The organism is Paraglaciecola sp. IT1134 (assembly GCF_058068185.1).
On sequence record NZ_CM176486.1, the window covers coordinates 460,882 to 576,224 of the forward strand.

Consider the following 115,343-nt stretch of genomic DNA (forward strand, 5'->3'; position numbering starts at 1 on the left):
GACAGCACCGCTTGATGGTATGTGGCATTTTGGTTTTGTACCCAATTCGGATCATTTTGGATTTCACGAAAATAACAAATTAGTCGGATACTGTTGCATAAATAGCGAAGGCTATATGTTGCAGTTTTATCTCTGTCCAAGCGCTCAAACCCAGCCGAAGGAGCTATTTACGTTAATCGCACAGCAGAATAGTTCTGTAATCGGTGTCGTTAAAGGCGCATTTGTTAGCACGGCAGAAAACATTTATCTGTCATTATGCTTAGACAACTCGTCGTCTTTTAAAGTGAACGCCTTAATGTATCAGCAAAGTACTTTGGTAAATTTCGGTACTGACGACCCATTAGAAATGAAGCTCGCGCAGCATGCGCAACTTGTTAAATACGTGGAGTTCGCAGCCACGACTCTCGGCGCACCCGCTCAGTGGTTATCAGGATACTTTGCTAATCTGATTCAACGCAAAGAGCTTTGGGGCTATTGGCAAAATGGCAGACTATTAGCGACGGGGGAATGCCGTTTATTTGACGAATACCAAACAGAGTTTGCTGATGTAGGCATGATTGTTGCTGAATCGGAGCGAGGCAAAGGGATTGCGACGCGAGTGCTTCACCACTTGATAAAAATTGCCCATGAGCAAGGATTGAAGACGATTTGCTCAACTGAAAGCGACAATCTTGGAGCACACAAAGCCATCACTAGAGCGGGACTGGTATGTGAAAACCGTATTATTCAGCTTGATTTCAAGCGTTAATTAACAATTGTAATACACCCATACCGTTATTCGGTTTGGGTTTATGGTTACAGGTAAAACTGCACTAACAAACCATTTGTCATATAGTAAACATATGTGCCACAAAGTAGTTTTGAGTACGAGATGATCCGTTGGTTACAGCCTTCAACCTTACCTGAGGTTGCGAAATTCATTGAATGTTATTGGTTTATTGAAAAACGCCCAGAAGCAAAGAGTTATCAGTACCCAAAGCTAAACCCAGATCCATCGGCCCATTTGATCTTATCCCCTAAAGAACAAATCTATCAGTATGACATGAACCCAGGTGTCGCCAGCGGCATAGGAAGTCATTGGTTGTTCCCCCATTATCAAACGTTGACGTTAGATCACTTTAAACCTTTTGTTCATTTGGGTGTAAAGCTAAATGTTGGTGCGCTCTACGGCTTAGCGATCCCTTTTTATTCTCACCCTATGCTAGACAGGGTAAAGGACGTCAACGTGACGACGCTACTAAATAACAGTGACTACGATGTATGCCAACTCATCGAAATGGCGCGAAGTGATCCTACACAATGTCGTAATCAATTAGATGCCTTATTGCTGCCGTGGTTGTCAAACTGCATCGAAGATAAACACAGTAAGATCACGCGAAAAATATTACCCATGCTGGACGCTACCCCCGTTTCCAAGCTCAGCAATTTGCTGCATTGTTCACAAAGAACATTAGAACGCAGCTTTCTGCGCGTGACGGGCTTAACGTTAAAGCAAACTCAATCTATGAATAAATTGGAAGCAATGTTGGAATATCTTTATCAGCGTAATACTGGTGATTTTGATTGGGCTGACATCGCTTTTCAGTTTGGCTTTAGTGATCAACCTCACCTCATCCGTCATGTCAAAAAACAACTTGGTTTAACACCGAAAACCTACGCAAAAGAGAGAGGGTTAACCATTGACGTTTATGGGGGGGGGAGTTCTTCTTAATATTGTCAGAAATGCGCTATCTCCATCGCCGTAATATCACTATGATTAGTTCACAAAATTCGATGCCACATAGAAATGCTGGTGTCACGGAGCAGCAGATTTAGCGCTTACACGAGAGCACAATATGTATCGTAAAATCAACACTTCATCAACTAGGATAGAAACTATTTTATCAAAAGCAGTATTATTTCTTGACACTTCCAGGTAAAAAAACTTCGCTCGAACAGCTGCCCAGACTGAGATAAGTGCAGGCACTAAGCGGGAAACCGTTTAGTTCGAATTGAAATAAATCTAAATCGATATGCTAAGTTTGACTAGCACAGACTAGGGTTGCAGAGACATTAACAATCGTTTCTCATTTTTGGGCGGTGTTGCACGCACAAACTACACATGATATTGCTGTGAAATAGTTACCGTTAACCAAAAGAATTATTTTATGAAACGTTGCGCTTTTTTATCGATGGACAGCCTTGATGGCTTTTTTGCCTATGATTATATGTTGTTTGCCCCTCTAAAGGCTTACGGCTGGGAAGTCGAAGAAGTGTCCTGGCGCAAAGCCGATGTGGATTGGAACCAGTTTGATGTTGTGGTGGTGCGCAGTACCTGGGATTACCAACAAGATGCCAAGGCTTTTGTCAGTTGTTTGCAGCGCATAGATGCCTCAAGTGCCATACTGGCCAACAGTATGCAGTTGCTAATGTGGAATATTGATAAAGGTTATCTGAAAGATATTGCAGGCCAGGGCATTAACATTGTGCCTACTCGCTGGTTCGACACGTTTGACTTAGCCGATGTAGCCAAATCCTTTGCCCATTTTGCAGTCGAGGAGATTGTGCTTAAACCCACCGTTAGTGCCAACGCGGATCATACCTATCGTTTAAGCCAGGAACAGTTACTTGCCCAAAGTAAAGCGCTGAAAAAGGTGTTTAGCCAGCGGCCCTATATGGTGCAGCCATTTTTAACGGCTGTGGTGGAAGAGGGGGAATATTCATTATTTTATTTTAATGGCCACTATAGCCACTGCATTGTCAAACAACCCCAAACCGATGATTTTCGTGTGCAAGAAGAACATGGCGGACAGTTGACCTCGGTGCAAGCCACAGACGAAATGCTGACTCAGGCCAGGCATACCATGGCGGCAATGCCAGATGATGCCCTTTATGCCCGTATCGATTTACTCCGCTGTGGTGCTGAATTTGCAGTGATGGAAATTGAACTTATTGAACCCTCGTTATATTTTAATATGGATGAAAATGCCGCCCAACGGTTTGCCGATGCTTTTATCGAGTGTTTTGGTCAAGGTTAACAACGGTTTGGAAAAGGTAAAAAGGGGTCGGAGTGAATAAAACTGAAATTCACTCCGACCCCTTTTTCAGACCCCTTTTTCCTTTTTCAGGAGTTACTCGAGCATCAAGCAATAAGGTCCGGCATTTTTGACCATACGGGTAGAAATGGCGGTATTAAAACGTTGCACCCCGGGCAGCCGACTCAGGTTGGCCCTTAACAACTGGTCGAACGCATCGATGTCGCTGGCTAAGATTTCCAGCACATAGTCGAAATCTCCCGTTACCGCATGGCAGGAACGCACTGCAGGATGGGCCAGGATGGCCCGTTCGAAGGCTTGATAATGTTCGAAATTGACCACCACATGCACCAGCGCCCGGATCGACAGACCCAGGGCTTTGGGGTCAAGGTTGGCGCTATAACCCTGGATCACGCCGGATTGTTGTAATTCTTGCACCCGGTTCCAGCAGGGGGTTTTACTCAGGCCGATGGACTCACCAAGAGCGGCAAAGGATAACCTGCCATCTTGTTCGAGGTGCGAGACCAGTTTGAATGCGATAGGTTCTAAACTTTGTTTTATCATATTGCTATAATCCGGAACGTTGTTCTGAAAAAACGTGAATTTTCAGTATAAATGGAACAATGTTCAAAGGCGAGTGCACTAGCATAATAGCCATTATAATTTTATTGGATACTTGCACATGCCCCAAATTAGCGCTTATCAGCAGAAATACTTCGCCATGTTAGACCACCCCGAAATCCTCGATTACGGTACCTATTTAAATTGTGACCGTTTGCTGGCCTGTCAAAAACCCCTGAATGAATTATGTAACGGTGACGAATTACAATTTCAGATCGTGCATCAGATTGAAGAGCTGTGGATGAAATTAATCGTTTATACCCTGGTGGACGTGCTGGAATTCATGCAGCAACAAAATACCCACAGAGTGGTTACCTTGCTCAAACGAGTGCATATGATCCAGCGCATGATGACCCAACAACTGGATCTGTTAGAAAACATGTCACCCAAAGAATATCAGCAAATTCGTTTGCAACTGGGTAATGGTAGTGGTCAGGAATCGCCGGGTTTTCGTAGCCTGCTCAAACTGCCACCGGATCTGTGGGCCGAATTTAGCAGCCATTATCTGACCGGACGGGGCAAAACAGTGGAGAGTATCTATGACTCCCAATACGCCCATGATGACAGCTATGTGGTAGCCGAATCGCTGCTGGAATTTGATGAGCAGTTGCAGAAATTCCGCAGCAATCACTTGTTTTTAATTCAGCGCTCCATCGGCATGGGGTCAAAATCTCTCAAAGGTCGGGCGGTGGAACTGTTGCAAACCGGTGCTAAACATCGCTCGTTTCCAGAACTATGGGATATTCGCAGTGCCATGACAGATTCATGGGGCCAGGAATACGGTAAAGTTCGCGACTCTATTACTCCAAGCAAACCCCAATGCCCTTTTCATAAGGCCGCAGACGAGACGCTGGATTAACCATGCAGCAGTTATTCAATCTGCCCAAGGGCAACTATCTATTAAGCCATTCTGTGGGCTGCCTGCCAAAGTTAGCAGAGGCGCACTTGCAAACTAGTTATCTGGATACCTGGCGGGAGTTGGGCGGTGATGCCTGGCCTAAGTGGTTGGACATACTTCAGGCTTTTAATCAGCAATTGGCCGAATTGTTAGGGGGCAAAGCCACGCATTTTTGCCCTCAGGCCAATGTTTCAAGTGGTCTGTGCAAGTATTTGCAATCCTTGCCTGAGCTGCCACACAGCCAACAAAACACCGTGTTGATGCACGCCACAGCATTTCCCTCTATGGGATTTGTGGTGCAAGCGTTAAACAAGCTCGGTTATAGACTTAAATTAATTGATTTTCAGCTGGATGCAACAGATTTGCATGTATGGGATCAGCACTTTACCCCAGACGTAGCTGCTGTGCTGATCACCCATGTGCACTCTAATACGGGGGTGTTGTCCCCCGTGGCCCAAATCAGCCAGATGTGTGCTAATCAATCCGCCACACAACAGGGCAATGGCCAGAGGATCAAGGTGATGGTAGATGTGGCACAGTCCATTGGTGTCGTGCCTATTTCGCTAAGAGAGTGGCAGGCAGATGTGGTGCTCGGCTCCTGTGTTAAATGGTTATGTGGTGGACCGGGAGCAGGTTTTATGTGGCTCAACCCTAAATACCTGGGCGAACTTAAACCCGTAGATGTGGGCTGGTTTTCCCATCAAAATCCCTTCGAATTTGATATAGATCATTTTGCCTATGCAGGCGATGCCATGCGTTTTATGGGCGGTACCCCATCAATAGCGTCGTTTGCCTTGGCCCAGGGCAGTATCAAACAGATCCAGCAGTTGGGGGTGAAAAACATTCAAGTACACAATCGTGAGCTACAAAAAATTGTGTTTGAAGCGGCGCAACCTTATCTAATCCAAGATATAGCATTGGCCACTACAGGTGGCACCTTGTGCCTGTCTCTGGGTGAAAAACAAGCCGCCAAGTTAGAACAACAGTTGCGCCTGGCAGGCTACCTGTTCGATCGCCGGGAAAATACTCTGAGATTGTCGTTTCATATCTACAATACCCAGGAACAAGCCGCTCAGGTAGCTGAATTATTGCAAACCCTATAAACGCTCTGCGGGCGCCAGATTAGGGTTTGTTGGTACTAAGTTGACCATCGGGGTTAGACCCTAGCTTAAGTAACCTGCTTGCAAATTCTCCTTGAGTAAATCATTAGCTAGGAGCTCCGACCTTGCCATGGTTTTAATAAACTACCATTTAAACTTTCAGCTATTGATAGGCGACTAACTTCTGACCCAGGTTATATCATCATCAAAAAGGAATACTTGTTATGTACAAATTCACTGTGATTATCCTCACTGGTTTGGTGGCTTGGTTCATAAGTCAGTCCTTGTTTGCAGACTCAATACACCAAAACACCCATGAGACAAAAAAAGTAGTGCAGATGCAAGCCGGCGCACTAAACTCCATCTTGATTGACGCCGGAGCAGGAGAGTTATCCGTAGTCGGTAGCGACAGTACTCAAATCAAGGTAGAGGCCAAGATAGTTGGCGACGATTTGGCCCCTGACGACTACCAGCTAACTCTGGAAGAAAAGGACGGCAAAGTCGTGCTTTATGCTCACATTAAGCGAATCATACATGACGACCAACGTATTGATTTAGTCGTCAGTCTACCTGTCTCGATGGCGCTGGAAGTCAGGGATCGCTCAGGAGATATAGAAATTTCAGCCATGTCAGGGGGCCTGACAATTTTTGACCGCTCAGGGGACATCACATTAACTAACATCAGCGGAGCCACAAATGTTGATGATAGATCCGGTGATATATTGGTTGATGGCTTAACGGGCCCCTTACAAATTAATGATCGTTCCGGGGAGATAGTGTTAAAACACATAGAGGGTAATAGCAGCATAGTGGACCGCTCCGGCGATATTTTTGTCAAACATATGGCCGGCGATTTAAGCATCGAAGATACGTCCGGCGATATAAGGGTTAAAAAAGTTGCCGGTCTGGTGTCGGTAGATGACGGCTCCGGCAGTATAGACATTAAAGGCGCGGGCGACTTTAAATTACTGGGTGACGGCTCAGGGGACGTGACAGTGAAAAACCTTGTCAAACAGCCAAGTACCAACGCCAAAACCCGGATGTAGAATGGGGATTATCGGTATAAACGGATAAATTTTCAGCGTGAGATGGGCACTCAGGACATGCGCAGAGTGATCAAAGGGCCGCAATATAGGCTGTCTCTGGTACCGGAATTAAAAAAGCGCTTTATGCTCGGGGCACAAAGCGCTTTTTAGTTTGCTTCATCGCAGGTTAGATTAGCTCGATAGCGTAAATATTAAAACGCGTAACTGACACTAAAAGTGGCGGTTCTGGGCAATATATAGCGGCCATTAGGGGCACTAGGATTACGCGGATCACCTTCTGTTAACGCATCTTCATCGGTGATATTTTGCACGGCTAGTTCAAAGGTTAATCCTGAGTCGCCTTGTAAAATCAGTCCGATATCGAATTTCTCATATCCCTTTAATACCACTGTATTTTCATTATTAGAAAATCTGTCATCCACCATAGAAACTGTACCATACAAGGTGGCAAAGAAGTCTTTGAACTCAAAATCATAGCTTGGAGTCAAGCGAACTTGCCAACCTGGCTGACGCTGGGCTTCGTTGCCTTGGTTCGTGGGGCTTTCGGTGATTTCAGTTTCTTGGATAGTTGAATTGAGTGAAAGCGAGAAACCGTTGTCAGCAAAGTAGTTGGCGTCTATTTCAACCCCGTACGCTTCGTTAGTCAGGGTTTGAACCGGTGCGCCGGGTAAAGTTTGAAAGCGATCACCTTCTACTTCATTGTAAAAACCGGTGGCATATAGGGTGTAGTTAGATTCGGCTAACTTATAACCCAGCTCTAACTGCGTTACGTCTATGATCAAGTCGTCCCCTGACGAGAAGCTATCGAAGTTGTCACGCAAGTCATCAAAATACGGCATTTTACTGCCTTCGCTGTAACGTAAGAATACCCCTTGCTCACGCTGGAATTGCCAGTTTACGCCAGCGGTAAAAGCGACATCTGACTCATCATATTGAACGGCTTTAGTTATCACGCCGTCCAAGCCTTCATCAACTGTGTAGTCAATAGTGTGGTTTTCATCTCTAACACCCACATCTGCGGTGACTGTGTCACTCACCTTATATTCAAACGCAGCGTAAATCGCTTTGGTCGTGCCATCGCCTGTGGCATTGATATCGTAATTCCAACCACAGCTATCTTGGTTATCATTACAATCGATGCCAGTGAGGTTTTCGCCACCCGGGCGAATAACATGATAAGAGTGATTGCCTAAGCTCCACCAATCGTTAGATGAAAAATTTGCTACATACAAGCCTAACGATGTTTTAAATTTGTCTGTTTGTTTGGTGATCGCCACATCATTAGTAAATGATTCAATGTCTTTGCGCACCACCCAGCGACCAATTTGCTGAACTAGGGTATCGCCGCTATAGACTTCACCTGTCACAGCGCCCGTGGCCGATACGCCATTGTCGGCCACACTTGATAGCAAAGCGGGATCGCCATTTGGCACTAAGCCCAGGGTGTCCGCATCACCGGCAAGATGGGCAAAGCGGTCAACAAATGTCCAGCCGTCGCCAAATTCTAGATTCACGCTACCGCCGCTGACGGTACCTTTCCAACCACGCCCTTCGCCAAAGTCCATAGATTCAGATGTGCCATCAGGCCCATATTGTATAGTGGCTTGGCGGTTCAAGGTGCCGATTTGGGTATAACTATTATCAACTCCATCAACTAGTGGTGTAGGTAGGTACCAGGCGCCATGATCGTCTGTACTACGGGTAAAGAAGTTGATCTTGCCATTGTCTAATATCTTGGTGATATTCAGGGTGAACTGATTACCTTTTTCAGAATTAAAACCGGCGTCACGGATCCCCGGGCTTTGCTGGACGTAGCCGCCAAACATAAAGTATAAATCTTCGGCGAGTTTGCCTGAAACCACCGCATCTATGCGCTGTAAGTCGTAATCTGAGGTTGAATACTTGATTGAGCCTTCGGTTTCATCCGAACCTTCTTTGAGCAAGAAGTTGGTGGTTAAACCGGGTTGACCGCTCGATACCACAGAGGCGGGACCGCCACGCAAAGCATCAACAATATCAATGGTTTCATCGATACGGAACAACGACGAGTTTTCTAAAAACGACAGGGTCGAGGGCGGGAAAATGGGCACGCCCTGGACTTGCAAGGTTAGAAACGGAGCATCGCCGCCGCCAGGGAATCCACGCACAAATACGTTGGCCCCGGCCACACCACCTGAGCTTTCTGACCAAACGCCTGGTATCGCCTTAAATAGATCAGCGGTGCTCTTTGGTGCGAGTTTTTTGATATCCGCAGCGCTGATGAGGGTTGTTGCATAACTGGCTTCGACTTTGCGTACAGCGGTACCACTTGCGCTACCTGTGACAACTATCTGTTCTATAAAATTGTTTTCATCTTTTTTGTCTTGCTCCGTTTCTTGTTGTGCAAAAGCCACACCTGGCAACATAAGCGCCAACGAAACACTTAATGCGAGAGAATTCTGTTTGTGTGTTGTTAAATTCATGAGCGTACCCATTGAGTTATTAGTGTGTTGTAAACGGTATGTAAAAATGTTTGATTTAATTAGAAATTTGTTGGTCTTTAGATCAGTCGTGAGGATGTAGTCTTAAGGGAAAACGATTACACTAGGGTTAAAAGATTTCATTGATAATGCGCAGAACACCCCTTCGTGTTGTAAATTTTAAAGCCCAATACCGCATATTTTAATTTAGGTAATAGTTTGAAAAATAACAAAAAATTGACCTTAAACGATCTGGGCAACCTTGCCGGTGTATCGACTTCTACAGTTTCACGTGCACTGAGTGACAACCCGCTGATTAAAAAAGAAACCCGGGTGCGCATTCAGGCATTAGCTAAGCAGCACAATTTCAGCCTTAACAAGGCGGCGAGTCGTTTACGCACCCAAAAGACCAAAGTCGTTGCGGTTATTCTTAACCTGATAGACCATACAGAGCAGAGCATCAGTGATCCTTTTTTGTTAAAAACCGTCGCTGATTTGAACCAGGCCCTGAACAGCAAAGGCTATGATTTATTGCTGTCTAATTCTTTTATGGCGACGGACAACTGGGCCAATTACTTTATCAACAGTCAACGAGCGGACGGGTTGATCGTGGTGGGGCAGGGAAAAAGTGATCTAAAAGTGCAGGAAGTGGCCGCGTCTGGCGTGCCTATGGTGGTGTGGGGCGATCCTAGAATAGATTCGAATTATCCTATTGTGGGCAGTAACAATCGACTTGGCGGAGAGCTTGCCACAGAGCACTTGCTCGAAGGCGGCTGTAAAAATATTATATTTTTGGGCGACCCTGAGCATATGGAGATGACCGGACGATATCGAGGTTATCAAGACGCGCTGGAAAAACATGGTGTCACGTTTGACCCTGCATTTACCGTGGCCATCGACCTCACCAGTCGCGCAGCATATGACAAAGTCAGTGAGTTGATTTTAACTAAAGGGCTATTCTTTGACGGCATAGTGGCGTGCAGTGATATGGTAGCATTAGGGGCAATGCGCGCCTTGAAAGAGCGATATATTGGTATTCCAGGTGATGTGGGGATCATTGGCTTTGATGATATCTTAATGGCCGAACTGTCGTATCCATCATTAACAACAATTAAACAAAATACCCAACTCGCGTCTCAAATTATGGTGGATAAGCTTATCGCCCAATTTGACGGCCAAAAAGTCGACTCATCCGTGGTGAATATTGTATTAATTGCTCGTCAGTCGACCAAACACAACCTATGAAATACACGATTTAAGAGGTTTTCTTCGCTGTTGCAAACGTTTGCATTTTCTTAACGTACGTTTTACACTTCGCTGTAATCACCCAAACGTAGACCTAAACTATGAATCGAATGCTGACCATTGTTGCTATATCACTGTGTTATTTTGTGTTTGCCGTTTTGCTGAACAGTGTGGGAACGGTGATCCTGCAATCGATCACCAGTTTCGATATCTCAAAAACCAATGCGAGTACTTTAGAGGGCTTTAAAGATCTCTCCATCGCTTTTGTTTCATTCTTCGTCGCCTCATTCATTCCCAGGATTGGTTATCAGATAGCCTTATGTTTGGGCCTTGTTTTGGTCGCAGTGGTGTGTTTGTTAACACCATTATTTGCCGAATTTTTCTTTATTAAAATCCTTTTCGCGACTATTGGTACCGCGTTTGCGTTGGTCAAAATATCCGTCTACTCCCTTATAGGTCAGTTAAGCGCTGATACAAAAAGTCATTCGTCACTGATGAACACAGTAGAAGGCATCTTTATGGTTGGTGTGCTCACCGGCTATTGGGTATTCAGCGGCTTTATTAACCCACAAAATCCGGCCTCTCTTGAGTGGCTCAATGTGTATTATTTGCTGGGTGGGTTAATCTCGTTAGCAGCGGTTTTTGTTTATTTTACTCCCATTGAACGTGTGGCTTATGTACGAAGTGAGACAGGGGCATTCAGTGAATTTCTGGATATGCTCAAACTTACTTATCAGCCTTTGGTACTCATTTTTGTTATTTCTATTTTCCTGTATGTGCTGGTGGAGCAAGGCATAGGTTCTTGGTTACCTACCTTCAACCGCGAAGTGTTAGGCCTACCGGTTAATATCAGTATTCAACTCACCAGTATTTTTGCCGCAATGATCGCGATTGGTCGCTTGTTGGCTGGACTCTTATTACGATTTATACCTTGGTACGTATTCATCAACGGTTGTCTAGTCATGATGTTTTTAACCATACTGTTGACCCTACCTATGGCAGACCAACCTCATCACACTGTCGTTAATGGTATATTTGATGCACCACTTGCCGCTTATTTATTGCCAGCAATAGGTTTATTCATGGCGCCAATTTATCCTTTAATTAACTCCGTCATGTTAAGTGCGTTACCTAATCAGCAACATGCAAAGATGACCGGTCTTATCGTTATCTTTTCAGCCCTAGGGGGCACGTTAGGCTCTATTTTAACCGGCATCATATTTGATAAATTCGGCGGTCAACATGCCTTTTATATGTCACTTATCCCCATAGTGATGATTATTATCAGTCTGTATTTGTTTAGAAGACTCTCGGCCCAGCCGCGTAAAAACACCCTTCAAGGAGCGTAAAAATAATGCATCAGTCCTCCTCTTTTGATCACCCAAGTATTGCCTTTTTCGATAGTGCGTTATTCAAACGTATACAACTTGAGGGGTTATTTAATGACAGTAAAACCATTTGCGATGCCTTGCCAATAAGTAGTTGGCAAAAAGTTCTCGCGCAATACGACCTAAGCAAAAATGATGCAGATTTTTCCCTTTGTGAGTTTGTTAATAGTCATTTTCGGCTACCAGAAGAAATTCTATTAAATGATAGAGGTCTAAAGCCAACGCTTAATTCTTACATTAACGATTTATGGCCGAAGTTGACTCGCTCGCCAGATAGTCACCAAAAGAACAGTACCTTATTGGCGCTGCATCATCCGTACATTATACCTGGCGGACGTTTTAGGGAGATATATTACTGGGACAGCTATTTTACTGCACTGGGATTAAAGCAGTCAGGTCATACTGATTTGATTCACTCCATGGTGCTGAATTTTATCGATTTACAAGATACGTTTGGCTGCATACCTAACGGTAATCGTAGTTATTACTACTCGCGCTCGCAGCCACCTGTGCTGGCCATGATGGTTGACCTGTGTGTCGATAATACTGAGTCAGTCGATAGTGAATTTATCAGGCGTTGTCTGGATGGAATGGAAAAAGAACATCGCTTTTGGATGCGCGGCGAAAATCAACTACAAGACGTTGGCGAGGCTTATCATCGTGTGGTGAAAATGCCCTGCGGCGCATCGTTGAATCGTTATTGGGATAATTTGGCGACGCCGCGCAGTGAGTCTTATTTGGAAGATGTTGAATTAGCTGCCGAGTTTTCACCCCAGCAGCGCCCTGAATTTTATCGCAATATTCGGGCAGCTTGTGAGTCGGGCTGGGATTTCAGTTCCCGTTGGTTGGCAGATGAAAGCGAACTGTCATCTATTCAAACGACCCACATTGTACCGGTCGATTTAAATTGCCTGTTGTATCAATTAGAAGCAACCCTTGGTAAGTATCACAAAATGTTAAACCAGGATACACAGGCGGCAGCATTTCAAACGCGCGCCGACAACCGCCGAGAAGCCATAAATCGTTACTTTTGGTTGTCGGAAAAACACTTTTATTTTGATTATCACTTTGGGCAACAAACGGCGCTGGCTGTGCGCTCGCTGGCGGCAGCCTTGCCGTTATTTGTGAACATTGCAAGCGAGGAGCAAGCCACAAACGTGAAAAATGCGCTTACATCTGAGTTCTTAACTGACGGCGGTTTAGTGACCACGTTGAATACTACCGCTCAGCAGTGGGATTCGCCAAATGGTTGGGCGCCGTTGCAGTGGTTTTCTGTGATGGGGTTGCGCAACTATGGCTATTTCGCCGACGCCGCTGACATTATGCAACGCTGGCTAGAAACCGTTGATTTACAGTTCGTGAAAAGCGGCAACATCATGGAAAAATACGACGTTCGATCCCTCGATAGTTTAGCCGATGGTGGTGAGTATGATGTGCAACATGGGTTCGGTTGGACCAATGGCGTGACCCTGGCATTTTATGATCTGTTAGCCAGGTAAATGCTTTAACGATATGAGCGTTGTCATCGCGGTTCTAAATAACAAAAAAACCATGAGCTTAAGGGCTAACACCGAGTTGAGGGATAGAAGATAAAGCTAGAATGGTAAATCACAGGTTGCATGGACCTTGGGGTTTATCGGGCACGAAGGGTAAAAACAAGATTGGTTGATAGTTAGATGTTGTGGTAGGTATGATGTTTCTGTAGTGTGAAAAAATAAGCCGATAATGAGAGTTACAATGCTTGTTTACTTCAAAGATATGATTGTGAGGCCTGCTTTATGTCTAGGTGTTTTGTTGGTGCTAGTGAGCTCTTGCAGTCAAATAAGGCATTCAGAAAATACGTTAACCAAACCTAATGTGGTCGTCATCTTAGTTGACGATTTGGGCTACGCCGACATCAAAGCCTTCAATCCTGATACCTTTTACGATACGCCCAATGTTGATAAACTTGCTGAGAAAGGTATTAAATTTGTCAACGGATATGCAGCCAATCCGGTATGTAGTCCTTCCAGATATGCCGTGCAGACCGGTAGGTATCCGACCCGAGCGAATACTACGGATTGGTTTCACCCTCACAACAAACCGTCTAGAACAGCAAGTTTTGCACCAGCCGAATTCGAACAGGTTCTGCCGCATGAAGAATACACCATTGCTGAAGCGTTTAAGCAAAACGGTTATAAAACGGCATTTTTAGGCAAGTGGCATTTAGGCGAGCCCGCAAACTATTGGCCTGAGCACCACGGCTTTGATGTGAATATTGGCGGAACTAAAAATGGTCATCCTGCGGGCGGTTATTTCTCGCCCTATAAAAATGCCAGGCTAACGGACGGCCCAAATGGCGAATACCTGACAGAGCGTTTAACTAACGAAGCTATTTCTCTCGTTGATGGCTATGCAAAAGAACAGTCTCCATTTTTTATGTTACTAGCGTTCTACACCGTGCATACACCTTTGCAAGCACCATCAGGGGCAGTTGATAAATATCAGCAAAAAGCGGCCACCTTAGCTAACGCTCCTTTATTTGAATTGGAAGAGCAAGTTTGGCCTACCGACGAAGAACGTCAGGTTAGAGTCGTTCAAAATAATCCGACCTATGCGGCTATGGTTAACCAAATGGATACACAGGTAGGCCGACTTTTGAATAAGTTGGATCAAGTAGGCGTAGCTGACAATACCATTATTGTTTTTACTTCTGACAACGGCGGATTGTCTACGGCAGAAGGTTCACCTACCGCAAATTTACCATTAAGAGGCGGGAAAGGTTGGTTGTACGAAGGTGGAATAAAAGTGCCCTTTATTATCAAATTGCCACACTCTAAAGCGAATTCCAGAACTTTGTCAGAACCCGTAATATCAACCGATCTATATCCGACATTACTCAGTGCTGCAAATCTCCATTTACAACCGCAACAACACGTAGATGGCATAGATTTGACATTATTTACTGACTCTACCGACAGAGCCAGTTTTTCTCAGCGACCGCTTTATTTTCATTATCCACATTATTCCAATCAAGGCGGTTTTCCCGGTGCGGCCATTAGACAAGGAGACTGGAAATTGATCGAACGGTTCGAAGATGGAAAATTTCAGTTATACAATCTGCTCGATGACATCGGTGAGCGGACAGATTTGTCTGAGGTCATGTCAGATAAAGCTAAGGAGCTGCGCACTAAACTGCACCAATGGTACTTGGAGACCGATGCCCGATTTTTAAATCCGCTGAATGGTCAGATCCCTTGGTCACCTCAATTAGCGTTTAAAGATCAAGATTAATTGCCTGAGCAAAACTATACACATAACAGAGATAAACTAGACGTTTATCTTTCGCAGCGACCACTAAATGCGCCAATTCTTGTCCACTTTCACGGTGGAGGCCTAACTTCTGGCAGTAAAGAGCGGGGCTCGAGAGAATATTCTATAGCCTTTGCTAAACAAGGGCTCTGTGTTGTCGTGCCTAATTATCGACTGGCCCCAGAGCACCCGTTTCCCGCGCAAATAAATGATGCTTCTGCGGCTGTTGCTTGGGCGATGCAATTTCGCTCCCACGATTGACCCCGGCGGGATAATGGGTGACCCCATTGATTTCACTGTTTTTGATATAGCTAAAAAAAATAGTCTATAATACACAGAACTATTTACCTCCGCCTTGTTTGTTTTACTTGTGACCCCATCTCTGCAACTGCTTTTTTGCAAATCAAAAACCGATTCAACCTTTGGTTAAACCTTAGGTTATGTGAGATTTTTAGCTATTTAATCGGTTTTTGGTTAAAGGCCGTAAAAAGCGGACGCAGAAGTTAAGCACTGGCCGAACTTCGCTACCCAAATAGTGCGCGACTCCCTGCTGTAAACATAACTATGCATTCAATATCAGCCATACTAAACATAAACTGACACCATATTAATTAAGCGTGTGTTGCTCACGCCAAACGAGGATCTAATTTAATGCGCTTCCTTAAGCCTTATTTATTAACAACAATACTCTTAATCCTAGTTACTGCCTGCTCTAAGCAACCCGAGCAAAAAGCATCGACACCGCAAGCTTTGTCTGTTGAAGTGGCCGTTCCGATTAATGCTGTGATCACCCAATGGGATGAATACACAGGGCGTTTCGATGCCACACAACAAGTGGATATTCGCGCACGTGTTAGCGGCTACTTAGACAAAGTCAATTTTAAAGATGGCCAAATAGTTAAAAAAGGCGATGTGCTTTTTGTGATTGATCAACGTTCTTTTAAAATCGCCTTACAAAGCGCCGAATCTCAATTTTCCTTGGCGAAAAAAGAGTTGGATAGAGGTAACGACTTACGCAAAAAAAATTCTCTTTCACAAGAAGAAGTCGATCGCCGCCAAAACGAATATGACATGGCCCAAGCCAATGTCGAAAATGCCAAACTCGATTTAGAGTTTACCGAAGTTAAATCACCTATTAATGGTGTGGTTTCTCGGGATTTAATCAACGAAGGTAACCTGATTAATGGCACAGCAACCAACGCGACCCTGTTGACTAATGTGGTTTCAATCGATCCCATTCATTTTTATTTCGACGCAGGTGAGCGTGATTTACTGCGCTATATTCGCTTGAGCCAATCAAATAAACGCGAAAGCTCGCGCAGTGCATCGAACCCTGTGAAAATTCGCCTACAAGACGAAAAAGATTTCACTCATACCGGTGTGATGGACTTTGTTGACAACCAAATCGATCAAAACACAGGCACCATAGTCGGCCGAGCGATCCTGGACAACCCAGGCGGATTTATTCTGCCAGGTTTATTTGGCCGCATTCGGTTATTGTCAGAGCAGGACGTTGAAAAGATCCTTATCCCCGATGCTATTATCGGCACGGACCAATCACGCAAATTTGTGTTTGTCGTCAATGACGAGGGTAAAGTGGATCGTAAGTTTGTCACCTTGGGTAAATTGCACACTAATGAACTGCGCGTAATTGAATCAGGCTTAACAACAAATGACCGCATGATACTGAATAACTTAATGCGTGCTCGTCCTGGTACGCCAGCGGACGCCAAAGAAGTTGACCTTTCCAGCCAATATTCGCTGTAAGGGGAGACAAAAATGAATATATCGCATTTCTTTATCGACCGCCCGAAGTTCGCTTCGGTACTGGCTATTATCGTGCTTATCATAGGCAGTTTGGCCTATTTTAGTTTACCCATTGAGCAGTATCCGCAAATCGCTCCACCGACGATACAAGTTGCCGCTTCATATCCCGGTGCAAGTGCAGAGGTCGCGGCCAAAACGGTAGCCACGCCGTTAGAGCAACAAATTAACGGCGTGGAGAACATGTTGTACATCTCATCCCAATCAACCGCTGATGGGCGAGTGACTCTTACGGTCACCTTTAAACTGGGTACTGATTTGGACAACGCCCAAGTACAGGTACAAAACCGCGTCGCCATTGCAGAGCCTAGACTACCGGAAACAGTGCGTCGCTTAGGCATAACCACTAAGAAAAACTCACCGGATTTGATGTTGGTAGTCAATATGTACTCGCCAAATGGCACGTACGACCAAACGTATATTGCCAACTATGCGTCCTTGCAAATTCGTGATCAGCTTTCTCGTATCGACGGTGTGGGCGATATTTTACTGTTCGGCGCCAGTCAATATTCCATGCGGGTTTGGCTTGACCCAGACATCATTGCCTCTTTAGATATGACCGCTTCAGAGGTAATAACCGCACTGCGGGGGCAAAATATCCAGGTCGCCAGTGGTACCCTGAACCAGGCTCCAGTCGAGGCTGGGCAAACTGCATTCGAGCTCAATGTTCAAACCCAGGGCCAATTGATAGAGCCACAAGAGTTTGAAAGTGTCATCATTAAAAATCAAGGCGGCAAGATTGTTCGTTTACGTGATGTGGGCCGGGTTGAACTTGGCGCAGAGAGCTACAGCACGCGTGGCTATTTAGGCGATAAAAAAGCCGTGGCTATGCCTGTGTTCCAGCGCCCCGGATCAAACGCCATTGAAACGGCCGATGCCATTAAAGCGGCCATGGTTGAGGTGGGGAAACACTTTCCACCGGATTTAACTTACAAAATAGCTTACAACCCAACTAATTTTATCAGCGAGTCGATCACCGCAGTTGAGCACACCATATATGAAGCCATCGCCTTAGTAGTCTTGGTTATCATGGTTTTTTTACAAAACTGGCGAGCGGCCCTTATTCCGATTATCGCTATTCCTATTTCCCTGGTCGGTACTTTCGCTTTCCTCAGTGTCCTAGGGTTCTCACTGAATAACCTGACCTTGTTCGGCTTAGTGTTGGCCATCGGCATTGTGGTGGATGACGCAATCGTTGTGGTAGAGAACATGGAACGTTTAATGGCCCAAGGCATGCGGCCGTTAAAAGCGGCCCGCCAAACGATGACAGAAGTAGGTGGTGCAGTCTTAGCTATAGGGTTGGTATTGGTAGCGGTTTTCTTACCCACAGCTTTTGTGGAGGGTATCTCAGGCCAATTTTATAGCCAGTTTGGTATCACCATTGCCGTAGCAACGCTCATCTCGGTATCGGTATCGTTGATCCTAAGCCCAGCGATTGCAGCTGTTTTATTTAAGCCCCATAAAGACGAGTCAGAAAAAAGCGGCACGTTCCATTATCTGTCGGGGAAATTCAACCGAGCAATGGACAGAACGTCAGACAAGTATGCGACATTAGTTGCAAAGCTTGTTCGTCGTGGAGGCTTGATGTCATTGGTATACGTGCTGCTGATGGGCTTTACCCTGTACATGTTTAGCATAGTGCCCAGAGGTTTTATTCCCGCACAAGATCAGGGTTACCTTATCGTTGGTGTTCAATTGCCCGCAGGGGCGTCCTTGTCACGCACCGATGCTGTAGTGCAAGAGGCGGTGGACAAGCTGCTTGGCATAGATGGGGTTGAAAACGCCGTTGCCTTCGCGGGTTTCTCAGGAGCTACCTTTACAAACGCGACTAATGCAGCCGCAATATTCACCATAATGAAGTCATTTGATGAACGCGCCGAATTGGGGATCACCTTTGATGATGTATTGGGCCAAGCCCGGGCTCAGATGGGCGCTATCGACGATGCAAATGTGGTGGTCATTCCACCGCCACCTGTTCGTGGTATCGGCAGTGGTGGCGGCTTTAAGATGATGCTCGAAGACCGAGGCGGTCGAGGTTTACCAGCCTTAGAACAAGCGATGTGGCAACTAGCAGGGGCGGCCAACCAAGAGCCTGCCACCACTTCAGTCTTTAGCTTCTTCGAAACCAGCACGCCCCAGCTATATGCAGACATAGACAGGGAACGGGTAGAGCGTTTAGGTGTATCGGTTTCTGATGTGTTTAGTGCACTGGAAATCTATTTAGGCAGTGCTTTTGTCAATGATTTTAGTTACCTGGGGAGAACATTCCGGGTTACCGCTCAAGCCGATGCGCCTTATAGAATGGAACCAGACGACATAGGTCGCATTCGTGTACGTAATTCAGGCGGTGAAATGGTTCCCCTAAGTTCAGTGGCCACGTTCGAATATCGTTCAGGGCCGTCCCGTGTGCCAAGATACAACTTGTATCCTGCGGCAGATTTAATTGGCAGCACTGCGCCGGGCTTTAGCTCAGGTGAAGCCATCGCCACAATGGAGCGATTGGCAGCGCAAATTCTACCTGAGGGTATTACCTATGAATGGACCGAACTTGCCTATCAAGAACAGCAATCAGGTAACACAGGTATTTTGGCATTCGGCTTTGCCGTTATATTTGTATTCCTGTTGTTAGTGGCCTTGTACGAAAGTTGGACCTTGCCCTTATCGGTTATCTTAATTGTTCCCATGTGTTTACTCAGCGCTATCACTGGTGTGCACTTAATGGGCTTGGATAACAACATTTTGACCCAGGTCGGTTTAATTGTGTTGGTTGGTTTGGCTAGTAAAAACGCCATTCTGATAGTGGAATTCGCTCGTCATCGTGAACATGAAGGCGCAGGTTTATATGAAGCGGCAAGTGACGCTGCCAAATTACGGTTACGGCCTATTCTGATGACATCATTCGCCTTTATCCTGGGTGTGTTACCGCTTGCGGTAGCCACCGGTGCCGGAGCTGAGATGCGCCAAGCTCTGGGGGTGGCAGTATTCAGTGGTATGTTAGGTGTAACCTTCTTTGGTTTGATATTCACCCCTGTGTTTTACGTACTGATGCGTAAATTATCTATGCTGGTAAAAGGCCAGAAGCTCGATGAAATGGGCCGGGTACCGGTAACCGAGAGGGGGTAACGGGAAGAGGCTACTCAAGTAACAATAAAAAGGCCTAACTAGGGCCTTTCTATTTTTTGCTTCATCCTTGCATGCGGGTGTTGTAGTGCAAGGCCTCCAGCGGGATAAGCTCGAACGATTGTGTCGTTACATCTCCAAGTCGGCCGTGTAGACGTCAGCCTGTCACTCGCCCCCTCTGCCGAGATAGAGTGCTAGCTACTAGCCACTAGCACACTAGCCCGTAGGCTGACGGATGTTAGTAAAGAAGATAGATCAGGCTGCTAATCAACACCCCTGACCAAATAAAAATCACCGTACAATATCCCATAATTTGACGCAGATTCAACCCAGCGATTGCCAGTAAAGGTAACGCCCAAAAAGGCTGGATCATGTTGGTCCACGCATCTCCCCATGCCACAGCCATGGCCGCTTGATTGATAGGTACGCCAAGTTGAGTTGCAGCAGGGATCACAATGGGTGCTTGCACTGCCCATTGACCACCACCTGAGGGCACAAAAAAGTTGACGAGCCCGGCGCTTAAAAACGTATACACCCCAAAACTATCCGCGCTGGATATATGCACAAACCATTCTGACATTGCCGTTGCAAGTCCAGAATCGACCATCATACCCATGATGCCCGCGTAAATTGGAAACTGAAGAATAATACCGCTACTGGAACCGATGGCTTCTTTCATCGCCCCTAAGTAGTTACGCGGATTAATATGCAGTGCTAAACCTAATAAGAGTAAACATAAATTGATGGTGTTAAGGCTAAGGCCGTTGCCTTGAGCAAAGTACTGCACTAAAAACAGCCCACCAATGAATACGAGTAAATAATTAATGATCGGACTGTGTTCTAATTTTTCAGCCGGTGTGAGAGTACTTTTATCCACTGGTGCTATTTGTGGTAGATTGGCCTCAAAGCCAATCCGTTTATCTTTGTCTGGCAACATCATAATATTAAGAATAGGTACAGTGACAACTATGGCTGCGATAATCGCTACGTTTTGCCAAGCAAAAATAGTTTGCGACAGTTGAATGGTTTGACCGGACAGCAACTGGCCCAAAGCATCGTTAGCAGGCGAGGCAACTTTAAGCGGAATCGATCCCGACAAACCACTGTGCCAAATCAACATGCCACTGTATCCGGATGCGATTAAAAGTGGAAAATGAACGTTTTTGACTAACGTAGCCACTTCACGAGCGACTAACGCGCCGACCACCAAACCAAATCCCCAATTGATCCAAGAGGCCAACATAGCCACCAGTGTGACTAATAATATTGCTTGAGCGGGTGTGCGAGCTAATTTGGCTATTCTAATCAGACCACTCTTAACCGGAACGCTCATCGCTAAAATACTGCCAAACACTAGAATTAGAACCATTTGCATCGAAAACGAGAGTAAATTCCAAAAACCATTTCCCCAATGATTAGCCATTTGAACTGTCGACTGACCTTCTACAAACAAACCACATGCAAAGACAATAACCGTTAAAATAATGGCAATAATAAATGCATCGGGTAGCCACCGTTGCATAAGGCCACTAAAAAAATCCGCGCTGCGTTTAATCATTGTTTTGACTCTTTTTTTTATGCTTAGGTTGTTTGCTAAGTTTGAGATTACCGTAAAGTAGGGCAAAGCGCTTAACTGAATCATGGGCCATACTTAAATTTAGAATTAACTAAAATTGTCTATGAAAAGGAGGTGGGATTGATTATCTATACCGTAGAATATTTGATCTCTAACCCGCTAATTCATCGGCAAGTTACTCGCTGGCTGGGCCAGAAGGCTGGCGTTTTGTGCTGCTTGGACCTTAACTTTACTTATGACTGATCTCGATCTTGCCTATAATTTACATTCTGAAATAGTTACATTTTGGCAGTTCTATGTGGCTGGCATGACCGGAGTTGTCGGTTGGGTCTTTGCGAGAAATTCGGCATGGCCTTTTGCCAAACGAATTGGCGTCATGTGTTGTGTGATTGTTTTTATGATATTCAATATCTCCGGTCTATATCGAACGTCATCTGCGCTTCACGATATTGTTGGGGTCATGCTCACTGATGGGTACTCAGTCCCAACGGGTATTGCAGCAAGCATATTTCAAACCGTGCTCACCCGTTTAAACACCGGCGATTGGTATATGCACCTTGGACCGCATCTTGGGGTCGATGTAATCATTATCTTTTTTGTGCTTGTTGTAGCTGGACAAGACCCTACCGCTAAAAAATAATATACGGGTTTTTGATACCCACCTGATTTACCTCTCAGCTTTCAGGGTGCATTGAATGTGATCCAAGCAGAGTAAGCTAAACAAAGATAGCCTAGACATTCAGCTTAAATGTTTGAACAAGACAACTTAATTTATACCCGTCATTCGTAAAACCGCATGTTTGGTGGATAAAATAATTCGTCGCCGCCATACAGTTTCATGATCTTGGCTATATGGTTAAAGTGTGCAAGTCAGTTGAGGACTATAAAATTGGGTCAACTTTTCATATTGTTTGGGGTTATGCCACTGTTTACGAACGTGGCAAATGTAAGGGTAGTAGGTGTTTACAAAGCCTTCAGCGTCGATATCAAAAAATTGTTTAGCAACATCTTCTTCGCATAAATCCAATTCGCGGCACAAAAGTATTTGTTCGTAAAAAGTGAAAAGTTGTTCCAGTTGACCACTGAGTTTATCTTCGCTAATGAGTTTCAACACTTCACTATCGTAGGTGGCTTGCAGTTCTTCGGGTTTTAACGCGGGGTCTTGTAAAATCTGGTTAAGTTGGGCTGTACGTTTGGTCATGGCTTCGGTGATATTTAACCTGACTTGTACCAGCATGCTGTTGCCGTGGTATCGCTCTACAAAAGCCATTGAACGGTCAACACGCACAGCTGACTTATGTTCTAAGTACTGATAGATACCAAATAAGCCGCCTATCACCACGGCCAATGCTGCCACCCAAGTACCTGCCACTTCGGCTATCTGTAGCTTTACTTCTTGCTCAGTCATTTTTTACAAACGGGCAATTTTTCATTAACTAGGCAAGGGTTATAACCACGATCATCACCATTATCATCTTCAACTGCACAGTTTTCGTCAGTTTCGATTCGACAATCGGCTTCAACTTCTTCATTTGCTGTACTTTCACAGCCATATAAAAACAGCATGCTGAAAGTCAACAAAACAAACATTCGAAGTGCTCTATTTAGGGATAAATTTTCCATAAGCTATTCTTAGTGTTGCATTTTATAGTTAGCACTATAGCAGTATTTATGCTTAATTAAAGTACTACAAAAAAACATGAAAATTTCCTAAAATCATGCATAAAAGAACAATCAGAGTTATTTCATGCCTGCCGCTTCTAGTAGCGTCAAGTATTGTTTTTGCCCAAGGCGGCTTTGAAAACATACGAGTTGTGACAGGCTTGTCTCTTGGCTACAGCGATTTTTCATTTCCAGAAAAGCTCGACCACAATATTTCGTTTCCTAGTGCCAATATCCCTATTGCCCTGACCCTGGGTAGCTGGCAGCTCTCACTGAACGCCAGCACCACACTTGCCGATGCTGATATTGCCGAGGAAGAGGATATAGGTGAAGCATCACGAAAAGACCTGGATTTAACGGTGGGTTACCGAATGACAAATAGCTGGTCACTTTTTGCAGGTTATAAGTACGGCAAAACCGAGATGACTTTTATTCCTCGAGATTCTGAGGAAGAAGAGCCTGACAAGCCTGAATTTACAGATGAAAGTTACTCGCAAAAAGGCCCTTTTGTGGGGGCGAGTTACAGTTGGCAATTTGATAAAGCAGGACGATTAAGTTTCTCTCTGGCCTATGCATCTTTGCAGGCAACTAATAATTTTGCGGCCAATACAGATGAGGAAGAAGAAGTTGAAATAGCTGAATTTGATGATTTGACCGGCAAGGTTAGGGGTGATACCAAAGGATTTAGTTATGGTTTGAGTTGGACCATGCCCTTGTCGAGCAATCTGCTATTTCAAACTCGATTTAAGGTCAATGATTATCAACAAGATCTTGTGGTGGATAGTGAGCGATATGAGGATATAGATGAAACGTTTACTACATTACACGTTGGATTAGCTTACGTTTTCTAGAAAACCACCAAAACAGGAATATCCCGATTTTTAGGTGGACTGAAAAACACTTCATTCAGTAAGGAGGAATGCTCCCAAGGTATTTGCTTGTTTCGTGTTTCTTTGGCCACCCCTGTCCTGACTTTTTTAAATACCTCTTCGACGCTTATTTGCTTAGTAATATGGCGCAGTAAGTGTTTGGTATAAACGCCGTTTTTGCGGTTACCATCGGCGGCCACACCACCGGGCTCAGTAGCAAAGGCAATCAAGGTATTAGACGGTGCTTTAATCGGAGCCAAGCCGCTCGATATTTGGGCATTTTCGGAAATCGAGTGGTTTTCAAAGGGGTTATTGCGACAGGCATCCAGAATAATAATATTTTGTAAGTCTTTAGATTTGTTGATTTCAGTAAACAAATTACTGACTTTATATAGGCCAGAAATAAACTGCTGATGACTTTCGAACTGCATACCCAAAGGTACAATATAGTTGTAATGATTAACCTGAATGGCATGCCCAGCGTAATAAATCAGCGCGAGTTTTTTTGCCTGGCTGTGTTTGTTTACTTCAGCGTAAAATTGTTGCACCTTTTTCGCTAAATCTGACAAATTACTATCTTTGAGCAAGCTGACTCGAAAACCCAAACTGGTCAAACTATCTGCTATGGCGTCTGCATCATTAGCGGCATTTCTTAACGGTGCAGTAACATAGTTTTTATTGCCTATCACTAAGGCAAAGCGTTGCATATCTTGCTCAAAAGCAACGCCCTTTGAGGTGACTGTCGCGAGAAAAACGCATATTAAAAACCGCAACATGTGATTTTACCCTGGTAGAAGAGAAGATTAATAATACAACTAATGGCTTGAATAAACAGCGAATACCACCCCAGCTTCAAGATAGGTGTGAGAATGTTACATTTCCACTCTCGTGGCAGAGTGGATTTAGGTTGTTCGGGCGTTTTCTGCCCGCCCTTTATCGAGCTGTTATAGGTATCTGTCTAACCCATGCTGTTCTTCTGGGCGTAGACAATGTGTCATATCTGTCTAGATATTTGCCTTTAATAGCGAAAATATTAGTTGATATGAATTACATGTTTTCCTGCGTTGGCTCATCAGTCAAAATATCAAAATAGCCTGGCAAAATGGACGTTAGCAAAGCTTTGCTTTTATTTGTCAATGTTAACAATGTCGCTCTGGTGTCTTGCTCATCTTGGGCCGAGTGTAATAATCTATCCGCTGATAGCTTTTTCACTGCTCTGCTTAAAACAGGTTTGGACACATCTAGCCTTACCGCTATTTCATATGCATATAGCCAATCGCGGCCTGGCTCTCTATCAATAACAATCAAAATTAAGAAGCGCAACTGAGACAAACCTTGAGCAGTAAAATAGTCTTCAAGCGTTCTTAATAGTAAGCTGTATTCGCGCAAACCATTCAGGCGTTGGGAAATTAGCACACTTTCGTTAAGTGAAAATTCAGTCCCATAGCGAGCTATCATGGCTTGTGTGGGGAGTTCCTTTAAAAAGAACATGTTAAGGTTTTAACGAACCCATAGTCACTATTTCAACGGGTATACTAAGCCACTCATCATATGCTGCAAACACCTTCTTAGTGTAAGGTTGCTGATAGTGTAACTGCAAAGCGGCTTCATCATGCCAACGTTCGTAGAGAAATAACTGAGTTTGCTGGGTATTTGTATGAACGTCGAATTGAATACAACCAGACTCTTTACGCGTATTTTCTAGTATGCTGATAATTGCGTCGCGCGCAGACCCGTAATAATGACTTTTGGGCGTGATGGTTGCGAAAACACAATACATGTTTATTTCTCCTCGTTAACTAACACCTAGAATATAGTTACCATGATAACTATATTCTAGTTAATGTCAATATCGGAAATATTTGTTGGTGATTAGAAGGTCAAGTTCCGTTTCTAACTGTGAGTTCAACTGGTCAACGCAACGCTGTCATTTGGGAAACTAGGGACGGTATCGGTGGCTTCAGTCAGCATAAAACTTTGAGTAACTTTTCATGGTTGATAACATTCGGCATCGCACCTCTAGCCAAACGACGTGGCCTAGGAGTAACCAGCTGTAATTAGCCCAGTCAGTTATGCCTTAAAAAAACCAGGCGAAAAACGCTGCAACATGTTAGCGTTTTGGCTATGGCGGATCGTGGTGAGGTGGTTATGGCGCAGTGGCTTGACGCAAAGGTAGTAAAACGCATAGATTGGAACGATCATTTGTTTAGTTTGGCATGTAGCTGTGCTGATTTCCCTGGTTTTACGCCCGGGCAATTTACTAAATTTGGCGTATTGCGTGACGGGAAAATCATCTCGCGCCCCTATTCACTGGTCAATAGTAGTGATGATCCGCATTTGGAGATCATAGCCGTACCGGTAGCAGAAGGGGTGTTGTCGCCAAAGTTACATACCTTGCAGTGTGGGGATGACATCAAGGTGATGGCTCCGGCGACCGGCTTTTTGGTTTTGGACGAAGTACCAGACAGCCAGAATTTATGGCTGTTAGCCACAGGGACAGGCGTAGGGCCGTTTTTGTCGATATTATCCGGGGCTGAAGCCTGGCAACGTTTTGAACAAATTACGCTGGTATATGCGGTGCGTCATGCCAATGATTTGGCCTATGTGCACGTTATTCAGCACTGGCTGCAACAGTATCCCCAACGTTTTTCGTTTATCCCGGTGGTTAGTCGAGAACCCATGCCAGGAACATTACGGGGGCGTATTCCAGCCTTATTGCAGTCCGGGGAAATACAGCAACAATCTCAACAGAGTTTACAGGCCGCAGATAGTCAGGTGATGCTTTGTGGTAACCCGCAGATGGTCACAGACGGGCTGAAAGTGCTCACAGAGTTGGGCCTCAAAAAGCATTTACGTCGCTCACCGGGACAAATTTCCATGGAACGTTACTGGTAAATGAAGGTGAGTTAACCCCCGGGAGTCTCTGCCACGCGGGGAATAAACCAGTTAAGTTTGTTATGTAAACTTACCACTGAGCCAACAATGATCAGCGCCGGAGGTTGGATAGTGGCTGCTTCGGCCTTGCCTTGAATGTTACTCAAGTCACCCGTGACTACTTTTTGCTGAGCAGTGGTCGCCGATTGTACCAAAGCGATTTGGGTGCTGGCTGGCATGCCGTGTTCTATTAACTTTTGGCAAATGATCGGTAACCCGGTTAGACCCATATAGAAGACCGTAGTTTGGTTCTGTTGGGCTAGCATTGGCCAATTAAGGTCAATGCTATTGTCACGCAGATGTCCGGTAGCAAAGACCACAGATTTGGCGTGATCCCTGTGGGTCAGAGGAATACCCGCATAGCTGGCGGCGCCACTGGCAGCGGTGATCCCGGGTACTACCTGAAAACTGATACCTTGTTCAACCAGGGTTTCGATTTCTTCGCCGCCACGGCCAAATATAAAGGGGTCGCCACCTTTAAGGCGGACCACACGTTTGCCCGCCAGGGCTAAATCGGCGAGTAACTGGTTGATTTCATCCTGGGGTACAGTGTGCAAGCTGCGCGCTTTACCCACATAGATTTTTTGTGCATCGCGGCGTACCAGTTCCAGTACCTGTGGTGAAACCAAGCGGTCATAGACCACCACGTCGGCTTTTTGCATCAGACGCAAGGCTCGAAAGGTTAACAAGTCCGGGTCGCCAGGGCCGGCTCCCACTAGATAGACTTCTCCTTGACCTGAATCATGTTCATCCAGGGCGAGCTTGTCCTGCATCATCTTCTGGGCTTTAGTGTCATTGCCGTGTAATACCTGTTCAGCAATGTCACCGTCTAATACATCTTCCCAAAAATAGCGTCGTTTGGTCACTGAATTAAAACGCTGCTTCACCTGATCCCGGAATTTTTCAGAAAATTTGCCTAACAGGCTGATTTTTTGCGGGAGCATAGATTCCAGTTTTTGGCGCAAATAACGTAGCAGAACTGGGGCCACACCACCGCTGCTGATCGCAATGATAATGGGTGAGCGGTCAACAATAGAGGGGGTAATAAATTGACAGAGTGGGGTGTTGTCCACCACATTGACCAAGATATTGCGCTCTTTTGCCTGGCTGTGGATCTGTTTGTTTAATTCGCTATTATCCGTGGCCACAAATACCAGCTGTTTGGCAGCGAGATCGTCACTGTTATAAGGGCATAGGCGAAGGGTTATGGCCTGCTCTTGCGCCAAACGTTCAATGGTAGCGCATGCCCAAGGTGCAACAACCGTGATAATGGCTGAGGTCTTAAGCAATAATTCGACTTTCCTGGCTGCGACTTCGCCAGCCCCTACCACCAGACAATTAAGTTCTGTGGTATCAATAAAGATAGGAAAATATTGCATAACGGATAACCCAAAACTAAGTTGCAGTAGATAGCCACTATTTTGCGGGCTTTGCTTATTTAAATAAAGCACCTATATACGAATACTTATGCACTTTAGTTATTTACAGTAAAGCCCAGGCAGCAAAAAGGGGCAAATAGCCCCTTTAAAATATTCTGTCTTACAGCGTTAACCTAATATTAACGCTGGACTAAGCGACCGATTACTCAGGTTTGTTTTTGCGTTTAGGTGGCTGATCAGACCACTCACGCATGTTCAAACGCTGTCCGGCAACCCGGGTTTTTTGCAGGGTATCCTGGGTTTCCCTCGGCATATCTTTTGGCAGATCAACGGTACTGAAATTATCAAATATTTCAATCGCTCCGATGTTTTTACTGCTGATATTGGCTTCGTTAGCAATGGCGCCGACGATGTTGCCAGGTTTGGCTCCATGGGTGTGGCCAACTTCGATGCGGTAACGTTGCATACCTTCTTCAGGTGCGCTGCTTTTGCGTGCTCTGGGGGCGCGTTCGCCACCTCGGTCGCCGCCACGTGGTGCGCCACGTTCACCACCGCGACCGGGACGTTCACGACCGCCGCGCTCGGGGCGTTCACCACGAGGAGGAGCGGCATTCAGATCTGGACGGTCGCCTTCTTTAAGGATAAGCGGCTCATCACCCTGGGCGATTTTAGCCAAGGCAGCCATGATCACTTCAGGCGAGGCTTCAGTTTCGGCCTGGATAGATTCAACAATAGGAATAAGGGTTTCGATGCTGGCATCGCCCATGGCTTCGATAACACTTTGTTTGAAACGCGACAAACGGGTTTCATTCAACTGAGAAATCGACGGAATAGGCATGGGATCAATTGACTGCCTGGTGGCTTTTTCAATGGAAAACAACATGCGTTTTTCTCTATGGGAGATAAACAGAATTGCATCACCTTGACGACCAGCACGACCGGTACGACCAATGCGGTGAACATAGGATTCGGTGTCGTAAGGCACATCGAAGTTGATAACATGGCTAACACGTTCAACATCCAGACCCCGAGCCACTACATCCGTAGCCACTAGAATATCGATTTTGCCTTTTTTCAGGCGATCAACGGTGCGCTCACGAGAGTTTTGCGGAATATCACCGTTTAACGGCTCCACTGCATAACCTCTGGCGGATAGCTTTTCTGCCAATTCCATAGTCGCGGTTTTGGTGCGTACAAATATAATCACGCCATCAAACTGTTCCACTTCCAATATGCGGGTTAGAGCTTCAAGTTTATGGTGACCGGCGACTTGGCAATAACGCTGGGTGATGGTACTGGCCGTGGTGACCTTGGATTCAATTTTGACCTGCTTAGGGTCATTCAAGTAACGTTTGGTGATCTTGCGGATCGGATCGGGCATGGTGGCCGAGAATAACGCGGTTTGACGCTCTGCAGGGGCATGGCTCAAAATCCACTCTACGTCATCGATAAAACCCATACGTAACATTTCGTCGGCTTCGTCGAGTACCAGAAACTTAAGTTTATCTAACTTAAGGGTGCCTTTTTTGATGTGGTCTATCACCCGGCCCGGGGTACCTACTACCACTTGCACACCACGTCTTAGTTGGCGTATTTGGTTATCATAAGACGAACCACCATATATTGGTAATACATTGATTTTTTTCGAGAAGCTTGCATACACTTGAAATGCTTCTGCTACCTGAATGGCGAGCTCACGAGTCGGAGCCAGCACTAACAATTGGGTGTTTTTATCATCTGCGTCAATATTTGACAGCATGGGCAGAGCAAACGCGGCTGTTTTACCGGTACCTGTTTGAGCCGTACCTAAAAGGTCATGTCCAGCCATGATAAGCGGAATGCATTGGGCTTGAATAGGAGTGGGTTTTTCATAGCCGACTTTCTCTAAAGCTTGGAGAAGTTCAGCAGGTAAATTGAGGTCTTTGAAAGTCAGTTCGACGGTGTCGGTCATTAATTATCCCTAGTTACAAACACGCAGGATTTAATTAGATTTCACAGTCAAATTCTAAAACTAAGCCAGCGTGGATACACAAAAAACGTATTATATGAGATAACGGGCATTTACTCCATGAAAGCCCGCGTTTAATTCCAACTTAAATGCATCTATCGAATTTTTATAAGAAACTTGTAAATGCAAGGTTAATGAAATGAAAAGCAGTGTGCTATAAATGCTTGATTAGCAGAAATTTTTATCGTCTGGGACGGTTTTGGGCAGCGATTATTGCAGACAATAATCAGGCCGTGGCAAAGTATATTGAAGATCCCTGCTAATTTTAACGCGGGGTTAGGTCTTATTCGGCCCATGGATTTCACCCGTTTATGAATGTACCTCTAGCAATCTTAAGGACGTTTGCTCAAATGTAGCAGGTGGGTTCTAATAGACTAATAAAAAGGAAGCTAAATCATGAATATTAAGATGCGAAAATCCCTACTTGTTATGACCCTAGGTTTGTTAATCAGTTGCTCTGAGCAAACCAGTGAACAACACCTTACGCAAGCCCAGGAATATATCTCCCAACAAAATAACCCTGCGGCCATAGTTTCCTTAAAAAATGCCGTGCAACTGGCACCTAAATCAGGCGAAGCGCGTTTTGAGCTTGGCAAAGTCTATTTGGCGGAAAAGCAGTTCGAGAGTGCAGAAAAAGAACTGAATCGTGCCCTGGAATATGGTTATGATCCGGCAAAAGTACTGCCGCTATTGACCCGAGCTTATCAGCGCACAGGTGCCTACGCGGCCTTAAGTCAGATGGAATATCATCAAGCCGGTCTCACCACAGTAGAACAGGCTGAAATAGGTTATTTCAAAGTAATTTCCCTGGTCCGTTTAGGGAAAATTGACCAGGCACGTGCATTAATAGAGCAACTGGCGGCATTGAACACAAGTTCGGTTTATAAGGGCTTGACAGCCGTCTACCCGGCGATTTTGGACAAAGACAACGCAATAGCACTGGATCAAGTGGAAGTATTGCGTAAACAGGCTCCACGCAATCCGGAGCTGTTAAAATTAGCCGCCCAGTTGCATTTGAGTTTAGGTAACCCGCAAGCCGCAGCTGACGAGTTCGATTATTACGTCAAGTTATACCCCGATGATCTGCAGACTACTTTTGTATTGGCCAAGTTATTGGTCGATCTGGGCAAAACGACTCAAGCTGAACCTTTTATTGATCAATTGCTGGCAGTAAATAACAGTAACCCGCTGCTCAATCAGTTAAAAGCGGCGGCCAGAGGGGCAGCCAAAGACTATCCCAGTGCTCAGAAATTTGCAGAAATCGCTATCCAAAATGGTATGAGTGATCCGTCCTTACGTTTAATTGCAGGTTACGCTGCCTATCAGCAACAAGATTATGCGGCGGCGTCTCAACACTTGTCGATGATTGCCAGTGTACTGCCAGATGAACATCCGGGGTTACGTCTGTTGGCTGCCAGTCAGTTGCAGTTAGGCTTGAGCAGTGAGGCGGGGGATGTATTGGGCCGCATAGAGCATATAAGTGAGCAGGATGCGCCACTTTTTTCTAAAGCCAGTTATGAACTGTTGCGTTCCGGCAATGTTAAAGGTGCTCAGGAACTGGTGGAAAAATCGTCTAAAATCAGTACCTCTGCAGAAGATTTAACCCGCTTAGGTTTATTGCAGCTTTCACTCAACAATCTTGACGGCATAGTGAATCTTGAGGAGGCTCTGGAAAAGTCGCCCCAATTGGCCAGTGCCCAAACGACCTTGGCAACTGCCTATCTAGCGACTGATCAATATGATAAGGCCCTTGAACTGGCCAGTAGCTGGAAACAACAAGATCCCCAGGACGTGCGTGCCTACTTATTGGCTGGTGAAGTATACAACAAGCAAAAAAACTATCCGCAGGCGCAGCAGGAGTTCGAACAGGTGCTGAAAATTGCTCCGGAGCATCAGGGGGCTGCCCTGGGGTTAGTCAATGTCAATCTTGCCCAGGGTAAAGACCAACAAGCGCAAACGCTATTGCAGCGTTTGATAGTTTCTCACCCCACTTACGTCCCAGCACTGGCTATTAATTATTTATTAGCCAAAAACAGTGGTGATCCTGCACGTGGTATTAAGGCTGTTGAAAAGGCCCATAACGCCTACCATGATAACGCCGAGCTAACGATGTTGTTGGCGCGTATATATCTACTTGACGGCCAATATGAGCAAGCTTTGGAGCAGTTGAGCACGTTTGACGATAACGAGACTCAGCCAGCCGGTTACTGGCAAAGCAAAGGCCTGGTACTTATCCGTAGCAATCAGCGCAAAGCCGCCCATGGCCATTATGATAAATGGTTGGCATTGACGCCTAACAGCAAACAAGCGGTCATAGGCAAATTATTGTTGCTGGATAATGAAAATAAATTTGAGCAGGCACTGACCCTGACACAGGGCTTTTTGCAAAAACGTGATGATGTGCAAATGCAATTGCTCAATACCCACTTTTTGCTCATGAGTAAAGACTATGAAAAAGGGCGCGAAGCTTACCATTCTCTGCCTGAAACTATCCAAAACCTGCCATTGGCCAAAGGCTTTTTAGCGCGCTTGCAATTATTGGACAAAAAACTGCCAGAAGCTCTGGAAAATGCCAACGTGGCCTATGAGTCCGTGCAAAATTCGCGTAATTTGGTGTTGCTGGTATATATATATGAACAGCTGGATAAAGCCGCTGAAGCCGAGGCACTCATTGAACAACATGTAGCTAGGCGGCCAGACGATTTAGCTGCATTGATGTTACTAGCCGAGCGTCAAATCAGCCACAGTAGCAATGATGCCATGGGCACCTATGAAAAAATAATTAAGCTCAGTGCAAATAACTTTGTTGCCCATAACAATCTGGCTTATTTATATCTGCAGAACAACAACAGCAAAAAAGCCAAATTACATGCCACTGAAGCGGTTAAGTTGCAGCCTGATAATGCAGCCGCAGTGGATACCCTGGCGCAAGTGCTGGTTGCGGATAAAGGCTACGACGAGGCCGTTAAATATTATGAAACCGTTGTAAATGATAAAATGCAAAACGAAGAAATTTATCTTAATTATGTTGAAGCGCTATTTTTAGCTGACGACAACGTGTTAGCTAAACGCAAACTGGCTCAACGTAATATGCATGCCCAAGAGTCAAAAACACGTTTGGCAGAGCTCAAAGCCAAGTATATCCCGTGATCCGCGGTCACCCTGGCAGGTGACTGCACTTAACGAGAGCATGGTTTGACACACGATTGAAGTGTGGATGTCTTTGACAAAATCAGCGCAGCGATTGCTGGTTGCGAGGCCCATAATGGTTATAATTATTGATATTAAAAAGAGTTGCTAGTTCTGTATTTCACTCCCTAATTGCGAGGGGTGATGGGTAGGCACGAATTAAACGGTTACCATCATCGATTCTCTCATGCCGGACATGACCTCAGCGCTTTACCTGAAAAAAATCCACGTCACGCCAGGGTTTTGCAAAGACAATCAGTACCAGGAGTAGATTTACTTGGCATCAGCACTTTTGTATGGCTTGCATAATCCATTGTTTTAACTGGGGTTCAGCCAGCGCTCCGGAAGTTCTGTCAACCTCAGTACCTGCATTGAACAAGATCAAGGTGGGAATACTGCGGATCCCGGCGTCTGCACTTATCTGTTGCGCTTGTTCGGTTTCGAGTTTGGCAAACAGTATGCTTTCGCTTTGTGCAGCTAACTTGGCAAAAACCGGCGCCATCACTTGGCAAGGCCCACACCAGCTCGCCCAAAAGTCGACCAATACAGGCGGGGCATTTTTCTCGATGTATTTATAAAAATTGTGCTGATTAAGCATGGCCGGTTGGTGGGTATGCACAGGCTTGTGGCATTTTCCACAGGTGGCATTGAGCTGGGACTTGCCTGGTGGGATGTTGTTGGTGACAAAACAATGTGGACAGACGATATGCATATATGAGTACCTTTGTGAATTAGCCAGTAACTAAACGAAATTTAATGCGGCGGGAACATAAATATTACAGCAATTTCTTCCATCAGTTATTTTTTGGTTTGTTTCGTTATTTCTGATAAAACCTCTGTTAGCTCCGATTGAGTGAGCCCCTTTTTTGCCAAGCAGGATGTTTTAGTCAATACATTAGTTTGTCTAGAATACCTCATGGCGTAAGTTGCGCGCTGTTTGTCCATATTCTATTGTTAGATATAAATCCCCGCAATACTCAAATTAGCACAATTGAGGAGAGTGACATGCATTTCAAATTATGGTTGTTGGCTATCCTGCTAGGCCCTGCTTGTTTTGTTAATTCAGCCCCTGTCCAAGATTTGTCAGAGCACATCGAAATAACCGAGTGGCAAGTGCCGTGGGGTGGGCGCCCCAGAGATCCCTTTGTGGCAGCTTCAGGTATAGTGTGGTTTTGTGGGCAGGAAGGCAACTATCTGGCCAGCTTGCAGCCCGCCACAGGGGCCTTTAAAAAATACCCTGTGCCTGAGGGCTCCCATCCTCATAACCTGATAGTCGATCAACAAGGGGGGGTCTGGTATGCCGGTAATCGCAATGGGCAGATAGGCAAGCTGGATCCGGCTACATCAATCATTAGCCAATTTGGCATGCCGAAAGAGATAACCGACCCCCATACCCTGGTGTTTGCCAACAATGGTGACATCTGGTTTACCGCCCAGCACAGCAATGTAATTGGTAAATTGGCCCGGGATAGTGCTGAGGTACGTTTTGTGCCGGTACCCACTGCCCGCGCTCGTCCTTACGGGATCAAAATGGATAGCCAGGACCGACCCTGGGTAGTGTTATTAGGTAGTAATAAACTGGCGTCTGTGGATCCCAACTCTTGGCAGATCAGCGAAATTACATTGCCCCGTGAAGACGCCCGACCCAGGCGGCTGGAGATCACATCCGATGATGCCATCTGGTATGTTGATTATGCCCAGGGGTATTTGGGACAATACCAGCCCGCCAGCAAAGAATTTAATGAATGGCCGATGCCAGGTGGCAAAAAAAGTCTGCCTTATGGCACGGCACTGGATGCAAACGAGCGTATTTGGATAGCCCAAACCGGCCAGTACCCCAATACTTTGGTGGGTTTTGATACGCGCAGTAAACAATTTATTGGCACCACGGAAGTGCAAAGTGGTGGCAGTATCCGCCACATGTATTTCGACGAACCAGGTAACGCCTTTTGGTTTGGGGTAGACACCGGGTATATTGGCCGGGCCCAGATAAAACAAACTAACTAAGTCGGTGTGTGAAACGCCAACTCGCTGCCATCATGGGCGTTTAATTACTTTGTTTGGCCTCACCCAGGGCGCTGATCTGCTGTTCCAACGCCCGGATCTGTTTAGATATATCTTTCAAACTGGGCTCGTTTTGCTCTTCTTGGGCTTCGGCTCGGGCATTGGCGTTTTCCTGCTCCATGACATTGACCACTATGCCGATCACCATGTTTAGAAATGCGAAGGCAGTGAAAAAGATAAAGGTCAGATAAAATATCCAGCTCAGTGGATAGACTTCCATGGTTTCGTACATCACATCTGTCCAGTCTTCGAACGTCATCACCCGAAATAATGTTAATAACGAAATGGTGATGTCACCCCATAATACCGGGTTAATCTCTTCAAATAAGGTGCTGCCTACTGCCGCATATATATAGAAAATAATAAACATCAACAGCATCACATAGCCCAGTTGTGGCAAGGCTTTGAGCAAGGAAACGAGCAATATGCGCAGTTCAGGAATGATGGAGATCATCCGCAGTACCCTGAACACCCGTACCAGACGGGCGATAATTGCCAGGTCCGCATCGTCGGCGGGGATCAAGCTGACAATCACTATCAGGGTGTCAAACAGATTCCAGAAATTCTTGAAAAAATTGCGTTTGTGCTGTTCGGCAATAAAACGAATGGTGATTTCGGTAAGAAAAAAGGCACTGATAAACCAATCAAAAAATACGGTTAAAGTATGCATAGTAGGTGACATTTCATAAGTCTTTGCCCCCACTAACAAGGCAGAAAGCACGATTACTGAAATGACAAAAATCTCAAACAATTTGTTTGAGCGTATGCGGATAAACTGGTTTTGTAAGGAAAAGGCGTTCATTGCTTCACTTTTGCTGTAAAAAAACGAGGCTAGAATATGACAATCCTCAGCACTGTCAATCATCCAGTGGTGATACTTTGTTACTAAGTTGCACAATCTGTCTGCATCTGGGCAAGGTGGATTTAATATAAAGCGCCCTGAGAGTAAACTATCACCAGGCTAAAGCTTACCAAGCGGATTAGTTTGATATGCTAATTCATCGATGATCACGATGTTAAAGGAGCCGTTGATGTCACATATAGCCGATTTTGTTTTTCAAACCGTACCAGATATTCGTTTTGGTGCCGCTTGCACCCGATCTCTGGCCAGCTTAGTGCAACAAAAATTCGGGGCCAGCAGTGTCTTGTTGATCACTGATAAAGGCTTGCGCCAGGCAGGGGTATTGGATGAACTGATCGTGCTGCTTCAAACATCGAAATTAAAGGTTACTGTTTTTGACGAGGTACAAGCGGATCCGCCAGAGTCGGTGATTATGGCAGCGGCAGACCTTGCCACTGACGCCGATGTGGTGATCGGCGCAGGTGGGGGGAGTTCAATGGATACCGCTAAGTTGGCTGCGACTGTGTGCATGGGGCAGCAGGCGTTACACACGATGTATGGGGTTGATCAGGTAACCAGTACTCGTAAGCCGCTAGTGTTGATCCCCACCACTGCTGGTACGGGCTCAGAAGTAACCCCCATTTCAGTTGTGACCACTGGAGAGTCCACCAAAGCGGGCGTTGTATCCTCGGTGTTGTATGCCGACATCGCCCTGCTTGATCCCTCTTTGTTGGTGGGGCTGCCCAACCATATTACTGCCGAAACTGGCGTGGATGCGATGGTCCATGCTATCGAAGCCTACACCAGTAAAATCAAGAAAAACCCGTTATCGGATCAACTGGCTATTCGAGCGCTGGGCTTACTCAGTATACATTTACCCCTGAGTTATCAAAATGGTCAGGATATCAAACATAGAGGCGCGACTTTGCTCGGTGCCATGCTCGCCGGTCAGGCGTTTGCCAATGCGCCAGTGGCTGCCGTGCATGCCTTAGCTTATCCCCTGGGTGGGATTTATCATTTAGCTCACGGCTTAACTAACGCGTTGATGTTACCCCATGTTTTGCGTTTTAACCTCGACAGTGCCACTGACCTGTACGCTGAGCTAGCAGATGTACTGATACCCGATCAGTGCGGCCTGAGTGTTGACAAAAAGGCGGCAAGACTGATTGGTTATATTGAAAAATTTTGCCAGACCCTGGGGATCCATAAACGCTTGCGTGATGTAGCCATTCCCCAGGCAGATTTACCCTTATTGGCAAAGGCGGCTATGGAGCAAACCCGCTTACTACAAAATAATCCCAAGGCGCTGACATTTGATGATGCCTTGTTTATTTATCAGCAGGCCTGGTAGGCCTGAACGCAATTATTTACCTGAGGCACCCACAATGACTACAGACCAACCTCAACGCGGCGATTACCGCTATTTTGAACAGTTGGATACCCGCTGGGGTGACAACGATATCTATGGTCATGTAAATAATGTGGTGTATTACGCGTATTTTGATACCGTGGTCAATCGTTTATTACTCAAATATGGCTGGCTGGACCTGCATGGCAAAGGAGCGATTGGCCTGGTAGTGGAAACCAGCTGTCAATATTTTTCATCTGTGGCTTACCCTGAGCGTTTAACGGTGGGTTTGTGTGTCGAGCGCCTGGGTAACAGCTCTGTAGTGTATGAATTGGCTATTTTTGCTGAACATAGTGATTCGGCCAGTGCCAAAGGGCGATTTGTGCACGTATATGTTGACCGGGCCAATCGCCTGCCCACCCCCTTACCCGAAGTGTTGCGTGCGGGCTTAAGTCAGTTTTTACGCACGGCTTAGGGATTACGCCCCAAGGTCTCATGATCGGCTAGCCCATCCCCAGCTATAATCGCCGCACTCAATGATAATTCACCGGCCAGCACAGTACCGGCGATGATCTTGGTTAACTTATTTACCTTGCCATCGCCATAACAGCCCATCAGTTGCAAACACGCCTTCTGTTATGGGAGAAGGCAAAACGAGAGAGTCTGGGCTCAGGTTTCAAGATAAATCAGTTTATCTGCTACGCCGTCCCATTCTTGGGCATTGATTGGTGGCGCCTTGACCTGGTTTATATTTGGCCAAATCTCTGCCAGTTCAGCATTGAGCTCAGTAAACCCTTCCTGGCCTTGGGGTAGATTGTCGTCCTGAAAAATTGCCTCGGCGGGGCATTCCGGCTCACACAGCGCACAATCAATGCATATTGTCGGGCTGATAGCCAGAAAATTGGGTCCCTCAAAAAACGCATCAACCGGGCAAACTGCCACACAGTCCGTGTATTTACACTTGATACAATTATCGGTGACAACAAAGGTCATGGCGGATAGAACTTTCAGAAAAATAATAAGGCGAGATCATACGTACCGTGCAAAAAATTACAAGACAGACAAATCAGCCACTATATTGTGCGCAATAATCCAGACACAGGCTGCCCATTGACATAAAATAGCCGTCTTGGGACTCAGGTCTTGGGCTAAGCCCTTGAGCTTAAACAAGGCTGACTTATATTTTATTTACCCGGATGACTCTATGCTGCGCTTAACTGACATTAAACTTCCCCTGGATCACCAAGACCAGGATCTTACCCAGGCAGTACTCGATAAAATCGGCTGCCAACCGCCACAGCTTAAGACAGTCACGGTTTTTAAACGGGGCTTTGATGCACGTAATAAACAGGCTATTCAGCTGATTTATACCCTGGATATAGAGGTAAATGACCAAGAAACCTTGTTAGCCCGTTTTAGTGGTGATCCACAGGTTAAAATTTCCCCTGATACTAGCTATCAGTTTGTGGCCCGAGCTCCGGCAGATATGACTGCACGTCCGGTAGTGGTGGGGTTGGGGCCCTGTGGACTGTTTGCCGGCTTATTACTGGCCCAAATGGGCTTTAAACCTATCATTTTAGAGCGGGGTAAAGAAGTTCGAGAACGCACCAAAGATACCTTCGGTTTTTGGCGCAATAAACCGCTTAATCCTGAATCCAACGTGCAATTTGGTGAGGGGGGGGCAGGGACTTTTTCCGATGGTAAGTTATACAGCCAGGTAAAGGACCGTAAACACTATGGACGCAAGGTCCTGAGCGAATTTGTGGCGGCCGGTGCGCCCGAAGAAATCCTATTTGTGAGCAAACCTCATATAGGTACTTTTAAGCTGGTGGCCATGGTTGAGCGTATGCGCGCCGATATTATCGCCTTGGGGGGAGAAATTCGTTTTAGCACCCGGGTTGACGATGTACATATAAAAGCTGGCCAACTAACAGGTTTAACTCTGTCCACTGGCGAGCACCTAGCTTGTGAACATGTGGTATTGGCGGTGGGACACAGTGCCCGTGACACCTTTGAAATGTTGTTTAAACGTGAGGTGTATATTGAAGCGAAACCATTCTCCATAGGCTTTAGAATTGAACACGAACAGTCGATGATCGATGAGTGCCGTTTTGGCCCCAGTGCCGGTCATCCCATACTGGGCTCGGCTGATTATAAACTGGTGCACCATTGCCAGAATGGTCGGGCGGTGTACAGTTTTTGTATGTGTCCAGGGGGCACAGTGGTGGCGGCGGCCTCAGAAGAAGGGCGGGTGGTGACAAATGGCATGAGCCAGTATTCCCGCCATGAACGCAACGCCAACAGTGCTATAGTCGTAGGGATCACCCCTGAGCAGGATTTCCCGGGCCATCCATTGGCCGGCATCGCCTTGCAACGCAGGCTGGAGGAGCAAGCCTTTAAATTGGGCGGAGAAAACTATGTCGCCCCGGCCCAGCTAGTTGGCGATTTTATGCAAGGTATGGCCTCGGCGGAGTTTGGTGAAGTCCAACCTTCTTACACCCCAGGGGTTAAATTAACAGATTTATCTAAAGTGCTGCCTGACTACGCCATTGATGCTATCCGCGAGGCGATACCGGCTTTCGATCGCCAGATTAAAGGTTTTGCCAAAGCTGATGGTTTGCTCACCGGCGTAGAAACCCGCACATCGTCACCTGTATGCATTAAACGCGGGGCTGATTACCAAAGTGTCAATATCAAAGGTCTGTATCCCGCCGGAGAAGGGGCTGGTTATGCCGGGGGTATCTTGTCTGCGGGCATAGATGGCATTAAGGTGGCTGAAGCGCTGGCCTTGGCGATGTTAGCTAAAGAGTCGTAACAAGGGGCATGGGAATAACAAAAGTAGCAACAAAAAAGACAGCCTAGGCTGCCTTTTCCAACGGGTGTTAGGTTTAGTTAACTTGCGCCGATAAACCTTTGTTGATGTCTGTGACATCTTCTACGCTCAAGCTACCCGCCGCTAATTTCAGGTTGAGAACACTGATCACATAGCCATAACGTACCCGGGATAAGTTACGTCTGGCGTCAAACAGATTACGAGTACTGTTAAGCACGTCGACTATGGTGCGGGTACCAACATCAAAGCCTGCTTCTGTTGCCTTTAAGGCACTTTGTGCAGAAACCACCGCCTGTTCAAATGCCTTGATGCGCGAAATCGCGGCGGCGACGTCATTATAGTTGGAACGTACGCTGCGGATCACCGACCTATGGATACGTTCACGATCTTCACTGGTCGCGACAAAGCGGTACTTGGCTGATTCGACACTGGCGTTGACCAGTCCGCCGGAATAAATAGGCACATCAACTGACAGTTGGATACTGTAGGTGTTGAATCGATCCGTAGCTGCCTGGTTAGCCGGATCAGAAGAAAGTCCGTCAGTATCGTTGGAGTTAGCGCGGCCGCCTAGGCTGATAGTGGGGTAATGGCCGGCTCTGGCGCTTTTGATATCGAATTTGGCAATATCGACATTGGCATTGGAGATCAGCAATTCCAAGTTGCGTTCTTCCGCCATTTTCAACCAGTCATTAATATTGTTGGGGGTAGGCATACTGGCGGAAAACTGCTCGGTATTCAGTTCATCCAGATTAGGGTAATAATTTCCGGTGATCTCACGCAAGGCTTCCAGGGTGGTTTCCACCGCGTTTTTCGCGCTTATTTCTTCAGCTACTGAGGTATCATACTGGGCCTGAGCTTCGTGTACGTCGGTAATAGCTGTCAGGCCGACCTCAAAACGTTGTTTGGTTTGTTCAAGTTGACGTTCAATGGCGCGTTTTTCTGCTTGGGCAAATTCCAGGTCGTCCTTAGCCTGCAGGGTGTCGAAATAAACCGCTACAGTACGCAAAATCAACTGTTGCATGTCATATGCCAGTATGGCGTCTGCTTGGCTGGCAATCAGTTCGGCACGATCCAAGCCGACCCATAAAGAGCGGTCATATATAGATTGGGAAACATTTAGGGTAGCATCATTGGTAGAGCGTTCAATGTCGCCATAGGTTTCGACAGCGGCCAGAGTCAATGAAATTTGCGGCAACAAGCCTGCTCGACTTCTTTCTATGTCAGAAAATGCAGCTTCTTTGCTGGCTTGTGATTGCAAAGTTGCTGGATCGTTCTGCAAAGCTTGCTGATAAACTTGATATAAATCATCGGCGGAGGCGTGATATGACATACCCAAGCCAATCAGTAGCGACAGAAGTGTTTTTTTCATGTGAGTTCCTTGATGGTTCCGATTTCGGAATAATTCAATTATTTTTATAATTCGGTTCTAAGCCTTAGGCAAAGTGTAAGCAAATCAAACGCTAAGCGATAACCTTCAGTGGTAACACTAGGAGCTCAAGTGTAACAGAATATTTTATCTAGGTTACCAGGACTTACGATGTCTATATGGTACTTCAGCACAGAAATTAATGGGGAAGTTTATGGCCAAAATTCAACAATTTTCGGATAAAGATGTGGAAATGCAGGGCAAAGAGCCCTTGTACAGCGGATTTTTCAAAATGGTTAAGTACCGATTCAGACACCGTTTATACCTCGGTGGTTGGAGTGAAACCGTAGAACGGGAGATTTTTGAGCGGGGTCATGCGGTGGCCGTGTTATTATACGACCCTGAATTACATGAGTTTGTATTGATAGAGCAGTTCCGTATAGGCGCACTGCCAACCTCTAATTCCCCATGGTTGTTAGAAGTGGTGGCTGGTATCATTGACCCTGGCGAAGTGGCTGAAGATGTTTGTTACCGGGAAGCCCAGGAAGAAGCGGGTATCACCCCGACCCACTTGCACAAGGCGCTGACTTACCTCGCCAGCCCAGGTGGGACCACAGAACGCTTGCATATATATATAGGTAAGGTGGATGCCACAAAAGCCCAGGGTGTGCACGGGCTTGATCATGAAAGTGAGGACATTCTGGTGCACAGAGTGCCTGAGCAGCAGGCGATAGCATGGATCAATCAGGGCAAATTCGACAATTCGGCCACATTAATCGCCTTACAGTGGTTTGCAATGAATAAACAACGAGTACTTGAAGACTGGAATGACAACTGATTTTGTAAAACGAAAATATGTTCCGCACCTGCCCAGCATGCAGCGAGTATGCGCACTGAATTATGCGCGCCTGATAAAACTGCTGCCGGATTGTGATACTGAAGCCCTGGTTTACCATTTCCGGGTTAATCAGGTGTTGAATTATCAAATTAAAATTCTGGAGTGCAGCCGATACACCAGCACCCTGGATATGTCTCAGGAATCCGTTATCGGCCCGGACTTTATGCGTCCAGTGGTGCGTATCCGTCTTTACCATGACGCCCAACTGGCCGAAGTCATCCAATCTCAGCATATTGGTTTACTCAAGCCCAGTTACGAGTATCCCAATAACCGCATGTACCAAAAAAATGAAAAAGAAATGGTTAATCTGTTTCTGGCAGAATGGTTGCAGTTTTGTTTGAAATATAAAGATCAATTACATGCGACCAACGTCTTGTAGGGAATGTGATCCTTGTCGTTAACTATTGCGCATATATCTGACTGTCATTTGTTTGCCGATACACAACAGTGTGGCCATGGTGTTATCAACCCCTATTTAAGCCTGCAATCTGTGCTGGCTAACATCGCGGATTTGGGAACGGATTTGGTGATTGCCAGCGGCGATATCAGCGGCGATGAAAGTGTGCAGAGTTACCAGTATTTTCAACAACTCTGGCAGCAAAGTACAATCGAGGCACCCTTAGTGGTGCTGCCGGGCAATCATGATAATGAGAGCCTGTTGGCAGAATTGCTCGGTAGTCCAGGTAGTTGGCCAGCGTCGATTCGTCTCGGGCATAATTGGCAGATCCATAGCCTCAATAGCAAAGCCTCAGGTACCCAAGGTTCTGTAAGTGAGCAGCAGTTATCCCGTCTGGGCGCGAACCTCGAAGCGCAGCCGGATGTTTTTCATTTAATAGCAGTGCATCATCATCCGATCGCTTGTGGGGGATGGATGGATGCACATTGTTGGGATAACAAACAACAGTTTTTGGATCTGGTGGCTCGTCATTCACAAATCAAAGGCGTAGTTTATGGGCACATCCATCACGCCAGTGAGCAGCAACGACAACACTGTCGTTTTTTGTCTGTGCCATCTACCTGTTGGCAATGGGCTAATCAAGCCGAGTTTGCCTGCAGTGATGAACGACCAGGATTTCGGGTATTAACGTTGCGTTCAGATGGTCAGCTAAGCAGCCAGGTCAGGCGTATTTAAGGGAAGTGAACATGCAACAGATTATTATTTATCTTCACGGTTTTCTCAGTTCTCCTCAATCTCATAAGGCGCAGCTGACCCAAGCCTATGTCGCAGAAAATTATCCCCAGGTACGTCTTGAGGTACCGCAACTGCCTAATCATCCCGAAGCGGCGTTGTCCATGGTCTGCGCATTGGTAGAACAATACCAAGATGCCGCTATTGGTTTTATCGGTAGTTCTATGGGAGGATATTTTTCGAGTTTTTTGCGGGAAAAGTACGGTGGTAAAGCGGTGCTGATCAACCCCGCAGTGCAACCTTACCATTTGTTAGCAGATTATCTTGGCGAACATGTTAATCCTTATACTGGGCAGCAATTTAGCCTGGATGCTAGTCACGTAGAGGAACTCAGCAGTTTTGATACCAAGATCCTGACCAGGCCAAAAAACTACTGGGTATTATTGCAAACCGGGGATGAAACCCTGGATTATCGTCAGGCACAACATAAATACCAGCAGGCAAAATTGACGGTTGAACTTGGCGGCGATCACAGTTTTCAAGGATATGAGCGTTTCTTGCCAGATATTTTCCAGTTTCTACTGCAAGACGAAATGAACATTGGTATAACATAGACTTGCCAGAACAGACATGCCCTGAGGGTTCCTTTTTCAGTTAACGACGCACTACAAAAATAAGAATTATGTCTAATCAATATAACGCTGATGCAATTGAAGTTTTAAATGGTCTGGATCCGGTTAAACGCCGCCCGGGCATGTATACCGATACTACTCGTCCTAACCACCTGAGTCAGGAAGTGATAGATAACAGTGTGGATGAAGCACTGGGCGGCCATGCGACTACTATTAAAGTGGTGTTACATCCAGATCAGTCTCTGGAGGTCACAGATGACGGCCGGGGTATGCCGGTGGATATCCATGCGGAAGAAGGCATATCCGGGGTCGAACTGATCATGACCAAGTTGCACGCCGGTGGTAAATTTTCCAATAATAACTACCAGTTTTCCGGGGGATTGCACGGCGTGGGTATTTCTGTGGTCAATGCCTTGTCCAAGCGGGTAGAAGTCAGTATCAGGCGAAACGGTAATGTGTATCAGATCGCCTTTGAAAACGGTGATAAAGTTGAAGAGCTAACCGTAGTTGATACTTGTGGCAAACGCAATACTGGCACCCGGGTACACTTTTGGCCAGATCCGCAATATTTTGATTCTTCCAAGTTTTCTGTCACCAAACTGCTGCATGTTTTGCGCGCTAAAGCGGTGTTATGTCCGGGCCTGCGGATCCGATTCGACAATAAGATCAACAAAGAAACCCAGGAATGGTATTTCGAAGATGGTTTGCGCGACTATCTTTACCAGTCGGTGAAAGACTATGTGACCTTGCCGCAAGATTCCCCCTTCGATGGAGCTATTGCAGGCAACACCGAGGCGGCGGATTGGGCAGTAATGTGGTTGCCCGAAGGCGGTGAGATGGTGACTGAAAGTTACGTTAACCTTATCCCTACACCCCAAGGAGGTACTCATGTCAATGGTTTGCGCCAAGGGCTGCTGGAGTCTATGCGTGAGTTTTGTGAGTTTCGTAACTTATTGCCCAGGGGGGTCAAGTTGACCCCGGAAGATATTTGGGACAGATGCAGTTATATCTTGTCCACCAAGATGCAGGACCCTCAATTTGCCGGGCAAATTAAAGAACGTTTGTCGTCGCGCCAGGCCGCCGCTTTTGTTTCTGGTGTGGTAAAAGATGCGTTCAGTTTGTGGTTAAATCAGCATACAGATGTGGCCGAAGCCTTGGCCGAAATGTGTATCAATAATGCCCAAACCAGGCTGCGGCAAAGTAAGAAGGTGGCTCGCAAAAAAGTCACCCAGGGGCCGGCACTACCCGGTAAATTGACGGATTGTTCCACTCAGGATACCAGTCGTTCAGAGTTGTTTTTAGTGGAGGGAGACTCGGCTGGCGGGTCGGCGAAACAAGCCAGAGACAGGGAGTTTCAGGCCATCATGCCGTTGCGCGGAAAAATTCTTAACAGTTGGGAAGTAGACTCGTCTCAGGTGCTGGCCTCCCAGGAGATCCACGACATATCTGTGGCTCTGGGTATCGACCCGGACTCGGATGATCTTAGCGGTTTGCGTTACGACAAGATCTGTATCTTGGCTGATGCTGACTCGGATGGACTGCATATCGCCACCTTGCTGTGCGCTTTGTTTGTTAAACATTTTCGCACCTTGGTAGATCAGGGGCACGCCTATGTAGCTATGCCACCTTTGTTCAGGATCGATATAGGAAAAGAAGTCTATTATGCTTTGGACGAAGGTGAGAAACAGGGTATCTTGGACCGCATAGTTGCCGAGAAAAAACGCGGCAAGGTTAATGTACAGCGCTTTAAAGGCCTGGGTGAAATGAATCCGCTGCAGTTACGTGAAACCACTATGGATCCCAATACTCGACGTTTAGTGCAACTCACTATCGATGATTCCGAAGATATGCTGGAAATGATGGATATGTTGTTGGCTAAAAAACGGGCAGGTGATCGTAAAGTCTGGCTAGAAAGTAAAGGCAATATGGCCATCGTTTAGTGTGCATGAGCCTTACTTATTATTGATACCCTAGGAATCTTGTTTGTTGCGTTTAATCAAATTTATCTTTGTGATATTTCTCATGGTGCTGGTGGCTGTGGCCTCAATATTTATCGCCAGTGTTGAACAACAACCATTGGTCGTAACCACTGGTTCCGAACAAGTTAACGCTGCCGAGTCGGTGCATGTCTTGCTCGAGCAGTTGCGCCTGAGCATCAAAAATCGCACCAGCGATCAAAATATCCCTTTAAGTGAAAATCAACTGAATAGCCTGGTGGGTTTTGCCCAGCGCGCGAACCCCAAATTTCGCGGCCAGGTGAATATTACTCCAGGAGCCAGTAATTTTTCCGCCAGTTATAAATTACCAGACAATCCGCTTGGCTCTTATGTCAACTTTAGTGCATTAGTGATGCCAGGCCCAGGGGTGCATGTTTCTGAAGTCAGACTGGGGCGCATAGTGCTGCCGGGCAAACCGACCCTTTCGACTGTTACCTGGTTGGCAGATTGGTGGACCGACAGCGATATTGCCAGTCAATTTGTGCGCCAGGTCGAACGCATCGTGATGTACGACAGTAAAATGATCATCTCCCTACACCCTCTGGATCAGTTTTTACGTGATTTAAATGACTTGAAAAGGGGGATTAGTGTGGATACGGATTTGAGTGTGCGTACGGCCCATTATTTGAAGCATATTGCCGAGCTGGACGTTGGACACAGGCATTCACCTCAATCCCTGGCCACCTTTATGGGACCACTTTTTGCAGAGGCCCAGTCCCGTTCGGATAAGGACACTGCCGCTCTGGAAAATGAGGCGGCTATTATGGCACTGGCCATTTACGCCGGGCACCACAGGTTTGCTAATTTTGTCGGAGATGTGCAGCCAGACGCTAAACGGGTTGCTGTGCCCAGGCTAAAACCCCTGCTTGCTCAGCGTAGTGATTTGAATCAACATTTTATTTTTTCCGCTGCCATCAAGGTATTGTCAGAACAGGGTTTTAGCGCCGCTATAGGCGAATTTAAAGAGTTGATGGACAGGGCCGATGGCGGAACTGGCTACAGTTTTGTGGATTTGGCCGCAGACCATGCTGGCCTCCAGTTTGCGCTAGTTGCTACTTCCCCTAAAACCGCACAAAAGGTGCAGAGGATATTGGCCGGTAAGGACGACGAAAGCTTGTTTTTCCCTGATATAACACAATTGCCGGAGAATTTAGACAAGGCGAACTTTGTGCGTCGATTTCAAAAAGTCGATAGTCCGCAATATCAACTACTGGTTGATGAGATTGACCAACGTATAAGCCAACTGCCTATTCATCAAGACTAAAGCATATTCTTCATCTTTGGTACGGCATATTTGTTGGCTGCCCTTATGCGAACCAGGAACTTGGCGGACTAAGCTCGTGGTTGCCCCTCATCTGCTGTCGCCATGCAATTCCAATAATTTTGGGTAATTACAGGCTAGTCTTGCACGCTGTGTTGAAACTGGGCCAAAGTGGTATGTAACAATTCAATTTTTTTGACGATCCCAGGCAGCGCCTGCTTTTTCTGCTCAGGACTAAGTTTTGACAGGTGTGCGATGTCTTGCCCTAGTTCATCGACATAAGGTTTGAAATAACGTCCGCTGGACTTGAAACCTGAGTTGGCAGGGAAAATAGCCTGAAATTTGCCCTTACCTGAACTTTGCAATTTACTGATAATAGCGTCGGCATCTATGGCCTTGCGATAAATAAGTTGCGCATTTTCGGTCAATTTTTCAATGATTGTTTGCATGTAATCCGTTTAGTTGTTTTTTAACGTTAAAGTTTTTTATGGCGGGGGCGATAACACCGATGAGCGGGCGATTTTGCCTGTTTTTTAACTTAGCTACAAGTAATAGGGGAACTGGTATGGAAATTCAAGGTGGCAACGCCTCTGGAACGTCCGGTGCGACACTTGAAATAAAATCTCTGCAAATGGCTAAATCCCAACAGAAGATAGAAGGTCAAGCGACGCTTCAGCTACTGGAATCAGCAGCTGACGTACCAAAAACTTCTGCAAATCCAGGCTTGGGATCGGTTGTCGATACATTTGCCTGATTACGGATGAAGATGTAAATCAATTGGCGTTTTGCCGGGTTGGCCACCTATTTCTCTGACGAGTTTGGGTACCAAAAATCCCGGCAGACGTTTTATCATCTGGGCCATTATGGCTTTCGCTGCGCTCTGATCCTGATCAAAATGTTGTGCCCCTTGCACCTTATCTAACAGATGCAAGTAATAAGGTAATACCCCAACCTCGAATAATCGTTCGCTCAGCGCCACTTGAGCGTCCCCACTATCATTAATGCCTTTGAGTAACACCGCCTGATTAAGCATGGTTACCCCGGCTTGGCTCAACTTGTGTATCGCATCAGTCAGGCTGGCATCGATTTCCTGGGCATGGTTAATATGCAGTACCATGATGGGTTTAAGACGAGAGCGGCTAAACCACTGGATTAACTCCGTGGTAATACGCCCCGGAATGACGACCGGTAGGCGAGTATGAATACGGATGCGTTTAATATGAGCAATGTTTTCTATTTCACCGGTCAGCCAGGCGAGAAAGTCATCTTTGGCCATCAGCGGATCGCCGCCGGAATAAATCACTTCGTTAATGTTTTGATCGCCGCGGATGTAATCCAAGGTTTTTAGCCAATCTTGTTTGTTGAGGTGATGCTCGGCATAGGGGAAATGGCGGCGAAAACAGTAGCGACAATTCACTGCGCAACCACCGCGTACCAGCAATAACACGCGGCTCTGGTATTTGTGCAAGATCCCGGGGTGTGTATTGTGTTGTTCTTGCAGGGGGTCAACTGAATATCCGGGAAACTGCTCAAATTCTTCTTTTGTCGGAAACACCTGACGAAAAAGCGGATCGTTAAGATCTTGCTTAGCCATGCGCGAAGCAAACGGACGAGGCACACGCATTGCAAATAAACGCCGGGCGGCTATGTCCTGGGCGAAATCTTGTGGGTCAAAACCCAGAAAAGCAAGCAGCTTAGCGGGATCGGAAAAGGCACTGGCCAGTTCTTTTTGCCAGTAACTCTCTACAGCAATGGCTTTTTTAGGTATTATTTGCAGCAACTAGATACTCTTTACGTTAATTCAATACGGGGACACATGGCTAATTACAGCACAAATGAGTTTAAAGCGGGCCTTAAAATAATGCTCGACGGCGAACCTTGCAACATTCTTGAAAATGAATACGTCAAACCAGGCAAAGGCCAAGCCTTTAATCGCGTTAAACTTAAAAAGTTAATTTCCGGAAAAACCCTGGAGAAAACGTTTAAATCCGGGGAGTCCTTTGAAGGTGCTGACGTCATGGATATGGAGTTGTCCTATTTGTACACAGATGGGGAATTCTGGCATTTTATGAATAATGAGACCTTTGAGCAAATCGCCGCGGATGAAAAAGCCCTGGGTGATAACAAAAAATGGTTGGTCGAAAACGACAGCTGCACGATCACCTTATGGAACGGTTCACCTATAGTGGTCTCTCCGGCTAACTTTGTGGAATTAGAAATCACCGAAACCGATCCTGGTCTCAAAGGTGATACGGCCGGTACAGGCGGTAAACCCGCGACTCTGATAACGGGGGCTGTGGTACGCGTTCCTTTGTTTGTGCAAACCGGTGAAGTGGTAAAGGTTGATACCCGCAGTGGTGAATATGTATCACGGGTGCAAAAATAGCCAATCCCTACCCCTAGTGTAAAACGCTCACAGTCATGTGGGCTTTTTTTTAAGCTTTAATTATTGATACTGAGCCAGGTAGATCATGTCAGATGTGTCATCAAAGAATTGGCGTCCCAGCGCCCCCATGGCCAATCTTCAAAAACGCGCAAAAATTATCAGCCAAATTAGACAGTTTTTTGCCGATCGCAAGGTATTGGAAGTAGACACCCCGACCCTGGGGAGCAGCACGGTAACTGATTTGCATATGCAGGTTTTTGCTACTCAATTCGACCGACCGCCGTCAGGTGGAACACAAACCCTGTACCTGCAAACGTCACCTGAATATGCCATGAAACGGTTATTATGTGCTGGCAGCGGAGCAATCTTCCAAATATGTAAAGCGTTTCGCAATGAGGATGCCGGGCGCAATCACAATCCGGAGTTTACGATGCTGGAGTGGTATCGACCGGAATTTGATCATCTGCAGCTTATGGATGAGCTGGATGAACTGATCCAAGCATTGTTAGGTTGCCGAGCCGCAAAGAAAATAAGCTACCAACAGGTTTTTCGCCAGTACCTGCAGCTTGACCCATTAAACGCCAGCCTGGACGACGTCAAAGTGCGTGGTTGCGAACTAGGCTATGGACGTATTTGTGCTGAGGAAAACAACATAGATACACTTTTACAGCTGTTGTTTTGTCAACATGTGGAGCCCTACATAGGCCAGGACGAGCCCTGTTTTGTGTATGATTTTCCCGCAAGCCAAGCGGCGCTGGCTAGAATTAGTCCCGCGGACTCAAGGGTGGCCCAGCGTTTTGAGTTGTATTATCAGGGTAAGGAATTAGCCAATGGCTTTCATGAACTGGCGGATGTGACAGAGCAGAGCCAACGGTTCGAACTTGAAAATAAGCAGCGTGTCGCCGCCGGGTTAAAAGCAGTCACCCAAGATGCGCATTTGTTAGGGGCATTGCAAGCCGGTTTACCGGATTGTGCCGGGGTGGCTGTGGGCATCGACCGCTTGGTGATGTTGGCATTGGGCGAAAACGACATTTCCCGGGTACTGGCATTTGCGTATCATAATGCATAACATGGTATTAATTGCTTGATTATAAAGTAAAAATGTAGTCTATAGTTAGGATACTTAAGCCGTATAGAATAAAAGCAATAATAAATAATGCACATTGTTCCCCGTCCTGCAGAATTACTTCGGACGAAGTATCAGAAGTTGTCGATTGAAAATAACCTGTCACTGGTGTGGTACTTTTCCGCCATCGCCCTGGTCGTTTTTGGTGTGCATTTGCTTCATCATCTTCGTCTGGGCGCTGATGCATTTGATTACGATATGTTGGCGTATACCGCGGTCTACCTAATCAACGTCTTGTATGCACTGTTTAACTTGCTTGTCCTGCCCAAAACCAAAAATACTCCCGCTCTGGGCAGTGTGCTGGTCTTGTTGGAGTTGGCCTACCCTTTCTTTTTAGGCTCAGTGGCAACCTTGCTGGCTATCTTAACCACTATACAGGGGCATGGGCCCGTGCCTTTTGTGATGGGAATGCTGGTTATTTCCATTGTGTTGCAGGGCCAATATGTGGCCCTGCTGATTTTATTGATCACTAGCTGGCTGTGTTTTACCTTGGGCCTGTATCTAACCATGCCGGCGGTTCAAGCGGCTTCACCGGTGTTAACCGGCTTTACGACTATCTTGATCGCCGCCGCAGTCGGTCGGTTAACCGAACAGTTAAGGGTCAAGCAGTTTGAAAGTATGGAAGAACTCGCTAACAAAAATAGGTTATTGGAACAGTTGTCCATTGAAGACCCGTTAACCAAGCTGTACAACAGGCGACATTTTAACGCCAAATTGCAGGAAGAAACGACGCGCAGCCAGCGTTATTCTCATCCTCTTGCTCTACTTATGATAGATATAGACGACTTTAAGGCGATTAATGACAATGTTGGTCATGTAGAGGGGGATCAGGTGTTGACCCAGACCGCAAAGCTGATCACCGCCGAGCTAAGAGCCGCAGATGTGGTTTGTCGTTATGGTGGCGACGAGTTTGTTGTGCTGTTAGTAGAGGCGTCGCTCGGTGCCTCCTTGGATATCGCAAACCGGATTTGTTCTCAAGTCAGCCAGCATGCTTTTATCGGTATAGACAGACAGGTATCCGTAAGTATTGGCCATTCCCAGCTTGATGGGCAATCAATGGAGGAATTTTTACAACAGGCCGATAAAATGTTGTATGTTTCCAAAACGTTGGGCAAGAACAAGGTGTCGAGTGAAAGCCGTTTATAAATACATGGTTTAGCTTGGGTCGTATTCTTAACCTCTTGCCATGGTGGCGTACTATTGTGGGTAGATATTTGCCGTTATCCTGCCGCCTTAGGGCAATTTTTTACAATACAGTTAAGGAGCCGTATGCCAACTTCAGCATTGAATAGTTTACAACATGAGTGGCTAGCCTTGCAGGAACAGTATGATAGTTATGAAAAATTTTCACTGGTGATCAAACTGGTCACTGTGATTTTAGCATGCGTGATATTATTTGCCTGGCATCAGCCACTATGGGCGGCGTGTATAGTGGCGATTTTATGGGGCCAAGACAGTATTTGGAAAACGTTTCAAAACCGTATTGCCCAGCGATTGCTTAGTGTTGAAAGTGCCTTGAGCGAGGATCAGATCCAAAGAAGTATGCAATTCAATTCAGTGTGGCAGGCATCTCGAAGTGGCGCTTCAGGCTTGATCCTCGAATACCTGCAGCAGGCCTGTAAACCCACAGTGGCCTTCCCTCATATAGTGATGTTTGGCCTGTGTATAGCTTATTACGCCATATATTAGCGAACAAGTCCGATGTTGCAACCACCAATCATTACTCAACGTCTAACCCTTTTGCGGTTGAACTTGCATGACGCTGAGTTTATTTTTACTTTACTCAACGATCCCGCTTGGCTCAAATACATAGGTGACAAGGGCATAACGGATTTACACCAGGCTCGGCAATATATTCAAAGTGGGCCAACAGCCATGTTTGCAAAACACGGTTTTGGCTTGATGCGGGTGGAATTGAGAGCACAAAATATTGCTATCGGTTTATGTGGTTTGCTCAAACGACCGGACCTTGCCTGGCCCGACCTGGGTTTTGCCTTTTTACCCGGGTTTCGTCAACAGGGCTATGCCTATGAAGCGGCTGGGGCGGTATTAGCGCATGCTCGCCACATATTGCACCTTGAGGACATTGGGGCCATGACTTCACCTGACAATAAGCGTTCTATCGCCCTGTTAGGCAGACTAGGATTTGAGTTTGTCGATACCCGGCAACTTCCCGGGCAGACCGAGTTAAGCAACCTATATCTGAATAGGCTTAAGCCTTAACGACTTAAAACTGGGGTAATACACTGGCTCTTTTCAAAATAACCGGCTCCACGGGCACATCCGCCCAGCCATAAGTTGGGTCAACGTCGGTTTTAACCTGGGAGATGGCATCCACAGTATCGCTACCTTCAACCACATAACCGAAAACCGCATAGCCCCATTCCTTACCCGGATCCAAAGAAACGTTATCGTTTACATTAATAAAAAATTGCCGGTTGGCAGAATGGGGTTGATTCTGGCGAGCCATGGAAACGGTATGCATTTCGTTTTTTAAGCCGTTACCTGATTCGTTGATAATTTCCGGGAAGGCTGGTTTTTCGACAAAACTGCGGTCATAACCTCCACCTTGCACCACGAAATCTACCACCACTCGATGAAAAATCGTCCCTTCGTAGCTGCGTTTATCCACATAGCGTAAAAAGTTATTGGTCGAAATTGGGGCCCGGGAACGATCAAGCTCAATGACAAAATCCCCCATTGAAGTTTCAATTTTAACCCGTGGATAATAATTGTCCGCCTGAATTTGCGAGCCGTCATCTTTGACTTTGGCGACACTGGTCAAGCTACAAAACACCACACTGAATATAAAAAGACGTAACATAAAAGCCTCTCTTAAGATTTGACAGCAGATAAAATACTGAATTTTCGGTCACTTGCAAGCACAGTGTAAGCGCCAAATAATTGTTTGATCCGCTGGGGGTAGTCCAGGTGCCGATTACCCACTACCCGCAGTTCTCCCCCGCGCTTCAGATGTTTTTTGCTGTCGCTAAACATTTGCAGGGCAATGTGATCTGTGATGGCGTTTTGTTGATGAAATGGCGGGTTGCACAATACTATGTCCAACTTGCTACTGTCAGTAAGTTGGGCAAAGTCGTCGAGACAATTACTGACCAAAAATTCACATTGCGCCAGTTTATCTGGCATGTTGTGTTGAATATTACGCTTGGCAGATTCTACCGCCATGTAGGATTCATCAACAAATATTAGCTTGGCATGGGGATATTTATTGAGTAGATGTAAACCCAGAATGCCGTTGCCACAGCCTAAATCAACCACTCGTTTGTGATTAGCATCGGGTAAGTGTTGTAATAACAAACGGGCGCCAATGTCCAGTTGTTGTCTGGCAAATACGTTGGCCAAATTAGCGATATTGAAACGGGGTTGAAGAGTGTGCCACACAGTTGGATAGGGGCTTGAACTGCGCAGGTCGCCACTGGGCTGGCAAAAGATCAGACGGGCCTTTTTCTTGGCCAGGGAAGTGGTGGTGGGTCCTAAGTGTTTTTCAAACAGGGCCAGAGTCGATTTTTGAATGGCGTTAGCCTTACCTGCGGCAATAATCCGGGTGCCTGAGGTCACGCAGCTTTGTAAATCGATAAGCTGTTGCTCAAGTAGTGCCGAGGTTTTAGGGATTTTGATCAACACCAGTTCAGCACGGGTGCGTAAACCCTGGATGGAATCATGAAAATCGACCTGATTAGTCGCCAGATGGTTGCTTTGCAAATTCAATATCGTGGCACGCCGGGCAACAAAGGAGTCACTAAACCAGGCTGGTTGGTGGTTGGCAAACCAACAGCCTAATGTGCCAAATTCATCGTTGTAGATACGCATGGACTGCCCTAGTTGATCCGCCAGTTGCTGCTCGACGTACTCGATGAGATATTCGTCCGCCGCATCCCATGCCTGCCAACTGATATGTTGGCTGTGTGCTGGGTAACGCAGTAAAGTAAGGGTTTTATCTAAAAGATTCAGCTCAGTTTTCATGTTTTTTCATAGTGGTTATGGTTAAATCTGGTTATGCAATACGGTTTATTTGACGCTGACTTTACCGATGATTTCGGGCAATTACCTCTCAAAGAGGCGGATGTCAGCTATGATCCCGCCTTTTTAAGTCAGCCCCAGGCTGACGATTATCTTGCCTGTTTACTGGCAACACTGGCGTGGCGGCAAGATCATATCAAATTGTATGGCAAAGAGGTTAAAATCCCGCGTTTACAAGCCTGGTATGGTGAGGCTAATGCCCTATATCAGTATTCGGGTTTACGTCTGTCTCCACACCCCTGGACTGCGGCGTTAACCCAGTTAAAGGTATTATGTGAAGAACGCTGTGGGCAACACTTTAATTCTGTGTTGGCCAATTGTTATCGGGATGGTCGAGACAGCATGGGTTGGCACACAGATAACGAGCCTGAGCTGGGAGCCCAACCCGTGATAGCATCCCTGAGCTTGGGCCAAGTCAGAAATTTTGATTTACGCCACACTAATAGTGGCGAAAAATATCGACTGGCTCTGGGCTCGGGCAGCTTATTGGTTATGGCCGGGGATACCCAGCGCAATTGGCAACATGGTCTGGCAAAATCTACAAAATTGTTAGGACCTAGGGTAAATCTGACATTTAGGTACGTTTTTCCAACAAAAACATGAGCAGGGGACTGAGGGGATGGCATTTTAATCCAGGCCAAAGATAGCGCCCCATCAAAATTGAGTTACGAGGTATACATGATTATTCAAGACCGCATTCAAGCAAAATTAACCGCCACTTTTATGCCTTTACACTTAGAGGTGATAAATGAAAGTTTTATGCACAATGTTCCCCCGGGCTCCGAGAGTCACTTTAAGGTGGTGATCGTCAGCGAACAGTTTGTGTCTCAACGTCCCATTGGTCGCCACCGCGCCGTGAATACCGCGCTGGCAGAGGAACTGGCCGAGCATATACATGCCCTGGCCATTCATACCTACACCGAACAAGAGTGGCAAAAATTGCAACACAGTTCACCGGATTCGCCCAACTGTTTGGGAGGCATGCATAAGTAAGACACCCTAGAAGTGTTATACTTATGCGGGATTGTCGTTAGCCAGATTAGCTAAAAGCGATAGGATACCTTGCCATAAATATCCCGGGCCTTTGGGGCGTTGTTACAAGTCGGTTTTACTGGGCATTTTTTTCTGAGTATTTTACTGACCTTATTGGGCGGTATTCCAGGTATCATTCATGCTGTCTGGTTAGTGCTGACCAATAAATCGGGCTGAACCTCACTTAACTACCTATCTGCTCAGAGTTGTTTATTCGCTCTGGGTCTTTACAATGTAGGTTGCTTTCTCCACAGGAATTATCAACATGGTTATCAAGCCCAAGATTCGAGGCTTTATTTGTACTAATGCACATCCTGCAGGTTGTGCCGCGAGTGTGCAGCAACAAATGGATTACGTAAAAAGTCAGGGCGATTTAGGCCCGGGGCCAAAAAATGTGCTGATCCTGGGGTCTTCAACTGGATACGGCCTGGCTTCCAGGATCGTCTCGGCTTTTGGTTATGGTGCTAAAACGCTGGGGGTTTGTTTCGAGAAGCCACCATCGGAGCGCAAAACAGGAACCGCAGGCTGGTATAATACCGCAGCGTTTCACGCCAAGGCCAGCGAGGCAGATTTGTATGCCCGCACTATTAATGGTGACGCCTTCTCCAAAGAAATAAAACAACAGGTGATCGAGACCTTAAAACGAGATATGGGTAAGGTCGATTTGGTGATCTACAGTCTGGCGTCACCAAGACGTACCGATCCTGAGACAGGAGAAGTGTACAAGTCTACCCTCAAACCGGTAGGCCAGGCGTACAAAACCAAGACTTATGATACAGACAAAGATTTGATCCATGAGATTGCACTGGAACCGGCCAATGAAGATGAGATCCAGCAAACCATTAAAGTCATGGGTGGCGAAGACTGGGAACTGTGGCTGGCGGCCTTAGACGAAGCGGATTTATTGGCCGATGGCTGTAAAACCACGGCATATACCTACATAGGTAAAGAGCTCACTTGGCCCATATATGGCCAGGCCACTATAGGTAAAGCTAAAGAAGATTTGGACAGGGCGGCAGCAGCCATTATTAGTAGCAAAGCAGATAAAAAGGTCGAGGCCTATGTTTCGTCACTTAAAGCTCTGGTAACTCAAGCGAGCTCGGCTATTCCCGTTATGCCTTTGTATATTTCACTAATTTATAAAGTGATGAAAGAGGAAGGCACACACGAAGGGTGTATAGAGCAGATCACTGGTTTGTTCCAGCAGCGCTTATTTACCGATAACCCGCCTATGGATGATATGCGTCGATTGCGCATGGATGGTAAAGAAACCAACGAGGCAACCCAGGCCAAGATCAAAGCCCTGTGGGATCAGGTTACTCAGGATAATTTCCATCAATTAAGTGACTATGCCGGTTATCATCATGAATTTTTGAAATTGTTTGGTTTTGATCTTGAAGGGGTGGATTACGATGCCGAGCAAGACCCCTTAGCGGACTGGTAACATTGCTGTCTAACCTAAAAAAATCGCCCTGGCCGGCGATTTTTTTGTATATATGCCAAGGCTGTTCGTGAATTTTGTGTGCCAGAAAATGGGCGAATTTTGGTTGAACTTTAATCAATGCAACCAGGCTTTGGCTGGTAATACCCGTTAAAGCCTCTGGGTTAAGGAGAGATTTTCGCAAAAAAACAGTTTAAACAACATTTTGCATGGCAGAAGCGGCTTGGTTAATGCTAAAATTCCGAAGTTAGGGTAGCTAGAAAAGACCTGATAAATCCAAAAAATGGATGTGCGTTTGAAATTGTCTTGCGCTAATTAAACAAAATGCATGGGTGCGGTTTGTTTAATCGAGTGACAAAAATGACAACATAATATCAATAATACTCATCACGATTAGATTTTTGACTGCAAGTCGAATGACGGTAACTTGCCTACGAAAGGCTAGTCGTGATGTGTATTGACTTTAGAGTAGTGCTATTGCGTATGATAAAAATCAAGAAAGGGTTAGATCTCCCAATTGCGGGGACGCCGAAACAAGAAATCCATAATGGGCCTGTAATCACCAAGGTGGCGGTTTTAGGTGAAGAATATATTGGCATGCGGCCAACCATGCACGTTCAGGTGGACGATAAAGTCAAAAAAGGCCAGCTACTGTTCGAAGACAAGAAAAATCCCGGAGTGAAATTTACTGCTCCAGCTGGTGGTACTGTCATCGAAATTAATCGCGGAGCGAAACGTGTTTTGCAATCCGTGGTTATTCAGATTGAAGGAGACGAAAATCAGGATTTTGACAAGTATGCTCCCTCTGAGCTAGCGGATCTGCCGGCAGAAAAAGTGGTGCACAATCTGGTTGAATCGGGATTTTGGACCGCTTTGCGTACCCGCCCATACAGTAAGACGCCTGCCATTGAGAGCAAACCGCATTCCATATTTGTCAGTGCTATGGATACCAGCCCCTTAGCTGCGGATCCCCAGGTGATCATTGCCCAGCGTAGCGAAGACTTCATCAATGGTTTGCGGGTCATTTCCTGTTTAACTGTCGGTAAGTTGTTTGTTAGCAAAGCCCCCGGCGCGGATATACCTGTAGGTGACGCCAAAGTAGAGGTTAACGAATTTGCGGGTCCCCATCCTGCCGGTTTGGTGGGTACCCATATCCATCATCTTGATGCAGTAGGGGCAGCGAAAAAGGTTTGGCATCTCAATTATCAAGATGTAATTGCCATAGGTGTATTGTTTACCACAGGCCAGGTAGACAACACGCGGATAATTGCGATTGGCGGTCCTGGGGCTAAAAATCCACGTTTAGTGAGCACCTTGTTAGGTGCGGATGTTAGCCAAATTGTGGCCACTGAAACACTTGACGGGGAAATTCGGGTAATTTCTGGCTCGGTATTGCAAGGTAACAATGCCCATGGCGTGCATGGTTATTTAGGGCGTTACCATACGCAACTTTCGCTTATTCAGGAAGGTCGTGAGAAAGAATTTCTTGGTTGGCTAAAGCCGGGCTCGTCTATGCATTCGGTAACTCGGGCTTATGTGGCTCATTTAAATCCGAAAAAGTTATTTAATATGACGACCACAACTAACGGCTCTGATCGGTCCATGGTGCCAATAGGTAACTATGAGCGCATTATGCCGTTGGACATTCTACCGACATTACTGCTGCGGGATTTGATTTCCGGTGATACAGACAGTGCCCAGACACTGGGGTGTTTGGAGTTGGACGAAGAAGATTTGGCACTTTGTACCTATGTTTGCCCAGGTAAATATAACTACGGTCCAATCTTGCGTGATTGTCTAGACAAGATTGAAAAAGAGGGTTAATTCATGGGTTTAAAAGCATATTTCGAAAAAGTTGAGCCAAACTTTGAACCAGGTGGCAAGTACGAAAAGTTTTACGCGCTTTACGAAGCGGCAGCAACTATTTTTTATACCCCTGGCAAAGTTAATAAAGCCAATACGCATGTGCGCGACAGCATAGATCTGAAACGTATTATGATCATGGTCTGGGCGGCAACCTTCCCGGCAATGTTTTATGGCATGTACAACATAGGGCAACAAGCTCACGAGGTCATCTTAAACGGTGGCGCGTCTGTGCCAGACATGTGGCAAGCCGCTTTATTTGCTGCTATGGGTGGGCAGATAGGCTTGGAAACGACCAGTGCCCTGTCTATGTTTCTCTACGGTGCCTGTTTCTTTATCCCGGTTTATGCTGTGACGTTTATCGTCGGTGGCTTCTGGGAAGTGTTGTTTGCCTCCATACGAAAACATGAAATTAACGAAGGTTTCTTTGTTACTTCAGTATTATTCGCCCTGACCTTGCCAGCTACTATTCCTTTGTGGCAAGTGGCCTTAGGTATCACCTTTGGTGTAGTTATCGCCAAAGAAATATTTGGTGGCACCGGGCGTAACTTCCTGAATCCGGCCTTATCGGGTCGCGCGTTTCTGTATTTTGCTTATCCGGCACAAATATCCGGCGATGCAATTTGGACAGCCGCTGACGGCTACTCAGGCGCGACCTGGTTGAGCCAGGCTGCGGCAGGAAATGTCACAGACTGGAGTATCAACGCCGATTGGTGGGATGCTTTTTACGGTAATATCCAAGGATCCATGGGTGAAGTTTCAACCTTGGCATTGTTACTCGGTGGTTTATTCATTATTTATATGCGCATAGCCTCCTGGCGAATAGTGTTAGGTGTGCTGTTGGGGGGGGCCGTATTTAGTAGCTTATTAAATATGATCGGCAGCGATACCAATGCGATGTTTGCCATGCCCTGGTATTGGCATTTGGTTACCGGCGGTTTTGCCTTTGGCATGTTTTTTATGGCCACAGACCCTGTTTCCGCCTCCTTCACCAATACCGCTAAATGGGCCTATGGCTTCCTGATTGGCCTAATGTGTGTGCTGATACGAGTGCTCAACCCTGCCTTTCCCGAAGGCATGATGTTGGCTATTTTGTTTGCCAATTTATGGGCGCCGTTATTCGATTATTTTGTCGCCCAAAGTAATATTAAACGGAGGATGGCGCGTGTCAGCTAAAAAAGAAACCTTAGGCAGAACCGTAGGCGTAGTGTTGGCGGTGTGTTTAGTCTGTTCAGTTATTGTCTCCACCGCTGCCGTGGGCTTGCGCTCCTTGCAAGAAGTGAATGCTAAATTGGATAAACAAACCAATATTCTAGAAGCCGCCGGCTTGCTTGAAGCAGGGCAAAGTAAAGAGCAGATCGCCACGACTTACCAAGCCCGAGTGGAAGAAAAATATGTCGATTTGGCCACGGGGCAATACGTGGAAGAAAGCGCCGATTACGATATGTATAAAGCCGCACGTAAACCGGAGCAGAGTATTAAACCTGTTCCCGATACGGCCGGTATTTTGCGGCGTCCTAACGTAGCTAGTGTCTATCTGGTAAAAGACCCGTCAGGTGAAGTAACACGTATTGTCTTACCTGTTCATGGCAGTGGTTTATGGAACCTGATGTACGGTATGTTAGCAATAGATAATGACGGAAACACAGTGCGTGAACTGGTTTATTACGATCAAAAAGAAACGCCTGGTCTTGGCGGCGAAGTGCAAAACCCTGAATGGAAAGCCAAGTGGGACGGGAAAAAACTTTATAAAGATGGTGAAGTGGCTATCGACGTAACTAAGGGGGCTGATGTTAATGACCCTTATGAAGTTGACGCTTTATCAGGTGCAACGCTAACCAGTAACGGCGTGCAAAATACACTTGATTATTGGCTGGGTGAGAATGGCTTTGGCCCTTACCTTAAAAACCAACCATGGAAATCGTGAGAGACTTGAACAATGGCTGATACTAAAGAAATGAAAAAGGTATTGTTCGGGCCAATCCTCGACAATAACCCTATAGCACTGCAAATACTGGGCGTTTGCTCAGCTTTGGCGGTAACAACCAAACTGGAAACTGCACTGGTTATGTCGTTAGCCTTAACGGCAGTAACGGCATTTTCCAACTTGTTTATTTCCATGATCCGTAAACAAATCCCCTCATCGGTGCGGATCATCGTGCAGATGACGATTATTGCTTCACTGGTTATAGTGGTGGATCAAATTTTAAAAGCCTATTCATACGAGATATCCAAACAGCTCTCGGTGTTTGTCGGTTTAATCATTACTAACTGCATAGTTATGGGACGCGCAGAAGCGTTTGCCATGAAAAGCCCGCCCTTTATCAGCTTTTTAGATGGTATTGGCAATGGCTTGGGCTACTCCTTTGTACTCATCATAATAGGTACCATCAAAGAGTTATTCGGTTTTGGTACTATTTTAGGTTTTGAGATATTGCCACTTATCCAAAACGGCGGCTGGTATCAAGGTAACGGTTTATTAATTCTACCTTTCAGTTCGTTCTTTTTAATAGGCGGTCTGATTTGGTTAATCCGTACGTTCAAACCTGAACAAGTCGAGCCTAAGGAATAGATCATGGAACATTATATTAGTTTATTTATACGCTCTATTTTCTTGGAAAATATGGCTTTGTTTTACTTCCTGGGCATGTGTACTTTCCTGGCAGTATCCAAAAAAGTCAAAACAGCCATGGGTTTGGGTGTTGCGGTTATCGTGGTATTAACGATCTCGGTACCGGTAAACCAATTGGTTTACGCTAACATTCTGGCACCCGGTGCTCTGGAATGGGCAGGATTCCCGGAAACTGATTTGAGTTTCTTAAGCTTCTTGACCTTTATCGGTGTTATCGCCGCACTGGTACAAATATTGGAAATGACATTAGATAAGTTTTTCCCTGCTTTGTATAACGCCTTGGGTATTTTCTTGCCATTGATCACCGTGAACTGTGCAATCTTCGGTGGCGTGGCATTTGCTGTGCAACGTGATTATTCGTTCACCGAAAGTATCTTTTACGGTGCGGGCAGCGGTGCAGGGTGGGCGTTAGCCATTACCTTACTAGCCGCCGTACGGGAAAAACTTAAATATGCCGACATGCCCGAAGGTGTGCGTGGTTTGGGTTCAGTATTTATGATCGCAGGATTAATGGCATTGGGTTTCCAGTCATTTTCCGGTGTATCTATTTAATCAAAACCAGATAGGAGTAATTTGATGTTAGACATTTATCTTGGCGTAGGAATGTTTATTGCCATAGTTCTAGCTTTGGTTTTGATCATTATGTTTGCCAAAACCAAATTGGTACCAGAAGGCGAAGTTACCATCTCTATTAATGGTGACCCAAACAAGGCGATTACCGCCCAACCAGGTGATAAACTGCTGGGCGCGTTAGCAAATTCAGGGATTTTTGTATCTTCTGCTTGTGGTGGCGGTGGGTCTTGTGGCCAGTGCCGGGTGGATATTAAATCTGGCGGGGGTGAAATATTGCCCACTGAGCTCGATCACATTAGCAAACGTGAAGCAAAAGAAGGTTGTCGTTTGTCTTGCCAAGTTTCTATCAAGCAAGACATGGATATTGAATTACCTGAAGAAATATTTGGCATTAAAAAATGGGAATGTGATGTTGTTTCCAATGACAACAAAGCGACTTTCATTAAAGAGTTGAAATTGGCGGTTCCAGATGGTGAAAGCGTGCCTTTCAGAGCCGGTGGTTACATTCAAATTGAAGCACCTGCCCACCATGTCAAATATAAAGAATATGAGATCCCTGACAAGTACAAGCCTGATTGGGAGCGTTTTGGTTTCTTTAATATAGAATCAAAAGTAGACGAAGAAACCATTCGTGCTTATTCCATGGCTAACTACCCGCAAGAGGAAGGGATTATTATGCTCAACGTGCGTATCGCTACGCCGCCGCCTAATAATCTGAGCCTGCCTGCCGGTAAGATGTCTTCTTATATCTGGAGTTTGAAAGAAGGTGATAAAGCCACTATTTCAGGCCCATTTGGCGAATTTTTTGCAAAGAAAACCGAAGCCGAAATGGTGTTTATCGGTGGTGGTGCCGGCATGGCACCCATGCGTTCACATATCTTTGATCAATTACGCCGTTTAAATACCCAACGTAAGATTTCATTTTGGTACGGTGCTCGCTCGTTACGTGAAATGTTCTACGTGGAAGATTTCGACATGCTGCAATCAGAAAACGACAATTTCAAATGGCATGTGGCCCTGTCGGATCCGCAGCCGGAAGACAATTGGGACGGTATGACAGGATTTATCCATCAGGTGTTATTGAAAAATTACCTGAAAGACCATCCTGCTCCTGAAGATTGTGAATTTTACATGTGTGGACCGCCTATGATGAACGCAGCTGTGATCAGTATGCTTAAAGACTTAGGTGTGGAAGATGAAAACATCATGCTCGATGACTTCGGTGGCTAATTAAGTATCGTTCGATATTTATCTAGACCGATTGAACAAAGCATGTAAAAAAGGGACTTCGGTCCCTTTTTTATTTAGGTAATCACATGAATATGAGTGAAGGAACCATGGCGAAATTTAATAGTCTAGTGGCCATTGTATTGCTACTTTGCAGCTGTAGCCAAGCGCCGATAGAGACCCATCTAACGGGTAACACTATGGGCACAAGCTATAACGTCAAATTTGTAAACCCAGGGGATGTGGACGAGCAACAGCTGCATGACAAGATTGATGCGGCGTTGGTTAAAGTGAATAAGTTGATGTCCACTTACGACCCACAATCTGAGTTATCTCGCTTTAATCAATGGCACAGCCAAGAACCGTTCGCCTTATCACCACAGACCCTTACAGTGATGCGAGAAGCTAAACGTTTGGGCGAGCTAAGCCATGGTGTTTTAGATGTAACGGTTGGTCCCTTGGTGAACCTCTGGGGATTCGGACCCGATGCTAAACCAGACAAACGCCCGAGTGAGCAAGTTGTTGCTGAGGTTAAAGCGCGTACTGGGTTAGATAAGTTGCATTTATTGGATAACGCCGCTCAAAAAACTGAAAGTGATTTGTATGTTGACCTGTCTACTATCGCCAAGGGTTATGGTGTCGATATGGTCGCTGAATTATTAGATGCCGACGGGCTGCATGACTATCTGGTAGAAATAGGCGGGGAGATGCGCGTTGCCGGGCATAAAAGCACCGGTGAGCAGTGGCGTATTGCAGTCGAAAAGCCAGTGAGCACTGAGCGCTCAGTGCAGGAAATCATCTCTATAGGCAACAATGCTATTGCCACTTCCGGTGATTACCGTAATTATTTCGAGGAGCAGGGTATACGGTATTCGCATTTGATCGATCCCAGAACCGGTTCACCCATCCAGCATAATCTGGTTGCGGTAACGGTAATTCATCCGTCTTCTATGACGGCGGACGGTTTGGCTACTGCGCTTATCGTCATGGGTAAAGAGGCCGCCTTGGCACTGGCTGAAAAAAATGCCTTGGCAGTATTACTTATCACTAAAGAAAACGGCGAATTTAAAGAGTATACTACGGCAGAATTTCGGCCTTACATTAATCATTAATATTCAATTTACGGGGTTTTATTTTGAGTACCTTTATCCTAGCGTTTGTATTTTTCGTCCTTGTTGCGATAGCCATGTCATTGGGATATCTGCTGCAACGCAAGGCTATTGCCGGTAGTTGCGGTGGGCTAGGCGCCTTAGGCATAGATAAAGCCTGTGATTGCCCCGAGCCTTGTGATCGTAAAAAGGCCCGTGAAGCCCGAGCGTCTGCTCGCCAGGAAAAACTAGCGGCCTGGAAACAAAATCAGATATTGTAATCTTTAAACTATTTGCCCCCTGAGCAAATTTATTATTGACTAAACCCAGAAATACCGCAAAATAACTGTTTTTAAATACAGTTGTTTGTGAGATGCGTAAGATCATACACATCGATATGGACTGTTATTTTGCGGCAGTCGAAATGCGTGACAATTCCGCTTATCGCCATATCCCCTTGGCTATAGGCGGCAGTTCCCAGCGCCGTGGAGTGATCTCCACTTGCAATTATATCGCCCGTAAATTTGGTGTGCGTTCTGCTATGGCTTCAGCCCATGCATTGAAACTCTGTCCAAATTTGGTTTTGATCCCCGGAAGAATGGCTTTGTACAGCCAAATTTCTAAACAAATCCGCACCATATTTCTGCGTTATACCGACAAAGTGGAGCCGCTATCACTAGATGAAGCCTATCTTGATGTTACCGACTGCGACTTGTTTGGGGGCAGTGCGACCTTGATTGCCGAGGATATCCGACGTGCCATACATGTCGAAACACGGCTAACCGCATCAGCCGGTGTGGCATCGTGTAAATTTGTGGCCAAAATCGCCAGTGACGAAAATAAACCTGATGGCATATGCGTGATCCCACCAAACAAGCTCGACGCCTTTGTTAAAGCCTTACCCTTAGGGAAAATTCCCGGCGTGGGTAAGGTTACGTTACAAAAACTCAACCATTTAGGCTTATATAGTTGTGACGATGTGCGTTGCTTTCCCTTTGAATCGTTAATCAAACAATTCGGTAAATTTGCACCCACGATCTGGGATCGCAGTCATGGGATAGATGAACGTGAGTTGAGCACCGATCGCCAGCGTAAATCAGTGGGTGTAGAGCGCACGCTGGCGTCAGATATAATTACCAGTGACGAATGTTTGGCTATGTTAGACAGTCTCTACCCCATGTTATATGAACGTTTGTTAAAGGCCAGTCCAGACCTGGCGATCCAGAGCCAGGGGGTCAAACTCAAATTTAGCGATTTTCAGCAAACCACGGTCGAGCATAGAAATAACAAGTTGAATAAGGATTACTTTTTAAGTCTGCTTACTGAGGCGTTAACCAGGCGGGGAGATAGGGGAATTCGTTTAGTGGGTTTACAGGTGACTTTGCCTCAGGTGAGTGATGTACAACAACTGACCTTTGAATTTTCTACTCAAGGCGCCCAGGTAAAAATAGATTGAGATGTAATTTTTTTGCTGGGGTTAGAATACGCAATGCGGTGTAGTATATTCATCACACGTATCTGAATAGCGTAATAGAAGGTTGCCAGTAATATGAGTATCGCCCCGGGAAGATATCGTCACTATAAGGGTAATGACTATGAAGTCATTGGTGTGGCCAAACATTCAGAAGATGGGTCTGAACTGGTGGTCTATCGGCCACTTTATGGCGCAGGTGATTTATGGGTGCGACCTTTGGTTATGTTTGTGGAAGATGTGAGGGTTGAGGGGAAGGTCCAAGCTCGTTTTGCCAAGTTAGTATAATAGGATCGAAAAACAGGGCTATTCGCCCCGTTTTTACTTTGACACCGCTAAGTGTCTAAAACCTAAACTTCAAACCTACCCGATACACACTACCTAGTGGATCATAGTTACTGGGGAAGGTATTACCATTGTTAGAACTGGTATCACCCAAGTCATTACCTACAACAGGTGGATCTTTTTCGAACAGGTTATCTACACCAAAGGTGACAGTGGCATATTCAGTTAGCTGAAGGCTGGCAAATAAGTCAACATAGTCGTATGAGTCTATACTTCTGAACTCTTCGAAACGCAAGTCAATCTCAGGCGGCTCGACGTCCACAGCACTGGTATGGCGCCATTGCAAGGATACCGTCAAGTCGTTCCATTCCCAGGTTGTCCGCTGGATCCAACGTAAATCTGAGATCGGATCACAACTGGTACCCACATAGCCCTTACAATCTATTACCGGTACATTGATCGAACTTTGCGATTCCTGGGTTAGATATTTATTGATATTACCGGAGAAGGTCAAGCTACCCATGTCATCCAAATCAAATCCAAAATTAAATCCGATCTCAATCCCTTCGGCACGCAAGAAATTCAGGTTAGTGGTAAATTGATCCACCCCTGCGCTGGAGCCGGTTAAATCACCTCCAATCCTATTTATTTTGGCACATTCGGTAGGGTTTGCATCATTATAACAGCCATCCAGAATTTCCTGGGCAGAGAAGTTACCAATAATATCCTTGATATCAATATCATAATAATCTAACGAGAAAGTCACGTCTTCAACCCCGTTAAATTCTGGTGTCCATACAAATCCGGCGGTAAAGGTATCCGCCTCTTCAGGTCCAGGCAAAGCATTCGGATCGCTACCGTTAAAGGTATTAATTTGTCCGGAGATGATATCCGGAATAACACCTACTTGGGCGGCCGTCATGCCCGTTGAAATACATAAGGCAGTTAGTGCAGCATCGATATTACCGACATTTTCTCTGGAGCAAGGGTCGACTACAGCATTATCCAAACCTGTGACCACAGGTGAAGCTAATTCCCCCACGTTAGGAGCACGGTTAGCTTGTTGGAGCATCACGCGAAGCAGCAAGGGCTCCACTGGACGCCAGTTCAAACCGGCCTTCCATGAATCCGTGCGTCCTGTCGTATCATAATCTGAGGTCCTAAAGCCCACTTCAATGTCCAGTTTCTCGGCAAAAGGTTGACCGTCTAATACCGGTAAAATGCCTTCAAAGAAAAATTCGTCAACTTTATAACCACCTGATATAGGTAACAGGTTGCCGCCAGCGCCACCTTGACAGCTAGCAGGTGCCAACTTCAAACACTCGTCAGGGGTTAAGCTACCGGTTTCTTTGCGGTGCTCATAACCAAAACTGACTGCTAACGGCGAGTCGGCTGTGGGCATGGTAATAACATCTACAGGGCCGGTAAGGATCAAACTACCAATTTCTTGTACGTATTTCTGTTGTTGCAAGGCAACGGCTCTTGCATAACCTGCCATTTCGTCAGTAATGGTGCCGAAACCGCCAAACAGGTTGATAGGCACACAGCTTCCATCACCGTTGGCACAGGTGACTCCGTCAACTGAATCCAGAGCATTTTGAATGTTAGTTAAGTTGGTATAACCATCACGAACGGTCGTCCGGTTAGACTCGCCATACTGATAAGATAGGTCATAACCCCATTCTTCAAATACAGTGCCACGCACACCCGTGGTAATTTGCCACAGATCAGCGCCGAAACTCTCGGTGCGCGGACCTAGTTCCAGGGTGCGGCGACGTAATCTGACATTCAGATAATCTTCGGTATCGACTACTCCATTGCCGTTAACATCATTCCAACTGCCGCCGTCTAATAGTGAACCGTCAGCTACCGCGCCATTCGCGCCGTCCAACATAAACTGCAATGCTTGGGTACCTATAAAGGGGTTAGCCAACGGAATATCAAAGGCTTGGCCAAAGGTGCCTGATGGAGCAACCTGCTGATCTACGGTAGTGTTGGTATAATTAAAGGTCGAATAGAGTTCCGCCTGATCAGTCACTTCATAACGGGCCATGGCGGTTGCCGCATAACGAGTAGCGCCAGTTTGATAGAAGTTAAACGGATTGAAGTTAAATACACTACATTCTGGCCCCAGCCCGCCATCTTCTCTGAATTGGCCATCTACGCCAGTGCCTATTAGTTCAAAACGTGTTGGGATCGCGGTAGTTGAACCGCTGCCTTCTAAATCAACGACAAAGGGGCCACCGCAACCGGCTGGAGGTAGTATGGCGGGCTCACCGGCACGGAACTCTGCCAAACCGGAACCTGTGTTTGAGTTTATGCCGAATAGACCTAGGGGACGATCCCCCAGTAACACAGGTTTACGTTCCATCCAACTCATAGAGAGCACTGCATTGCCTCTACCATCATCAGAATTGGAACCGACAGTGATGGAAATATTATCGGTGTCGCCATCACCTTCACCTGTCTGTGCGTGGTTTAGATCCAGAGCTACCCCCTGAAAATTGCGTTTGAGTATTACGTTAACCGCACCGGCTATGGCGTCTGAGCCATAAACGGCTGACGCGCCCCCTGTGACCACGTCAATACGGTCTATCAGCGCCGTGGGTATCCCAGCGGTATCCACTCGACCATCGGTGTTATAAGGCACCATCCGTTTGCCGTCCATTAGTACCAGGTTTCGTTCTGGCCCCAGACCGCGTAAATCTATGGTCGCTGCACCGGCACTACCGTTATTAACATTGCCCCCATCAGCGGGAATAGTAGAGGGCAGTGAACGAATAACTCGTTCAAATTCGGGCTGTTGTAAATAACCAATCTCTTTAGCATCCATGGAAAATATGGGGCTAGAGGATTCAACACCAGGTGCACGAATACGGCTGCCAGTAATAGATACTACTTCAACATCGGTTTCTGCTGTCTGTTGTGCTTGAGGATCTTCCTGCGCTTGTAGAGTATGAGAGGTGAAAAGGGTGGCAGTTGCCGCCCCGAACGCAATAGCCAATCTAACCGACTTGGCCAGTTTAGAATTAATAAACATGTGTGCTCTCCCTGTCCATTTAAATACTTACTTAAACGGAAGTTATTATGGTTTTATGCGATAACTTAAGTTATCTAGGAATAAGCTAGGCTTAAGCCATACACTTAACTAGCCAGTTTCCGCCAAGAGGGGGAACCATGTGATGAAAAGTAAATTTTGAAGGATTAAATGGGAATTAATGCTCTAAATACGAATAAGTCTGCTAGTTTTAGGTGTAGCTTAACGGGATCTTAAATCTAGAGAATTCCAGTGAACCAGGGGGGAACGGCTATTGCCTCCTCTGGCTACCTTTACAGTCTCTAGCCAAATTACTTGTAAACCGTCAGTGTTTGTGTCCAAACCCTTGAGATCATTATGGAATGAATGAGTCCTTAAAAACATATTTGCCAAATAAATACTTTATTTTCGGAAGTGTTTTTTTTTGGTTGGCCGTGCATGCTATTTATGCACAGATTAAATTTAGCGCCTTAGAAGGCACTGGTCATGCCCAAAGTTGGTTGAAAATATGGTGGTTAATCAGCCCCTGGTTTTTTACCTGGATAGGCCTGACGTTATTAATTCACCTTCTCTCCCGTGTTGTTGCCAGCTTGGGTCTCTCTTTAATAAGCAGAATAAGTATGCATTTCGCCTCCATGCTGATATTGCTTGTCCTGTATTGGCTGCTTTCGAGTTTTTTGTATTTAATACTTGCAACGCAGCCATTAAGTGGTTTTTGGGCGTTTTTTGCTAACCAGGTAGTTAACACCTTCCACCTGGATATTCTGATCTATCTCTGTGTGTTATCTCTATCTTCTGGCATCATATTTTACGATAACCATATGCGCGAGAACCTGGAAGTCAAGCGTCTGCAAAATGCGTTAATCAACGAACAACTTAAAACATTACGCACGCAGCTTAATCCACATTTTTTATTTAATGCCTTAAATACTGTGGCAAGTTTGGTGCGCCTAAAGCGAGAGAAACAAGCCATTCAGGCTCTTTCAGATCTTAGCTTTATGTTGCGCAAAATACTGGAGAATAAAAACAATAGGGATGTGAAAATTTATGACGAAGTCGCATTTATCAAGCGTTATCTGGCTATTCAGCACATGCGTTTTACCGATAAGCTGGACGTACAATTAGAGATTGATGAAAACTGCATGGAAATTGAAATTCCCAATATGTTACTGCAACCCCTGGTTGAAAATGCGGTACAACATGGCTCACAGTTAGAGTCAAACATGAACGTCATCAGACTCAAGATCAGTAAAAATAAACATGAATTAAATATCAAGCTAACCAACACAGTGGCTGAAAACGATAGCCATAAAGGTTTTGGGGTCGGTCTGACAAATACTCATGAAAGACTAATGAAAATTTATGCCAACTTTAAGTTAGAAGCCAAACCCTTGCCTGGGGAATTATTCGAAACTATATTGACTATCCCCTTAGGAGATGATGGTGCTTAGAATCTTGATAGCTGATGACGAAAAACTCTCTCGGGAAACAATCAAATTACTCATCGCCACCCAAAAGTACCCATGTGAGATCCTCGAAGCACAAGACGGTAATCAAGCTTTGGCCATGACGGTAAAATATCAGCCGCAACTTATTTTTCTTGATATTGAAATGCCTGGAATGTCCGGTATAGAATTAGCGGAACATTTGTCAGAAAAGTGTGTGGTGATATTTGTTACGGCATACAACGAATATGCGGTGAAAGCGTTTGATGTTAACGCTATCGATTACCTGTTAAAACCTTATGACGACGAGCGTTTCGTCCAGGCCTTCGATAAGGCTAAACAGCAAATAGCCGAAAACTTCACCCAGGAATACACTAATATCGCTGAACTTATGCAGCAGATGGTCGCTGAGCAACACAATTTGTATCGTAAAAGGTTAGTGATAAAAGATCTGGGCCGCATTCGCCTGATAGATGTAGATCAGGTCGAGTATATTACAGGAGCTGGAAACTACGCAGAAATACACCTTAGTGGCGGCGGGCAAGTTTTGCATAGAGAAACACTGGTGAACCTCGAAACACAGCTCGACCCCGATGTGTTTTTGCGCATACATCGCTCCTCTATCGTCAGAAATAGTTGTATTAAAGAGCTAAAAATCAACGAGATTGGAGACTATATGGTGATTTTGACCTGTGGCAAAGCCTTGGCTATGTCCCGCAATAATACTGACAAATTAGGTATATGAATTTGTTCAATAGCCCATTTGTGGGAACCGTGGAATCTATTGCTGCATAATTCTCCAATAACTTGTTTGAGGTGAATAAAGTCGCCCAATAGTAAAATCACCATGGATTCGGTATCGGGTTAAATAATTGTCAATAGCGCTTGCCTTAATCTTTATCAGGCAAACAATACATTAGCGCAATATAATAGATAACGGTCACTATGAGACCGCGGTAACTATACCCGTAGGGGGCATATGTTTAAGGTACTAGTCGCAGATGATGAGCAAATCGCCCGTAATATTATAACGTTACTCCTGTCCAGCGAAGTAGATATTGCGTCTGTAGACGAGGCCAAAGATGGTACCGACGCCCTGGCCAAAATTGCGCAAAATCAACCTGACATAATATTTTTAGATATGCAGATGCCAGGTTATTCGGGGCTTGAGTTGGCAAAAAAGCTCGACCCGAAAATCGTGATTGTGTTTGTAACTGCCCACAATGAATATGCTATCGAAGCTTTTAAGCTCAATGCGATAGATTATCTGCTTAAACCATTTGAAGATGAGCGTTTTTACACCGCCTTGGAGCGAGCCCGCACTAAAGTCAGGGCCAGGGTCGAAACCAATTGCACTAAATTGTCAGAGTTATTGTACGCAGCTGACAGTAAACACAACCAGGCATATAAAAATCGTTTGGCCGTAAAGGAGCCGGGGCGGATCCGTTTGATTGGGGTCGAACATATCAACTTTATTGCCGGCGCGGGTAATTATGCCGAAATACATTTATTTGATGGCAAAGTTGTACTGCATCGGGAAACCTTGAGTGTTTTGGAAAAACAACTCGATCCAGAGCTCTTTACCCGTATACATCGCTCAACCATCGTCAGGCGCACCAGCGTTCGTGAATTGCGCCCAAATGATAAGGGAGACTATGTGGTATTGCTAAAAACTGGGGAAGTCTTGACGCTTTCAAGACGCAACAAAAGCAAACTCAGCGAATTACTCAGTTAAGCAAAATTAACTATTGCTGTTTATCCTTTGAGTTTGAGCGCTCACTCATGCCGGTAGTCAAACCTTTCTGTCGTTGCGTGGCGTTGTATTATCTAACGACCTACTGCTTAGCTTTATAACGCGGCAGCCCGCCTATCCAGGTTTCCAGCACTTTTGTTTGCCATAACTGGCTTGCCGGTACGTTGAAAATATCCTGGTCGACTAGGATGAAATCCGCCCATTTCCCTGGGGTGAGTGTGCCTAAAACCTTTTCTTGATGGGCGGCATAGGCTGCATCAAGAGTAAACGCCCGAAAGGCCTGATCGATAGACACTGCCTGCTCCTTCATCCAGCCACCTTGGGGTTGGTCTTGTCGATTTTGCCTGGTGACTGCGGCATGTAAGCCAAAAAAGGGATTGGCCAGTTCTACTGGGAAATCTGATCCGAAGGCGACAGGCGTGCCCTGTTTTAAAAAGCTCTGCCAGGCATAAGCGCCTTTGAGGCGCCGGGCCCCAATGCGCTCCTCAGCCATGTTCATGTCACTTGTGGCATGAGTCGGCTGCATAGAAGGGATGATACCCAAAGTTTTAAACCTGGGGATATCATCTAGGCTAATAACTTGTGCATGTTCGATACGGTTACGCAGTGTCTTGCCGCCGATCCGTTTAAATGTATCAGCAAAATGATCCAGCGCCAGGCGATTCCCTCTGTCCCCTATGGCATGGAAATTAAGCTGAAAACCGCTGTCCAGGACTAAATCAAACAAGGGAGTTAAGTCTTTTTCTCGGGTCAGTAATAAACCGCTATTTTCCGGTGCGTCGGTATAAGGCGTCAGCATGGCTGCGCCGCGACTGCCAAGCGCGCCATCGCCATAAACTTTTACACTACGGATAGATAAAAAATCGTATTGATCCTGTATCGCACCGCGTTTAAGCAATTTTGGTAAAGCGGGCTCGGTCGCCGCGATCATGGCGTAGATACGAACAGGTAAGCTCTGTTCGTGCATGCGTCTTTGGTAGTATTCGTATACCCCATTATCTATGCCTGCGTCATGCACACTGGTGATGCCAAGAGAAAGTAAGTGTTCACCTGCAGCGTTGAGGTTGGCCGCTAATACGTTTTCTGATGTACTGGGAAGATGCTTGAGCATCAGAGGCATGGCATTGTCTATCAGTACACCGCTGGGGTTGCCCTGGGCATCCCGCAATATCTTGCCTCCCGGTGGGTCAAGTGTGGCCTTGGTGATACCGGCGAGCGCCAAGGCTTTGCTGTTGGCCCATCCAGCGTGGCCATCTACTCGCTCTAACCATACGGGTCTGTCTTTTATATATTCATCCAGTTGTGCTGCCAGCGGAAACTGTTTTTCTGACCAAAGTACCTGGTTCCAGCCACGCCCGGTTATCCAGCCCAGTTGGGGATTTTGCTGGGCATAATCCCTGACTTTCTGGGCAGTTTTCTGCGCTGATGGAATATCCCGTACATCTACCTGTAACAAGGTTTCCCCCAGGCCCATAATATGCCCATGGGCATCAATCAAGCCAGGCAACATCACCTTATTTTTTCCGTCTATAGATGTGGCGTCAGGGTATTGCGCAGTGAGCGATGTATTCGCTATGGCTACGACTTTACCGCCATCAAATACCATGTCGCTAAAACGTACCAGCTGACCACTGTCGTTTAGGGTGTAGCCATTAACATTGCTGATATGGCTTGGTGCGGCAAAAATGGTAACGCTGACCAATGTGAAAACAAGCGTAATGAAATAGCGCATAAATCGTCCTTAATATTTTAGTGTCCTTACGCTGCCTTAAAACTCCTAGGCTTGCAACTCACTTTTTTGTCTGCGTTGATGAGTCATGCAAAAACTTACCGGCATAAAAAAGCCCCGGTAGTTCACACTAGCGGGGCTCGTATCACTTTTAAAGGTGAATACTTATTTTTTTGCGTTACGCTCTTTGGTTTCGGCGATGACTTTTTCGGCTACGTTGTTAGGGCATGGGTTGTAGTGTGAGAACTCCATAGAGAACTGACCACGACCTGATGTCATCGTACGTAGGCTACCGATATAACCAAACATTTCTGAAAGGGGGACGTCAGCTTTAACACGCACACCTGTTACACCCGCTTCTTGATCTTTGATCATGCCGCGACGACGGTTTAAATCGCCGATTACATCACCAACGTGGTCGTCAGGGGTGAACACATCAACATTCATGATAGGCTCAATCAACTGAGGGCCAGCTTTAGGAATGGACTGACGGAATGCACCTTTAGCGGCGATTTCAAAAGCAATGGCAGATGAATCTACGGCATGGAAGCCACCATCTAGCAATTCAACTTCAACGTCAAGCACCGGGAATCCGGCTAATACGCCTGTGCCCATCATGCCTTTGAAACCCTTCTCGATAGCCGGGAAGAATTCCTTAGGAACGTTACCACCTACAACCTTAGAAGTAAAAGTGAAGCCAGAGTTTGCTTCGCCAGGTTTGATGCGGTAATCAATTTTACCGTACTGACCTGAACCACCAGATTGTTTCTTATGGGTATAAGAATCTTCAATTTCTTGCGTGATAGTTTCGCGATAAGCAACTTGAGGCTCACCCACAATCAAATCAACACCATAGGTACGCTTCAAGATATCAACTTTGATGTCCAAGTGTAATTCACCCATACCTTTAAGGATGGTTTCACCAGAATCAATGTCAGTTTCAACCCGGAAGGTAGGATCTTCAGCTACCATCTTGCCGATAGCGATACCCATTTTTTCAGAACCACCTTTATCTTTCGGCGTTACCGAAATTGAGATTACGGGTTCTGGGAATACCATGGCTTCCAGAGTACAAGGATGTTTGGGATCACATAAAGTATGACCAGTTTGCACGTTTTTCATACCTACGATAGCGATAATGTCGCCAGCGTGGGCGGAGCTGATTTCTAAACGCTCATCGGCTTGCATCTCAACCATGCGACCTATGCGCTCGGTTTTACCGGTGAATGAGTTAAGTATGGAGTCGCCCTTAGTCAGTTTGCCTGAGTAAACACGAATAAAGGTCAGGGCGCCAAAACGGTCATCCATTATCTTAAACGCCAATGCGCGGAAAGGCTCATCTACTGATACTGTGGCAAATTCGCCTATGGCATTACCTTCTTCGTCGGTAAGTGGCTGTGGGTTTACTTCGTCTGGAGCAGGTAAATAGTCTACCACTGCGTCAAGTACGTTTTGCACACCTTTGTTTTTAAAGGCTGAACCACAGAAAGTCGGGAAGAATGCCAGGTCGCGGGTACCTTTACGGATACAGGCTTTGATTTGCTCAATGCTCGGTTCTTCACCGTCCATATAAGACATCATAATGTCGTCGTCATGTTCTACCGCAGATTCGATTAGCATTTCACGGTATTCTTCAACTTTGTCTACCATGTCGGCAGGCACGTCTTCAATCTTGAAGTTTTCTGGTAAACCTGTGTCATCCCATATATAGGCTTGACGGGTTAGTACGTCAACGACACCCACAAAGTCATCTTCAATACCGATAGGCAATGTCATGATCAAAGGGTGGGCCGCTAATACTTTCTTGATTTGGCCACAAACACGGTAGAAATCAGCACCCATACGATCCAGTTTGTTCACGAAAATAACCCGTGCAACTTTTGATTCGTTGGCATAACGCCAGTTGGTTTCTGATTGTGGTTCAACACCACCTGAACCACAGAATACACCAATGCCGCCATCCAATACTTTCAGTGAACGATATACTTCTACGGTGAAGTCAACGTGTCCAGGAGTATCGATAACGTTAAAACGGTGGTCTTTCCAGAAACAGCTAACAGCAGCAGACTGGATAGTGATACCGCGCTCAGCTTCTTGTTCCATAAAGTCAGTGGTAGATTCACCATCATGCACTTCACCGGTCTTGTGAATTTTACCAGTCAGTTTCAAGATTCGTTCTGTGGTGGTAGTTTTCCCCGCATCAACGTGGGCGAAAATACCGATGTTTCTGTAATGTGATAAGTCTGTCATTGCTTCAACTTCAGTCTGAGTAAAAATTGCGCGGGATTATACAAGATAATTCCGCAGGATACCGTTTTTCTTTTTAGATTAACTCTAAAGTTTTACACTTTCCTGGCCAGTTAGTGTAAACATAAATTTGGAACCGGCGGATTTTACCTTGTTTGCTCAGGGTAATAAAGGTGTTGCCTAATTAAACAGCAAAATGTTTGGCTATCAAATACAACCAGGGATATTTCATGCTAGTTTGCTAGGGGCAAAACCCGATTACGGCCGAGGTTTTTGGCATCGTATAAGTGTTTATCGGCCAGTTCAATAAGGGCTAGGGGATTCATACCTTGTTGTAATTTTGCGACTCCGAAAGACGCGGTTATATCACCCAATATTTCACCACTACGTTTGTCTCTGACGGCAATTTTCTCTATCGCTCTGCGCATGGTTTCTGCTATCTGCCTGGCCTTGGAAATACTTGAATCAGGCACTATCACGGCGAATTCTTCCCCGCCAAACCTGAAAGCTTGAGCACCGTCCCGGCACATAGCCTGCAATTTTTTGGCCGTGGCTTTGAGCACGAGATCCCCCATCACGTGACCATGAGAATCGTTGATTTTCTTGAAATGATCCAGATCAGCCAGTATCAAACATAGGTCGGGCCTAAGGGCGTGGGTGGCTAACTCTTCATCGAAGTAGCGCCGGTTACACAGGCCCGTTAGTGCATCGTAAAGTGCTTGATGTTGGCTTTGTTCCAACTGGCTGCGTAAACGGGTGATTTCCTGCTCAGCGTCTATTAGTGCGGAATTAAACGACAAGGTGGTACCGCGAATACGTTTCGTTTGTTGCACCAGAGTACGTACTAAATCCATGACTTCTTCTATCGACAAACCTTCTTTTTCGACCTTGGCCAAATCATCCATACAAGTATCCATGGTGCTTTTGAATGAGTTGGTTTGGGAGCGAGTGTCCTGGACAGACTGGGAAAGTTCGATAACCATAGCTTCTAGGGACTGGCGCAGTTCCCACACACTCACTTCCTGTTCTTGGGCAACATGGGAACGATAAAGATCCTCTGTGCGTGCCACGGACAAAGCAGTATTATTTTCCACCACCTCATTCATGACCGCAGTTAGCGCAGGCGTCTTGTTGGCAGCATAGGTATACCAAAGGGCGTAGTTAGTGGGGATTGCCGGTATTTTATGTTTCAGTAATAACGGAATAGTTTGTTTTAGGGTGGCAAAAGAATCTTCAAAAGGTTTGTCCGACATCATCATTACCTATATAAATGCAAACAGCTTCCCTAGTTTACACACATTTATCTCCCATAAATCTATCCTTTATAAATATGCCTATTCAATCATATTGCTAAAACCCATCTGCAGAAAATCCTGGTTTTTTTTGAATAGAGCGGGTATCTCCCACATTTACCCGTCTTGGTTTGCAATTTAGCAATGACGGTCAATACTAATACTGTCAGACACCATTACGAAATAATAAACGGGAGATAAATGATGCGAAAAAAAGTATCAACTCTTCAGGGCGAGGAAAATAGAGCAGTTAAGCAGCAAAGTTTTTCCACGCATTTCAAGCTCGATCCCCTCGATCCCCTGGATCTGTTTGAACATCAAACCACAGCCACCATAGGTATAGGCGCCGAAGTTCATGTTTCCTTTGGCTGTAAACAGTTGCCGAAGATAGAGCGCACCGTCATAACCGGTTTGAATCAGGTCGGCTTTATCGTTAGTTCTGAATATGAGGTCGACGCTTATATAGACAGTATTACCAAACAAGTATGTCAGTTAGAAGGATGCGAGGGGGCCATACAATACGAAATCGAGGTGCGTTTTATTGTGTACCTGGTCGTTGGCATCGGTTTCGGTTTAGGCTGGGGCACAGGTACAGCAGGGTTTCGGACGCGTAAGTCGAATCGTACCCAAACCTATACCACACGCTGTATATGCTGCGACAAAGAAGCGGAGGTTAATCCATGAATCCCAAAAGTCCTACTGCGTTAGTCATTGCCTTAATTGCCGTGATTTTGCTGCTTAGTACGCCGCATTTCAGTTTAGGGGTATTGACAAATGTGTTGTTGGTATTGGCGTTTATCGCCGCTGCATTAGTGGCTATACAGCGCTGGTCGAAAAGTTGAAAATCAAGCCCGATTAAAGGTTAATCTTTAATCGGGCTTTTATAGCGGCTTATGTTATGGCTGAGATTAATGTACCCAATGATGTTTTTGAGCCTTTTGTTGTATCTCAGCGCCAGTTGCATCTGGCAAAAATAGCTGGTTTTGCTGTTCGAAGAAAAACGGCTGACGTTTGCTTTTGCTGCCAACTTCGTTCATCGACTCTGCCTGGTAAACCCTGCCGTTAAGTACGGTATATTGGATATATTCGCTGCGGCGGATATCGTTAAGCACATCGCCGTCTATTACCATCATATCCGCCAGTTTGCCCACTTCAATGCTGCCAATTTGTTTGTCCATGCCCAAATGGCGGGCGCCGTCTATGGTGCCGCCGCGCAGAGCTTCCCAGGGCGTGAATCCACCTTGAGTCATCAGCCATAGCTCCCAGTGGGCCGCCAGTCCTTCTCTTTGGCCGTGGGCGCCAATTTGCACACTCACACCCTTATCACGTAATAATTTAGCATACTGTGCCACTTGCACGTGATTGTACTGATTGTCTGGTGCAGTAGGGCGTCTAATCGACCTTTCGTCAAGTAAGTAGCTTGGGGTATAACGCAACAGGCGTTCATTTTTCCATACCTCGGTTCTGTCATACCAGTATTCTTCTCCCATTAAACCGCCATAGGAAACCACGAAGGTTGGGGTATAACCAAATTTGGTGGCAGCCCATAACGTGCTCAGATCGTTGTAGCCCTGGGCAATGGGCAACGAGTGCTCCAGGCCTGTATGGCCATCGACCAACATAGAAATATTCTGCTGAAATTTTCCGCCCCCCTCAGGTACCACCATAAGTTTAAGTTCACGGGCAGCGGCCAGTATTTGCTGGCGCTGATCCCTGCGAGGTTGGTTATAACTTTTGACCGAAATCGCGCCGGCGTCTTTAAGGCGGCCAAGATGATAAAGGGCATCTTCATAGCTGTTAATAATGGCTTTATAGCCCAAGGCTTCGGCACCATATAAAATCGTGCCGGTAGAGTAGATGCGTGGGGCAACTATCTTGCCTGCCCGTTGTAATTCGCTGGCTGAGAATATCTCCGAAGTGTCATTGGACGGATCGTGAATAGTCGTCACCCCAAAGGCCACGGCCGAATACATGGCCCAATTCTGCTGGGGAATGATCTCGTTGCTGCCCTGTGAACCATGAGCATGGGTGTCGATTAAACCCGGCAGTATGGTTTTACCTCGGGTATCGATTTGCAAAGCATCACCGGGGATGGTGATGTCAGCGCGTTTGCCAATCTGGGTGATCTTGTTATCTTTGATCAGCACGACGCCGTCCTGGATAACTTCTTGTTGGTTGTTTGCATCGCGCATAGTCACTATTGTGCCGCCTACCAGCGCCTTATAACCGGTCGGTTTATCTGCCTGTTGCACAAATGACAACGATACCCCTTCGGTGACAGGCTCTGGCAAGGTATTGGGTGCGCCGTCGACAAACGCGAAGGTGTCTTTTAGTTCACGCTCATAGAAGGTTGCGGCGTGATACCAACTTACCGCTTGACTGTCACTGCGCCAAGTCAGGTACTCACCGGCGCGGTTAGATACTTGTTGGATGGGCAAAGAGGTGGTTTTAGGACCGATGTCGATACGCTTGCCGGTATCCACAAAGGGCGCCACATAAGCGTTATACTGATAAACAAATGCCACCCATTTTTTGTCTGGTGATAAGCGATATTCGGCAACTTTATCGGCACCATATAAATGTTCACGCTGGTCTTTTCCATTAATATCGACACTGATTAACTGCTGTTCCGGGTAATCTGTATCCGCCACGGTGTCAGTGATATAGACCCGTTTATTGTCGCCGGCGAAGTGGGGGGCTGAACCGATTTTTGCCACCCGTTTACTGGTGCCTGATTTCAGGTCTGCCACATAGATACCTGGCTCCATAGAATATTCAGGACTGAGCAGGTGACCACCGGTTTTTTTAACATAAGTCACAAGCTTTCCATCAGTAGAAAAGCTTGGTTCTATATAGTGGCCAGGGGATGGGGTAATGACTCTGTCGCGGCCACCATTGCTAGCCATGATATGCACACTGCCCAACTTTAGATCATTCCAAGTGGTATACACTATGTATTTGCCGTCAAGTGAATAGCGCGGGTAAAACTCGTCATATTCCTGTTGTTTGGTCAGGCGGCGGGTTTTGCCTGATTTGAGTTCTTTAACGTAGAGTTTGCCCAATGCCTGAAATATGATGTTTTTATTATCTGGGGATTTCTGTGCCCAGCGGGTCATTTTTATATCAAATTCTGTTGGTGCTACATCTACCTCAAAACGTAAGGCGTCTGCATATTGAACCTCGGCACTCACCTGAATTTTGATATCAACTACATTTTGGCTACTAAGGGTGAGTTTATGAAAAGTGCCTGCACTCCAAAAGACTATCTGTTTGGAATCCGGGGTCCAGTCAAAATAGGGGAAATAACCTTCGGAGCCAAATCCTTCCTGCATATCCCGCTCTAAATTTAAATAAACTGGGGTCTCCGCACCTGTTTGTAAATCTTTAATGAACAACACGGTTTTTTCCCGTACCCGGCGAATAAAGGCAAGCTGCTTGCCATCCGGTGAGGGGGTGGGCACTACAGCTCCACCCGCACCACTGACAAAGTGCTCTTCTTCACCGGTGGCCATTTCATAGCGACTAACAGCAAAGAGTGCTTTCAACGGATCCCGGTTGTAATCAAAGGTACTGCCGCCAGTGACATCCTGGGTATAATACAGATATTTTCCGTCTGGTGAAAACGCCGGATCAGCAATATTTTTTTGATCTTTATTGCCATTGACGCGGGTCTTGATCGCTAGTCCATCTCCCCCTGCGTGATGGTATAACCAGATCTCGCCTGCGGGTATACTGCGACTGGACATAATACCTTTAGTCACCGCTATATATTGGCCATCTGGGCTCCATTTGGGCGAATGGATCAGATTGTTTTTTTCTTTTGTGACCTGAACGAGGTTGCTGCCGTCTATATCCATCACCCAGACATTAGATAAACCGTCGCGGTCTGAGATAAAGGCGATCTTTTTTCCATCAGGGCTAACCGCAGGGTGAATGTTCCAGGCAAAGTCTTGGGTCAGGGAAGTGGCGTTACCACCCTCAATACTGCTCAGGTAAATATCCCCCAACATATCGAAAACGAACTGTTTACCATCTGGGGTAATATCCAGACTCGACCAAGTGGTTTTCTCCGTGTCTATCGACACAGAAGATAGTGGGAAAGGGGGCTTAAGCACATCCCACTGGGGCTCGTCTGTTTCTTCTGTTTCTTCTGTTGCTTGGGGTTGATCATCCTGTGGCAGACTGTAAGACAGACTGCTAAATCCACACAAAAAAATTAATAGCACATAGCTAACGATACGTTGGTGCATAGGTGTTCCCTGATCAGCATTATTATTAGAATTATTGTCGGTACCAAGATACAAAAACGTGCTGCATTTATCTAATTGCACATCTCAGACATGGCAGTATTAAACAAGCTAGTGCCAACTTAAGTTCGCATTAGCTTTGCCAACCGTCGATTCGGATAACATACGGGTAACTCTCACAACTGGCTATACCGAATGGGATTAACCCTATAAAAAATCCGTTGAATGTAGTTTCTCTTCTGCAAATTGGTTTATCAAAGCTTTACTGCTTAAGCGCCGCTGATGATTTGTACCTGGAAGATATCTGTGTCGCCCTTGATAACCTTTAAAATGCCATCCTGAGTCAAGGTGCGCATGCCGTCTAACATGGCTTGGGCTTTCATTTGGCTGATTGGCGCTTCTTTATATATCATAGAGCGCAAAGTAGGTGTCATATTAAGTAATTCATGTACACCGGTTCTTCCTTTATAACCGGTGTTACCACAGGTTTCACAGCCTTTGGGGCGATGTAAAATCACCGGGGTGGGCAGGTTCAGCTCCCCCAGGTAATCGGCACCATATTGGCGACTAATAAAGGCCATATCTACGTCACTAGCGGGGTAGGGTTCTTTACAGTTGCCGCACAGGGTGCGCACCAAGCGTTGGGCCAAAATACCCACACAGGCATCAGAGAAGTTAACCGGATCGATACCTAAATCAAGCAGACGGGTAATGGTTTCTGGAGCCGAGTTGGTATGTAAAGTGGAAAACACCAGATGCCCGGTCAGTGAGGCTTCAACTCCGGCGTGGGCAGTTTCTTTGTCGCGCATTTCACCGATGAGGATAATATCAGGATCGGCACGTAAAAATGCCCGTAAGGCATGGGCAAAGGTAAAGCCAATTTTTGGACTAACTTGCACCTGCTGTAAACCGGGTTGGGTGATTTCTACAGGATCTTCCGCCGTCCAAATTTTCTTTTCTGGGGTATTGATATGGCCCAAAATGGCATGCAAGGTAGTGGTTTTACCTGAGCCGGTCGGCCCTACAACCAGTAATATGCCATGGGGTTTTTGGATCATCTGCACAATCATCTTATCGTTGCGGGGAGACAAGTTAAGCTTGTTCATAGGTAACGCCCCGCCCGAGGCCAAAATTCGCATGACGACCCCTTCGCCCGCTACCGTGGGTATAGTGGCTACCCGTACTTCTATGATTTGTCCAGAGAGCTTAAAGGCCAGTTTGCCATCCTGAGGTAAACGCTTCTCCGCAATGTTTAAATTTGACATGATTTTAATACGCGCTATGACTGCATTGTGGTGTGACGCCGGCACCTGGGTGATATCCCGGCAGACACCATCTATACGCATACGTACCCGTGTGGGCGCATTTTTTTCTGCGTCTACATGAATATCTGAGGCATCCAGGCGTTTGGCATCATGCAAGATGCGACTCACCAGTCGCACTACCGCAGGGGCATCGTCAGACATGTCTTCCGCTTGATCGTCCAGCTCGTCAACACTGGTACCTATTTCATCCAGTATCTCGTCCATGGCTCCCGGTCCCGCCCCCCCGCCAGCGGCTTCCCCCAGATACTGCAAAACAGTATTGGGCAGGGCAACGGAGATGTCATAGCTGTCGATACCCAGCGCACTCTCAATCTCCATTAACAAAGAAGCGTTACTGGGATCGGCCATAAGTACTATGGGATTTTCTGCCGCATCGGCAATCACGGCGACAAAATTTCGTTTTAAGTAAGACAAATTTAATCTGCTTTCGCTTTGAAATAAATGGAAGCGGTCAGGTAGGTACGTTAAAAAAGGTACCTGATAATGCACGGACAATGCGATACCCAGTTCGTCTTCAGGAATACGCAACTCCGAGGTGAAGCGCTGGATCAATTGTGCCAATCCTTGGCTGCTTTCGGTAAGTTTGCTCAGGTTAGCTTGGCTGATAACGTTGCGATGGACCAGATAATCAAAAGGTTGGCTGGTGCCACCGAGTTCGTAACGAAATTTATTACCTAAAATTTCGGCGACTTTATTGGCCAGCTTCAGATCCCCGGATTGGAATGCCCCTTGTTGTTTATTGATGATCTGCATTACCCCCATCAATACCCCGGCATTTAATATAGGTATGCAAAGTATATTGCTGGTTTTAAAGGTAGAGGTTTTATCGAACTTGTCGGCAAACTTTAAGCGTGGGTGTATGGCACATAGCTCTTCCTTATTATAAGGATCGTTAATAATAAGGGGAGTTTGACTGAGCGCAACATAACCCGCTATAGACTGTGGGCTGATGGGTACCTTAATTTCCCGGGTTTCGTTGCCGGTTTTAAACCTCGCCACGAGATCCTGATGCTGCATGCGCCGGGCAAAAATGCTCATGCGTTGGGCGTTAAACAATGACAGCAACAGTGGCTCAAGTTTATGGTAGGCATCTAGCAATGACGGATGGGCGGCAAGTACCTGATTAAGTTGTTTGATAGTGTCATTAGTGATACTTGATTCAGTCATTGTTATTTACATATATTAGTTTTGTTAGACCCACACTATAGCCGAGGCGAATTAGGGATAAAACTGCTTTCATTAACCGGGCAGCACAACTGACGTGTCTTTACCCCATCAATCCAACCTTATTTATAATAAGCTGTTGCAAAAATAGTCTACGCAGGTATAATTCGCGCCCACTTGCCCAGAAGGGCAATGGTTTTGACTAAGGTTTAGGCCAAATAGTCACTATACAGGACCCTAATTTTGGGTTAGCAGTTTTCATTCATCCCCCTACTTTACTTAATGAGGTAGTCGAGGATGGTTTTTTTTGTTCTTTCGATTGGAGCTTAATCGATGCCAAATCAAAGAATTCGTATTCGCTTGAAAGCGTTTGATCACAAGTTGATCGATCAGTCTACGGCTGAAATCGTTGAGACAGCGAAGCGTACCGGTGCTCAGGTTAGTGGACCTATTCCTCTACCTACCCGTAAAGAGCGTTATACAATACTTACTTCACCTCACGTAAATAAAGATGCGCGTGATCAGTATGAAATTCGTACACATAAGCGTTTGGTGGATATCATCGAGCCTACTGATAAAACAGTAGACGCCTTGATGAGATTGGACTTGGCTGCCGGTGTTGATGTTCAAATCAGCCTAGGCTAACAAGAGAGGGTTTTAACAATGGCTATTGGTCTTATCGGTCGTAAAGTTGGCATGACACGTATCTTCACTGAAGATGGCGTTTCAATACCAGTGACTGTTATAGAAGCCACCCCTAATCGTGTTACTCAGTTACGTACTGATGAAACCGACGGGTATACAGCGCTTCAAGTTACCGCTGGCGATAAAAAAGCAAGTCGCGTCAATAAAGCTGCAGCAGGTCATTTTGCTAAAGCTGGCGTGGAAGCAGGCCGCGGTTTATGGGAATTCCGTTTAGACGGCAACGAAGGCGAAGGCATTGAAGTTGGCAGTGAAATCACTGTTGAGATTTTTGCTGACACCAAAATGGTTGACGTTGCAGGAACTTCTAAAGGTAAAGGTTTTCAGGGCGTAATTAAACGCTGGAACTTTAGCCATCAACGTAATTCACATGGTAACTCATTGTCTCACCGTGCTCCTGGTTCAATTGGCCAAAACCAATCACCAGGTAAAGTCTTCAAAGGCAAAAAAATGGCCGGTCAGATGGGTAATAAACGTGTGACGGTTCAGTCTTTGGATGTAGTGCGTGTTGACGCCGAGAACAACCTTCTTCTAGTAAGAGGCAATGTTCCTGGAGCGCCAGGTGGCGATGTCATCATCAAAGCTGCAATTAAAGCGTAACGTCTGGGGAGTTAAGTGATGGAATTAGTATTGAAAGATGCGCAAAGCGCTCTTGAAGTATCCGAAGCAACCTTTGGACGTGAGTTTAACGAAGCACTAGTACATCAAGTAGTAGTTGCCTTCGGTGCAGGTGCCCGTCAGGGTTCTAAAGCACAAAAAACACGCTCTGAAGTACGCGGTGGTGGAGCCAAACCTTGGCGTCAAAAAGGAACTGGTCGTGCCCGTGCTGGTACTATCCGTAGTCCTATCTGGCGTTCTGGTGGTGTAACATTTGCTGCTAAGCCACAGGATCACAGCCAAAAAGTTAACAAGAAGATGTACCGTGGTGCGATTCAAAGCATCTTGTCAGAATTGGTACGTCAAGAACGGTTAATCGTGGTTGAGAAATTTTCAGTTGAAGGTCCGAAAACGAAAGAATTAATTTCTAAGTTAAACGAACTTGAACTTAGTGATGTGCTGATTGTAACGTCTGAAGTTGATGAGAACCTGTTCTTGTCTGCGCGTAACTTATATAAAGTTGACGTTCGTGACGTACAAGGCATCGACCCGGTCAGCCTAATCGCTTTCGAAAAAGTGTTGATCACTGTTGATGCAATCAAAGCATTAGAGGAGGCGTTAGCATGATTAACGAAGAACGTCTTTTAAAAGTGGTGTTAGCACCACACGTTTCTGAAAAAGCAACGCTGGCCGCTGAAAGCAACAACACTGTTGTATTCAAGGTTTTGAAAGATGCGAACAAAGAAGAAATCAAAGCAGCAGTTGAAAAACTGTTTGAAGTTGAAGTCAACTCTGTTCGTACTGTGAATGTCAAGGGTAAAACCAAGCGTCACGGTGCATCTTTTGGTAAGCGTAAAGACTGGAAAAAGGCTTACGTCGTACTCAAAGAAGGTCAAGACATCGACTTCGTTGGCGGCGCAGAGTAAGAAGGGGATTAGACATGCCATTATTGAAAGCTAAGCCGACTTCTGCTGGTCGTCGTCACGTAGTTCAGGTAGTTAACCCGGACTTACACAAGGGCGCTCCTTATGCTCCTTTGCTTGAAAAGAACAGCAAATCTGGTGGTCGTAATAACAATGGGCGCATTACCGTGCGTCATATTGGTGGCGGTCACAAGCAACATTACCGGATAATAGATTTTAAACGTAACAAGGATGGCATTCCAGCCAAGCTTGAACGTTTAGAATATGATCCTAACCGTTCTGCCAATATCGCCCTTGTGCTTTATGCAGATGGTGAGCGTCGTTATATTTTAGCCCCTAAAGGTGCTAAAGCCGGTGATCAGATTCAGTCTGGTTCGGACGCACCAATCAAAGCTGGTAATACTTTACCTATGCGTAACATCCCAGTGGGTACTACGGTACATGCCATTGAGATGAAACCTGGTAAAGGTGCACAAATTGCTCGTTCTGCCGGTACCTATGCACAGATCCTGGCCCGTGCCGAAGGTTATGTAACCCTTCGTCTACGTTCTGGAGAAGTGCGCAGAGTATTAGCAGACTGCCGCGCCACGATTGGCGAAATCGGCAATGCAGAACACATGCTACGTTCACTTGGTAAAGCCGGTGCAAACCGTTGGCGCGGGATCCGCCCAACAGTTCGTGGTGTTGCCATGAACCCGGTAGATCACCCACATGGTGGTGGTGAAGGACGCACATCAGGCGGCCGTCATCCAGTATCACCTTGGGGCGTACCTACTAAGGGTAAGAAAACACGTAGTAACAAGCGTACCGATAAACTTATCGTACGTCGTCGTAATAAGTAACAGCGAGGATTCACCATGCCACGTTCTCTCAAGAAAGGTCCTTTTATTGACCTCCACTTGCTGAAGAAGGTTGAGGCTGCAGTGGAAAAGAGCGACAAAAAACCAATTAAGACTTGGTCTCGTCGCTCTATGATCATCCCAGATATGATTGGGTTGACCATTGCAGTCCATAACGGTCGCCAGCACGTTCCAGTATTCGTCAGTGACGAAATGGTCGGCCATAAGTTGGGCGAATTTGCGCCAACGCGTACTTACCGCGGCCACGTCGCGGATAAGAAAGCTAAGAGATAGGGGATAAAATATGGAAGCATTAGCTACACATCGCCATGCCCGTACCTCTGCTCAAAAGGCACGCTTGGTAGCAGATCAAATTCGCGGTTTACATGTTGAAAAGGCACTTGAACTTTTGGCTTATAGCCCTAAGAAAAGCGCCGGTCTAATCAAAAAAGTATTAGAATCAGCAATTGCAAACGCCGAACATAACGAAGGCGCAGACATCGATGAGTTGACTGTCGCTAAAATCTTCGTTGATGAAGGTCCAACTATGAAGCGTATCAAGCCAAGAGCCAAAGGCCGTGCTGATCGTATATTTAAGCGTAGCAGTCACATCACTGTTGTTGTGGCTGATAACTAGGAGAAGATAATGGGACAGAAGGTACACCCTACAGGCATACGCCTGGGTATCAGCAAACCATGGACATCTACCTGGTACGCTAATACTGCAGATTATGCAGATAACTTGTTCAACGACCATCAGGTACGTCAGTATCTGACCAAGGCGCTCAAGACTGCTTCTCTTTCAAAAATCGTTATTGAACGTCCAGCGAAGAGCATACGTGTGACTATTCATACTGCTCGTCCTGGCGTGGTTATCGGTAAGAAAGGCGAAGACGTCGAGAAACTACGTAAGCATGTATCTAAGTTGGCCGGCGTGCCTGCTCAGATCAACATCGCTGAAGTACGTAAGCCTGAACTCGATGGTCAACTGGTTGCTGACAGCATTGCTAGTCAGTTAGAGCGTCGCGTTATGTTCCGTCGTGCTATGAAGCGCGCGGTACAAAATGCTATGCGAATCGGTGCTAAAGGTATCAAAGTTCAAGTAAGTGGCCGTTTAGGCGGTGCTGAGATTGCGCGTGCCGAGTGGTATCGTGAAGGTCGTGTACCACTACACACTTTCCGTGCCGATATCGACTACGCAACGTCTGAAGCTATGACTACCTACGGTATCATTGGTGTTAAGGTTTGGATCTTTAAAGGTGAAGTATTAGGCGGTTTGCCGCTGACACAAGAGCAACCAGCTCCACCTAAGAAGAAAGGCCGTTCAGCTAAGCGTGAGGGCTAATTATGTTACAACCTAAACGTATGAAGTTCCGCAAAATGCACAAAGGACGTAACCGTGGCTATGCTACCGGTGACAGTGTAAGTTTTGGAACTTTCGGACTTAAATCTGTTGGCCGTGGTCGTATGACTGCTCGCCAAATCGAAGCTGCCCGTCGTGCGATGACACGTGCCGTTAAGCGTCAAGGTAAAATTTGGATACGAGTTTTCCCTGACAAACCAATTACTGAGAAGCCTCTAGAAGTGCGTCAAGGTAAAGGTAAAGGTAATGTTGAGTACTGGGTTTGCCAAATTCAACCAGGTCGCGTGTTATATGAGATGGACGGTGTTCCAGAATCAGTAGCTCGTGAAGCGTTTGAATTGGCAGCGTCAAAACTGCCGTTTAAAACCACCTTTGTAACTCGGACGGTGATGTAATGAAAGCCACAGAACTGAAAGAAAAAAGCGTAGAAGAACTGAACACGGAGCTACTTAATCTGCTTCGCGAACAGTTCAACTTGCGGATGCAGGCGAGTACAGGTCAGCTTGAAAAAACTGATCAAATTCGCAAAGTGCGTCGCGACATTGCGCGTGTTAAAACCATTCTGACTCAGAAGGCTGCTGCATAATGACTGAACAATCTAGTCGTACAGTACAAGGTCGTGTGGTCAGCAATAAAATGGATAAAACCATTACTATTGCGGTAGAACGTAAAGTGAAACACCCTATATACGGTAAGTTCATTAAGCGCACTACTAAGCTACACGCTCATGACGAGACTAACCAATGTAACGAAGGTGACGTAGTAACAATACGTGAATGTCGTCCTTTGTCTAAATCCAAAAATTGGATGTTGGTAGAAATCGTTACTAAAGCTCAATAAGTTTTAGTGCAAAATTGAAAAGGCGCTGTTCGCAAGAACAGCGCCTTTTTTGTTTGTGTTGCCCTAATACGCTACATACCTTTTTATCGAATAAGTTTGGCTTGGCAACACGCTACTTCACTTGTGACGCTTGCGGTACAAAGCTGTATCAGTTAAATAGAGTACGAAACTCCGGTTTAGCCTAAATTATTGATCTTGTTGAAAATTACAGATTTTAGATTCTTTAAAAGTATGACACTCGGATTACTCATAAAAAGTATGAAACTCCCAAAGTTAGAAACTCATGTTTCATTTACTATTGAGTTGCCCATTAAGCCTGTTAATAGCCAGAAATCGACTTATAAAGTTTATTTCAGCGAATTAGCTCTCACTCAAGCAGACCGGCCGTTATGAGCTAAACCGCCACACGATTAATCAAACACGACTGACGGCAGATTGAACAATATAGTCTTTCAGTCCTGAATATCTATACTTAGATGGTTCAGGTCATGTGTCTTCAACTCCCACTCTCTTAGGTCTCAGGCGTTCGAAAAAAGTGGTGGGCCTCCTCTATCTGTATTTGAATCATTTAGGATTTTTTGCATACTGAAGTTTTCCTGACTAATACTGTATATTATTACAGTATTTTGGGGCAGGTTATGCAAGCGGCAAGGAATGCCGGACAGGGTATTACGCAGGGATATCTCCGTCATCGACCCGAGAACACACGACTTTACCAAATTGTTGATAAGTATTATCCCGACTTTCAACTCACTATGGCAGAACAAGACAAGCGACTACCGCTATCATGCGCTGACGAAGGGGACTGACGGTTTGAATAGGCTGAGTCATAATAATACCCCTAGTAAGTTCAGGGCGAAATGCCCTCTACTCACCTTAGAAGGGGATCAGTCAAAGTGGGGTGTTTTGCGAGGTCAAAGGCGGCAACCCTACCGCGAGAGCGGTATAGTCCACAAATCCAAACCCCATAGTATGTAAAACAAACCCCGCAGTAAGATATCCGACAAGGGGAGGCATTTTGATTGTTTAACTAAAAATCCGCAAGAAAAAGCTACGAAAACCCAGATCCAGAGGTAGTCCATAATTTCTCATGTATTCCCTAAGATAAATAATTTAAGAAAGAGAAGTCATAGCATTAAATGCTTTGCTAAATTTTTCACTCCCATAACTTTTTATATACTTAGTTCATATAAAAAGTAAACCAAACATTATTTAACAAAGCTAAGGAATAAATAGATAGCGAGAACCACTGCGACCCACATTGCCATGCTGCCTGAGGGGTGGTTTCGTGAAAGTAATCCACTGAGTCGATTATTTTTTCCAGCGAGATAAGTTGAAGAAAGGTTTAGTTTTGCCTTTAACTCATCTCGTACTATCCGGTCTATTTTCCAGATAACATTGAACATGTTTTGAAATACTGCTGGCAAAGCTCGGCGATATATCCAGTCAAAATCTAAATTTGTTGAGCGAAGCTCGGGTGGATACATTCCCTTTAGATTCAGCCAGACAAAGGCCAATGCCGAGAAGAATAACAACTGAGTCTGTGCTAAAACGTGGGTAGCATCATACGGATTGTAGCCAGTGTCATAAGGCAATAAAGCATACAGTGCTGCTGGATATATACCAATTGCTATACATAGGCCAGCTGCGATGGACATGGCTAACAACATGTTTTTTGGTGGATCGCTTGTGCGAATACCTGAATCATGGGCGAAGAAAGCAAAATAAGGGATTTTTATACCAGCATGATGAAATACACCTGCAGAGGCGAACAATAACATCAGCCAAATCCAGTCATAACCTTCTTCAAGCGCAGCAGACATCACCATTGACTTACTAACAAAACCGCTAAAAAGAGGGAACGCAGAAATAGAGGCCGCTCCAACAATGCATAATATTGTCGTCTTGGGCATCGTTTTGTAAAGCCCGCCCAGATCAGAGCCATTGATTTTGCCCGTCATGTGCAATACCGCACCCATCGACATAAACAATAAACCCTTAAAAATCACGTCATTAAAGGCGTGGGATACCGCTCCATTGATAGCCAGTGCCGTGCCTATACCTATGCCGGCCACCATGAACCCTACTTGGTTGATCAGGCTGTAGGCTAATACTCGCCGTAAATCATTTTCGATGACAGCAAAAAATATAGGGAAGCAAGTCATTGCAGCGCCAATATAAACTAGCAGTTCAGTACCTGGGTATGCTCTAGCTAACGCATATACGGCAACTTTAGTGGTAAAAGCGCTAAGAAAAACCGTGCCAGTAACCGTCGCTTCAGGGTATGCATCGGTGAGCCAATTATGTGCGATAGGAAATGCACACTTAATGCCAAAAGCAATAAAAACGAGCCAACCGGCAATGCCATCGAGACCAATATAGCCAAATTCTAATGTGTCCTTATCGGCCGCGTAAAAAAGTGCTCCTGCTAAAAGAATGACCCCGGAAAGAACTTGGATGATGAGATAACGCATTCCGGCTAAATATGAGCGTTGGGTTCGACGTGCCCAAATGAGAAATACTGAGGTAAAGGCTAACAGTTCCCAGAAAACAAATAAGGTCAGTAAATCACCTGCAAATACAGCACCCAAGCCGCTACCTGCATACAGCATTGCCGACACTTGTTGTATAGTGTCTTTAACATGTAACGAGTAAATAATGGCAATCAATGCCGCAATGTGAAAGACATAACCAAACATCAGGCTTAACTTATCGACACGATAAGGGGTAAGTTGATAATCAAGAAAAGCAAATTGTAAATGAATACCTTCAGGTACCATCCATAGGTGGATAGCGCTTATTATGGGAACGGCTATCATAAAAGCATTGCGTATAGCCCCACGGGTAAACGCGGCAATTAGGGCTCCGATAAAGAAAGGTATAAAAACAGGAAGCTCAATCATCCACATTATGACCTCCTGTTTCTGAAGTAAGTTTGTGCTCTACTTTGTCTTTTTTATTGTTTGTCTCATCTAGATTATTCACCTCTAGTTTTTGGTAGTAATCTGCGTCACGCATCAGAAAAGTGCGCATCCAGGTGGCAATTAGGACCAAAACTACGCAACCAATAAACCCATAAATGGGATAGAAGGCCCATAGATTTTCCCAACTATGATAAACATGACGAGGGATGACGAAGTCTAAAATAACCAGTAGTGCGCAACATCCATAAAGCACATGTAACAGTCGTTTGACGTTTTTTGGGTCATCGAAAAGATGCTTTTTATCATTTTCCATTCGCAACTCCTCCTGCCGTATCCAGGATGGCCGACGCCAGCTCAAATAAGGGGTGCGGATAAACAAACAGAATTAAGCAACCCAGCGTGGTAATGCCGATAGCAATTAAAGAAGGCCATGGTGCTTCTTTTATCTGTGTTTGTGCTAATCCCCTCTCCACATAGATCGTTTTACTTCGTTCTTTTTTAGGTGAAATGTTGGGGAAAAAAGCATGCAAAGGGATCGGTAATAAATACGCGATATTAAGCAAAGAACTGATCATTAACACCATCATTAATGTCCACTGTCCAGCTTCCATTGTACCCATTAACAAAAACCACTTACTCCAAGTTCCTCCCGTTGGTGGAACACCGATAATGCTAAGGCTAGCAATAAAAAATGCGATCATCGTAAGTGGCATCTGTCGACCAAGCCCACGCATTTCACTAATTTTTGATTTCTGTGCCGCAACTAAAATTGCTCCCGCACAGAAAAAGAGCGTAATTTTACCAAAAGCATGTGTTGCAATATGCATAGAACTACCAATAATCCCTGAGGCATTTGCCAATAGCGCCCCTATAGTGATATAGCCCAATTGGCTGATAGTTGAATAGGCCAATCTTGCTTTTAAATTATCTTGTCGCATGGCAATGATAGAGGCGAGTAATACAGATGCGCCGGCTAAATAGAGCAAGAATTGAGCCGTTGGCAATACAGATAATAGATCTAGGCCAAAAATAAAAACACACACTTTTAAAATGGTGAAAACCCCCGCCTTCACCACGGCAACGGCATGTAACAATGCACTAACAGGTGTAGGTGCGACCATAGCCGAGGGTAGCCAGCGATGAAAAGGCATAATCGCGGCTTTACCAATACCAAAAATAAATAGAACAAGCAGCGCTCCGGCAATGGTTTTATCAATATTAGGATTAAAGATGCCACCATGTTTGAAATCTAAAGTGCCCGCGACAAACCAGGTACTGGCTATTGCGAATAGGAAAAATACGATTGAAGTGCTTAATAAAATACCTAGATACACCCTTCCGCCATGTTTAGCTTTTTCCGTACCTGAATGGGTAACCAGGGGATAGGTAGATAGAGTTAGCACTTCATAAAAAATAAATAATGTGAACAGGTTGTCAGAAAATGCTATCCCCATCACCGCGGCAATAGCTATAGCGAAACAGGTATAGAATCGGGTTTGGTTCTCTTCCTGATGACTGCGCATGTAACCAATAGAGTAAAATGTGGTGATCAGCCATAAGAAACTGGCGATTAAAGCGAACAACATGCCTAGCGGTTCAATGGAAAACCTGATGCTTAAATTGGGGATGATTTCCCACCAAAAGACACTGACCGTTTCTCCAGAGATAAGGCTCTGATATAAATTTATTACGATATACAGCAGTATTATACTTGCTGTAATTGTTACGGTTTCTCGAATGTTTGGATGTTTACCCGCAACAATAATACCTAAGGCCGTCAGTAAAGGTATCATAATGGACAGTTGTAGCATCACTTCCAAAGAAAAATTCATGGTGATACGCCAAAAAGACTCTGAGCCGCAGATTGTGTAACCTGTACGCTAAGACGGGTATCTATGCCAAAATAGATATTGGCTATGATTAGTGTCCATATGGGGATAAGAAATAACAGTGGCGCTTCTTTTACTGTCCCGCTTTCGGCTAATGGTTCTTTAAAATATGCGACTTCTACAATACGCCAAACATAAATTACAGCTAGTACTGACCCCAACAGGATGAGAACCGCGACAGACCACCAACCTTTTTCAATCAAAGCAGTTAATAAATACCATTTACTTACAAAACCAACGGTTAATGGTACGCCAATTAAGCTAAGTCCACCGACTACAATGGCGGCCATAGTCAGTGGCATCTGACGACCTAAACCATGGAAACTACTAAGTTGAATATTACCTAGTTGATACATCACAGCACCTAAGGCTAAAAAAATGGCACTTTTCATTAATGCGTGATTGAACAAGTGCAGCAAGGTTGCCGTTAATCCCGTAATAGTATTGATACTGAGTCCAACAATGATGTAGCCAACTTGGGCTATGCTTGAATAAGCAAATACATGCTTGACATTTTTTTGATAGATAGCTGCGCTCGAAGCAACAAAGATCCCCGTCAAACCAAGCACCAGGAACAAGCCCTGCAATGGTAATGTCGTAAAAGAAAAAGAAAATCCAAATACTGAAAAAGTGAAGCGAATGAGTAAATAAATCGCTACTTTAGTAGCCGTTGCAGCAAAGAACGCGGTCACAATTGATGGCGCATAGGCGTACGCATTAGGTAGCCATAAATGAAGGGGGAATAAAGCTAACTTTAAACAAACACCAACAATGACAAACGCGAAGGCTGTAAATACAGTGCGAGTTTGTGCGACCTGAGGTAAGCGTTGAGAGAGATCCTCCATATTCAGCGTACCGGTCATTTGATACATCAGGCCGATGCCAATCAATATAAAGGTGGCGCCAATAGTGCCCATAATTAAGTATTGATATGAGGCCCAAAGCGCTCGCCTGTCTTTACCCAGGGCAATTAGCGCGTATGCTGAAAGGGACGATATCTCAAGAAAGACAAAAACGTTAAATGCATCTCCGGTAGCTACAATACCAAGCATACCTGTTAGGGATAATAAGTATAATATATAAAAAAGTGTATGTTTTTCTTTGGGAATTTCTTTTTCTATACTGGTCTGGGCTGCAATTAAAACCACAGTACTGATTGCTGAAATAATCAATAACAAAAATGCATTTAGCTTATCAATACGATACTCAATACCCCAAGGTGCTTCCCATCCCCCCAATTCATAACTAATGACGCCTGAGGTCATGACTTGCTGTAACAGTAAGACACTGATAATAAAGGCTAAGCCGCTAGTGAAAAGTGTGAATAACCAGACTAAATGTGAACGTCTTAATAGCAAGCATAAAGGTGCTGCCAATAACGGTACTATTACCTGTAAAATTGGCAAATGTGCTATCACGCTTGCTCACTTTCTGTTATTTCTACATGCGGTTGATTATCCAAATCTTGGACATCTTCTTCCTCTATGCTGCCATAAGCTTCTTTAATGCGAACCACTAGTGCGAGGCCTAAAGCGGTGGTCGCAATACCAACGACAATCGCCGTGAGAATTAAGACATGAGGTAAGGGGTTGGAGAATTGTGTTATTCCATCCGCCAATATTGGCGCTGTACCTCCCTCAACCTTCGCCATACTAATATAGAAAATAAATACCGACGTTTGAAAAATCACAAGTCCAACTATTTTTTTGATTAAATTACCGTGAGCAATTACGATGTATAGCCCGCTCATCATGAGTACAACAACAACCCAGTTATTAAAAAGTCCCATGATCATTGTGATGACTTCTGCTCTTTTTTATTGATGTTTTCATTATGCTGTTGCATCTCTCTACGCTCGGCAAAATTGAAAAAGATAATGAGCACGACTGACGCAACTGTACAACCAACCCCCCATTCGATTATTAAAATTCCCAAATGTTGGCCGGCAATGGGATCATTTAATAAGACGTTGTAATCAAAAAAGTTTCCGCCATTGAGTAAAGAAACCAGACCTACGCTGCCATACAGCAACACACCTATAGCAGCAATTAACTGGATAAAAGATTGATTAATGACGTTTCGTGCGGTGTTTAAACCAAACAGCATGACATATAAAATAATTGCCGCCGCAAAGATCACCCCGGCCTGAAAACCACCCCCTGGACCAAAATCGCCATGAAATTGAACATAAAGTGCAAACAACAAAATAAAAGGGAGCAAAATTTTAGTAACGATGCGGATAACAAGATACTGTTCATGCATCGAGTCATTATAAGAGCTGATTTTGTGTTTATCTTCGGCCCGACGAACAATGGATAACAGCGCTAGAACGCCTATACCAGCAGTAAAAATAACTATGACTTCGCCAAAAGTATCGAACGCTCGATAACTTGCAAGTACAGAAGTGACAATATTCGGAATGCCAATTTCTTGCATTGAATCGTTAATGTAACGGGGGGCAACATGGTTATGAATAGGGGCATCTGCGGAACCAAAATATGGCATGTCTAAGGACCCATAGATTAGCAAACTACCAGTAAAAACAATCACTAGCAGTGCTAGCATTGGTTTATGTCGCGTCGTGTTTTCACGGCGTCCGGTCATAGAAATGACCACTAACAACAGTAAGGTGGATATGCCAGCGCCTACCGCAGCTTCGGTAAACGCCACATCGACTGCATCCATAGCTACAAAAAAACTAGCAGATAGTAGACTGTAAATACCCAATAGCATTACTACCGCAAACAGATCTTTCATCCTAATAATGGCAAAAGCAACCACCGCTAATAACGCTAATATGACAATATCAATTAAGATTTCGATGAGCTCGTCTCCTTGCTATTGTCTTTTTGCTCTAGTTCGGGCATCAGCCCATTATGCATCGCGGTTTTCGCTAACACATGACTGGTAGTAGGCGCAATCAACAAGGTAAGCAACAGAATCATTACTAGCTTGGAAAACGTTAAAAAGTCGGGACTGTAAAACATCAGGCCAATTAAAATCATCCCCGCACCTAAGGTATCGGTTACACCCACTGCGTGCATGCGGGTATAAAAGTCGGGAAAACGTAAAATACCTATACCACCAGAGATACAGAGCAAACTGCCAAAAAATAAACATAATGCTCCGCTAACATGTATAAGAATGTCCATTCAAGGCTCCTTTTTCAAAGATCGCTTATCGGAGGACGGGTGCTTAAATTCATTGCTATCTGAGTAACGTAAAACGCCAATTACACTGATGAAATTAATGAGCGCATAGACAATTGCGATATCCAAAAACTCAGGTCGTCCCATGACAAAACCTAATAATGAAATCAGCAACACTGTTTTAGTGCCAAACATATTGACTGCCAAAATACGATCATAAAGTGTGGGGCCAACGACCCCCCGTATGATTGCTAAAACCATGACAATAAAAATTGCAAGCGTGGCGGCAATCAGCATTATCCTTCCAATAAACGTACGCGGCGATCCATTTCGCCAGCGATTAATGATTCAATACCTTCATGGAGTAGGGCGTGCACTAAAACTTCATCGTCTATGAGATCGATCGCTAACGTTCCTGGAATTAATGTGATGGAATTTGCGTATATTACTTTTCCCATATCGGTTTTTTGACTGATTTTAATTCTCTTTAGCGTGGGCGATATGCTCTTATTACCTAGCCAAATATGTTTTGCCACAGTGATATTTGCTTGAACAATCTCTTTGATAAGCCATAAGTAGTAGCTAAAAATATGAAGCGTTAAATAGAATGGCTGAGACTCCTGATCAACTACATTCATTTGATGTGAAATGATTAACACTAAGACAATAGAAGCAGTCCCAAGCAACAACATGAGTGTGCTATAGTGGCCTGAGTTGAGTAACCAAAATGCAGCCAAAGTCAAAAATAAACTGATGGTATGCCGTTTCATGAATCCTCACCTCAAATTATTTATAAAAAAATTTTCATAATTTGGATATTTGACAATTAATCACCCCTCTCATAAAATTCAAAAAGCTGGAGGGAAATTTTATTACTTATTCTATTTACATATGCCCTCTGCCGCAGTGGTTGGTTTCTAATCTTCTTCTGCTAATTTAAAATAATTTGTATTGTCTACTTTCAAAATACCGTTAAAAAACCTCGAATGTTGTAAATACAAGGCATAGTTTTAGTTTTATCTGAATTTATTTTGAAAATATTTCGTGAGACTATTTAATCTCGTGCTAATTTTATTATCAAACAATCGGTGCGCAAATGATGCAACACCTTTTCGGCGGTATTACCCCATAAAAGACCCCTAATCCCTTCACGGCCAACGCTGCCTATAATCACTAAATCACTGCGTAATTCGTTGGCCTGATGGGGAATGGTTCGATCCGGTGGCCCTGCCGTGATATGACTGGTTACGGAACTCATATCAAACTGAGCTAACAGTTTCTGCATTTTTTCTATCGCAGCTGGTGCTTTTTTCAGTTTGACTGAGTGTTTACTCACCACATCAAATTCCAGCAGTGGTTTAGCAATAGGAATACTATACACCGCGTGCAATTGGTCGTGAGTAACCCTGGACAAGATTTCTCCCCAACCTAGTATTAAAGAGTTTAGTTGCTGATGATGACTTTCGTCGGTTGATAAGTCCAAAGCTAATAAAATATTGGTTTTACTTTTCCACTTAACGTGGCTGGTGATCAATATTGGACAGGGTAAGTGACGGATTAATGTCCAGTCAGAAGGGGTGTGAAAAAATGACTCACTACGGTGTCCACCTTTGATCACCAGATCTACAGATTTCCGCTTACAGCGATTAACCACCCAGTCAGCAATATTATCACTAATAACTATTTCGCTAGTGATTTCTGTCTTGTCATCAAAAATGCTATGGATATTGGAGGCAAGTGATTGTTTAGCCTGTTCTATGTGCTGTTCAAGTGTGATGTCTGACTCGTTGGTGTGCTGGATAAATTTGATTATTTCCAGCGTCGCGCTCATACGGAGGGTAATATCGCGAGCCTTTTCTAACGAGAGTATATCGTCGTTTTCTATGTCAGCAATAACCAATACCTGTTTATTCATGGGTTTCACTCCTGTTATACTAATATATAACCTACATTCCGCACATTGCCAATTCGGCAAGTGGCCTAGATATTTGTACGCAATAGATCACAAGACGTAACGGTAAAGGATCACAAAACCAATCGTCAGTCGATCAAAGACAAACCCCTTAGGCCGTTGCATACTGCTTTTTAAGCTAAAGTGAAGGATGTGCTGGCATAGCCCAGGGAATGAAACTGTATGCGATTGAGCATCTTGGAGTCTTTGTCGGGATGTTTGAACAATTAGGCCTGACCCGTCTCATCGACCAAGCCATTCCCCTGGCTGCCGATAAGCGCACCCATACCACGATAGGACAACGCGTCAAGGCCATGTTGTTGTATGGCATGGGATTTCTGCGTTGGGCGTTATACAACACGCCGCAATTCTTTGAGAAGCTGCCCGTCGTGCAATGACACGTGCCGTTAAGCGTCAAGGTAAAATTTGGATACGAGTTTTCCCTGACAAACCAATTACTGAGAAGCCTCTAGAAGTGCGTCAAGGTAAAGGTAAAGGTAATGTTGAGTACTGGGTTTGCCAAATTCAACCAGGTCGCGTGTTATATGAGATGGACGGTGTTCCAGAATCAGTAGCTCGTGAAGCGTTTGAATTGGCAGCGTCAAAACTGCCGTTTAAAACCACCTTTGTAACTCGGACGGTGATGTAATGAAAGCCACAGAACTGAAAGAAAAAAGCGTAGAAGAACTGAACACGGAGCTACTTAATCTGCTTCGCGAACAGTTCAACTTGCGGATGCAGGCGAGTACAGGTCAGCTTGAAAAAACTGATCAAATTCGCAAAGTGCGTCGCGACATTGCGCGTGTTAAAACCATTCTGACTCAGAAGGCTGCTGCATAATGACTGAACAATCTAGTCGTACAGTACAAGGTCGTGTGGTCAGCAATAAAATGGATAAAACCATTACTATTGCGGTAGAACGTAAAGTGAAACACCCTATATACGGTAAGTTCATTAAGCGCACTACTAAGCTACACGCTCATGACGAGACTAACCAATGTAACGAAGGTGACGTAGTAACAATACGTGAATGTCGTCCTTTGTCTAAATCCAAAAATTGGATGTTGGTAGAAATCGTTACTAAAGCTCAATAAGTTTTAGTGCAAAATTGAAAAGGCGCGCCTCGCAAGGGTCGCGCCTTTTTTGTTTCAACCCAAAGCTAAAGCGCGCCTATTCCTCATTCTTCTACCTCACCCTGTGTTGTAAACGCAGTAGCAGTGACACTATCAGTGACATTAGCTAGTTCTATATGGCACTATCGCTTAATACATGGCGTTAGATATGCCTTATCGTAGGATCGGCGGTGTCTTTTGGGGCTAGTCGTTAAGCAGTAAAAAGGATAGACCCTTGAGCAAGGTGATTTGCCCACAATGTGCTACCGAGCAAACCTATCAAGCCCCCGAAAGCGGCCAAAGCCTGCAGTGTTGTTGTTGTGAGCATTTGTTGGTCAAGACTATCCGTGGTGGTAATTTGCCGGCCTTGCTGTTGACTATTTCTGCCCTGATGTTGTATTTTCCGGCCAATTTTTATCCGATCATGACCATGATTTACCTCGGGCGAAGTAACGAGACCACTATTATGGGTGGGGTTATTAACCTGTATGACAGCGGCATGCTTGGCCTGGCGGCCTTGGTATTTATGGTCAGTGTGGTTATTCCCATCGTTAAAATTGCGGTGATGCTTTACCTATTATTACTCAGACGTTTCTCGCCCTTATCAAACCTCACCGATCATAAATTGCTGCGCTTTGTCGAACGTATCGGGCCTTGGTCCATGCTGGATGTATTTCTAATCGCGGTGCTGGTCGCGTTGGTGAAGCTCGAAGATATGGCACGGGTCGAACCAGGTCCCGGAATTGTAGCTTTTGCCGGTGTAGTGGTGCTCACGCTAGTGGCATCTCAGGTTATGGATAGTCGTTTATTGTGGAAGAAAAAAGATGAGTGAAACAGCACAAGGCAAGTTAATTCCCACCGCTAAGGTCAACTGGTTGTGGTTAATTCCAATGATGACCCTAGCCTTGGTGGCTTTCATCGTGTGGCGAAATTTGCCAGCCCAGGGAGAGACACTAACCCTATATTTTGACGAAGTCGGTAGCCTTAAACCGATCCAAACCAAACTGCAATATCGGGGTCTGGAAGTTGGCCAGGTAGAAGAGTTACAGCTGACCTCAGATCATCAGGGGGTGAAAGTTAGACTTCAGGTGGATGACAGTATCCTGTCCTTGCTAAGGGAAAAAACTAATTTTTGGCTGGTCAAACCGGAAATAGGCTCATCCGGAATATCCGGGATCACTACCTTGGTATCTGGGCCTTATATTACCTTTTCTCCGGGAGAGGGGGAGGCGCAGAGGATATTTGTCGCGGCGCAAAGTCCGCCGCTGGAGAAACAGGACGGACTTAAGTTTAGCATTACCAGTGGCTTGAAAAACAATATTGCCCCTGGTGATCCGGTGTATTACAAACAAGTGGTGGTAGGCAGTGTTTACGCTTATGAACTGCTCAGCGATCGAGTGATCTTCTATGCTCAAATTCAGCCCGACTACCAGGCGTTGTTGCGCCGCAACAGTGTCTTTTGGGAAGATAGCGGGTTGGAGGTTGATATGGGTCTGTTAGGCGTGTCTGTGTCTGCCGCCCCGCTAATGAGCTTATTAAACGGTGGGATAAGTTTTGCCACGCCCTCAGAATATGGGCCTGCGGCAAACGTCGACAGTGAGTTTCAACTGCATAATGACAAGGAAGATGAGTGGCCAGGGTGGCAGCCCAATATTGAGTTACCCAAAGTCAGGGTAGAGCGGAAAATCCAGCCTAATCCTGCTTTGCTGCCCCAATCCCTGCAAGAAGATAAAACCTCATCGGGGGATAATTAGCCCCCGTTAAGCTTAGTTAATCCAGTTAAGGCTGGATTGGTGCAATGTCGGTCAGCATCGAATTTTCCAATATAATCGCCTCGAATATAGGGTTGGGCGGGTTAATTTGTGGGCCCAGGGCGTGCTGAGCTTTCATCATGACTTTAGCTGCTGGTATGGGTGGGCAAGACTCGTCATGCATATGTTGGAGCGCCGCGGCAAATAATCCCTCAGTCGGGTCCCCCAGGGCGCGGTTAAAATCATCCGCTACCCTACAGCCAGGCACATCTGCCTGGAATAGTGGGGTGGGGGTTGGTATAAAACCGTCGACATAGTCACCGAAACCTTTTTGATTATGCCCTTGAAACTGAATGGTAAAGTAAGTGGTGCCACAATTATCTTGGGGATAAAAACCATAGGGTTTGCCGCAGGTTTGGCCACCGATCAAGATCACTTCAACATCCACCCCACGTAGGCCATTGATAAAGGCTTCGCTGGCAGAGCAGGTAGCGTCGGTTGATAACACGTAGATTCGGCTTAGGTTGAGACTCGGCAGAGTTTGTGAGGTTAAGGTGCCGTTGGCATAGTCGATTTTTGTGGCATAGAAGGGCGTCGGTGCCAACGCGCGACCCGTTACGGGGTCGATATTGGCGTATTTGCGATTAAACTGCAGCTCATCAAAAGTCAGGCCGGTGGTTTGCGCGCGGCCTGCCACCATATAGGCAAGTTGCGACGCCAAAGATAACAGGCCGCCGCCATTATATCTCAGGTCAACGACCAACTGGACGACGTTATCATCGACAAAGCGCTGCATCGCTTTGATCAGGGGCTCTTGGGCTGGACGGATATGGCTATTGAATTGCAGATAGCCTACACGACCGGCGTCGGTGTCCAGGATCTTGATGTTTTGCACCGGGGTCAAGGCAATATCCCCACCGGTAAGCTGCACAGTTTGCATCTGCCCGCTTAAGTTTTGTAAGGTGAAACTGTAGGTTTGTCCGGCTGAAACCGGAAATAGCGCGGCATTGATGGCATCTATATCCAGTTGAGCCCTGCTGTTAATAAAGTCTATGTCGTTTATTTTCAGCAGCCTATCTCCCCGAGTAAGACCGGCGAGGTCGGCGGGGGAACCGGGTTCGGTATAACGTACCCGCAGGCTTCGGGGGGCGAAGGATTGCTCGAATTCCCAACTGATACCATAGCCTGCTATTACCCCACTTTGAGTGCGAGATTTGTATTCAGAGGTAGATTGATGAAAGTGAAAGTTGTCCTTGAATGAGCCTGAGTCGGTGCGGAAATCTGTTTTAAGCAGGTCAAAATATTCCAGCACTGTATAAGGCAGAGGATCTCGGTCGGTTATTTCATCATACCAAAGGTAGGTTTCATTGCTCCAGGAACGTAGCCACATTTTTTCGTTCATGCTGCTACCTGCTCTATCCGGATATGCCTGACCACTAAACTCATCTGTGCCGCTTCTTGGTATGGCGCATCTGTCTTTAAACAATGTTTGCTCGTCAAATACCCCGGCCACCCACTCTTGGTCTAGGGGGGGGGATAAGCCAGTTACCGTAGATGGGCTATTGCTCGCCCCGCCGCACGCGACAAGCGTAGCGCTTGCCAAGAGTAGGGATAAATAAACTGATGAAGTGATATGGCCCAAAGCAACTCCCCAAAAAAACGATTAATTTTATCCGCATATCGCATATCGCATACCGCTTATCCGCCGGATTAGTGCCAAATGAACAACCATAAAGTACCGCGAATTTTTAACAGGCTAAAGGCAATTTTGACGTTCACCTTATCCCTAGACCGCTTAACGGCCTGCAAACTTACATCCAGCAGTAGCCAAGCGTTTATTGCCCCCCAGAAGTAACCATGTTGCTATTTGAATGTTGATACCAGTGCTTGATTAGGCCAATCGTATTTTTCGCGCTTCGATTACCCCAGCATGCTGCTACGCTTAGTCAGTAAATTTCGCGCTCTGCGTTCAAAAGAGAGAATCAGATGGCAAATCGACCGACGTTAACTACCAGTGCGGGTGCTCCAGTCCCGTCAAATAACACATCCAAAACAGCTGGGCCTAGAGGTCCGTTATTATTAACTGATTATCAACTGCTTGAAAACTTAGCCCATCAAAACCGTGAGCGTATTCCGGAGCGAGCAGTACATGCCAAGGGGTGGGGGGCCCAGGGCAAGTTCACCGTTACCCATGATATTAGCCAGTATACCCGGGCTAAAATGTTCGGTGAAGTCGGTAAAACCACTGAGGTATTAAGCCGCTGGTCAACGGTGGCGGGGGAATCTGGTGCAGCCGATACTGAACGGGATGTACGTGGTTTTAGTTTGAAATTCTATACAGAAGAAGGCAATTGGGACATGGTGGGTAACAATACCCCGGTGTTTTTTGTGCGGGATGCTTATAAATTTCCGGACTTTATTCGGACCCAAAAACGTCACCCAAAAACCAATTTACGTTCCCCTGAAGCTATGTTCGATTTTTGGGCTTCTCAGCCTGAGAGCGTGCATCAGGTCACTATCTTGATGTCTGATCGTGGCATACCTGTTAACCCCATGTTTATGAACGGTTATGGCAGTCATACCTTCAGTTTTTGGAACAACAATGGTGAACGTTTCTGGGTTAAGTTTCACTTTAAAACCCACCAGGGACACAAACACTATACTAATGATGAAGCAGAAAAATTGACCGGCAAGACCCGAGAGGCTTATCAAGAAGATTTATATAATGCTATCGACCAGGGCAATTTTCCGAAGTGGTCCCTGTTTATTCAAGTGATGCCGGAAACGGAGGCACAAGAGCTTACTTACAATCCATTTGATGTCACCAAAGTATGGCCACACGCACACTATCCATTAATTGAAGTGGGTGAGCTAGAAATGAACCGTAATCCGGAAAACTATTTCCAGATGGTTGAAAATGCTGCGTACAGCCCCTCTAACGTGGTCCCTGGCATAGGCTTTAGTCCGGATAAAATGCTCCAGGCCAGGGTGTTCTCCTACGCCGATGCCCATAGATACCGTTTGGGCACCCATTACGAAGCCTTGCCGGCAAACGCGCCTAAAGCTGCGAATGTGCAGCATTATCATAAAGATGGCGCGATGCGTTTTTTTAGCAACGATTTTGAAAATGCCGATGCCTATTATGAACCCAATCAACATGCAGGACCGGTAGCCGAGCCGTCAGTGCAAGAGCCACCACTGCGTATAGATGGAGATGCGGCCCGATTTGAACAACTAGACAGCGACGCAGACTACGTACAGCCCAGGGCACTTTTTGAGCTATTCAGTGACGAGCAAAAACAGCGCTTGTTTAGCAATTATGCGGCTGCTATGGGGCCTTGTTCCGCTGCGGTCAAAGAACGCTGGTATGCGGTACTTGAAAAGGTGCATACGGATTACGCCCAAGGTGTGCGCACCGCCAACGAGCAGCAGGACTCAGATGTCAACGCTGTGCCTGTGACCGATGATACGCCTGTATCAGCGAAGTAAAACACCCAAAAGCTAGGCCGCTTCGGCCTGGCTTTTTTAATCCCGGTATTGTTTGATAGCGCTATGGGTAAGATGGGTACCAAATAACGACATTAAACAATAACCACTAAAAAAGTAGAAACCGTCTCCCGCCGCCGACAACGTTTGGGTGCTGATATCAAATGAAATCTTAAAGCCTAAAATACTGATAAAGTGGGAGGTCACGGTCTGCGCATGATCAGTTGACAGCATCGCCAAAAACACCGCCACCACAAACACGTCTGCCATTGACCATTTGCTTATAGCCGCCACGAATTCCACGATGCGCCTTTCTAACCGGCTACGTTTCTTAAAGTATGCCAGGCTAACCAACAAGGTTTTAAGCAGCGGAATACATATCGAAAAAAGGAAAATAAGTGCGGCAACAAACAGGCGATTATCACGCCACAATTCTTCAACCGTGGTGATAATTGACAGTTCCTTATCAACCAGATTGGCCGAGATGCCCGAGGCATTGAGCAGTGCAGACATTTCCATGTTTAAGACAAACATTGGCAGTAATATACCCGGAATGAACAAACCCAAAGCGCCAAGGTTGCAAGCAAATCCTAAATGTCTTCTGAGCACGGTAACTCCTTATGGCTTGCGAAAAGTTAGGGTCGTCCCCTATTTTTTGCTTAATAGTTAGGGGCAGGGGGGGATTTTAACATTTATTTGATAATAAATGCGCCTGGCTATAAACCTTGGTCAAAGATAAAACGGGATGCATAGCAATAACTTGGCCACAAAACAGGATGATTTATGGTATATTTTTTAATACCTAGCAGGCCCGTTTTATAACCTACTGTTGGTATTGCTTGGTTAAAATACATACAACAGTTAGCCATTCATTTTGAGTAACTACGTGAAAAATATTCTGATCCTGCTCAGCCTGACATTTTCTTGTACAGCACTCGCTGAGCAAGACCTGTGGGAAATTACCCTCGATTGGTTACAGACTTCCTTACCCGAACAATCACAACTTGAGTTCAATCAAAGCAATATCAAGTTTGACGGCTGTCGCCAGCGTGATTACCAATTGATGTTAAATCAAATGGTGAGTAAAAATCTACATATAGAGACAGCTATTGGCTATGAAAAAGGCGAGTTGACGCTGGGCGCTTATAAGCAACAGGTTAGCATGCGTGAATGGTCTATTATTCCCCGTTTTCAGATCCATAGCCTGCTTAATCTAGGTTTTGGTGTGGTACGCCAAATGGCGGCGCAGTTTGAAACAGCAAACGGCGCGGACATGCAATTCCCCACTAGTACCCAGTGGTTACTTAGTTCACGTACCCCTGGACTGGAAGAGGATCACTATCTAGAAGTGGCGATATCTAGCCAACAATGGCAGCGCACCAATCTTGCTGGCAATTGGCTTGAGCGCGGTCGGGCCGATAAAAAAGTGAATGTCAGCTATACCGGTTATTTTTAACGTTCGCTCATACCCCTCAAAGTTTAGGCAAATACCACCGTTTTGGTTTTGTGAATGATAACCCTGTCCTCCAGGTGATAACGCAAGCCATTGGCTAATGCCATTTTTTCACAATTTTTACCTTTACGTACCATGTCGTCAGCACTGTCACTATGGGTGATGCGCATGACTTCTTGTTCGATTATTGGGCCTTCATCCAAATCACTGGTGACATAATGGCAGGTGGCACCAATGAGTTTCACCCCCCTATCATAAGCCTGCTGGTAGGGCTTGGCCCCGGCAAATGAGGGTAAAAAACTGTGGTGAATGTTAATGGCTTTGCCCGCCAATTCCTGACATAAACTATCTGGCAAAATCTGCATAAATCTGGCCAGTACTGTCAACTCAATCTGATAATGATTAAGCAGCTCGGCAACCTTGGCGAAACCTTTTTCTTTACCTAAAGTGTTGAAATCCACCCAATGGAAAGGAATAGCATACCAGTCGGCAAATTGCTGCATATGGGGATGATTTCCGATAATGCAGGCAATGTCACAATGCAATTCCTTGCTGTGCCAGCGGTGCAGTATGTCCATCACACAATGGGATTCCAGGCTGGCCAATAATGCGACCTTTTGTTTCACATGTGAATCACTCAATTTCCAATTCATGGCAAACGAGTCGGCTATGGGAGAGAAATCCTGCCTGATCTGTTCCAGGCTGACTGTCAATGAGTCAGCGCTAATCTCATGACGCATAAAAAAACGACCGGTTTTTAAATCAGTGTGGTGACTGGCTTCCACTATGGTGGCATTTTGCTCTGCTAAAAACTGGCTGACATTGGCTACAAGACCCACTTGGTCGGGGCAATCTATGACTAATCTAAAGGTTTGCTGCATACAAGCTTAATCCGCAAAATTATATGCCGTCCATTGTGACCCGCTTTACCCTCTTTGATAAAGGCTATTTTGGCCTATATCAGTACACTAAATTAACGCTTGGCAAGTAATTCTATCAACAAATACAACTGAACATTGGAAATCGAATTAATCCTAAGATTAAACTCCATCACTACCCTGACAGTATTGCAACGGTTTAAGGGCTCCCATATGGAGGCTGTCAGCTGGCATTTTTCAGCGGCTAAAATTGAAAGTGGGTGCTAATGGCCAGGTTTTTTTGCGCCGATAAATCACGCCCTTGGGGCCAGAGAGGGATTCAAATAGATGAAACTCGTCGGTTTTCCAGGTGAACAAGGGGTCAATTAAGGCCCCAGGCGGATTTTCCTGACATTTGCGCACTAGACTTAAGTGAGCGATATATTCACGTTTTTGCAGTTCGATGCCTGCGTTATGACTCAGCTTTCTTAAGCTGTCGACTAATTGAATATGTGCGGGTTGGCACTCCCCGGTGCCCAGCCACAACACCTTAGGTTTGGGCCAATAACCTAACCGGTCCAACTGCACAGAAAAACTACCAATGGTACTCAGTTGATCCAGCCCCTGGGTCAGGTTATCGAGCTGATTGGGGGTAATACTCCCTAAAAACTCCAGGGTAATATGGAAATTACTGGCCCGCACCTGGCTTCCAAAACCAGGAAACGCCTTTGTCCGCCAGGCGTCTATGGCGAGCTTGGTTTGGGCCGGGGGATCGATGGCGAAAAATACTCGCATGGCAAAATCCTGTATAGTTGATATGTATAATAACATGGCGGTTTTAACCGCCGTTAACAACACGCTTTTTTAAATGAGAAATATTTTTGTTACCTGTATTAGATATTGTTCCTAAACTCCTCAGCCAATTATCCTTATCTGATTGTATTTTAGTGGCTCCACCCGGAGCGGGTAAATCAACCTGTGTGCCTCTGGAACTGCTTAACAGTGCTGTTTTCACTCAGCAAAAAATCATCATGCTTCAGCCCAGACGTATCGCAGTACGCAATATTGCCCGCTATCTGGCCGCCCAGCTGGATGAACCTGTGGGGCAAACCGTAGGTTACCGTATTCGCGGCGAAACCAAGGTAAGTAGCCAAACCCGATTGGAAATCGTGACAGAAGGTATTTTAACCCGCATGTTGCAAAGCAACCCTGAATTACCGGGTGTGGGACTGATCATCTTTGATGAATTTCACGAACGCAGTATGCATGCCGATTTCTCACTGGCCCTATGTATCGAAGTGCAGGGCGCACTGCGTCCGGATCTGCGTCTGTTAGTCATGTCCGCTACCTTAGACATAGCGGCGCTAACACCTATTATGCCCCAAGCTGTGCATCTGGCCTGTGAAGGGCGAAGTTACCCAGTTGAGGTATTTTACCAGAGCGATACCTCTGTAAAACCTCTCTACCAAAAAATTTGTCAACTGACCCAACGCGCTTTTAATCAACATCGCGGGGACATTTTGGTATTTTTACCCGGAGCCTGGGAAATTCGCCAGGCTGCGGCCAGCTTGCAACATATGTTACCTGGGGAGATAGTGATCCATACCCTGTTCTCCGAGCTAACCCAAGCCGAGCAACAAGCGGCGATCGAACCTGACCCCCAGGGTAGACGTAAAATTATATTGGCGACCAATATTGCAGAGACCAGTTTAACCATTGAAGGGGTGACTGTGGTGGTTGACAGCGGTATGCAAAAAACGGCTGTTTATCAGTTAAATAAGGGCGTTACCGAGTTGCAGCTTGGCATGATCAGTAAAGCATCGGCCACCCAGCGGGCCGGGCGGGCCGGGCGTCTCTCAGCTGGCAGCTGTTACCGGATGTGGAGCCTCGAACAGCATCAGCGATTGGCTACCCATGGCATACCTGAAATTCTCAGCGCTGATATGGCGTCCTTTATTCTCGAAGCCTCGATATGGGGCACAGCGATAAAACAACTGGCATTAATAGATGTGCCTAGCGCGGCGCAATTAGCTCAGGGGGAAGCTCAACTGGTCGCGTTACAAGCCAAGGATAGCCAAGGTCAGCTCACGGCTCACGGACGGGCTCTGCATCATCTTGGCTGTCACCCGTCTGTCGCCAATATGCTGATTAAAAGTGCCCAGCTCAGTGAAGCTCATCAGAGTTTAGCCTGCGCAATAGCCGCGTTGCTCGAAGAAAAAGACCCCCTAGGTCATCAGGCAGGTGCTGGCTTGTATGCTCGTTTGAGGTTTTTACAACAACAACCCAAACATCGAATATGGCAAGTTATCGGCCGTTGGCAGCGCAAAGTTAAAGGCAATATGGCGCCTTGGCCTCTTGGGGATGCGGGTGTGTTACTGGGCTTTGCCTTTCCCCATTGGCTGGCAAAATCCCGGGACGGCGAGACGTACCAACTCGCCAATGGCACGGGGGCTAAACTGCCATCTGATGATCCTCTGGCGGGCCAAAATTGGCTAGCCATGGGTAATATGATGCTTAAGGGGCAAGATAGGGCTAACGCCAAAATAACCTTGGCGGAAAGCCTGGATCTGGGCCAGATTGAAACACACTTTTCTCATCTTATCAGCCAACAGCAAAGCTGTTTGTGGGATAATCAGCGCGGTGCAATAGTGGCGCAATCCCAATGTAAGCTGGGGGATATCGTTATTGATAGTCAGCCACTGGCCAAACCGGACACGGGGCAATTAACGGTCATCTGGTTGCAGGTGATCCGTTCTAAGGGAGTGATGCAATTACCTTTTGATGGGCGAAGTTTGCAGTTGATCTATCGTCTGCGGCTCGCCGGCCAATTGCTTGGGCATGCTGACTGGCCCGATGTTAGTGAACAGAGCCTGGATGCCAGTTTAGAAGCCTGGCTGTTGCCTTATTTGCACGATAAACACAGCTGGCAACAGCTAAGTAAATTAAATTTCTATGATCTACTGAGCAATACTATGGATTGGTCACAGCAGCAAAAACTGGATGCGCTGCTGCCAACAAAAATGCAGGTGCCCAGCGGTAGTATTGTGCCGTTAATCTATTCGGCTCAGGGGGAGGTCAGCCTGGCGGTGCGTATGCAGGAAGTTTTTGGCTTGCTCGATACACCGGTCTTTGCCCAGGGGAAGCTCAAGGTGCAGATGGAACTCTTGTCGCCGGCGGGGCGGCCGTTGCAAAAAACCCAGGACTTGGCCGGATTTTGGCGAGGCAGTTACAAAGAGGTACAAAAGGAAATGAAGGGGCGCTACCAGAAGCATTTTTGGCCGGACGATCCGGCCTGCGCCAAAGCGACCAATAAAACCAAAAAGAAGATGGGCAGTGCCAAGTGAATGATTGGTGATAATCTCTTACATCTGTACCTTGAGCTAAGGCGGGCGAATTGATATTATTAACCCTCTTGTGCAGCCTTGAATTTTCGGCTCATTACCCCATTGAATACTGTTGCAGTATTTATTCTGCTTAGCCATCCTTGAGCATTTCCCTTATGACGGCGGACATATTTGCCGTCCAGATCCCAAAGGCCTATGAAAAAAACTGATAAACGTCCCGCAAAACCTTCTATCGCCAGCAAACTGCATCCATTTCGTTGGTTTAAGCGCAATTGGTGGCGATTAATCATTATAGTGACTGCGGTTATCGGCGCTTACGCCGTTTATCTCGATGCCCAAATAGTGAAACAGTTTAGTGGCAATAAGTGGCAGGTACCGGCGCAGATTTTTGCTCGGCCCATGCATTTGCAGCTAAAACAGGAAATCACCATCACAGAAGTAGTAGAAGAATTAGACCTGCTAGGTTATCGCAAGGTACGCCACGCAACCCATACTGGGGAGTATCAACTTAAATCCAATGGTTTACGTATTCAACGTCGCAGTTTCCATTTTCCCCATGGGGCTGAGTCCACCCGTAATATAGATATTACCCTGGCTGAAGGCCGGATCAGCAGTATAGTGGATTTAACGACTAAAGCTGGTCTAAAGGATGTGTACCTGGAGCCTTGGTTAGTGACCCGCTTGATGAGCAGCGGCCGGGAAGATCGTATGCTGGTTAATATGCAAAATGTGCCCCCCATGCTGACCCAGGGGTTGGTATTGGTGGAAGATAAGGATTTCTATCAACATCATGGTATTGCGCCTATGTCTATCATGCGCGCGCTTATCGCTAATGTATCAGCGGGTCGCGCGGTACAAGGCGGCAGTACTCTGACTCAGCAACTGGTTAAAAACCTGTTTTTGAGTAATGAAAAGTCCCTGGTTCGCAAAGCAAAAGAAGCCTTGATGGCGCTGATCATAGACGCCCGTTACAGTAAAGCCGTTATCCTGGAGGCTTATCTCAATGAGGTGTTTTTGGGCCAAAACGGTAAGACGGGTATCCATGGCTTTGGCCTGGCCAGCCTATTTTACTTCGATCGTCCTCTGGATGAACTCAATGTAGCGGAATCGGCGACCTTAATAGGCATCATTAAAGGTCCGTCATATTATAATCCCAGACGACACCCAGAGCGAGTCATTGAGCGGCGTAATCTGGTATTGCGGATTTTATTTGAAAACAATCAGCTGCAGCGAACTGAGTATGAAAAAGCCATAAATCAACCTCTGGCACTTGCCAGTGGAGCCAGTCTGGCAAAGGGCAGGCACCCGGCCTTTATGGATCAGGTGGGCAGGGAGTTGCGTCAGGTATTGGCGGATCCAAATATTCGTGAGTCTGGTTTAAAGGTCTTTACTACCCTGGATTCTGTGGCCCAGCGCAAGGCAGAGAAAACCGTGGCTAACGGGATTTCCGCTCAGGAAGACCGTCTGCAGCTGAGCGATCTGGAAGCGGCCATGGTGGTAACCGATATAAAAAGTGGTGAAGTGCGCTCTATAGTGGGCGGAGCCAACCCGCATTTCCAAGGGTTTAATCGGGCTATCGACGCCAAACGGGCCATAGGATCTTTGATCAAGCCGGTGATTTATTTAACGGCCCTGGAACGCTCTGAGGATTTCAATCTAGCCACTCAGCTCCTAGATGAACCGATTAAACTCAAAAGTACCTATGGCAAGATGTGGGAGCCTCAAAATTCGGATAAAAAGTTTCGCGGGCATGTGCCTATGGTGACCGCACTGACCCAATCCCTTAATGTACCGACTGTGGGCTTAGGCATGCAGCTTGGGTTAGATAGTATAGCCCAAACGATTGAACGCTTGGGCGTAGATGAGCCAATCGATCTTTACCCGGCATTGACCCTGGGAGCCGTAAACTTCTCGCCCTTACAGGTCAATCAAATGTATCAGACGATAGCTAATAATGGGCGTTTTATCCCCTTGCATGTCATAACCGGCGTGATGTCACCGAGTAACAAGTTATTATGGCGTTTTTCCATCCTGCCCCGACAAAGAGTCGATGAAAAAGCCAGTTATTTGCTCAATTACGCCTTGCACCGCGTCACGCTTGAGGGCACCGCCAAACTCATTAAAAAGCGCTTTCCGGCAATTAATATGGCTGGAAAAACAGGCACCACAGACGATTATCGTGATAGCTGGTTTAGTGGATTTGACAGCAACATGCTCATCACGTCCTGGATAGGTAAAGATAATAATCAACCGGTTAATTTAAGTGGTGCCAGTGGTGCCCTCCAGTTGTTTATTAGCTACCAGCAAAAACAGCAGCCCAAGTCCCTGGTCCGACGCTTTCCAGAAGGGTTAGGCATTGCACATTTTGAAATGCAAACCGGGGCCATCAGCCGTGCCGGTTGTCAGGATACGTTCAGCGTACCAGCCATATTGGATGCCCTACCACCTGTGCCAGCGACCTGTGCAGGCGGCACTCGTGGGCCACTGAAAAAGTCACTCTGGGAACGGCTATTTGGCAGTTAGTTTAGGGCTTGTGAGAAGAGTGTTGAGCGGGTAAATGGGCTTTTTTATCGATCCGCTCTTGAATGAATGAGCCAACATCAGGTGCATTTGTGCACTCAATATTTCCCCCCGTCCACTTGGATAATATGGCAATGCCTTTGCTAACTGTATTTGAACAGTTAGCACGGACTTGCCTGGCTTGACGAAACTTTTCATCTTCACTCAGTTGGCTGGTTGCTGGTTTATCTAGCAGGCTCGGAGTATT

111 protein-coding genes and 2 pseudogenes (2 of these 113 only partly in view) are annotated in these 115,343 nt (G+C 45.8%); 73 read left to right on the forward strand and 40 right to left on the reverse strand.

Annotation, left to right across the window (positions count from 1 at the left end):
* From AC3RV5_RS02050 to AC3RV5_RS02060, 3 genes are all read left to right on the forward strand, one after another.
* Nucleotides 1-748, forward strand: the 3' portion of a protein-coding gene (locus tag AC3RV5_RS02050) for a GNAT family N-acetyltransferase (RefSeq protein ID WP_489730339.1). Its footprint begins 71 nt before the window's first position; the window shows 748 of its 819 coding nt (coding positions 72-819); its start codon lies beyond the left edge, outside the window; the stop codon is at nt 746-748.
* Nucleotides 749-844: 96 nt separating this feature from the next.
* Complete coding sequence (locus AC3RV5_RS02055; protein ID WP_489730340.1) at nt 845-1,711, forward strand: helix-turn-helix domain-containing protein; 867 nt, start codon at nt 845-847, stop codon at nt 1,709-1,711.
* Nucleotides 1,712-2,147: 436 nt separating this feature from the next.
* Complete coding sequence (locus tag AC3RV5_RS02060) at nt 2,148-3,017, forward strand: ATP-grasp domain-containing protein (RefSeq protein ID WP_489730341.1); 870 nt, start codon at nt 2,148-2,150, stop codon at nt 3,015-3,017.
* Between the two features lie 93 nt (nt 3,018-3,110).
* Here AC3RV5_RS02060 and AC3RV5_RS02065 read toward each other — a convergent pair whose 3' ends face one another.
* Nucleotides 3,111-3,578: an Lrp/AsnC family transcriptional regulator gene (locus AC3RV5_RS02065; RefSeq protein ID WP_489730342.1), complete on the reverse strand. Its 468-nt coding sequence runs from the start codon at nt 3,576-3,578 to the stop codon at nt 3,111-3,113.
* A 118-nt stretch (nt 3,579-3,696) separates the two neighbouring features.
* On the opposite strand from AC3RV5_RS02065, the gene AC3RV5_RS02070 reads away from it, so the two are divergent.
* From AC3RV5_RS02070 to AC3RV5_RS02080, 3 genes are all read left to right on the forward strand, one after another.
* Nucleotides 3,697-4,494 carry a tryptophan 2,3-dioxygenase family protein gene (locus tag AC3RV5_RS02070; protein ID WP_489730343.1) on the forward strand — a complete coding sequence of 266 codons (798 nt, stop codon included), beginning with the start codon at nt 3,697-3,699 and terminating at the stop codon, nt 4,492-4,494.
* Nucleotides 4,495-4,496: 2 nt separating this feature from the next.
* Nucleotides 4,497-5,636 carry an aminotransferase class V-fold PLP-dependent enzyme gene (locus AC3RV5_RS02075; RefSeq protein WP_489730344.1) on the forward strand — a complete coding sequence of 380 codons (1,140 nt, stop codon included), beginning with the start codon at nt 4,497-4,499 and terminating at the stop codon, nt 5,634-5,636.
* Between the two features lie 221 nt (nt 5,637-5,857).
* The gene (locus AC3RV5_RS02080) at nt 5,858-6,679 is read left to right on the forward strand and encodes a DUF4097 family beta strand repeat-containing protein (protein WP_489730345.1); all 822 of its coding nucleotides are present in this window, start codon (nt 5,858-5,860) and stop codon (nt 6,677-6,679) included.
* 191 nt (nt 6,680-6,870) lie between these two features.
* Here AC3RV5_RS02080 and AC3RV5_RS02085 read toward each other — a convergent pair whose 3' ends face one another.
* Nucleotides 6,871-9,141, reverse strand: a complete 2,271-nt coding sequence (locus tag AC3RV5_RS02085) for a TonB-dependent receptor (RefSeq protein WP_489730346.1) — start codon at nt 9,139-9,141, stop codon at nt 6,871-6,873.
* A gap of 216 nt (nt 9,142-9,357) precedes the next feature.
* On the opposite strand from AC3RV5_RS02085, the gene AC3RV5_RS02090 reads away from it, so the two are divergent.
* From AC3RV5_RS02090 to AC3RV5_RS02120, 7 genes are all read left to right on the forward strand, one after another.
* On the forward strand, nt 9,358-10,383 hold the full coding sequence (locus AC3RV5_RS02090; RefSeq protein ID WP_489730347.1) for a LacI family DNA-binding transcriptional regulator: 1,026 nt from the start codon (nt 9,358-9,360) through the stop codon (nt 10,381-10,383).
* 110 nt (nt 10,384-10,493) lie between these two features.
* The gene (locus tag AC3RV5_RS02095) at nt 10,494-11,732 is read left to right on the forward strand and encodes an MFS transporter (RefSeq protein ID WP_489730348.1); all 1,239 of its coding nucleotides are present in this window, start codon (nt 10,494-10,496) and stop codon (nt 11,730-11,732) included.
* Between the two features lie 5 nt (nt 11,733-11,737).
* Nucleotides 11,738-13,270 carry an alpha,alpha-trehalase TreF gene (treF, locus tag AC3RV5_RS02100; RefSeq protein ID WP_489730349.1) on the forward strand — a complete coding sequence of 511 codons (1,533 nt, stop codon included), beginning with the start codon at nt 11,738-11,740 and terminating at the stop codon, nt 13,268-13,270.
* 298 nt (nt 13,271-13,568) lie between these two features.
* The gene (locus AC3RV5_RS02105; RefSeq protein WP_489730350.1) at nt 13,569-15,044 is read left to right on the forward strand and encodes a sulfatase; all 1,476 of its coding nucleotides are present in this window, start codon (nt 13,569-13,571) and stop codon (nt 15,042-15,044) included.
* The gene (locus tag AC3RV5_RS02110; protein WP_489730351.1) at nt 15,045-15,323 is read left to right on the forward strand and encodes an alpha/beta hydrolase; all 279 of its coding nucleotides are present in this window, start codon (nt 15,045-15,047) and stop codon (nt 15,321-15,323) included.
* Between the two features lie 390 nt (nt 15,324-15,713).
* On the forward strand, nt 15,714-16,829 hold the full coding sequence (locus AC3RV5_RS02115) for an efflux RND transporter periplasmic adaptor subunit (protein WP_489730352.1): 1,116 nt from the start codon (nt 15,714-15,716) through the stop codon (nt 16,827-16,829).
* Nucleotides 16,830-16,841: 12 nt separating this feature from the next.
* Entirely contained in the window at nt 16,842-20,009 is a 3,168-nt protein-coding gene (locus AC3RV5_RS02120) for an efflux RND transporter permease subunit (protein ID WP_489730353.1), read from the forward strand.
* A gap of 235 nt (nt 20,010-20,244) precedes the next feature.
* Here AC3RV5_RS02120 and AC3RV5_RS02125 read toward each other — a convergent pair whose 3' ends face one another.
* On the reverse strand, nt 20,245-21,564 hold the full coding sequence (locus AC3RV5_RS02125) for a short-chain fatty acid transporter (RefSeq protein WP_489730354.1): 1,320 nt from the start codon (nt 21,562-21,564) through the stop codon (nt 20,245-20,247).
* Nucleotides 21,565-21,817: 253 nt separating this feature from the next.
* Here AC3RV5_RS02125 and AC3RV5_RS02130 point away from each other — a divergent pair, with 253 nt between their 5' ends.
* A complete protein-coding gene (locus tag AC3RV5_RS02130) occupies nt 21,818-22,222 on the forward strand; it encodes a hypothetical protein (protein ID WP_489730355.1) in 405 nt (134 codons plus the stop codon).
* A 216-nt stretch (nt 22,223-22,438) separates the two neighbouring features.
* On the opposite strand, the gene AC3RV5_RS02135 is transcribed toward AC3RV5_RS02130, so the two are convergent.
* On the reverse strand, nt 22,439-22,990 hold the full coding sequence (locus AC3RV5_RS02135) for a DUF4760 domain-containing protein (RefSeq protein ID WP_489730356.1): 552 nt from the start codon (nt 22,988-22,990) through the stop codon (nt 22,439-22,441).
* Entirely contained in the window at nt 22,987-23,205 is a 219-nt protein-coding gene (locus AC3RV5_RS02140; RefSeq protein WP_489730357.1) for a hypothetical protein, read from the reverse strand. The genes AC3RV5_RS02135 and AC3RV5_RS02140 overlap by 4 nt, the downstream gene beginning before the upstream one ends.
* Before the next feature lie 95 nt (nt 23,206-23,300).
* Between AC3RV5_RS02140 and AC3RV5_RS02145 the strand changes: the two genes are divergently transcribed.
* Nucleotides 23,301-24,095, forward strand: coding sequence for a hypothetical protein (locus tag AC3RV5_RS02145; RefSeq protein WP_489730358.1), 795 nt, complete (start codon nt 23,301-23,303; stop codon nt 24,093-24,095).
* On the opposite strand, the gene AC3RV5_RS02150 is transcribed toward AC3RV5_RS02145, so the two are convergent.
* The 3 genes from AC3RV5_RS02150 to AC3RV5_RS02160 form a co-directional block, all read right to left on the reverse strand.
* Complete coding sequence (locus AC3RV5_RS02150) at nt 24,092-24,889, reverse strand: caspase family protein (RefSeq protein ID WP_489730359.1); 798 nt, start codon at nt 24,887-24,889, stop codon at nt 24,092-24,094. The genes AC3RV5_RS02145 and AC3RV5_RS02150 overlap by 4 nt on opposite strands.
* A gap of 271 nt (nt 24,890-25,160) precedes the next feature.
* Nucleotides 25,161-25,604, reverse strand: coding sequence for a MarR family winged helix-turn-helix transcriptional regulator (locus AC3RV5_RS02155; RefSeq protein ID WP_489730360.1), 444 nt, complete (start codon nt 25,602-25,604; stop codon nt 25,161-25,163).
* A 1-nt stretch (nt 25,605) separates the two neighbouring features.
* Nucleotides 25,606-25,893, reverse strand: coding sequence for a putative quinol monooxygenase (locus tag AC3RV5_RS02160; RefSeq protein ID WP_489730361.1), 288 nt, complete (start codon nt 25,891-25,893; stop codon nt 25,606-25,608).
* Nucleotides 25,894-26,261: 368 nt separating this feature from the next.
* Between AC3RV5_RS02160 and AC3RV5_RS02165 the strand changes: the two genes are divergently transcribed.
* Nucleotides 26,262-27,008 (forward strand): ferredoxin--NADP reductase, encoded by a 747-nt coding sequence (locus tag AC3RV5_RS02165; RefSeq protein WP_489730362.1) that lies wholly within the window; start codon nt 26,262-26,264, stop codon nt 27,006-27,008.
* A gap of 11 nt (nt 27,009-27,019) precedes the next feature.
* Here the strand turns inward: AC3RV5_RS02165 and cysG are convergent, their stop codons facing one another.
* Nucleotides 27,020-28,426, reverse strand: coding sequence for a siroheme synthase CysG (cysG, locus tag AC3RV5_RS02170; protein WP_489730363.1), 1,407 nt, complete (start codon nt 28,424-28,426; stop codon nt 27,020-27,022).
* 202 nt (nt 28,427-28,628) lie between these two features.
* Entirely contained in the window at nt 28,629-30,377 is a 1,749-nt protein-coding gene (locus tag AC3RV5_RS02175) for a DEAD/DEAH box helicase (protein WP_489730364.1), read from the reverse strand.
* 453 nt (nt 30,378-30,830) lie between these two features.
* On the opposite strand from AC3RV5_RS02175, the gene prsT reads away from it, so the two are divergent.
* A complete protein-coding gene (gene prsT, locus AC3RV5_RS02180; protein ID WP_489730365.1) occupies nt 30,831-33,584 on the forward strand; it encodes an XrtA/PEP-CTERM system TPR-repeat protein PrsT in 2,754 nt (917 codons plus the stop codon).
* 322 nt (nt 33,585-33,906) lie between these two features.
* Here prsT and trxC read toward each other — a convergent pair whose 3' ends face one another.
* Nucleotides 33,907-34,335, reverse strand: coding sequence for a thioredoxin TrxC (trxC, locus tag AC3RV5_RS02185; protein WP_489730366.1), 429 nt, complete (start codon nt 34,333-34,335; stop codon nt 33,907-33,909).
* A 293-nt stretch (nt 34,336-34,628) separates the two neighbouring features.
* Here trxC and AC3RV5_RS02190 point away from each other — a divergent pair, with 293 nt between their 5' ends.
* Entirely contained in the window at nt 34,629-35,630 is a 1,002-nt protein-coding gene (locus AC3RV5_RS02190) for a Vgb family protein (protein ID WP_489730367.1), read from the forward strand.
* A gap of 40 nt (nt 35,631-35,670) precedes the next feature.
* On the opposite strand, the gene AC3RV5_RS02195 is transcribed toward AC3RV5_RS02190, so the two are convergent.
* Nucleotides 35,671-36,489 carry an ion transporter gene (locus AC3RV5_RS02195; RefSeq protein ID WP_489730368.1) on the reverse strand — a complete coding sequence of 273 codons (819 nt, stop codon included), beginning with the start codon at nt 36,487-36,489 and terminating at the stop codon, nt 35,671-35,673.
* Between the two features lie 229 nt (nt 36,490-36,718).
* Between AC3RV5_RS02195 and AC3RV5_RS02200 the strand changes: the two genes are divergently transcribed.
* On the forward strand, nt 36,719-37,879 hold the full coding sequence (locus AC3RV5_RS02200) for an iron-containing alcohol dehydrogenase (protein ID WP_489730369.1): 1,161 nt from the start codon (nt 36,719-36,721) through the stop codon (nt 37,877-37,879).
* A gap of 34 nt (nt 37,880-37,913) precedes the next feature.
* Complete coding sequence (locus AC3RV5_RS02205; protein ID WP_489730370.1) at nt 37,914-38,351, forward strand: acyl-CoA thioesterase; 438 nt, start codon at nt 37,914-37,916, stop codon at nt 38,349-38,351.
* On the opposite strand, the gene AC3RV5_RS02210 is transcribed toward AC3RV5_RS02205, so the two are convergent.
* A complete protein-coding gene (locus AC3RV5_RS02210; RefSeq protein ID WP_489732074.1) occupies nt 38,348-38,491 on the reverse strand; it encodes a hypothetical protein in 144 nt (47 codons plus the stop codon). The genes AC3RV5_RS02205 and AC3RV5_RS02210 overlap by 4 nt on opposite strands.
* Before the next feature lie 54 nt (nt 38,492-38,545).
* On the reverse strand, nt 38,546-38,869 hold the full coding sequence (gene fdxA, locus AC3RV5_RS02215; RefSeq protein WP_489730371.1) for a ferredoxin FdxA: 324 nt from the start codon (nt 38,867-38,869) through the stop codon (nt 38,546-38,548).
* A 211-nt stretch (nt 38,870-39,080) separates the two neighbouring features.
* On the opposite strand from fdxA, the gene AC3RV5_RS02220 reads away from it, so the two are divergent.
* The gene (locus AC3RV5_RS02220) at nt 39,081-40,691 is read left to right on the forward strand and encodes an NAD(P)/FAD-dependent oxidoreductase (protein WP_489732075.1); all 1,611 of its coding nucleotides are present in this window, start codon (nt 39,081-39,083) and stop codon (nt 40,689-40,691) included.
* Nucleotides 40,692-40,764: 73 nt separating this feature from the next.
* Here AC3RV5_RS02220 and tolC read toward each other — a convergent pair whose 3' ends face one another.
* A complete protein-coding gene (gene tolC, locus AC3RV5_RS02225; RefSeq protein ID WP_489730372.1) occupies nt 40,765-42,078 on the reverse strand; it encodes an outer membrane channel protein TolC in 1,314 nt (437 codons plus the stop codon).
* 211 nt (nt 42,079-42,289) lie between these two features.
* Here tolC and nudF point away from each other — a divergent pair, with 211 nt between their 5' ends.
* From nudF to AC3RV5_RS02255, 6 genes are all read left to right on the forward strand, one after another.
* The gene (nudF, locus tag AC3RV5_RS02230; protein WP_489730373.1) at nt 42,290-42,913 is read left to right on the forward strand and encodes an ADP-ribose diphosphatase; all 624 of its coding nucleotides are present in this window, start codon (nt 42,290-42,292) and stop codon (nt 42,911-42,913) included.
* Nucleotides 42,903-43,352 carry a DUF1249 domain-containing protein gene (locus tag AC3RV5_RS02235; RefSeq protein WP_489730374.1) on the forward strand — a complete coding sequence of 150 codons (450 nt, stop codon included), beginning with the start codon at nt 42,903-42,905 and terminating at the stop codon, nt 43,350-43,352. Before nudF ends, AC3RV5_RS02235 begins: the two co-directional genes overlap by 11 nt.
* Before the next feature lie 12 nt (nt 43,353-43,364).
* Complete coding sequence (locus AC3RV5_RS02240) at nt 43,365-44,105, forward strand: metallophosphoesterase (RefSeq protein WP_489730375.1); 741 nt, start codon at nt 43,365-43,367, stop codon at nt 44,103-44,105.
* Nucleotides 44,106-44,116: 11 nt separating this feature from the next.
* On the forward strand, nt 44,117-44,716 hold the full coding sequence (locus tag AC3RV5_RS02245) for a YqiA/YcfP family alpha/beta fold hydrolase (RefSeq protein WP_489730376.1): 600 nt from the start codon (nt 44,117-44,119) through the stop codon (nt 44,714-44,716).
* A gap of 68 nt (nt 44,717-44,784) precedes the next feature.
* Nucleotides 44,785-46,674 (forward strand): DNA topoisomerase IV subunit B, encoded by a 1,890-nt coding sequence (parE, locus tag AC3RV5_RS02250; protein ID WP_489730377.1) that lies wholly within the window; start codon nt 44,785-44,787, stop codon nt 46,672-46,674.
* A gap of 43 nt (nt 46,675-46,717) precedes the next feature.
* Complete coding sequence (locus AC3RV5_RS02255) at nt 46,718-47,995, forward strand: hypothetical protein (RefSeq protein WP_489730378.1); 1,278 nt, start codon at nt 46,718-46,720, stop codon at nt 47,993-47,995.
* A 134-nt stretch (nt 47,996-48,129) separates the two neighbouring features.
* On the opposite strand, the gene AC3RV5_RS02260 is transcribed toward AC3RV5_RS02255, so the two are convergent.
* On the reverse strand, nt 48,130-48,441 hold the full coding sequence (locus AC3RV5_RS02260; protein ID WP_489730379.1) for a hypothetical protein: 312 nt from the start codon (nt 48,439-48,441) through the stop codon (nt 48,130-48,132).
* A 116-nt stretch (nt 48,442-48,557) separates the two neighbouring features.
* Between AC3RV5_RS02260 and AC3RV5_RS02265 the strand changes: the two genes are divergently transcribed.
* A complete protein-coding gene (locus AC3RV5_RS02265; RefSeq protein ID WP_489730380.1) occupies nt 48,558-48,746 on the forward strand; it encodes a hypothetical protein in 189 nt (62 codons plus the stop codon).
* Here AC3RV5_RS02265 and epmB read toward each other — a convergent pair whose 3' ends face one another.
* Nucleotides 48,747-49,772 carry an EF-P beta-lysylation protein EpmB gene (gene epmB, locus AC3RV5_RS02270; protein WP_489730381.1) on the reverse strand — a complete coding sequence of 342 codons (1,026 nt, stop codon included), beginning with the start codon at nt 49,770-49,772 and terminating at the stop codon, nt 48,747-48,749.
* A gap of 36 nt (nt 49,773-49,808) precedes the next feature.
* Here epmB and efp point away from each other — a divergent pair, with 36 nt between their 5' ends.
* The 5 genes from efp to AC3RV5_RS02295 all read left to right on the forward strand — a co-directional run bounded on the left by efp (nt 49,809) and on the right by AC3RV5_RS02295 (nt 53,727).
* Nucleotides 49,809-50,378 carry an elongation factor P gene (gene efp, locus AC3RV5_RS02275; RefSeq protein ID WP_489730382.1) on the forward strand — a complete coding sequence of 190 codons (570 nt, stop codon included), beginning with the start codon at nt 49,809-49,811 and terminating at the stop codon, nt 50,376-50,378.
* Nucleotides 50,379-50,463: 85 nt separating this feature from the next.
* Nucleotides 50,464-51,447, forward strand: a complete 984-nt coding sequence (gene epmA, locus AC3RV5_RS02280; RefSeq protein WP_489730383.1) for an elongation factor P--(R)-beta-lysine ligase — start codon at nt 50,464-50,466, stop codon at nt 51,445-51,447.
* Nucleotides 51,448-51,534: 87 nt separating this feature from the next.
* Nucleotides 51,535-52,650, forward strand: a complete 1,116-nt coding sequence (locus tag AC3RV5_RS02285) for a GGDEF domain-containing protein (protein ID WP_489730384.1) — start codon at nt 51,535-51,537, stop codon at nt 52,648-52,650.
* 123 nt (nt 52,651-52,773) lie between these two features.
* Nucleotides 52,774-53,193, forward strand: a complete 420-nt coding sequence (locus tag AC3RV5_RS02290) for a hypothetical protein (protein ID WP_489730385.1) — start codon at nt 52,774-52,776, stop codon at nt 53,191-53,193.
* A gap of 12 nt (nt 53,194-53,205) precedes the next feature.
* Nucleotides 53,206-53,727, forward strand: a complete 522-nt coding sequence (locus AC3RV5_RS02295) for a GNAT family N-acetyltransferase (protein WP_489730386.1) — start codon at nt 53,206-53,208, stop codon at nt 53,725-53,727.
* 4 nt (nt 53,728-53,731) lie between these two features.
* Here AC3RV5_RS02295 and AC3RV5_RS02300 read toward each other — a convergent pair whose 3' ends face one another.
* Nucleotides 53,732-54,328: a peptidylprolyl isomerase gene (locus tag AC3RV5_RS02300; RefSeq protein ID WP_489730387.1), complete on the reverse strand. Its 597-nt coding sequence runs from the start codon at nt 54,326-54,328 to the stop codon at nt 53,732-53,734.
* An 11-nt stretch (nt 54,329-54,339) separates the two neighbouring features.
* Nucleotides 54,340-55,488 carry a methyltransferase gene (locus tag AC3RV5_RS02305; protein ID WP_489730388.1) on the reverse strand — a complete coding sequence of 383 codons (1,149 nt, stop codon included), beginning with the start codon at nt 55,486-55,488 and terminating at the stop codon, nt 54,340-54,342.
* Nucleotides 55,489-55,521: 33 nt separating this feature from the next.
* On the opposite strand from AC3RV5_RS02305, the gene AC3RV5_RS02310 reads away from it, so the two are divergent.
* The 14 genes and pseudogenes from AC3RV5_RS02310 (at nt 55,522) to AC3RV5_RS02375 (ending at nt 67,160) form a co-directional block, all read left to right on the forward strand.
* Nucleotides 55,522-56,148, forward strand: a complete 627-nt coding sequence (locus AC3RV5_RS02310) for an alpha-ketoglutarate-dependent dioxygenase AlkB family protein (RefSeq protein WP_489730389.1) — start codon at nt 55,522-55,524, stop codon at nt 56,146-56,148.
* Nucleotides 56,149-56,223: 75 nt separating this feature from the next.
* Nucleotides 56,224-56,538, forward strand: a complete 315-nt coding sequence (gene bolA, locus AC3RV5_RS02315) for a transcriptional regulator BolA (RefSeq protein ID WP_489730390.1) — start codon at nt 56,224-56,226, stop codon at nt 56,536-56,538.
* 93 nt (nt 56,539-56,631) lie between these two features.
* Nucleotides 56,632-56,754, forward strand: a pseudogene (locus tag AC3RV5_RS02320) (YqaE/Pmp3 family membrane protein); the annotation flags it as partial.
* Between the two features lie 88 nt (nt 56,755-56,842).
* Entirely contained in the window at nt 56,843-58,021 is a 1,179-nt protein-coding gene (fabV, locus tag AC3RV5_RS02325; protein ID WP_489730391.1) for an enoyl-ACP reductase FabV, read from the forward strand.
* Nucleotides 58,022-58,501: 480 nt separating this feature from the next.
* Nucleotides 58,502-59,842, forward strand: coding sequence for a Na(+)-translocating NADH-quinone reductase subunit A (locus tag AC3RV5_RS02330; RefSeq protein ID WP_489730392.1), 1,341 nt, complete (start codon nt 58,502-58,504; stop codon nt 59,840-59,842).
* Between the two features lie 3 nt (nt 59,843-59,845).
* Nucleotides 59,846-61,057, forward strand: a complete 1,212-nt coding sequence (locus AC3RV5_RS02335; RefSeq protein WP_489730393.1) for an NADH:ubiquinone reductase (Na(+)-transporting) subunit B — start codon at nt 59,846-59,848, stop codon at nt 61,055-61,057.
* Nucleotides 61,047-61,808 carry a Na(+)-translocating NADH-quinone reductase subunit C gene (locus tag AC3RV5_RS02340; protein WP_489730394.1) on the forward strand — a complete coding sequence of 254 codons (762 nt, stop codon included), beginning with the start codon at nt 61,047-61,049 and terminating at the stop codon, nt 61,806-61,808. Before AC3RV5_RS02335 ends, AC3RV5_RS02340 begins: the two co-directional genes overlap by 11 nt.
* Nucleotides 61,809-61,820: 12 nt before the next feature.
* Nucleotides 61,821-62,453: an NADH:ubiquinone reductase (Na(+)-transporting) subunit D gene (locus tag AC3RV5_RS02345; protein ID WP_489730395.1), complete on the forward strand. Its 633-nt coding sequence runs from the start codon at nt 61,821-61,823 to the stop codon at nt 62,451-62,453.
* Between the two features lie 3 nt (nt 62,454-62,456).
* Nucleotides 62,457-63,065 (forward strand): NADH:ubiquinone reductase (Na(+)-transporting) subunit E, encoded by a 609-nt coding sequence (gene nqrE / locus AC3RV5_RS02350; RefSeq protein WP_489730396.1) that lies wholly within the window; start codon nt 62,457-62,459, stop codon nt 63,063-63,065.
* A 24-nt stretch (nt 63,066-63,089) separates the two neighbouring features.
* Nucleotides 63,090-64,316, forward strand: coding sequence for an NADH:ubiquinone reductase (Na(+)-transporting) subunit F (gene nqrF / locus AC3RV5_RS02355; protein ID WP_489730397.1), 1,227 nt, complete (start codon nt 63,090-63,092; stop codon nt 64,314-64,316).
* 86 nt (nt 64,317-64,402) lie between these two features.
* Entirely contained in the window at nt 64,403-65,425 is a 1,023-nt protein-coding gene (locus AC3RV5_RS02360; protein WP_489730398.1) for an FAD:protein FMN transferase, read from the forward strand.
* Between the two features lie 23 nt (nt 65,426-65,448).
* Nucleotides 65,449-65,682 (forward strand): (Na+)-NQR maturation NqrM, encoded by a 234-nt coding sequence (gene nqrM, locus AC3RV5_RS02365; RefSeq protein ID WP_489730399.1) that lies wholly within the window; start codon nt 65,449-65,451, stop codon nt 65,680-65,682.
* Between the two features lie 92 nt (nt 65,683-65,774).
* The gene (dinB, locus tag AC3RV5_RS02370; protein WP_489730400.1) at nt 65,775-66,857 is read left to right on the forward strand and encodes a DNA polymerase IV; all 1,083 of its coding nucleotides are present in this window, start codon (nt 65,775-65,777) and stop codon (nt 66,855-66,857) included.
* A gap of 93 nt (nt 66,858-66,950) precedes the next feature.
* Entirely contained in the window at nt 66,951-67,160 is a 210-nt protein-coding gene (locus tag AC3RV5_RS02375) for a DUF1653 domain-containing protein (RefSeq protein ID WP_489730401.1), read from the forward strand.
* Between the two features lie 55 nt (nt 67,161-67,215).
* Here the strand turns inward: AC3RV5_RS02375 and AC3RV5_RS02380 are convergent, their stop codons facing one another.
* Nucleotides 67,216-70,197: a TonB-dependent receptor domain-containing protein gene (locus AC3RV5_RS02380; protein ID WP_489730402.1), complete on the reverse strand. Its 2,982-nt coding sequence runs from the start codon at nt 70,195-70,197 to the stop codon at nt 67,216-67,218.
* A 359-nt stretch (nt 70,198-70,556) separates the two neighbouring features.
* Between AC3RV5_RS02380 and AC3RV5_RS02385 the strand changes: the two genes are divergently transcribed.
* The 3 genes from AC3RV5_RS02385 (at nt 70,557) to AC3RV5_RS02395 (ending at nt 73,374) form a co-directional block, all read left to right on the forward strand.
* Nucleotides 70,557-71,645 (forward strand): sensor histidine kinase, encoded by a 1,089-nt coding sequence (locus tag AC3RV5_RS02385; protein ID WP_489730403.1) that lies wholly within the window; start codon nt 70,557-70,559, stop codon nt 71,643-71,645.
* The gene (locus tag AC3RV5_RS02390) at nt 71,638-72,384 is read left to right on the forward strand and encodes a LytR/AlgR family response regulator transcription factor (RefSeq protein WP_489730404.1); all 747 of its coding nucleotides are present in this window, start codon (nt 71,638-71,640) and stop codon (nt 72,382-72,384) included. Before AC3RV5_RS02385 ends, AC3RV5_RS02390 begins: the two co-directional genes overlap by 8 nt.
* Before the next feature lie 234 nt (nt 72,385-72,618).
* Nucleotides 72,619-73,374, forward strand: coding sequence for a LytR/AlgR family response regulator transcription factor (locus AC3RV5_RS02395; protein WP_489730405.1), 756 nt, complete (start codon nt 72,619-72,621; stop codon nt 73,372-73,374).
* 100 nt (nt 73,375-73,474) lie between these two features.
* Here the strand turns inward: AC3RV5_RS02395 and AC3RV5_RS02400 are convergent, their stop codons facing one another.
* The 3 genes from AC3RV5_RS02400 to AC3RV5_RS02410 form a co-directional block, all read right to left on the reverse strand.
* Nucleotides 73,475-75,124 carry an amidohydrolase gene (locus tag AC3RV5_RS02400; protein ID WP_489730406.1) on the reverse strand — a complete coding sequence of 550 codons (1,650 nt, stop codon included), beginning with the start codon at nt 75,122-75,124 and terminating at the stop codon, nt 73,475-73,477.
* Nucleotides 75,125-75,286: 162 nt separating this feature from the next.
* A complete protein-coding gene (gene fusA, locus AC3RV5_RS02405) occupies nt 75,287-77,371 on the reverse strand; it encodes an elongation factor G (RefSeq protein ID WP_489730407.1) in 2,085 nt (694 codons plus the stop codon).
* Between the two features lie 230 nt (nt 77,372-77,601).
* Nucleotides 77,602-78,621 carry a GGDEF domain-containing protein gene (locus AC3RV5_RS02410; RefSeq protein ID WP_489730408.1) on the reverse strand — a complete coding sequence of 340 codons (1,020 nt, stop codon included), beginning with the start codon at nt 78,619-78,621 and terminating at the stop codon, nt 77,602-77,604.
* A 240-nt stretch (nt 78,622-78,861) separates the two neighbouring features.
* Here AC3RV5_RS02410 and AC3RV5_RS02415 point away from each other — a divergent pair, with 240 nt between their 5' ends.
* Together AC3RV5_RS02415 and AC3RV5_RS02420 are read left to right on the forward strand one after the other, a co-directional pair.
* Nucleotides 78,862-79,344, forward strand: coding sequence for a hypothetical protein (locus AC3RV5_RS02415; protein WP_489730409.1), 483 nt, complete (start codon nt 78,862-78,864; stop codon nt 79,342-79,344).
* Nucleotides 79,341-79,502, forward strand: a complete 162-nt coding sequence (locus AC3RV5_RS02420) for a hypothetical protein (RefSeq protein WP_489730410.1) — start codon at nt 79,341-79,343, stop codon at nt 79,500-79,502. The genes AC3RV5_RS02415 and AC3RV5_RS02420 overlap by 4 nt, the downstream gene beginning before the upstream one ends.
* Nucleotides 79,503-79,568: 66 nt before the next feature.
* On the opposite strand, the gene AC3RV5_RS02425 is transcribed toward AC3RV5_RS02420, so the two are convergent.
* Both AC3RV5_RS02425 and AC3RV5_RS02430 read right to left on the reverse strand, forming a co-directional pair.
* Nucleotides 79,569-82,910, reverse strand: coding sequence for an amidohydrolase family protein (locus tag AC3RV5_RS02425; RefSeq protein WP_489730411.1), 3,342 nt, complete (start codon nt 82,908-82,910; stop codon nt 79,569-79,571).
* Nucleotides 82,911-83,176: 266 nt separating this feature from the next.
* On the reverse strand, nt 83,177-85,399 hold the full coding sequence (locus tag AC3RV5_RS02430) for a GspE/PulE family protein (protein WP_489730412.1): 2,223 nt from the start codon (nt 85,397-85,399) through the stop codon (nt 83,177-83,179).
* 330 nt (nt 85,400-85,729) lie between these two features.
* On the opposite strand from AC3RV5_RS02430, the gene rpsJ reads away from it, so the two are divergent.
* The 11 genes from rpsJ to rpsQ (AC3RV5_RS02485) are packed head-to-tail and all read left to right on the forward strand — an operon-like array spanning nt 85,730 to nt 90,660.
* Nucleotides 85,730-86,041: a 30S ribosomal protein S10 gene (gene rpsJ / locus AC3RV5_RS02435; protein ID WP_006992667.1), complete on the forward strand. Its 312-nt coding sequence runs from the start codon at nt 85,730-85,732 to the stop codon at nt 86,039-86,041.
* An 18-nt stretch (nt 86,042-86,059) separates the two neighbouring features.
* Nucleotides 86,060-86,698 carry a 50S ribosomal protein L3 gene (gene rplC / locus AC3RV5_RS02440; RefSeq protein WP_489730413.1) on the forward strand — a complete coding sequence of 213 codons (639 nt, stop codon included), beginning with the start codon at nt 86,060-86,062 and terminating at the stop codon, nt 86,696-86,698.
* Nucleotides 86,699-86,716: 18 nt separating this feature from the next.
* The gene (rplD, locus tag AC3RV5_RS02445; protein WP_489730414.1) at nt 86,717-87,322 is read left to right on the forward strand and encodes a 50S ribosomal protein L4; all 606 of its coding nucleotides are present in this window, start codon (nt 86,717-86,719) and stop codon (nt 87,320-87,322) included.
* Nucleotides 87,319-87,621 carry a 50S ribosomal protein L23 gene (gene rplW, locus AC3RV5_RS02450; protein ID WP_489730415.1) on the forward strand — a complete coding sequence of 101 codons (303 nt, stop codon included), beginning with the start codon at nt 87,319-87,321 and terminating at the stop codon, nt 87,619-87,621. The genes rplD and rplW overlap by 4 nt, the downstream gene beginning before the upstream one ends.
* A gap of 14 nt (nt 87,622-87,635) precedes the next feature.
* Nucleotides 87,636-88,460 carry a 50S ribosomal protein L2 gene (gene rplB, locus AC3RV5_RS02455; protein ID WP_489730416.1) on the forward strand — a complete coding sequence of 275 codons (825 nt, stop codon included), beginning with the start codon at nt 87,636-87,638 and terminating at the stop codon, nt 88,458-88,460.
* Between the two features lie 15 nt (nt 88,461-88,475).
* Nucleotides 88,476-88,751, forward strand: a complete 276-nt coding sequence (gene rpsS / locus AC3RV5_RS02460; RefSeq protein WP_010179506.1) for a 30S ribosomal protein S19 — start codon at nt 88,476-88,478, stop codon at nt 88,749-88,751.
* A gap of 10 nt (nt 88,752-88,761) precedes the next feature.
* Complete coding sequence (gene rplV, locus AC3RV5_RS02465; RefSeq protein WP_489730417.1) at nt 88,762-89,094, forward strand: 50S ribosomal protein L22; 333 nt, start codon at nt 88,762-88,764, stop codon at nt 89,092-89,094.
* 9 nt (nt 89,095-89,103) lie between these two features.
* Nucleotides 89,104-89,802, forward strand: a complete 699-nt coding sequence (gene rpsC / locus AC3RV5_RS02470) for a 30S ribosomal protein S3 (RefSeq protein ID WP_489730418.1) — start codon at nt 89,104-89,106, stop codon at nt 89,800-89,802.
* A 2-nt stretch (nt 89,803-89,804) separates the two neighbouring features.
* Nucleotides 89,805-90,215: a 50S ribosomal protein L16 gene (gene rplP / locus AC3RV5_RS02475; protein WP_489730419.1), complete on the forward strand. Its 411-nt coding sequence runs from the start codon at nt 89,805-89,807 to the stop codon at nt 90,213-90,215.
* Entirely contained in the window at nt 90,215-90,406 is a 192-nt protein-coding gene (rpmC, locus tag AC3RV5_RS02480) for a 50S ribosomal protein L29 (protein WP_489730420.1), read from the forward strand. Before rplP (AC3RV5_RS02475) ends, rpmC (AC3RV5_RS02480) begins: the two co-directional genes overlap by 1 nt.
* Nucleotides 90,406-90,660 (forward strand): 30S ribosomal protein S17, encoded by a 255-nt coding sequence (gene rpsQ / locus AC3RV5_RS02485; RefSeq protein ID WP_489730421.1) that lies wholly within the window; start codon nt 90,406-90,408, stop codon nt 90,658-90,660. The genes rpmC (AC3RV5_RS02480) and rpsQ (AC3RV5_RS02485) overlap by 1 nt, the downstream gene beginning before the upstream one ends.
* A gap of 1,208 nt (nt 90,661-91,868) precedes the next feature.
* Here the strand turns inward: rpsQ (AC3RV5_RS02485) and AC3RV5_RS02490 are convergent.
* The 10 genes from AC3RV5_RS02490 to AC3RV5_RS02535 all read right to left on the reverse strand — a co-directional run bounded on the left by AC3RV5_RS02490 (nt 91,869) and on the right by AC3RV5_RS02535 (nt 100,537).
* Nucleotides 91,869-93,569: a Na(+)/H(+) antiporter subunit D gene (locus AC3RV5_RS02490; protein ID WP_489730422.1), complete on the reverse strand. Its 1,701-nt coding sequence runs from the start codon at nt 93,567-93,569 to the stop codon at nt 91,869-91,871.
* A complete protein-coding gene (locus AC3RV5_RS02495) occupies nt 93,556-93,897 on the reverse strand; it encodes a hypothetical protein (RefSeq protein ID WP_489730423.1) in 342 nt (113 codons plus the stop codon). Before AC3RV5_RS02495 ends, AC3RV5_RS02490 begins: the two co-directional genes overlap by 14 nt.
* On the reverse strand, nt 93,887-95,416 hold the full coding sequence (locus tag AC3RV5_RS02500; protein ID WP_489730424.1) for a monovalent cation/H+ antiporter subunit D family protein: 1,530 nt from the start codon (nt 95,414-95,416) through the stop codon (nt 93,887-93,889). Before AC3RV5_RS02500 ends, AC3RV5_RS02495 begins: the two co-directional genes overlap by 11 nt.
* A complete protein-coding gene (locus AC3RV5_RS02505; protein WP_489730425.1) occupies nt 95,413-96,891 on the reverse strand; it encodes a monovalent cation/H+ antiporter subunit D family protein in 1,479 nt (492 codons plus the stop codon). Before AC3RV5_RS02505 ends, AC3RV5_RS02500 begins: the two co-directional genes overlap by 4 nt.
* Complete coding sequence (locus AC3RV5_RS02510) at nt 96,888-97,268, reverse strand: cation:proton antiporter subunit C (RefSeq protein WP_489730426.1); 381 nt, start codon at nt 97,266-97,268, stop codon at nt 96,888-96,890. The genes AC3RV5_RS02505 and AC3RV5_RS02510 overlap by 4 nt, the downstream gene beginning before the upstream one ends.
* Nucleotides 97,265-98,236, reverse strand: coding sequence for a Na(+)/H(+) antiporter subunit B (locus AC3RV5_RS02515; RefSeq protein WP_489732076.1), 972 nt, complete (start codon nt 98,234-98,236; stop codon nt 97,265-97,267). The genes AC3RV5_RS02510 and AC3RV5_RS02515 overlap by 4 nt, the downstream gene beginning before the upstream one ends.
* Before the next feature lie 47 nt (nt 98,237-98,283).
* A complete protein-coding gene (mnhG, locus tag AC3RV5_RS02520) occupies nt 98,284-98,625 on the reverse strand; it encodes a monovalent cation/H(+) antiporter subunit G (protein ID WP_489730427.1) in 342 nt (113 codons plus the stop codon).
* Nucleotides 98,626-98,919 (reverse strand): MrpF/PhaF family protein, encoded by a 294-nt coding sequence (locus tag AC3RV5_RS02525; RefSeq protein WP_489730428.1) that lies wholly within the window; start codon nt 98,917-98,919, stop codon nt 98,626-98,628.
* Nucleotides 98,919-99,392, reverse strand: coding sequence for a Na+/H+ antiporter subunit E (locus AC3RV5_RS02530; protein ID WP_489730429.1), 474 nt, complete (start codon nt 99,390-99,392; stop codon nt 98,919-98,921). Before AC3RV5_RS02530 ends, AC3RV5_RS02525 begins: the two co-directional genes overlap by 1 nt.
* A 284-nt stretch (nt 99,393-99,676) precedes the next feature.
* Entirely contained in the window at nt 99,677-100,537 is an 861-nt protein-coding gene (locus tag AC3RV5_RS02535; protein WP_489730430.1) for a universal stress protein, read from the reverse strand.
* Between the two features lie 251 nt (nt 100,538-100,788).
* Here AC3RV5_RS02535 and AC3RV5_RS02540 point away from each other — a divergent pair, with 251 nt between their 5' ends.
* The 6 genes and pseudogenes from AC3RV5_RS02540 to AC3RV5_RS02565 all read left to right on the forward strand — a co-directional run bounded on the left by AC3RV5_RS02540 (nt 100,789) and on the right by AC3RV5_RS02565 (nt 103,439).
* Entirely contained in the window at nt 100,789-100,971 is a 183-nt protein-coding gene (locus AC3RV5_RS02540) for a DUF4277 domain-containing protein (RefSeq protein ID WP_489732077.1), read from the forward strand.
* Nucleotides 100,950-101,222: pseudogene (gene rplP / locus AC3RV5_RS02545) on the forward strand (50S ribosomal protein L16); the annotation flags it as partial. The gene AC3RV5_RS02540 and the pseudogene rplP (AC3RV5_RS02545), both read left to right, overlap by 22 nt.
* Complete coding sequence (rpmC, locus tag AC3RV5_RS02550) at nt 101,222-101,413, forward strand: 50S ribosomal protein L29 (RefSeq protein WP_489730420.1); 192 nt, start codon at nt 101,222-101,224, stop codon at nt 101,411-101,413. The pseudogene rplP (AC3RV5_RS02545) and the gene rpmC (AC3RV5_RS02550), both read left to right, overlap by 1 nt.
* On the forward strand, nt 101,413-101,667 hold the full coding sequence (rpsQ, locus tag AC3RV5_RS02555) for a 30S ribosomal protein S17 (RefSeq protein WP_489730421.1): 255 nt from the start codon (nt 101,413-101,415) through the stop codon (nt 101,665-101,667). Before rpmC (AC3RV5_RS02550) ends, rpsQ (AC3RV5_RS02555) begins: the two co-directional genes overlap by 1 nt.
* A 262-nt stretch (nt 101,668-101,929) precedes the next feature.
* Nucleotides 101,930-102,517, forward strand: a complete 588-nt coding sequence (locus AC3RV5_RS02560; RefSeq protein WP_489732078.1) for a paraquat-inducible protein A — start codon at nt 101,930-101,932, stop codon at nt 102,515-102,517.
* A complete protein-coding gene (locus AC3RV5_RS02565) occupies nt 102,510-103,439 on the forward strand; it encodes an MlaD family protein (protein WP_489730431.1) in 930 nt (309 codons plus the stop codon). The genes AC3RV5_RS02560 and AC3RV5_RS02565 overlap by 8 nt, the downstream gene beginning before the upstream one ends.
* Before the next feature lie 25 nt (nt 103,440-103,464).
* Here the strand turns inward: AC3RV5_RS02565 and AC3RV5_RS02570 are convergent, their stop codons facing one another.
* On the reverse strand, nt 103,465-105,069 hold the full coding sequence (locus AC3RV5_RS02570; RefSeq protein ID WP_489732079.1) for a S41 family peptidase: 1,605 nt from the start codon (nt 105,067-105,069) through the stop codon (nt 103,465-103,467).
* Nucleotides 105,070-105,422: 353 nt separating this feature from the next.
* Between AC3RV5_RS02570 and AC3RV5_RS02575 the strand changes: the two genes are divergently transcribed.
* Entirely contained in the window at nt 105,423-106,925 is a 1,503-nt protein-coding gene (locus AC3RV5_RS02575) for a catalase (protein WP_489730432.1), read from the forward strand.
* Nucleotides 106,926-106,961: 36 nt separating this feature from the next.
* Here the strand turns inward: AC3RV5_RS02575 and AC3RV5_RS02580 are convergent, their stop codons facing one another.
* The gene (locus AC3RV5_RS02580) at nt 106,962-107,531 is read right to left on the reverse strand and encodes a paraquat-inducible protein A (RefSeq protein ID WP_489730433.1); all 570 of its coding nucleotides are present in this window, start codon (nt 107,529-107,531) and stop codon (nt 106,962-106,964) included.
* A gap of 277 nt (nt 107,532-107,808) precedes the next feature.
* On the opposite strand from AC3RV5_RS02580, the gene AC3RV5_RS02585 reads away from it, so the two are divergent.
* Entirely contained in the window at nt 107,809-108,378 is a 570-nt protein-coding gene (locus tag AC3RV5_RS02585) for a hypothetical protein (protein ID WP_489730434.1), read from the forward strand.
* A gap of 23 nt (nt 108,379-108,401) precedes the next feature.
* On the opposite strand, the gene purU is transcribed toward AC3RV5_RS02585, so the two are convergent.
* Both purU and thpR read right to left on the reverse strand, forming a co-directional pair.
* On the reverse strand, nt 108,402-109,256 hold the full coding sequence (gene purU, locus AC3RV5_RS02590; RefSeq protein WP_489730435.1) for a formyltetrahydrofolate deformylase: 855 nt from the start codon (nt 109,254-109,256) through the stop codon (nt 108,402-108,404).
* Between the two features lie 234 nt (nt 109,257-109,490).
* Nucleotides 109,491-110,027 carry an RNA 2',3'-cyclic phosphodiesterase gene (gene thpR / locus AC3RV5_RS02595; protein WP_489730436.1) on the reverse strand — a complete coding sequence of 179 codons (537 nt, stop codon included), beginning with the start codon at nt 110,025-110,027 and terminating at the stop codon, nt 109,491-109,493.
* 86 nt (nt 110,028-110,113) lie between these two features.
* Here thpR and hrpB point away from each other — a divergent pair, with 86 nt between their 5' ends.
* Nucleotides 110,114-112,576 (forward strand): ATP-dependent helicase HrpB, encoded by a 2,463-nt coding sequence (gene hrpB / locus AC3RV5_RS02600; RefSeq protein WP_489730437.1) that lies wholly within the window; start codon nt 110,114-110,116, stop codon nt 112,574-112,576.
* 195 nt (nt 112,577-112,771) lie between these two features.
* A complete protein-coding gene (gene mrcB / locus AC3RV5_RS02605) occupies nt 112,772-115,099 on the forward strand; it encodes a penicillin-binding protein 1B (RefSeq protein ID WP_489730438.1) in 2,328 nt (775 codons plus the stop codon).
* Nucleotide 115,100: 1 nt separating this feature from the next.
* Here mrcB and AC3RV5_RS02610 read toward each other — a convergent pair whose 3' ends face one another.
* Nucleotides 115,101-115,343, reverse strand: partial view of a hypothetical protein gene (locus AC3RV5_RS02610; protein WP_489730439.1) — the final stretch only. The gene runs 513 nt beyond the window's last position; 243 of the gene's 756 nt are visible here — the last part of the coding sequence; its start codon lies beyond the right edge, outside the window; it ends in the stop codon at nt 115,101-115,103.

Coding starts and splice junctions, on each gene's coding strand:
- AC3RV5_RS02060 (WP_489730341.1), top strand. CDS start 2,148: ATGAAACGTTGCGCTTTTTTATCGATGGACAGCCTTGATGGCTTTTTT.
- AC3RV5_RS02065 (WP_489730342.1), bottom strand. CDS start 3,578: ATGATAAAACAAAGTTTAGAACCTATCGCATTCAAACTGGTCTCGCAC.
- AC3RV5_RS02070 (WP_489730343.1), top strand. CDS start 3,697: ATGCCCCAAATTAGCGCTTATCAGCAGAAATACTTCGCCATGTTAGAC.
- AC3RV5_RS02075 (WP_489730344.1), top strand. CDS start 4,497: ATGCAGCAGTTATTCAATCTGCCCAAGGGCAACTATCTATTAAGCCAT.
- AC3RV5_RS02080 (WP_489730345.1), top strand. CDS start 5,858: ATGTACAAATTCACTGTGATTATCCTCACTGGTTTGGTGGCTTGGTTC.
- AC3RV5_RS02085 (WP_489730346.1), bottom strand. CDS start 9,141: ATGAATTTAACAACACACAAACAGAATTCTCTCGCATTAAGTGTTTCG.
- AC3RV5_RS02095 (WP_489730348.1), top strand. CDS start 10,494: ATGCTGACCATTGTTGCTATATCACTGTGTTATTTTGTGTTTGCCGTT.
- treF (WP_489730349.1), top strand. CDS start 11,738: ATGCATCAGTCCTCCTCTTTTGATCACCCAAGTATTGCCTTTTTCGAT.
- AC3RV5_RS02115 (WP_489730352.1), top strand. CDS start 15,714: ATGCGCTTCCTTAAGCCTTATTTATTAACAACAATACTCTTAATCCTA.
- AC3RV5_RS02120 (WP_489730353.1), top strand. CDS start 16,842: ATGAATATATCGCATTTCTTTATCGACCGCCCGAAGTTCGCTTCGGTA.
- AC3RV5_RS02125 (WP_489730354.1), bottom strand. CDS start 21,564: ATGATTAAACGCAGCGCGGATTTTTTTAGTGGCCTTATGCAACGGTGG.
- AC3RV5_RS02130 (WP_489730355.1), top strand. CDS start 21,818: ATGACTGATCTCGATCTTGCCTATAATTTACATTCTGAAATAGTTACA.
- AC3RV5_RS02135 (WP_489730356.1), bottom strand. CDS start 22,990: ATGACTGAGCAAGAAGTAAAGCTACAGATAGCCGAAGTGGCAGGTACT.
- AC3RV5_RS02140 (WP_489730357.1), bottom strand. CDS start 23,205: ATGGAAAATTTATCCCTAAATAGAGCACTTCGAATGTTTGTTTTGTTG.
- AC3RV5_RS02145 (WP_489730358.1), top strand. CDS start 23,301: ATGCATAAAAGAACAATCAGAGTTATTTCATGCCTGCCGCTTCTAGTA.
- AC3RV5_RS02150 (WP_489730359.1), bottom strand. CDS start 24,889: ATGTTGCGGTTTTTAATATGCGTTTTTCTCGCGACAGTCACCTCAAAG.
- AC3RV5_RS02155 (WP_489730360.1), bottom strand. CDS start 25,604: ATGTTCTTTTTAAAGGAACTCCCCACACAAGCCATGATAGCTCGCTAT.
- AC3RV5_RS02160 (WP_489730361.1), bottom strand. CDS start 25,893: ATGTATTGTGTTTTCGCAACCATCACGCCCAAAAGTCATTATTACGGG.
- AC3RV5_RS02165 (WP_489730362.1), top strand. CDS start 26,262: ATGGCGCAGTGGCTTGACGCAAAGGTAGTAAAACGCATAGATTGGAAC.
- cysG (WP_489730363.1), bottom strand. CDS start 28,426: ATGCAATATTTTCCTATCTTTATTGATACCACAGAACTTAATTGTCTG.
- AC3RV5_RS02175 (WP_489730364.1), bottom strand. CDS start 30,377: ATGACCGACACCGTCGAACTGACTTTCAAAGACCTCAATTTACCTGCT.
- prsT (WP_489730365.1), top strand. CDS start 30,831: ATGAATATTAAGATGCGAAAATCCCTACTTGTTATGACCCTAGGTTTG.
- trxC (WP_489730366.1), bottom strand. CDS start 34,335: ATGCATATCGTCTGTCCACATTGTTTTGTCACCAACAACATCCCACCA.
- AC3RV5_RS02190 (WP_489730367.1), top strand. CDS start 34,629: ATGCATTTCAAATTATGGTTGTTGGCTATCCTGCTAGGCCCTGCTTGT.
- AC3RV5_RS02195 (WP_489730368.1), bottom strand. CDS start 36,489: ATGAACGCCTTTTCCTTACAAAACCAGTTTATCCGCATACGCTCAAAC.
- AC3RV5_RS02200 (WP_489730369.1), top strand. CDS start 36,719: ATGTCACATATAGCCGATTTTGTTTTTCAAACCGTACCAGATATTCGT.
- AC3RV5_RS02205 (WP_489730370.1), top strand. CDS start 37,914: ATGACTACAGACCAACCTCAACGCGGCGATTACCGCTATTTTGAACAG.
- AC3RV5_RS02210 (WP_489732074.1), bottom strand. CDS start 38,491: ATGGGCTGTTATGGCGATGGCAAGGTAAATAAGTTAACCAAGATCATC.
- fdxA (WP_489730371.1), bottom strand. CDS start 38,869: ATGACCTTTGTTGTCACCGATAATTGTATCAAGTGTAAATACACGGAC.
- AC3RV5_RS02220 (WP_489732075.1), top strand. CDS start 39,081: ATGCTGCGCTTAACTGACATTAAACTTCCCCTGGATCACCAAGACCAG.
- tolC (WP_489730372.1), bottom strand. CDS start 42,078: ATGAAAAAAACACTTCTGTCGCTACTGATTGGCTTGGGTATGTCATAT.
- nudF (WP_489730373.1), top strand. CDS start 42,290: ATGGCCAAAATTCAACAATTTTCGGATAAAGATGTGGAAATGCAGGGC.
- AC3RV5_RS02235 (WP_489730374.1), top strand. CDS start 42,903: ATGACAACTGATTTTGTAAAACGAAAATATGTTCCGCACCTGCCCAGC.
- AC3RV5_RS02245 (WP_489730376.1), top strand. CDS start 44,117: ATGCAACAGATTATTATTTATCTTCACGGTTTTCTCAGTTCTCCTCAA.
- parE (WP_489730377.1), top strand. CDS start 44,785: ATGTCTAATCAATATAACGCTGATGCAATTGAAGTTTTAAATGGTCTG.
- AC3RV5_RS02260 (WP_489730379.1), bottom strand. CDS start 48,441: ATGCAAACAATCATTGAAAAATTGACCGAAAATGCGCAACTTATTTAT.
- AC3RV5_RS02265 (WP_489730380.1), top strand. CDS start 48,558: ATGGAAATTCAAGGTGGCAACGCCTCTGGAACGTCCGGTGCGACACTT.
- efp (WP_489730382.1), top strand. CDS start 49,809: ATGGCTAATTACAGCACAAATGAGTTTAAAGCGGGCCTTAAAATAATG.
- epmA (WP_489730383.1), top strand. CDS start 50,464: ATGTCAGATGTGTCATCAAAGAATTGGCGTCCCAGCGCCCCCATGGCC.
- AC3RV5_RS02285 (WP_489730384.1), top strand. CDS start 51,535: ATGCACATTGTTCCCCGTCCTGCAGAATTACTTCGGACGAAGTATCAG.
- AC3RV5_RS02290 (WP_489730385.1), top strand. CDS start 52,774: ATGCCAACTTCAGCATTGAATAGTTTACAACATGAGTGGCTAGCCTTG.
- AC3RV5_RS02295 (WP_489730386.1), top strand. CDS start 53,206: ATGTTGCAACCACCAATCATTACTCAACGTCTAACCCTTTTGCGGTTG.
- AC3RV5_RS02300 (WP_489730387.1), bottom strand. CDS start 54,328: ATGTTACGTCTTTTTATATTCAGTGTGGTGTTTTGTAGCTTGACCAGT.
- AC3RV5_RS02305 (WP_489730388.1), bottom strand. CDS start 55,488: ATGAAAACTGAGCTGAATCTTTTAGATAAAACCCTTACTTTACTGCGT.
- AC3RV5_RS02310 (WP_489730389.1), top strand. CDS start 55,522: ATGCAATACGGTTTATTTGACGCTGACTTTACCGATGATTTCGGGCAA.
- bolA (WP_489730390.1), top strand. CDS start 56,224: ATGATTATTCAAGACCGCATTCAAGCAAAATTAACCGCCACTTTTATG.
- fabV (WP_489730391.1), top strand. CDS start 56,843: ATGGTTATCAAGCCCAAGATTCGAGGCTTTATTTGTACTAATGCACAT.
- AC3RV5_RS02330 (WP_489730392.1), top strand. CDS start 58,502: ATGATAAAAATCAAGAAAGGGTTAGATCTCCCAATTGCGGGGACGCCG.
- AC3RV5_RS02335 (WP_489730393.1), top strand. CDS start 59,846: ATGGGTTTAAAAGCATATTTCGAAAAAGTTGAGCCAAACTTTGAACCA.
- AC3RV5_RS02345 (WP_489730395.1), top strand. CDS start 61,821: ATGGCTGATACTAAAGAAATGAAAAAGGTATTGTTCGGGCCAATCCTC.
- nqrE (WP_489730396.1), top strand. CDS start 62,457: ATGGAACATTATATTAGTTTATTTATACGCTCTATTTTCTTGGAAAAT.
- nqrF (WP_489730397.1), top strand. CDS start 63,090: ATGTTAGACATTTATCTTGGCGTAGGAATGTTTATTGCCATAGTTCTA.
- AC3RV5_RS02360 (WP_489730398.1), top strand. CDS start 64,403: ATGAATATGAGTGAAGGAACCATGGCGAAATTTAATAGTCTAGTGGCC.
- dinB (WP_489730400.1), top strand. CDS start 65,775: ATGCGTAAGATCATACACATCGATATGGACTGTTATTTTGCGGCAGTC.
- AC3RV5_RS02375 (WP_489730401.1), top strand. CDS start 66,951: ATGAGTATCGCCCCGGGAAGATATCGTCACTATAAGGGTAATGACTAT.
- AC3RV5_RS02380 (WP_489730402.1), bottom strand. CDS start 70,197: ATGTTTATTAATTCTAAACTGGCCAAGTCGGTTAGATTGGCTATTGCG.
- AC3RV5_RS02385 (WP_489730403.1), top strand. CDS start 70,557: ATGAATGAGTCCTTAAAAACATATTTGCCAAATAAATACTTTATTTTC.
- AC3RV5_RS02395 (WP_489730405.1), top strand. CDS start 72,619: ATGTTTAAGGTACTAGTCGCAGATGATGAGCAAATCGCCCGTAATATT.
- AC3RV5_RS02400 (WP_489730406.1), bottom strand. CDS start 75,124: ATGCGCTATTTCATTACGCTTGTTTTCACATTGGTCAGCGTTACCATT.
- fusA (WP_489730407.1), bottom strand. CDS start 77,371: ATGACAGACTTATCACATTACAGAAACATCGGTATTTTCGCCCACGTT.
- AC3RV5_RS02410 (WP_489730408.1), bottom strand. CDS start 78,621: ATGTCGGACAAACCTTTTGAAGATTCTTTTGCCACCCTAAAACAAACT.
- AC3RV5_RS02415 (WP_489730409.1), top strand. CDS start 78,862: ATGATGCGAAAAAAAGTATCAACTCTTCAGGGCGAGGAAAATAGAGCA.
- AC3RV5_RS02420 (WP_489730410.1), top strand. CDS start 79,341: ATGAATCCCAAAAGTCCTACTGCGTTAGTCATTGCCTTAATTGCCGTG.
- AC3RV5_RS02425 (WP_489730411.1), bottom strand. CDS start 82,910: ATGCACCAACGTATCGTTAGCTATGTGCTATTAATTTTTTTGTGTGGA.
- AC3RV5_RS02430 (WP_489730412.1), bottom strand. CDS start 85,399: ATGACTGAATCAAGTATCACTAATGACACTATCAAACAACTTAATCAG.
- rpsJ (WP_006992667.1), top strand. CDS start 85,730: ATGCCAAATCAAAGAATTCGTATTCGCTTGAAAGCGTTTGATCACAAG.
- rplC (WP_489730413.1), top strand. CDS start 86,060: ATGGCTATTGGTCTTATCGGTCGTAAAGTTGGCATGACACGTATCTTC.
- rplD (WP_489730414.1), top strand. CDS start 86,717: ATGGAATTAGTATTGAAAGATGCGCAAAGCGCTCTTGAAGTATCCGAA.
- rplW (WP_489730415.1), top strand. CDS start 87,319: ATGATTAACGAAGAACGTCTTTTAAAAGTGGTGTTAGCACCACACGTT.
- rplB (WP_489730416.1), top strand. CDS start 87,636: ATGCCATTATTGAAAGCTAAGCCGACTTCTGCTGGTCGTCGTCACGTA.
- rpsS (WP_010179506.1), top strand. CDS start 88,476: ATGCCACGTTCTCTCAAGAAAGGTCCTTTTATTGACCTCCACTTGCTG.
- rplV (WP_489730417.1), top strand. CDS start 88,762: ATGGAAGCATTAGCTACACATCGCCATGCCCGTACCTCTGCTCAAAAG.
- rpsC (WP_489730418.1), top strand. CDS start 89,104: ATGGGACAGAAGGTACACCCTACAGGCATACGCCTGGGTATCAGCAAA.
- rplP (WP_489730419.1), top strand. CDS start 89,805: ATGTTACAACCTAAACGTATGAAGTTCCGCAAAATGCACAAAGGACGT.
- rpmC (WP_489730420.1), top strand. CDS start 90,215: ATGAAAGCCACAGAACTGAAAGAAAAAAGCGTAGAAGAACTGAACACG.
- rpsQ (WP_489730421.1), top strand. CDS start 90,406: ATGACTGAACAATCTAGTCGTACAGTACAAGGTCGTGTGGTCAGCAAT.
- AC3RV5_RS02490 (WP_489730422.1), bottom strand. CDS start 93,569: ATGTGGATGATTGAGCTTCCTGTTTTTATACCTTTCTTTATCGGAGCC.
- AC3RV5_RS02495 (WP_489730423.1), bottom strand. CDS start 93,897: ATGGAAAATGATAAAAAGCATCTTTTCGATGACCCAAAAAACGTCAAA.
- AC3RV5_RS02500 (WP_489730424.1), bottom strand. CDS start 95,416: ATGAATTTTTCTTTGGAAGTGATGCTACAACTGTCCATTATGATACCT.
- AC3RV5_RS02510 (WP_489730426.1), bottom strand. CDS start 97,268: ATGATCATGGGACTTTTTAATAACTGGGTTGTTGTTGTACTCATGATG.
- mnhG (WP_489730427.1), bottom strand. CDS start 98,625: ATGGACATTCTTATACATGTTAGCGGAGCATTATGTTTATTTTTTGGC.
- AC3RV5_RS02525 (WP_489730428.1), bottom strand. CDS start 98,919: ATGCTGATTGCCGCCACGCTTGCAATTTTTATTGTCATGGTTTTAGCA.
- AC3RV5_RS02530 (WP_489730429.1), bottom strand. CDS start 99,392: ATGAAACGGCATACCATCAGTTTATTTTTGACTTTGGCTGCATTTTGG.
- AC3RV5_RS02535 (WP_489730430.1), bottom strand. CDS start 100,537: ATGAATAAACAGGTATTGGTTATTGCTGACATAGAAAACGACGATATA.
- AC3RV5_RS02540 (WP_489732077.1), top strand. CDS start 100,789: ATGTTTGAACAATTAGGCCTGACCCGTCTCATCGACCAAGCCATTCCC.
- rpmC (WP_489730420.1), top strand. CDS start 101,222: ATGAAAGCCACAGAACTGAAAGAAAAAAGCGTAGAAGAACTGAACACG.
- rpsQ (WP_489730421.1), top strand. CDS start 101,413: ATGACTGAACAATCTAGTCGTACAGTACAAGGTCGTGTGGTCAGCAAT.
- AC3RV5_RS02565 (WP_489730431.1), top strand. CDS start 102,510: ATGAGTGAAACAGCACAAGGCAAGTTAATTCCCACCGCTAAGGTCAAC.
- AC3RV5_RS02575 (WP_489730432.1), top strand. CDS start 105,423: ATGGCAAATCGACCGACGTTAACTACCAGTGCGGGTGCTCCAGTCCCG.
- purU (WP_489730435.1), bottom strand. CDS start 109,256: ATGCAGCAAACCTTTAGATTAGTCATAGATTGCCCCGACCAAGTGGGT.
- thpR (WP_489730436.1), bottom strand. CDS start 110,027: ATGCGAGTATTTTTCGCCATCGATCCCCCGGCCCAAACCAAGCTCGCC.
- mrcB (WP_489730438.1), top strand. CDS start 112,772: ATGAAAAAAACTGATAAACGTCCCGCAAAACCTTCTATCGCCAGCAAA.